The organism is Kitasatospora sp. NPDC001132, from assembly GCF_053598415.1.
The window spans coordinates 1-113055 of record NZ_JBSFKF010000012.1 but is presented as its reverse complement, the minus strand read 5'-3'; the positions used below and the strand labels follow the sequence as shown (position 1 = coordinate 113055).

Sequence of the window (113055 nt, the reverse complement as noted above, 5' to 3'; positions counted from 1 at the left end):
GGGCGTGGCGAGCACCCCGTCGGGGTCGCAGGACGCGACCCCGATCCGGGCGTCCCCGACGTCGACGGCGATCCGCCGCCCACGCCGGAAGGGCCTCTCCTCCTGCTCCATCAGCTGGCGCGCTCCGCGACCAGACCGCGCACCGCGGCGATGGCCTCGCCGACCGCGGCCGGGTTGGAGCCGCCGCCCTGGGCGACGTCGTCCTTGCCGCCACCGCCGCCGCCGAGGGTCTTGGCGGCGGTGCGGACCAGCTCGCCGGCCTTGATGCCGCGGCCGCGGGCGTCCTCGTTGGTGGCGATCACGGTCAGCGGGCGGTCGTTCGCCACGGTGAAGGCGGCGACCACGGCCGGGCGCGAGCCCAGGCGGCCGCGCACGTCCAGGACCAGCTTGCGCAGCTCGTCCGCGCCCACGCCGTCGGCGACCTGAGCGGCGACCACGGCGATGCCGTGCACGTCCTCGGCCGAGTCGGCCAGGCCCGCCGCGGCGGCCAGCACCTTCTCGGCGCGGAAGCGCTCGATCTCCTTCTCGGCGTCCTTGAGCTTGGCGAGCATGCCCGAGATCTTCTCCGGCAGCTCCTCCGGGCGGCCCTTGACCAGCTCGGTGAGCTGGGAGACCACGGTGTGCTCACGGGCCAGGAAGCGGTACGCGTCGGAGCCGACCAGCGCCTCGACGCGGCGCACGCCGGAGCCGATCGAGGACTCGCCGAGCAGCTTCACCAGGCCCAGCTGGGCGGTGTTGCCGACGTGGGTGCCACCGCACAGCTCCTTGGAGAAGTCGCCGATGGTGACGACCCGGACCTCGTCGCCGTACTTCTCGCCGAACATCGCGATGGCGCCGGCCTTGCGGGCCTGGTCCATCGTCATGACCTCGGCGGTGACCTCCAGCTCGCGGCCCAGCACGTCGTTGATCTTCTGCTCGACGTCGACCAGCACGCTGCCGGGGACGGCGGCGGGCGAGCCGAAGTCGAAGCGGAAGCGGCCGGGGGCGTTCTCGGAGCCGGCCTGGGCGGCCGTCGGGCCGAGCGCGTCGCGCAGCGCCTGGTGGGTCAGGTGGGTGGCCGAGTGGGCGCGGGCGATCGCCCGGCGGCGCTCGGTGTCGATCGTGGCGTACGCCGAGGCGCCCAGCACGACCTCGCCGAACAGCACCCCGCCGGAGTGCACGATGACGCCCGGCACGGGCTGCTGCACGTCGCGGATCTCCACCACCGCGCCGGACTCCAGCCGGATCCGGCCCTGGTCGGCGAGCTGGCCGCCGCCCTCGGCGTAGAACGGGGTGCGGTCGAGGATGATCTCGACCTCGTCGCCCTCGGAGGCGGCCGGCGAGGGAACGCCGTCCACCAGCAGGCCGACCACGGTGGCCTCGCCCTCGGTGAGGGCGTAGCCGGTGAAGACGCTGGCACCGGACTTGTCGGCGACCTCGCGGTACGCGGCGACGTCGGCGTGGCCCATCTTCTTGGCCTTGGCGTCCGCCTTGGCGCGGTCCCGCTGCTCCTGCATCAGGCGGCGGAAGCCGGCCTCGTCCACCTGGAGGCCCTGCTCCTCGGCCATCTCCAGGGTGAGGTCGATCGGGAAGCCGTAGGTGTCGTGCAGCTTGAACGCCTGCTCGCCGGAGAGCACCGCGCCGCCGGACTGCTTGGTCTCGGTGACCGCGACGTCCAGGAGGTTGGTGCCGGCCTTCAGGGTCTGGAGGAAGGCGGCCTCCTCGCCGACGACGACCGTCTCGATGCGCTTGCGGTCGGCCTCCAGCTCGGGGTACTGCGGGGCCATCGCCTTGATCGCGACGTCGATGAGCTCCTTGGCCACCGGCTCGGTGGCGCCCAGCAGGCGCATGTTGCGGATGGCGCGGCGCAGGATGCGGCGCAGCACGTAGCCGCGGCCCTCATTGCCCGGGGTGACGCCGTCGCCGACCAGCATCAGCGCGGTGCGGATGTGGTCGGTGACCACGCGCAGCGAGACGTCCGACTTGTGGTCGGCGCCGTAGCTGTGGCCGGTGAGCTCGGCGGCGCGATCGAGGATCATCCGGCTGGTGTCGATCTCGAAGAGGTTGTCGACACCCTGCAGGACGGCGGCGAGGCGCTCCAGGCCGAGGCCGGTGTCGATGTTCCTGCTCGGCAGGTCGCCGAGGATCTCGAAGCCGTCCTTCCCGTCGCCGTGGCCGCGCTCGTACTGCATGAAGACCAGGTTCCAGATCTCCAGGTAGCGCTCGCCGTTGACGGCCGGGCCGCCCTCCTCGCCGTACGCGGGGCCGCGGTCGTAGTTGATCTCCGAGCACGGGCCGCACGGGCCGGGGACGCCCATCGACCAGAAGTTGTCCTTCATGCCCAGGCGCTGGATTCGCTCGGAGGGCACGCCGATGACGTCACGCCAGATCTGCTCGGCCTCGTCGTCGTCCTTGTAGACGGTGATCCAGAGCTTCTCCTTCTCCAGGCCGTAGCCACCGTCCGCGACGGGGCTGGTGAGCAGCTCCCACGCGAACTTGATGGCTCCTTCCTTGAAGTAGTCGCCGAAGGAGAAGTTGCCGCACATCTGGAAGAAGGAGCCGTGCCGGGTGGTCTTCCCGACCTCCTCGATGTCCAGGGTGCGCACGCACTTCTGGACGCTGGTGGCGCGCGAGAACTGCGGCTTGACCTCGCCCAGGAAGTAGGGCTTGAACGGCACCATGCCGGCGTTGACGAGCAGCAGGGTGGGGTCGTCGGCGACCAGGGACGCCGACGGAACGACGGTGTGGCCGCGCTCCTCGAAGAAGCGCAGCCAGCGGCGGCGGATCTCAGCCGACTCCATTATTGGTCCTTCCGGTTCGGGGTGCCGCCCCGCGGCGGCAGGGCACGGCGGGGCGTTTCTTCAGTGGTCTGGGGGGTGGTACGGGCGCCGTCGGGTACGGAACGGGCGCGGGACGGAGGCAGGGCGGCGGCCGGGCTACCGGGCGCCGCCGAGATAGCTCGGTACTGCGGCTCCCCGCGCAGGACCCGGCGGGCCCCGCGGGGCTCCGCCACGGCGGTGCCGTGCAGCCCGAGGTCGTCCTTCAGCTGCTCCTCGCGCTCGGCCATTCCGGCCCTCACGTCCTGGGCGAACTGCTTGGCCAGGTCCCCCAGGTGCAGCGCACCGCGCGCGGCGGTGCCGGAGAGGCTGTCCGGGGTGAGCCGCTGCGCGGCCTCGTTGGCCTTCTTCATGGCCCAGACGGTGGCGCCGGCGCCGACCGCCATCCAGAAGACGCGTCCCATGCCGTCAGCCCCTCACCGCACGCCGGACCCGGGAGAGCAGGCCGGTCCTGGGCGCGGTCGCGGCGCGCACCTCGGCCCGGATCAGCCGGGCCAGCTCCTCGCGCTCGCCGACCTGCGACGGCACCGGCGGCAGACCGCCCTGCTGCCGCGCGACGGCCTTGCGCACGCCGTAGCTGAACGCCGCGACCTTGACCAGCGGTCCGCCCAGGGTGGCGGCCACGGTGGAGGAGAGCGCGTTGGCGTTGGCGGCGGCGTCCTGCACGTTGGCGGTGATCTCGTCCACCCGCTCCAGCTGCTGGTTGGCGCTGCGCACGGCGGTGCCCGCGTCGGTCAGCAGCGGGACGGCCTGTTCGGTCACCGCGGAGACCAGGACGGCGGCCTCCTTGAGCACCCGGGAGAGGCGGACCAGCACCACGGCGAGCAGGGTGACCAGGACCGCCCAGAACACGGCGACGAGCAATCCGGCCAGCTCTCCCACGGACACCTTGCGCGCTCCCTCGCCTTGCAGTTCTTCAGACGGAACCCTATCGCGCCCACGCCTGATTCCCGGACCGGGTTCTCTCCCCGGCGATCCGGTCGGATGTGCGATCCGCGCGCGTAACCTACCGGCCGGTCACCTCGTTCTGCCTGGCAGGCCGTCGCCCGTACGGCCCTACGCGCGTCCGGACCCCGGCGGTCCGGCCTGGAGCACGGGGAGCAGCCTTTGGCCGGGGACCGGAGAGCACAGCCCTGGGAGCCCGCGGCGGGACCGCACGGTCCTGAGCCCGGCCGGCTGCCGGCCGAGGTGACGGCCTTCGTCGGGCGGCAGGACGAACTGGCCGAGCTGACCGGCCTGCTGGCCTCGGCCCGGCTGGTGACCGTCACCGGTCCCGGCGGCGTGGGCAAGAGCCGGCTGGCGCTGCGCGCGGCGGCGCGGGCGGCCGGCGCGTTCCCGGACGGCACCTGGCTGGTGGACGTGGCCCCGGTGCAGGACGGGCTGCTGCTCGGCGACGCCGTCCTGGAGGCGCTGCGGTTCGCCGGCGGCACCGCCCGTCCGCCGCTGGACGTCCTGACCGAGCGGCTGGCCGGCCGGCGCCTGCTGCTGGTGCTGGACGGCTGCGAGCACCTGGTGGAGGCCTGCGCCGACCTGGCCGACGCGCTGCTGCGGGCGCTGCCCGGCCTGCGGCTGCTGACCACCAGCCGCACCGCCCTGCGGGCCTCGGGCGAGCACCTGCTCGCCCTCGCGCCGCTGCCGGTCGACCTCGCGCCGCCCGGCCCGGTGCGGCCGGGCGCGCTGCCGGACGCGGTCCGGCTGTTCGCCGACCGGGCCCGGGCGGTGCTGCCGTCCTTCGAGGTGACGGAGGCCAACGCGGAGGCGGTCGCGCTGCTCTGCCGCCGGCTGGACGGCCTGCCGCTGGCCGTGGAGCTGGCCGCCGGGCGGCTGCGCGCGCTGTCCGTGGAGCAGGTCACCGCCCGACTGGACGACCGCTTCCGGCTGCTCACCGGCGGCTCCCGGACGGCCCTGCCCCGGCACCGGGCGCTGCGCACGACGATCGGCTGGAGCCATGAGCTGTGCACTGTGCAGGAACGTTTACTCTGGGCCCGCCTCTCGGTCTTCGTCGGCGGCTTCGACCTGGAGGCCGCCGAGTACGTCTGCGCCGGCGAGGGCATCGAGGCCGAGGAGGTGCTCGACCTCCTGGACGGGCTGGTCGCCAAGTCCGTCGTCCTGAGCGGGGACAGCGCCTTCGGCGTGCGCTTCCGGCTGCTGGACTCCCTGCGCGAGTACGGCGGCCAGTGGCTGCGCGCCGCCGGCGAGGAGCAGCGGCTGCTGCGCCGCCACCGCGACTGGTACCTGGGCGTCGCCACCTGGGGCGAGGCCGAGTGGTTCGGCCCCCGGCAGGCGGAGACCGCCGAGCGCACCGCGCTCGCCCACGCCAACCTCCGCGCGGCGCTGGAGTACTGCCTCGGCGAGCCCGGCGAGGAGCAGATCGCCCTGCTGCTGGCCGCCACGCTCTGGTTCTACTGGGTCGGCTGCGGCCACCTCGACGAGGGCCGGCACTGGCTGGACCGCGCGCTCGCCCTGGACCGCGAGCCGACCGAGGTCCGGGCGAAGGCGCTCTGGGTCACCGGTCACCTGGCCGTCCTCCAGGGCGACCTCGGCTTCGCCCGACCGGCACTGGAGGACTGCCGCCGCCAGGCGCTGAACACCGGCGACGACCGGGCCCTGGCCTACGCCGTCCACCGCCAGGGCTGTGTCGCGCTGGTCGGCGACGACCCCGACCGGGCCGCCGAGCTGTTCGAGGAGGCGCTCTGGCACTACCGGACCATCGGCGAGCTCAACAGCAACGTGGTGATGGCCATGCTGGAACTGGGCCTGGCCTACCTGTTCCAGGGCGACCCGGACAGCGGAGAGCTCTGGTTCCGCCAGGCCCGCGAGCTGTGCGAGGAGCACGGCGAGCAGTGGGCCTACGGGTACGTGCACTACGCGATGGCGTACTCGCACTGGCTGGACGGCGCCGTCCAGCCCGCCCGGACGCTGGCCCGGGAGTGCGTACGGCTGCACCACCTCTTCCACGACCTGCTCGGCCTCGCGCTGGGCGTCGACCTGCTGGCGCTGCTGGAGACGGAGCCGGGCAGACCGGGCGAGCCGGGTGACCTGCGCGAGGCCCGGGTGCTGCAGGGAGCCGCGCACCGGCTCTGGCGCACGGTCGGCAACCCGTTCCTGGGCTCGCGGAGCTTCTTCGGCCCGCACCAGGAGTGCGCGGAGCGGGCCCTGGCCGGGCTGACCGCCCAGGAGTACGAGGACTGCTACGAGGCCGGCACCCTGCTGGACCCGGACGCGGCGGTCGTCCGGGCGCTCGGCGGCGGGGGCTCGGCGCCGGCCCGGGGGCCGGCCCCGGGCCCCCGCTCGGCGCTGCCCGCGTCGGCGCCCTCACCGGCGCGGAATAGTTGAAACTTGCCGATTGCTTGAGGAGGCAAGTAACCGCCCGGAAGGAACACCATGGCCGTCAACAACGCCGCCGACGAGTACCGCATGGCGAAGTTCTACTTCGACTCCAAGGCCTACACCGACGCGGCCCGCATGCTCGAAGGCGTACTGGCCGAGGAGCCGACCAACCTCTCCGTCCGGCTGCTGCTGGCCCGCAGCTACTTCCACTCGGCCCAGCTGCGCCGCGCCGAGGCCGAGCTGCTGCGGATCCTGGAGGCCGACCCGGCCGAGGACTACGCCCGGCTGATGCTCGGCCGCACCCTGGAGCGCCAGGGCCGCGCCGAGGAGGCCCGCCCCCACCTGCGGCTGGCCGCCGCGATGACCGGCGAGAGCATCTGACGCCGGCGGGAAAAGGGGCGAGCCCCCGTCGCCTCGGAAGGCGACGGGGGCTCGCTGGTGTCCGCGAAGAGCGAAGCCGGGTCAGCGCGAGTAGTACTCGACGACCAGCTGCTCGTCACAGATCACCGGGACCTCCTTGCGCTGCGGCGCACGGTCCAGGCGGAAGGCCAGGGCCTTCAGGTTGACCTCGAGGTACTTCGGGGTCTGGCCCTCACCCGCGTAGCCACCCTCACGGGCGACCTGGAAGGGGACCTTCTCCTTGCTGCGCTCGCGGACGGTCACCACGTAGCCCGGCTTCATCTGGAACGACGGCTTGTTGACCTTGCCACCGTTGACCTCGATGTGGCCGTGGACGACCATCTGGCGGGCCTGGTAGATGGTGCGGGCGATGCCCGAACGCAGGACCAGGGAGTCCAGACGGGTCTCCAGGTCGGCGACGAGCGCCTCACCGGTCTTGCCCTCGGCCTTCTTCGCGCGGTCGAACGCGCGCGCCATCTGCTTCTCGCTCAGGTCGTACTGAGCGCGCAGACGCTGCTTCTCGAGCAGACGGACCTTGTAGTCCGAGTTCTGCTTGCGGCCACGGCCGTGCTGGCCGGGCGGGTACGGGCGGGCCTCGAAGTACTTGACGGACTTCGGGGTCAGCGGCACACCGAGCGCGCGCGCGATCTTGACCTTGGGACGCTTCTGGTTCGCCATGAACCAAACCTTCCTTGCTTACGAATACGGCTTCACCAGGTGTTGACGGAGGTCGCATGTCGCGACCCGGAGAAAACCCCGCCGCCTGCGCGATGGGATCAGCCGCTCTCCGGAGCCGGGCACGGAAGTGCTGGTCACACGGACGGACCCGGGAACCCGGGCCGCCCGCGACACCGGTGACGGTGCGCGACGCTCCTGGTGCGGGCCTCCCGGAGGAGGCCTACCGCCGATGCCCCGCTGGTGCGGCCGGTCGGTGGGGTCTCCCCCGCCGCCGTCCCGGGACATGGCACTCCGACGAAGTATACCGGTGGATCACTCGCCCTTTTCCCCGGGCTGCTCCTCGGGCTTCCTCCCGTCCTTCTTCTCCGCCCTGCGCTCCCCCCGCAGCCGCCCGCGCGTCCACTCCACCACGTCCGCGTACCGGGCCTCGCCGCCGCGCCTGGTCGGCTGGTAGTACTCCTTGCCGTGCACCGCGTCCGGCGCGTACTGCTGGGCGGCGATGCCCTCCGGCAGGTCGTGCGGGTACCGGTAGCCCTTGCCGTGGCCGAGCTTGCCCGCGCCGCCGTAGTGGGCGTCCCGCAGGTGGGACGGGACGGCGCCGGCCAGGCCCTGCCGGACGTCCGCCAGCGCCGCGTCGATCGCCAGGTAGGCGGCGTTGGACTTGGGCGCGAGGGCCAGCGCGATGGCCGCCTGGGAGAGGATGATCCGGGCCTCCGGGAAGCCGATCAGGGCCACCGCCTGGGCCGCCGCCACCGCCGTCTGCAGGGCCGTCGGGTCCGCCAGGCCGACGTCCTCGCTGGCCGAGATCATCAGTCGGCGGGCGATGAACCGCGGGTCCTCCCCCGCCTCGATCATCCGGGCCAGGTAGTGCAGGGTGGCGTCCACGTCGCTGCCGCGGATCGACTTGATCAGCGCGCTGGCCACGTCGTAGTGCTGGTCGCCGTCCTTGTCGTAACGCACCGCCGCGTGGTTGACCGCCGTCTCGGTGAGGGCCAGCGTGATGCTCGGCTCACCCTCCTCCAGCGCCGCCCCGGCCGCCGCCTCCAGGGTGGTGAGCGCCTTGCGGGCGTCCCCGCCGGCCAGGCGCACCAGGTGGTCCTCGGCCTCCGCGGACAGTTCCAGCGCGCCCTGCAGGCCGCGCTCGTCGGCCACCGCGCGGCGCAGCAGCGCCCGGATGTCCTCGTCGGTCAGCGACTCCAGGGTGAGCAGCAGCGAGCGGGACAGCAGCGGGGAGATCACCGAGAAGTACGGGTTCTCCGTCGTCGCCGCGATCAGGGTGACCCACCGGTTCTCCACGGCCGGCAGCAGAGAGTCCTGCTGGGCCTTGGAGAAGCGGTGGATCTCGTCCAGGAAGAGCACCGTCTCCCGGCCGGACATCCCGACCGCCCGCCGGGCGCCGTCGATCACCGCCCGGACCTCCTTGACCCCGGCGGTGATCGCGGACAGTTCCACGAAGCGGCCCTCGACGGCCTGGCTGATCACGTGCGCCAGGGTGGTCTTGCCGGTGCCGGGCGGCCCCCAGAGGATCACCGAGCTGGTCGCCGCCGGGCCGCGCGAGCCCGCGACCAGCCGGCGCAGCGGCGAGCCTGGCTTCAGCAGCTGCCGCTGCCCGGCCACCTCGTCCAGGGTGCGCGGACGCATCCGTACGGCCAGGGGAGCCCGGCCGGGCTCCCTGGTCTGGCGTTCCTCGGCTGCGGCGGTGAAGAGGTCCGGTTCGTCCACACCGGAAGCCTATGCGAGGCCCCGGACAGCCCGGGCCGCTACTCCAGCGCGGCGGCGTGGTCCGGGACGTACTTCTGCAGGTCACGCGGGGGGCGCTGGTAGCCGCGCGACGCGGGGCGGCGCGGCAACCTGATCTGCGGGACCTTCGTCTCCTGGTACGGCACGGTGGACAGCAGGTGGGCGATCATGTTGATCCTGGCCCGGCGCTTGTCGTCGCTCTCCACCACGTGCCAGGGCGAGTCCGGGACGTCGGTGTGGAGGAACATCTCGTCCTTGGCCCGCGAGTAGTCCTCCCAGCGGGTGATCGACTCGACGTCCATCGGGGAGAGCTTCCAGCGCTTCATCGGGTCCGCCAGCCGGTCCCGGAACCGCCGCTCCTGCTCGGTGTCGCTCACCGAGAACCAGTACTTGCGCAGCAGGATGCCCGACTCGATCAGCATCCGTTCGAAGGTCGGGCACTGGTGCAGGAACTGCCAGTACTCGTCGTCGTCGCAGAAGCCCATCACGCGCTCGACGCCCGCGCGGTTGTACCAGCTGCGGTCGAACAGCACGATCTCCCCGGCGGCCGGCAGGTGCTCGACGTAGCGCTGGAAGTACCACTGGGTCTTCTGCCGCTCGGTCGGCGTGGGCAGCGCCGCGACCCGGGCGATGCGCGGGTTCAGGTACTCCGTCACCCGCTGGATCGCTCCGCCCTTGCCCGCCGCATCACGCCCCTCGAAGACCACCACCAGCCGGGCGCCCTCGACCCGCACCCACTCCTGGAGCTTCACCAGCTCCTGCTGGAGCCGCAGCAGCTCCCTCTCGTACGGCCTCTTGGCCAGCTTCTCCGGCTTGCCGCTGCGCTGCTGCTCGGCCACCCTCGGGTCCTCCGTTCGGTCGAATGCTGATGCGCACTCACCGTAGGCGCCGCTGGCCGGATCCGCAGGTCGGCGGGGCCGTGGCGACCGGGGCGGTCTCGTGGACCGGCCCTGGGAGAGGCACCCGAGGGAGACGGGCCCTAGAGGGCGAGGAAGGGCTCGGGGTAGCGGCAGAGCCCGCGCGGGCCGCCGTCGTACCCCGTCAGCGGCAGCGCCTGGAAGTACGTCTCCGGCACCTCGAACGGGCCGGTGACCTCGTGCCGCCCGGCCGGCGCGAAGCCGAACCGCTTGTAGTACTCCGGATCGCCGAGGACGACCACGAGCTTCTCGCCCGCGTCCTCGGCCGCCGTCAGCGCGGCCCGGACGACCAGCTCGCCGACGCCCCGGCGCTGCCACTCGGGCGCCACCGCGACCGGCGCGAGCGCCAGCCCCCTGCCGTCGCCGACCCGCAGCCGGCTCAGCAGCGCGTGCCCGATCACCAGCCCGGCCTCGTCGACCGCCACCACGGACAGGCCGGGCAGCCAGGCGGGATCGCGGCGCAGCGCGTCCACCAGGTCCGCCTCGTCCGGCCCTGGGAACGCGGCCATGTGGACGCGCCTGGTCGCCGGGGCGTCATCCGGACATTCGACTCTCGTTGTGACCTGCATTGAGTCAACCCTCCCTGTGTCACACACCGTTGTGGACCGGCCCCGGACGGTGGGTGGACCGTCCGGGGCCGTTGCAGGTTAGCGGATGACGCGGTGTCAGGACTTGGGCTGAGCCTCGCCCTTGGCGTCCTCGCGGACCTTCGGCTGGGCGTCCACGCCGGCCTCGCGGCGCTGTGCCGGGGTGATCGGGGTCGGGGCACCGGTCAGCGGGTCGCCGCCGGTGGACGTCTTCGGGAAGGCGATGACGTCCCGGATGGTGTCGTACCCGCCCAGCAGCGTGACGATGCGGTCCAGGCCGAAGGCGACACCACCGTGCGGCGGCGGGCCGTAGTTGAAGGCGTCCAGCAGGAAGCCGAACTGCGAGGCCGCCTCCTCCTCGGAGAGGCCGATCGCGTCGAACGCCCGCTTCTGCACGTCGCGCTGGTGGATACGGATCGAACCGCCGCCCAGCTCCGAGCCGTTGAGGACCAGGTCGTAGGCGTTGGACAGCGCCGAGCCCGGGTCGGTGTCGAAGGTGGCCAGCGACTCCGCGGTCGGGGCGGTGAACGGGTGGTGCACCGCGTGCCAGCCCTGGAACTGACCCTTGTCGTCCTCGATCGGCTCGAACATCGGGAAGTCGACGACCCAGAGGAAGGCCCACTTGGACTCGTCGATCAGCTCGCAGCGGCGGCCGATCTCCAGACGGGCGGCGCCGAGCAGCTCCTGCGAGGCGCGCTCCTTGCCGGCCGCGAAGAAGATCGCGTCGCCGTTCTTGGCGCCCGCGGCGGCGGCGAGGCCGGCCAGGTGCTCCTCGGAGAGGTTCTTGGCGACCGGGCCGCGCAGCTCGCCGGTCTCGGCGTCGATGAGGACGTACGCCAGGCCCTTGGCGCCGCGCGCCTTGGCCCAGTCCTGCCAGGCGTCCAGCTGCTTGCGCGGCTGCGAGGCACCGCCGGGCATGACCACGGCGCCGACGTACGGGGCCTGGAAGACGCGGAAGTCGGTGCCCTTGAAGTACTCGGTCAGGTCGGTGAGCTCCTGGCCGAAGCGGACGTCCGGCTTGTCCGAGCCGTAGCGGCCCATGGCGTCCGCGTAGGTCATCCGCGGCAGCGGGTTCGGGACCTCGTAGCCGTGCACCTCGCGCCAGATGGCGCCGATGATCTTCTCGCCGAGGGCCAGGATGTCCTCCTGGTCGACGAAGGAGGCCTCGATGTCCAGCTGGGTGAACTCCGGCTGCCGGTCGGCGCGGAAGTCCTCGTCGCGGAAGCAGCGGGCGATCTGGTAGTAGCGCTCCATGCCGGCCACCATCAGCAGCTGCTTGAACAGCTGGGGCGACTGCGGCAGGGCGTACCAGTGGCCGGGCTGGAGGCGGACCGGGACGAGGAAGTCGCGGGCGCCCTCGGGGGTGGAGCGGGTGAGGTACGGCGTCTCGATGTCGAGGTAGTCGTTCTCCTCCATCACCCGGCGGATGATGTTGTTGACCTTGGAGCGCAGGCGCAGGCCCTTGGCCGGGCCCTCACGGCGCAGGTCCAGGTAGCGGTAGCGCAGCCGGACCTCCTCGTTGACCGTGCCCGGCTCGTACTCGGCGACCGGGAAGGGCAGCGGGGCGGCCTCGGAGAGCACCTCGATCTCGCTGACGACGACCTCGACGGCGCCGGTCGGGATGTCCGGGTTCTCGTTGCCCTCGGGGCGGACCCGGACGTCGCCGACGACCTTGACGCAGTACTCGGCGCGCAGGCCGTGCACCGAGTCGAGGTCGCGGACCACGATCTGCACGGTGCCGGAGGCGTCGCGCAGATCGATGAAGGCGACGCCGCCGTGGTCGCGGCGGCGGGCGACCCAGCCGGCCAGGGTGACGGTGGTGCCTGCGTGCTCCGGGCGGAGCGTGCCCGCGTCGTGCGTGCGGATCACAGCTGCTTCTCCTTCAGGGTGGTGACGAGTGCGTCGAGGGCGACGGGGGTCTGCTCGCCGGTGCTCAGGTCCTTGAGCTGGACGACGCCCTCGGCGAGGTCCCGGTCCCCGGCGATCAGGGCGAAGCGGGCGCCGGACCGGTCGGCGGACTTCATGGCGTTCTTGATGCTCTTGACGCCGAAGGCGAGGTCGGTGGCCACACCGGCCCGGCGCAGCTCGGTCACCTTGGCGAACAGGACGTCCTTGGCCTCCTCGCCGAGCGCGACGGCGTACACGGCGGTGGCGGACGGCAGCTCCAGGGCGATGCCCTCGGCCTCCATCGCGAGGAAGGTGCGGTCCACGCCGAGCGCCCAGCCGACGGACGGCAGCGCCGGGCCGCCGATCATCTCGGACAGGCCGTCGTAGCGGCCGCCGCCGCCGATCGCGGACTGGGCGCCGAGGCCGTTGTGCACGAACTCGAAGGTGGTGCGGGTGTAGTAGTCCAGGCCGCGCACCAGCTTGGGGTCGTCCACGTAGGCCACGCCCGCCGCGGTGAGCAGCTCGCGCACCTTCTCGTGGTACGCCTTGCACTCCTCGCACAGGTAGTCGCGCAGCATCGGCGCGTCGACCAGCTGGGCCTGCACGGACTCGCGCTTGTCGTCGAGGACGCGCAGCGGGTTGATCTCGGCGCGGCGGCGGGTCTCCTCGTCCAGGTCCAGGCCGGAGAGGAACTCGATCAGCGCGGCGCGGTAGACGGGGCGGCACTGCTTGTCGCCGAGGCTGTTGAGCAGCAGCGAGTAGTTCCGCACCCCGAGCGAGCTGAAGGCGTCGTCGGCCAGGATGACCAGCTCGGCGTCGAGCGCCGGGTCCTCCGCGCCGATCGCCTCGGCGCCGACCTGGGAGAACTGGCGGTAGCGGCCCTTCTGGGCGCGCTCGTAGCGGTAGTACGAGGCGGAGTACCAGAGCTTGACCGGCAGGTTGCCCTGCTTGTGCAGGTTGGCCTGAAGGGCGGCGCGCAGCACCGGGGCGGTGCCCTCGGGGCGCAGCGCGAGCTCGTCGCCGCCCTTGGTGGTGAGGGTGTACATCTCCTTGGAGACGATGTCGGTGGACTCGCCGACACCGCGGGAGAACAGCTTCACGTCCTCGAAGACCGGGGTCTCGACGTAGCCGTAACCGGCCCGGCGGGAGGGCTCGGAGAGCCGGTCGCGGATCGCCAGGAACGTCGCGGAGCTGGGGGGCAGCAGGTCGTAGGTGCCCTTGGGGGCGGTGAAGGTGCTCAACTTCTCTTCCGTCACATTCCTCGTCGCGGGAAAGCCGGGGCGCCCGCCGCCCCTGCTGCCTGTCGGAGGTAGGGGTTGGTGGCGCGCTCGCGGCCGATGGTGGTCTGACCGCCGTGGCCGGAGAGGACCACGGTGGAGTCGTCGAGGGGCAGGCACACCCGGGCCAGCGAGTTCATGATCGCCTCGCTGTCCCCGCCCGGGAGGTCGGTACGCCCTATGGAGCCGGCGAACAGCAGGTCGCCCGAGAACAGCACCGGGGGGAGGTCCTCGGCACCGGGCGTCCGGAAGGTCACCGACCCCCCGGTATGGCCCGGGGCGTGGTCCACCGTGAGCTTCAGGCCGGCCAGCTCCAGCACGCTGCCGTCGGTGAGCTCGCGCACGTCGTCGGGCTCGCCGACGGTGAGCTCGCCCATCAGCTGGGTGCCCAGGGAGCGGCCGAGCGCCTTCTCCGGGTCGGACATCATGTAGCGGTCCTCGGGGTGGATCCAGGCCGGGACGCCGCGGGCGCCGCAGACCGGGACCACCGAGGCCACGTGGTCGATGTGGCCGTGGGTGAGCAGCACGGCGACGGGCTTCAGCCGGTGCTCGCGGACCATCTCCTCGACGCCCCGGGCCGCCTGGTGGCCGGGATCGACGATGACGCACTCCTCGCCCGCCGCCGGAGCGACCAGGTAGCAGTTGGTGCCCCAGGCTCCAGCGGGGAATCCGGCGATGAACACGCTCGTCCTTCGTTATGTGGTCGGCGACGGCTACGGGATGCAAGTCAAGTGGTGTAAGCGCAGCCTACCGGCGGTCCGGGTCCGGTTGCGAACCAGATGGCGGTGGCGGGGCGCGCGGCCTGACAGGTTCACCGCGTTCTTACGGGCCGGGTCCCTACACTTGGCCGCCGAGGGATGCGATGATCCGCTCCGGAATCCATCCACTTTTCCCGCACATCCGTAGGAGACACGGCCGGTGGTCAGCAGCGAACAGCGGCGGCGGCAGCTCGCCCGAGAGAAGTACGAGCGCCAGTTGGAGCGCCGGGTCGCGGCCGAGGCCGCGCGCAAGCGGCGCAACACGATCCTGGGCGCCTCGCTCGCGGTCGTGGTGCTGGCCGGCGGTGGCACCCTGATCGCCACCGGCGCGTTCAGTTCGGACGACAAGGGCGACAAGAAGGCCTCGGCCGCGAACAGCGCCCAGGCCGCGCCGACCGCGGAGCCGACCACCCCGACCCGCAAGCCGGTCGAGGGCTGCGCCGCCCCGGCGCCGGGCGCGCCCAACGGCAAGCAGTGGCAGGCCGAGCCGCCGATGACGATCGATCCGAGCGGCTCGTACGCCATGACGCTGGACAGCAACTGCGGCAAGGTGACGATCGCGCTGGACGCGGCCAAGGCCCCGCACACCGTGAACTCCTTCGCCTTCCTGGCCGGCGAGAAGTACTTCGACCACACCAAGTGCCACCGCCTCACCACCGACGGCATCTTCGTGCTCCAGTGCGGCGACCCGACCGCCAGCGCGACCGTCCCGGGCGGCACCGGCGGTCCCGGCTACAAGTTCGCGGACGAGAACCTGGCCGGCGCGACCTACCCGGCCGGCACCGTGGCGATGGCCAACTCGGGCCCGGGCACCAACGGCAGCCAGTTCTTCCTGGTCTACAAGGACACCAAGCTGCCGCCGAACTACACGCCCTTCGGCAAGATCACCGGCGGTCTGGACGCGGTGCAGAAGATCGCCGCCGCGGGCACCCTGGAAGGCTCGCCCGACGGCCACCCGATGGCCGACGTCACCTTCAACTCCGTTACGGTGGCGAAGGGTTGACCGACTCCGGGGCCGTCGGCGGGCGGCGTGCGCGCCGCCCCCGCACGGCCCCGGACCGAAATCGCCCGGCCCGGATGCGGACAGCACCGGTCCTGGTCGCCTATGTTGGCGTTGTATAGGGTGCCCGGATCCGCCTAGCCGTCACCCTCGGCAGCAAGGCACGGCGGACGGGGACGGCGGACTCTTTCGGTCCGTCGCACATCAACTGTGGACGACGGACGCGCGCCGCCCCGGCGCGGGCGCGACGTCATGTGGAGGACGCGCTATGAGCAGCGACCCGTGGGGCCGTGTGGACGAGCAGGGCACGGTCTACGTCAGGACGGCCGACGGTGAACGCGTCGTCGGTTCCTGGCAGGCCGGCTCGCCCGAGGAGGCCCTCGCCTACTTCGAGCGCAAGTACCAGGGCATCGAGGTGGAGATCGGCCTGCTGGAGAAGCGGGTGCGCACCACCGACCTGGCCGCGAAGGACGCCCAGGCCGCGCTGGAGCACCTGCGTGCCCAGGTGGTCGAGGGGCACGCGGTCGGCGACCTGGAGGGCCTGGCCAAGCGGCTGGACACGCTCGCCGGTGAGATCGAGAGCCGGCGCGAGCAGCGCAAGGCCGCTCGCGCCAAGGCCCAGGACGAGGCCCGTTCGGCCAAGGAGGCCCTGGTCTCCGAGGCCGAGCAGCTCGCCGAGTCCACCCAGTGGCGGGAGGCCGGGGACCGGCTGCGCGCCCTGGTGGACACCTGGAAGGGCCTGCCGCGGCTTGACCGCAAGAGCGACGACGAGCTGTGGCACCGCTTCTCGCACGCCCGCTCGGTCTTCTCCAAGCACCGCAAGGCGCACTTCGCCACCCTGGACGCCGAGCGCGAGAGGGCGCGGCAGACCAAGGAGTCGCTGGTCGCCGAGGCCGAGGCGCTGTCCTCGTCCACGGAGTGGGGCAGCACCGCCGCCTCCTACCGCGACCTGATGGCGCGCTGGAAGGCCGCCGGCCGGGCCCAGCGGGACATCGAGGACGAGCTGTGGGCGCGGTTCCGCGGCGCCCAGGACGTCTTCTTCCAGGCCCGCTCCGCGGTGTTCAGCGAGCGGGACGCCGAGCAGGTGGAGAACCAGAAGCTCAAGGAGGCGCTGGCCGCCGAGGCCGAGGCGATCCTGCCGATCACCGACCTCAAGGCCGCCAAGGCCGCGCTGCGCGAGGTCAACGAGCGCTGGGAGGCCATCGGCCACGTGCCGCGCGAGGTCCGTCCGAAGCTGGACGGCCGGCTGAACGCGGTCGAGCGGGCCATCCGCGAGGCCGAGGAGGCCGAGTGGAAGCGCTCCAACCCGGAGGCCAAGGCCCGCGCGGCCGGCATGGTGGGCCTGTTCCAGGCGAAGGCCGACAAGATCCAGGCCGACCTGGACAAGGCCCGCGCGGCCGGCAACTCCTCCAAGGTCGCCAAGCTGGAGTCCGAGCTGGCCGGCGTGCGGACCCTGCTGGACCAGGCGCACAAGAGCCAGGAGGAGTTCAGCGGCTGACCGCCCTGACCCGCCGAACCGCGAAGGCCCCCCGGGAGCACTCCCGGGGGGCCTTCCGCGCTGTTGCCGCCCCAGGGCGGGGCGGGGCGGCGCCGCTACTTGCGGGCGGAGGTGACGCGGTAGACGTCGTACACGCCCTCGACGCCGCGCACCGCCTTGAGCACGTGGCCCAGGTGCTTCGGGTCGCCCATCTCGAAGGTGAAGCGGCTCATCGCCACCCGGTCCCGGGAGGTCTGCACCGCCGCCGACAGGATGTTGACGTGCTGGTCGGACAGCACCCGGGTGACGTCCGAGAGCAGCCGGGAGCGGTCCAGCGCCTCGACCTGGATGGCCACCAGGAAGACCGAGGACTGGGTGGCCGCCCACTCGACGTCGATCATGCGCTCCGGCTGCTGGCTCAGCGCGTCCACGTTGACGCAGTCCGCGCGGTGCACCGAGACGCCGTTGCCGCGGGTCACGAAGCCGACGATCGGGTCGCCCGGCACCGGGGTGCAGCAGCGGGAGAGCTTGACCCAGACGTCCTCGACACCCTTGACGATCACCCCCGGGTCGCCCTTGGCCCGGCGGCGCGCCGCACGGCGGTTGTCGTGGGTCGGGGTGGCGGTCTCCGCCAGGTCCTCGGTCGCGCCCTCCTCGCCGCCGAGCGCCTGCACCAGCTTCTGCACGATGTTCGGCGCGGCGACGTGGCCCTCTCCGATCGCGGCGTAGAGCGAGGAGATGTCGGGGTAGCGCATCTCGTGGGCCAGGGTGACCAGCGAGTCGCCGGTCAGGATCCGCTGGATCGGCAGGCCCTGCTTGCGCATCGCCCGGACGATCGCCTCCTTGCCGTGCTCGATCGCCTCCTCGCGGCGCTCCTTGGAGAACCAGGCGCGGATCTTGTTGCGGGCGCGCGGCGACTTGACGAAGCCCAGCCAGTCCCGGGACGGGCCGGCGTTCTCCGCCTTGGAGGTGAACACCTCGACGGTGTCGCCGTTCTCCAGGGTCGACTCCAGCGGCACCAGCCGCCCGTTGACCCGGGCGCCTATCGTCCGGTAGCCGACCTCGGTGTGCACGGCGAAGGCGAAGTCGACCGGGGTGGCCCCGGCCGGCAGGGCTATCACGTCGCCCTTGGGGGTGAAGACGAAGACCTCGTTGCTGGCCAGGTCGAAGCGCAGCGACTCCAGGAACTCGCCCGGGTCGGCGGTCTCCTTCTGCCAGTCCAGCAGCTGCCGCAGCCAGGCCATCTCGTTGACGGCGTCGGCCTTGTCGTCCTTGCGGACCTGGGTCGGGGTGTCGGTACGCACCTTGGACGCCCCGGCCACCGCGCGCTGCTTGTACTTCCAGTGCGCGGCGATGCCGTACTCGGCCCGCCGGTGCATGTCGAAGGTGCGGATCTGCAGCTCGACCGGCTTGCCCCCGGGACCGATCACCGTGGTGTGCAGCGACTGGTACATGTTGAACTTGGGCATCGCGATGTAGTCCTTGAACCGCCCCGGCACCGGGTTCCACCGCGCGTGGATGGTGCCCAGCGCCGCGTAGCAGTCGCGGACGGTGTCGACCAGGACCCGGATGCCCACCAGGTCGTAGATCTCGGCGAAGTCCCGGCCCCGGACGATCATCTTCTGGTAGACCGAGTAGTAGTGCTTCGGCCGGCCGGTGACGGAGGCGGTGATCCGGGCGCCGCGCAGGTCCGCCTGGACCTGGTCGATGACGGTCGCCAGGTACTCGTCCCGCTTGGGGGCGCGCTCGGCGACCAGCCGGACGATCTCGTCGTACATCTTGGGGTAGAGGATCGCGAAGGCGAGGTCCTCCAGCTCCCACTTGATGGTGTTCATGCCCAGCCGGTGCGCCAGCGGGGCGTAGATCTCCAGCGTCTCGCGGGCCTTCTTCTCCTGCTTCTCCCGCTTGAGGTAGCGCATCGTGCGCATGTTGTGCAGGCGGTCGGCCAGCTTGATCACCAGGACCCGCGGGTCCTTGGCCATCGCCACGACCATCTTGCGGACGGTCTCGGCCTGCGCGGCCTCGCCGAACTTGACCCGGTCCAGCTTGGTGACGCCGTCCACCAGCAGGGCCACCGAGTCGCCGAAGTCTTTGCGCAGGGTCTCCAGGCCGTAGTCGGTGTCCTCGACGGTGTCGTGCAGCAGCCCGGCCATCAGGGTCGGGGCGTCCATGCCGAGCTCGGCCAGGATCGTCGCCACGGCCAGCGGGTGGGTGATGTACGGGTCGCCGCTCTTGCGCTTCTGCCCGCGGTGCCACTTCTCGGCGACCGCGTACGCCTTCTCTATGTCGCGCAGCAGCGCCGGGTCGGCCTTGGGGTCGTTGGCCCGGATCGAGCGGAACAGCGGCTCCAGGACGGGGTTGAGCACGCTGGAGCGCTGGCCGCCCAGGCGGGCCAGCCGGGCTCGCATGCCGCCGGTGGAGCCGCGGCCGGAGGGGCCGAGCGAACGCGACGAGGTCGGCGCCGGGCGTGCCGGGGTGGCCCCCGAGGGCGTGGGACGGTTTTCGGGGGTGGCCGCTGCGGCCGTGGGCACAACCTCGTCGGGCAAGGACAACTCCTCGGGGCACCGGGGCCGACCCCTGCCGGGACCCGAACGGTCGGGCAGAACCGGGAGGGGATGAATCTTCATGGTACCGAGCCGGGCGCCGGGGTGTTCATCCGGCCGTGCCAGGAAACGGAAGGACGGCGGTCGGATGTTCCGACCGCCGTCCTTCCGAGGTGTCCGTCAGACCGTGACCAGCGTCTCCAGCGGAGCGCCGTCCAGGTGCCCGGCCAGCCGCTCGCGGCCGTCCAGGAAGCCCAGCTCCATCAGCACCACGACGCCCGCCAGCTCGGCCCCGGCCTCCTTCACCAGGTCCAGCGAGGCGCCGATGGTGCCGCCGGTGGCCAGCACGTCGTCCACCACCAGCACCCGCTCACCGGGAACGAAGGCGTCGCACTGCACCTCCAGCGTCGCCGAGCCATACTCCAGCTCGTACGAGCGCCGGAACACCTCACCGGGCAGCTTGCCCTGCTTGCGGATCGGCACGAAGCCGAGCCCGGCCGCGAAGGCCGCCGGAGCCGCCAGCACGAAGCCGCGCGCCTCCAGGCCCACCACCTTGGTCGCACCGAGCTGCGCGGCCCGGTCCGCCAGCGCGCCGGTCAGGGCGCCGAAGGCCTCGGCGTCGGCGAGCAGCGGCGCGATGTCCTTGAACAGCACACCCGGCTTCGGGTAGTCCGGGACGTCCCGGATCCGGCTGTTCAGCAGCTCGGCCAGTGCGGTGTCGACGGTGGTCACGGTTCTGTCCTTAACGGTCCGGTGGGGCCCGGGGTCCTGCCCGGGGTCAGCGCTTGGTGGACGGACGGCCCTTGGCACGGGCGGTGCCGGCCGACCGGCCACGCTGTCCGACCATACCCGCAGGCTGCTCCTCGCCCGTCGGCTCCCCGTCCGCCTCGGCACCGTCCGCGGCCTCGGCCTTGGCGGCCGCGGCGGCCCGGTGCTGCAGGACCCGCTTGCGCAGCGCCTTCATCTCCGGCTGCTCCTCCTTGAGCTGCGCCAGCAGCGGGGTGGCGACGCAGATCGAGGAGTAGGCACCGGCCGCGAGGCCGATGAACAGCGCGAGCGAGATGTCGTTCAGGGTGCCGGCGCCCAGCAGGCCGCCACCGATGAACAGCAGCGCGGCGACCGGCAGCAGCGCCACCACGGTGGTGTTGAGCGAGCGCACCAGGGTCTGGTTGAGGCCGGCGTTGGCGGCCTCGCTGTAGGTGAGCTTGTTCTGCTTGGTGATCCCCTTGGTGTTCTCCTTCACGGTGTCGAAGACGACGACCGTGTCGTAGAGCGAGTAACCGAGGATGGTCAGGAAGCCGATCACCGTACCCGGGGTGACCTCGAAGCCCACCAGGGCGTACACGCCGATGGTGATCAGGAGGTCGTGGATGAGGGCGACCAGGGCGGAGACCGCCATCCGCCACTCGAAGGCGATCGCCAGGTAGACCGTCACCAGGACCATGAAGACGATCAGGCCGGTGAGCGCCTTCTGGGAGATCTGCTTGCCCCAGCTGGGGCCGATCACCTGGGCCTCGACGGTGTCCAGCGGCACGCCGAGCTTCTGCGAGAGCTCGGAGCGGATCTCGTCCGAGCTCTTCGGCTCCTCGGTGCTGACCTGGATGCGGATCTTGCCGCTGTCGGTCGACTGCACCAGCGGGTGCGAGGAGACGACCCCGTTGGCGGTGTCCTGCGCCTGGGAGACCGTCAGGCCGGGCTTGGCCACGGTGTAGACCGAGCCGCCCTTGAACTCGATGCCCAGGTGCAGGCCCATGGCCAGGCCGATCGCCGCGACCAGCACGATCACGCCGGAGATGGAGTACCAGAGCTTACGGCGTCCGACGAAGTCGAAGCTGACTTCGCCCTGGTAGAGCCGGTGGCCCAGGTTGGAGAAGCGTGACACGGTGTCAGGCCTCCTTCACGGCGGCAGAGGAGGGGCTACGGCGACGGCTGCTGCGCAGCGGCGGGCGGGCGCCCAGCCGCTTCGGGTCCAGGCCGGACCACGGGTGGCCGTTCAGGAAGAACTTCCGGCGGGCCAGCAGCGTGATCAGCGGCTTGGTGAAGAGGAAGATCACCACCACGTCGAGCAGGGTGGTCAGACCCAGGGTGAACGCGAAGCCCTGGACCTTGCCGACCGAGACCACGTAGAGCACGGCGGCACAGAGGAAGGACACGAAGTCCGAGACCAGGATGGTGCGCCGGGCGCGCGGCCAGGCCCGCTGGACCGCCGGGCGCAGCGGGGCGCCCTCGCGGACCTCGTCGCGGATGCGCTCGAAGTACACGATGAAGGAGTCGGCGGTGATGCCGATCGCGACGATCGCACCGCAGACCGCCGGCAGGTTCAGCGCGAAGCCGATCGCGTTGCCGAGCAGGCTCATGATCGAGTAGGTCAGGGCCGCCGAGACGAGCAGACCGGCGATCGAGACCAGGCCGAGGCCGCGGTAGTAGATCAGCGAGTAGGCGACCACCAGGACCATGCCGATCAGGCCGGCGACCAGACCGGCCTTGAGCTGGTCGCTGCCGAGCGCCGGGGAGACGGTGGTGATGTCGCTCTTGGCGAACTCCAGCGGCAGGGCGCCGTAGCTCAGCACGTTGGCGAGGTCCTGTGCCTCGGCCTGGCTGAAGCGGCCGGTGATGACCGCGCTGCCACCCGGGATCGGCCCGTTGACCTGCGGGTGGGAGACCACCTGGTTGTCCAGCACGATGGCGAACTGGTTGGTCGGCGGGGCCTGGGCGGCCAGCTGGCCGGTGACCTTGGCGAAGGCGTCGGTGCCGGTGCCGTTGAACTGCAGCTGGACCTGCCAGCCGGCACCCGTCTGGGTGTCGATGCTGGCCTGGGCCTTGGAGACGTCCGCGCCCTTCACGGCCGCGGGGCCGAGGGCCAGCTTCTCGTAGTAGCCGTTCTCGGCCTTCTGGGAGCAGGCGACGACGGCCTTGTCCTCGGCGCCGGTCTGGGCGGCGCGGACGTCCGGCTTGGAGCAGTCCAGGGCGGCGAAGGCGGCGGCCAGCTCGGGCGGCACGGTGCCCTGGGTCATCGCGTTGCTGATGTCGGCCGGGGTCTGCGGGACGGCCGGGGTGCTCGGGGCGCCGGTGGCGGCCGGGGCCGCGCTGCCGGTGGCGGCGGGGGCGGCACCGGTGGCGGCGGCGGTCGGGCTGGCGCCCTCGGCGGCCAGCGCCTCGCTCGCGGGGCGGCCCTGCTTGGTGGCGCTCGGGGCCGCGGACTGGGCACCGGCGGAGGGGGTGGCGGCCGGCGTGGCGCCCGGGGTGCCGGTGGCGGCCGCGGACGGGGTGCCGGTCGGCTCCGGTGCGGAGATGCCGCTGGGGGCAACGGCCAGGACCGGGCGGAAGAACAGCTTCGCGGTGGTACCCACCTGGTCCGCCGCGTTCTGCCGGTCACCGCCCTTGGGGATGTTCACGATGATCGTGTCCGAGCCCTGGGTCTGGACCTCCGCCTCGGAGACACCCATGCCGTTGACGCGGCGCTCGATGATCCCGACGGCGATGTCCATGTTGGACTTGTTGAGAGCCTTGGGATCGGACGACTTCGCGGTCAGCGTGATGCTGGTGCCACCGGCGAGATCGATCCCGAGCCGGGGCTTGGTGGTGCCCGTCCCGAACATGAGGGCGACCAGTCCGACGGTGACGACCAGGATGAGGGCCAGCGCCCGCCCTGGGTAGCCGTCGCGCGGGCGCGACTTGGGTGTTGCCACCTTGCTCGTTTCTCCCTGTCCATGCCACTTTCCCGGCCGTACCCCCGGCCGGCGATAGTCGGGACGGGGGTACGGCGGTTCTGCGGCCCTGAGGTCCTGTGGGCTCGCGGCGGATGCCGCGCGGCCGGGCGGGTTGCCCGGCCGTACTACTTGCTCTCGGGAGCCCCGCCCTCGGCATCGCCCTTCGCGGCGCTGTCCTTGGTGAGCGTCAGCGGCTTGTCCTCGACCGGCGCGGCGTCGGCGTCCTCGGCCTCCGGCTCGGGCAGCTCGTCATCGGCGGGGCGGCCGTTGATGATCGCGTCGTACTCCTGGGGGTCCAGGACGGCCGCGACGGCGCTCTTGGTGAAGTGGGTGACCACGCCGGGCGCGATCTCCAGCTCGACGGTCTCCTCGTTGACCGCCTTCACCTGGGCGTACAGGCCACCGATGGTGCGCACCCCCGCCCCGGGCTCCAGCGCCGTCTGCATCTGCTGCATCTGCTGCTGGCGCTTCTTCTGCGACCGGAACATGAGCACGATCGCGATGATCGGGAGGAGAAGGATGATGAGGTTCACTGCAGCCAGGGTCCTTTACGGGCCGCCGGCCGGCGGCCTGTGTGGTATTGGTCGGCCCGTCAGGTGAGAGGGGCGGTCCGGCGGAGTCTAGGCGACCCCGAATCGATCGGACAACGCCAAGCATCGCATCCTGCCGCCGAAAGTGGCGACCCTCCGCCTGCACAGTTTCACCGGACTTCGCTCCGGGCCACTCCCCGCGCCACCTCGGGAGCACCGGACGGGAGCCGACCCGCCGATCTCACCCGTTCAGCCGATGGCGGTCAACTTTCGTCGGCGGGGAACAGCTCCGACTGCGCCGGAACACTTCTGCGAGTGGTCTGGACCGGCGGAGTCAGGCCGAGGTGCTGCCAGGCGGCAGCGGTGGCGATCCGACCACGCGGAGTGCGGGCGAGCAGCCCCTCGCGGACCAGGAAGGGCTCGGCGACCTCCTCGACCGTCTCGGACTCCTCCCCCACGGCGACGGCGAGTGTCGACAAACCGACCGGACCGCCGCCGAACAGCCGCAGCAGCGCGTCCAGCACCGCGCGGTCCAGCCGGTCCAGCCCGCGGGCGTCCACCTCGTAGACGTCCAGCGCCTGGGCGGCGATCTCGGCGTTGACCAGGCCGTCGTGCCGGACCTGGGCGTAGTCGCGGACCCGGCGCAGCAGCCGGTTGGCGATGCGCGGGGTGCCCCGCGAGCGCCCGGCGATCTCGGCCGCACCGGCCGGGTCTATCTCCACGTCCAGCAGCGCGGCCGAGCGGTGCACCACCCGCTGGAGCTCGGCCGGGGCGTAGAACTCCATGTGCCCGGTGAAGCCGAAGCGGTCGCGCAGCGGCGGCGGCAGCAGGCCGGCCCTGGTGGTGGCGCCGACCAGGGTGAAGGGCGGCAGCTCCAGCGGGATGGCGGTGGCGCCCGGTCCCTTGCCGACGATCACGTCGACCCGGAAGTCCTCCATCGCCATGTAGAGCATCTCCTCGGCCGGCCGGGACATCCGGTGGATCTCGTCGAGGAAGAGCACCTCGCCCTCGGTGAGCGAGGAGAGGATCGCCGCGAGGTCACCCGCGTGCTGGATGGCCGGGCCGGAGGTGATCCGGATCGGGGCGCCCAGCTCGGCGGCGATGATCATGGACAGGGTGGTCTTGCCGAGCCCGGGCGGGCCGCTCAGCAGCACGTGGTCGGGCGCGCTGCCGCGCTTGCGGGCGGCCTGGAGCACCAGCGACAGCTGCTCGCGCACCCGCTCCTGGCCGATGAACTCGTCCAGCAGCTTGGGGCGCAGCGCCGCCTCCACCGCCTGGTCCTCGCCGTCGGCGGCGGCCGTGACCAGCCGGTCGGCGGGTTCCGAGTCGTACATCCTCGCGGGCTCCAGAGTCTCCAGTGTCGACAAGCAGACAGATCGTCAGGTGATCAGCGGGCGCGGTTGAGGCCGCGCAGGGCGAGCCTGAGCAGGGCGCCGACGTCCGGCGTCGGCTGCGCCTCGGCCTCCGGGGTGACGGCGGCGACCGCCTCGTCCGCCTCGCGCGGGGCGTAGCCGAGGCCGGTCAGCGCGGAGTGCAGCTGCTCGCTCCACGGCGCCGGACCGGCGGCGATCGGCTTCTGGGCGGGGACGGCGCCGTGCGGTGCGCCGAGCTTGTCCTTGTACTCCAGCAGCAGCTTGGCCGCCTTGGCCTTGCCGATGCCCGGCACGGCGACCAGCGCCTTCTCGTCGCCGGCCGCGATGGCGGCGCGCAGCGCGTCGGGGCTGTGCACGCCGAGGATCGCCTGCGCCAGCTTGGGGCCGACACCGGGCGCCGCCTGGAGGATCTCGAACACGGCGCGCTCGTCGTCGTCCGCGAAGCCGAACAGCGTCAGCGAGTCCTCCCGGACCACCAGGGAGGTGGCCAGCCGGACCGGCTCGCCCAGCCGCAGCCCGGCCAGGGTGTTCGGGGTGCACTGCACGGCCATGCCGACGCCGCCCACCTCGACGACCGCGATCCCGGAGGAGACGGCCGCCACGGGCCCTTGCACGAAGGCGATCATCGAACGGTGCCTTTCGAAGGAGTGGAGCGGGGGGTGGTGCGGGCGGCCCGGACCGCGGCCTCCAGCCGGTTGCTCGCCCCGCCGCGCCAGATGTGGCAGATGGCCAGCGCCAGCGCGTCGGCGGCGTCGGCGGGCTTGGGCGGCGCGTCCAGCCGCAGCAGGCGCTGCACCATGGCGGTGACCTGCGCCTTCTCTGCCCGGCCCGAGCCGGTGACGGCGGCCTTGACCTCACTGGGGGTGTGCAGGGTGACGGGTATGCCGCGCCGGGTGGCGCAGAGCATCGCGACCGCGCTGGCCTGGGCGGTGCCCATCACGGTGCGGACGTTGTGCTGGGCGAAGACCCGCTCGACGGCGACCAGGTCCGGCCGGTGCTCGTCCAGCCAGGCCTCCAGGCCCTGCTCGATCTGGAGCAGCCGCTGCCCGATCTCCGCCTCGGCGGGGGTGCGCACCACGCCGACGCCGGCCATCCGCAGCGGCCGGCCCGGCGCGCCCTCGACCACGCCGACTCCGCACCTGGTCAGCCCCGGGTCCACGCCCAGTACCCGCACCACTCGCCCCGACTCCCTGCCACTCGCCACTCGAAGGACCCCCGCAGGCTACCGCCCGGGTCCGACAACCCGACCGACGACACCGGCCCGGTGGTCCAGGGACCACCGGGCCGGGCAGTGAGAACGGTCACTCGCCGTCGATCGATCGATGCCGTGTCACTCGGCGTCGAGCTGCGCACCGACCTCGTCGGAGATGTCGAAGTTGGCGAAGACGTTCTGCACGTCGTCGCTGTCCTCGAGCGCGTCGATCAGCTTCAGGATCTTGCGGGCGCCGTCGACGTCCAGCTCGACCTGCATGCTGGGCAGGAAGTTCGCCTCGGCCGAGTCGTAGTCGACGCCGGCGTCGACCAGCGCGGTGCGCACGGCGACCATCTTCGAGGCCTCGGAGACGATCTCGAACGAGTCGCCGAGGTCGTTGATCTCCTCGGGCTCCTGGTCCAGGACGACCTCGAACAGCTTGTCCTCGTCCACGCCGTCGGCCTTGGGGACGATGACGACACCCTTGCGGGTGAACAGGTACGACACCGAGCCCGGGTCGGCCATCGAGCCGCCGTTGCGGGTCATCGCGACGCGCACGTCGGAGGCGGCGCGGTTGCGGTTGTCGGTGAGGCACTCGATCAGGACCGCGACGCCGTTCGGGCCGTAGCCCTCGTACATGATGGTCTGGTAGTCGGCGCCGCCGGCCTCCAGGCCGCCACCGCGCTTGACGGCGCGGTTGATGTTGTCGATCGGGACCGAGCTCTTCTTCGCCTTCTGGATGGCGTCGTAGAGCGTCGGGTTGCCCGCCGGGTCGGGGCCGCCGGTGCGCGCCGCCACCTCGATGTTCTTGATCATCTTGGCGAAGAGCTTGCCGCGCTTGGCGTCGATCACGGCCTTCTTGTGCTTGGTGGTAGCCCACTTAGAGTGGCCGGACATCGCCAGCTCCTTTACGTCGCCAAAGGGAAATGAACAGATGAGATCTTACCGGTGTCGCCACCGGTGAGACGCACACGGTCAGCGCGCGGCCGCGGAGAGGTGCTCCTCGACCATCCGCACGAAGTACGCGTGCACCCGGTGGTCGCCGGTCAGCTCCGGGTGGAAGGAGGTGGCCAGCAGGTTGCCCTGGCGGACCGCCACGATCCGGCTGTCCGGGCCGTCCGCGGCGGGCAGCTCGGCCAGGACCCTGACGCCCGTGCCGACCGACTCGACCCAGGGGGCGCGGATGAAGACGCCGTGCACCGGCGCGTCGTCCAGGCCGGCGAAGTCGATCCCGGACTCGAAGGACTCGTTCTGACGGCCGAAGGCGTTGCGGCGCACCGTCATGTCGATGCCACCGACGGTCTCCTGGTCCTCGCGGCCGTCCAGGATCTTGTCCGCCAGCATGATCATGCCCGCGCAGGTGCCGTAGACCGGCATCCCGGCGGCGACCCGCTCGCGCAGCGGCTCCATCACGCCGAACAGCAGGGCCAGCTTGGACATGGTGGTGGATTCCCCGCCGGGGATCACCAGCGCGTCGACCTCGGCCAGCTCCTCGGCGCGGCGCACCGGACGGGCGAGCGCGTCGGCCTCGGCCAGCGCCACCAGGTGCTCGCGGACGTCGCCCTGGAGGGCGAGGACGCCGATGACAGGAGTGCTCACGGTCTTCAACCTCTATCGATCGTTACGACGGACTACGTGGCGCGGCCCGCCGCGCACCGAGGCGCTGCGGCGGGCCGGCCCGGAAACTGCCGGTGACTACCAGCCGCGGTTGGCGTAGCGCTCGGTCTCCGGCAGGGTGTCGCAGTTGATGCCGACCATGGCCTCGCCCAGGTTGCGGGAGGCGTCCGCGATGACCTTCGGGTCGTCGAAGAACGTGGTGGCCTTGACGATGGCGGCGGCGCGCTTGGCCGGGTCGCCCGACTTGAAGATGCCGGAGCCGACGAAGACGCCCTCGGCGCCCAGCTGGCGCATCAGCGCGGCGTCGGCCGGGGTGGCCACGCCACCGGCGGAGAACAGCACGACCGGCAGCTTGCCGAGCTCGGCGACCTCCTTGACCAGCTCGTACGGGGCGCGCAGCTCCTTGGCGGCGGCGTACAGCTCGTTGTTGTCCAGGGCGCGCAGGTGGCCGATCTCGTTCTTGATCTGGCGCAGGTGGCGGACGGCCTCGACGACGTTGCCGGTGCCGGCCTCGCCCTTCGAGCGGATCATGGCCGCGCCCTCGGCGATGCGGCGCAGGGCCTCGCCCAGGTTGGTGGCGCCGCAGACGAAGGGGGTGGTGAAGGCCCACTTGTCCGAGTGGTTGACCTCGTCGGCCGGGGTCAGGACCTCGGACTCGTCGATGTAGTCGACGCCCAGCGACTGGAGCACCTGCGCCTCGACGAAGTGGCCGATGCGGGACTTGGCCATCACCGGGATGGAGACCGCCTCGATGATCTCCTCGATCATGTTCGGGTCGGACATGCGAGCCACGCCGCCGTCCTTGCGGATGTCCGCCGGGACCCGCTCCAGGGCCATGACGGCGACCGCGCCGGCGTCCTCGGCGATCTTGGCCTGCTCGGCGTTGACCACGTCCATGATCACACCGCCCTTGAGCTGCTCGGCCATGCCGCGCTTCACGCGGGCGGTGCCGATCTGCGGCTGGTCTGCGGTGGTGGGGGTGGTGGACACGTGAGACCTCACTCGAAGATGAATCAGTGCTATCGCCCTATGGTAGGCAGAACGGGTGACGCCTCCATGCGCCACCAAGTCCAGCCCGGACGACGGGACACGACAATCAGGCCGTATCCGGGGGACACCCTAAGCGGGCGCTCCTTCGGGCGTGAGAGCGGGCGGCGGAGCGTCGTCCATCTCGAACGCCAGTGGGAACGGCGCCTTCCCCGCCAGCCGGAAGTACCGCACCAGACGGTGCTCGCGCACCGCCCGCGCCGCCCGCACCGCGTCGTTGTGGAACCGACGGGCCATCGGCACCCGCCGCACCGCGGCCGTCAGGTCACGAACCGCGTCCCCACCGCCCGGCTCGGCCATCAGCGCCGCCATCTGCTCCGGCTCCTCGAACACCGCCCGCAGCGCCAGGCTCAACTGGCTCTCCGCCACCTCGCGCTGCTCGTCCTCGGCCTGCCGGGCCGCGTGCGCCGCGTCCAACAGCAGCAGCGAGGCCGCCGGATCCAGCAGCGAGGACGTCGCCAGCTCCATCGCCACCGACGCCCGGCGCACGAGCTGCGCGTCCAGCGCCGCCCGCGCGGCGTCGATCCGGGCGTGCAACCGGTCCAGCCGACCGGCCGTCCAACTCAGGTACATGCCGAACAGCACCACGGCCACGCCGGCCCAGATCCAGGTAGTCACGGGCCGCTACGTTACCGGGTGTCACCGGTTCAGCCCCGGGCGGTCGCGTTCCGGTAGCTCTCACGGTCGATGTCCGCGATGTTCACCGCCGTGAACAGCCGGGTGCCCGGCTTCGGCCGGACGTACTGCGCCAGCAGCGCCAGCACGCCCTCGCTCAGCGCGGCCTTCGCCTCCGGCGTACGGCCGGGGAAGATCTGGAACTCCACGAACACCTGGGTGTCGGCGGCCGCCCCGCCGGTGCCCACCACCAGCACCTCGCTCTGCCGGAACACCGTCTTGCAGGACTCCGGCTTCGCGTCGATCGTCGCCTCCGCCAGCCGGTTGATCGCCAGGCCCAGGCCCCGGCGGTCGAAGGTGCCGGCCAGGTCGGCCGAGTAGTCGACGGAGATCTGCGGCATCGTCGCCCCCGTGGATCGCAGTGGTACGGACGCCCGACCCTAACCCCACCGACACCCGGACCCGTCCGCGGGGATCAGTCCCGTGCCAGCCCGAACCGGCCGCGCCTACCGCTGCGCACGTCCTCCTCGACCACCGCCGCCTCGCCGGCCGTCACCGTCTCGTACACCGCCAGGATGTCCGCGCCCACCGTCGACCAGTCGAACCGCCGCACGTGCCGCGACGCCGCCTCCCGCAGCTCCTCCAGCCGCGCCGGATCACCCAGCAGCCGCAGCGCCGTACGGGCCAGCGCGTCCGCGTCCTCCACCGGGAACAGCTCCCCCGCGTCCCCGCCGTCCAGCACCTGCTTGAACGCGTCCAGGTCGCTCGCCAGCACCGGCGCGCCCGCCGACATCGCCTCGACCAGGATGATCCCGAAGCTCTCGCCACCGGTGTTCGGTGCCACGTACAGGTCCACGCTGCGCAGCAGCCGCGCCTTGTCCCGGTCGCTCACCATGCCGAGGAACTCCACCTGCGCGCGCACCTCGGGCGCCAGGCCCGCGACGGCCTCCTCCTCGTCGCCCTTGCCCGCCACCAGCAGCCGCACCCCCGGCCGCTCCGCCAGGATCCTCGGCAGCGCCGCCAGCAGCGTCGGCAGGCCCTTGCGCGGCTCGTTGATCCGGCCGATGAAGCCGATCGTGCCCGGCTCCCCCTTCGCCGCGCCGCCGGTCCAGCGCTCGTCCGGCTCCGCCTCCGCGAAGAAACCCACGTCCACGCCGTTCGGGATCACCACCGCGTCCCCGCCCAGGTGTTCCACCAGCGTCCGCCGGGCGTACTCCGACACCGCGATCCGGGCCCGCATCTTCTCCAGCCCCGGCTGGAGGATCGGCGAGGCCGCGATCATCACCCGCGACCGCGGATTGGACGTGTGGAACGTCCCCACCATCGGCCCGGTCGCCGACCACGCGGCCAGCATCGACAGGCTCGGCGCGGCCGGCTCGTGCACGTGCAGGATGTCGAACCGCCCGTCGTGCAGCCAGCGCCGCACCCGCGCCGCCGACAGGATCCCGAAGCTCAGCCGCGCCACCGACCCGTTGTACGGCACCGCCACCGACCGCCCCGCCGGGACCACGTACGGCGGCAGCGCCTCGTCGTCCTCGGCCGGCGCCAGCACCGACACCTCGTGCCCCAGACCGATCAGGTGCTCGGCCAGGTCCCGGATGTGGAACTGCACCCCACCGGGGACGTCCCAGTCGTACGGGCAGACGATGCCGATCTTCACGGGTTCCTCAAGCTCCTTCGGACGGTCGTGCGGGCGGGGACGGCGGGACGGCTCAGGACCCGGAGGCCTCGGCCGCGGGCTCCGCGGCCGCCTCCACACGCTCCACGGACGCCGCCTTCACCGTCTCACGGACCGGCAGGTCGGCGAGCCAGAACCTCTGCAGCATGTGCCAGTCCTGCGGGTGCTCGCGGATGCCCCGCTCCCACACCTGCGCCATCGCCTGGGTCATCGCCCGGGTGCGCTCCTTGCGGTCGCCCTCCTCGGGCACCGGTACCTCCGGGTGGATCCGCGCCCGCAGCACCGGGCCGTCGTACCAGAGCGTCACCGGCAGCAGCGCCGCCCCGGTCCGCTGGCACAGCGCCGCGGGACCGGCCGGCATCCGGGTCTCCTCACCGAAGAACGACACCCCGATGCCCGCCTCCGACAGGTCCCGGTCCCCGACCAGGCAGACCAGCCGGCCCTCGCGCAGCCGCCGCGCCAGGGTCCCGATCACGTTCACCGAACCACCGGTCAGCGCCAGGACCTCCATGCCCAGGCCCTCCCGGAACGCCACGAACCGGTCGAACAGCCGCTCCGGCTTCAACCGCTCCGCGACCGTGGTGAACGGATAGCCCTGCTGCGCCACCCAGGCCCCCGCGAGGTCCCAGTTGCCCATGTGCGGCAGCGCTATCAGCGCGCCCCGCCCGGCCTCCAGCTGCGCCCGCAGGTGCTCGAAGCCCTCCACCTGGACGTCCCTGGCCACCCGCTCCCGGCTCCACACCGGCAGCCGGAACGACTCCATCCAGTACCGCATGTACGAGCGCATCCCCGCCCGGGACAGCTCCCGCAGCGCGGCCCCGTCCAGCCCGGGACGGACCCGGCGCAGATTCGCCTCCAACTGCAGCACCCGCCGGCCGCGCTTGCGCCACGCGTAGTCCGCCAGCCGGTCGAACAGCCCCCGGGCCACCCGCTCCGGCAGGTGCTTCAACAGCCCCCACCCCAGCGCGTACGCCCAGTACACCAGTCGGTCCGTCACCGCAGGACGCCCCCCATCAGCTCCCGGCCGCCGCTCGGTCGGCCTCGAACGCCTCCCGGCGCACCGTCAGCATCCGCTGGAACACCGTCACCAGGCTCCCCGCCGCCACCAGCCACAGCGCCACCGGCAGCAGCCACTCCACGTACGGCACACCGAACTTGTGCAGACCCGCGACCCCGGCCGCCACCAGGCTGGCCACCAGCCGCTCGGCCCGCTCCACCAGCCCGGACACGTCACACGGCAGGCCCTGGCTCTCCGCCCGCGCCTTCGTGTACGACACCACCAGACCGCTCGCCAGGCAGAAGATCGCCACCGCGCAGAGCAGGTCGTCGTCCCCCTTGCCCGCGTACCACATCGCCAGACCGCCGAAGATCGCCGCATCGGCGACCCGGTCCAGGGTGGAGTCGAGGAACGCCCCCCACTTCGTGCTCCGGCCCAGCTGGCGGGCCATGTTCCCGTCCACCAGGTCCGAGAAGATGAACACCGTGATCGTGATGGTGCCCCAGAAGAACTCCCCACGGGGGAAGAACACCAGCGCACCGGCCACCGAACCGGCGGTACCGATCAGCGTCACCGCGTCCGGGCTCACGCCCAGGCGGATCAGGAACGCGGCGAACGGGGTCAGGACACGTGTGAAGAAGCCACGCGCGTATTTGTTGAGCATGGCCTTCCCAGCCGCTCCGATCTCCCAGATACCCGCCTGGCGCAGCACGCGCGGCAGACGGCCGGGCGGATCAGCCCGTCCGGCGCACCCATCGTAGCCACGCCGAGGACACGCTCCGGCGCACGCACCGCCGGACGCCACCCCCGCCCACCGCACGCACACGTCCGGTCACCGGCCGGCCGTACGGCACCCGCCCGTCCGCACCCGACCGGCCGTACGGCACGCGCCACCGGCGACACCCGCCCCTAGACTGCGAAGGACAGCCTCGGCGCCACGGGAGGAGACCCCGATGCCCGACCGCAGCACGGCACGAGCCGGCCAGGCACCCGCCGTCACCGGCCCGAAGGACCTGCGCAACGTCGTCCTCATCGGCCCCAGTGGTGTGGGCAAGACCACCCTCGCCGAATCGCTCGCGCTCGCCGCCGGCGCCACCGGCCGTGCCGGCCGCGTCACCGACGGCACCACCGTCTCCGACCACGAGGACATCGAGCACCAGCAGCAGCGCTCCGTCCAGCTCTCGCTCCTCCCCCTCGAGTGGAAGGGCGTCAAGATCAACCTGATCGACCCGCCCGGCCACCCCGACTTCACCGCCGACCTGCGCGCCGCCCTGCACGCCGCCGACGCCGCCGTCTTCGTCGTCTCCGCCACCGACCCGGTCACCGCCCCCACCCGCGCCCTGTGGCGCGAATGCGCCGCCGAGGGCATCCCCCGCGCCATCGCCGTCGCCAAACTCGACCTCGCCCGCACCGGCTTCGACGACATCCTCACCGCCTGCCACGACGCCTTCGAACTGGGCCCCGACACCCTCCGCCCGCTCTTCCTGCCCGTCCACCACGACGGACACCCCGACGGCAGCGTCGACCTCCTCACCGGCGACACCTACGGCGCCGCCGACCCCCTGCCCGACACCGCCCCCGCCCACGACAGCCTCGTCGAAGCCATCTCCGGCCAGGACGACACCCTCATGGAGCGCTACCTCTCCGGCGACCCCCTCGACACCGACTCCCTCGAGGCCGGCCTGCGGCGCGAAGTCCTCTCCTGCGCCCTCCACCCCGCCGTCCCCACCAGCGAGAACGGACTCGGCGCAGCCGAACTCCTCGACCTCATCGCCCACACCTTCCCCGACCCCACCGAACGCACCCGCCCCGCCCCCGCGTGCGACCCCGACGCCCCGCTCGCCGCCCAGGTCGTCCGCGTCACCGGCGACGCCTACGTCGGCCGGATCAGCCTGCTGCGCCTCTACGCCGGCACCCTGCGCCCCGACACCAGGATCCACCTCGTCGGCCCCGCCCACACCGCCGACCAGGACGGCGACGAACGGGTCACCGCCCTCACCAGCCCCTTCGGCAAACTCCAGCGCCCCGTCCCGCACGCCGTCGCCGGCGACCTCGTCTGCGCCGCCAAACTCACCACCGCCCGCGCCGGCGACACCATCCACGACCCCGGCCACCCCGTCGACCTCGAGGGCTGGCGCCTCCCCGAGCCGCTGCTGCCGATCGCCATCGAAGCCCACAGCAAGGCCGACGACGACAAGCTCTCCCAGGCCCTCGCCCGCCTCACCGCCGAAGACCCGGCCCTACGCCTGGAACAGAGCCCCGACACCCACCAGCTCGTCCTCTGGTGCACCGGCGAAGCCCACGCCGACGTCGTCCTCGACCGCCTCCGCACCCGCCACGGCGTCCACGTCGACACCGTCGAGCCCAAGGTCGCCCTGCGCGAGACCTTCGGCACCGCCGCCGCCGGCCACGGCCGCCTGGTCAAGCAGTCCGGCGGCCACGGCCAGTACGCCATCTGCGACCTCGAGGTCGAACCCCTCCCGGCCGGCTCCGGCTTCGAGTTCCAGGAACACGTCGTCGGCGGCGCCGTCCCCAAGCACTTCATCCCCTCCGTCGAGAAGGGCGTCCGCGCCCAGCTCGCCAAGGGCGTCACCACGGGCTACCCGCTCGTCGACGTCCGGGTCACCCTCACCGACGGCAAGGCCCACTCCGTCGACTCCTCCGACGCGTCCTTCCAGAACGCCGCCGCCCTCGCCCTGCGGGACGCCGCCGAGCACGCCGTCATCCGCCTGCTCGAACCCGTCGCCGCCGTCAGCGTCCTGCTGCCCGACGACTACCTCGGCGCCGTCCTCGGCGACCTCTCCGCCCGGCGCGGCCGCGTCCTCGGCACCGAGACCGGCGGCACCGGGCTCACCCTGCTGCGCGCCGAGGTCCCCGAACTCGAACTCGTCCGCTACCCGATCGACCTGCGCTCGCTCACCCACGGCACCGCCGAGTTCTCCCGCGCCTACCTGCGCCACGAACCCATGCCCGCCGCCCTGGCCGAGCGCTACACCGACTGACGACCGCCCCCGCGGTCCGACGGCCCTACGGCTGGGCGGGCTTCCGGACCGGCAGCGCGCAGGCCGCCGTACCCCCCGGCATCCGGTGCCGGTTGCGCGCCACCCAGCGGTACGCCAGGCCCGCCAGCGGCCGCACCGGCGCCGCCGTCAACACGGCGCCCAGATACGCCCACGCCCCGCCGGAGCGCATCAGCAGCCGCGCAACCGCCTGCGCGCCCCCGTACACCCGACCGGTCGGCGTCACCCAGAGCACCTCGCGCTCCGCCCGCTCGGCCGACACCTCGCCCCGGCCGCCGGCGAGCCCGTCCAGCCCCGCCAGGTCCGCGAACTGGAACGGCACCGCCTCCCAGCCCCCCGAGGCCAGCGTCTGCCGCAGGTACCGCTCCGCCCAGCGCACGCAGGACGAACAGAACGAACAGTCCCCGTCGAAGACCAGCACCGGATCCTTCACGGCCGTTCCCCTTCCCTTGCTCCACCGTCCATCCTGCCCCACCGCCACCAGGGGCACCCCGGCGGGTATCGACCCGCCCGAAGCTGGGCATCATGCCCCTCAGGCCTCCGGTGACGGCACTTCAGACGATCATCCGCGCGGGGGTGCCACGGCACGGTAACCTGCCGCTGACAAGGGGAGGAGGGGACGCCACCGTGACCACACTCGACATGACCCCGGGTGCGCAGATACCCCGGACCGACGCCGGCCCGCAGACAGCCATCACCCAGGGACTCTCCTCGACCGCCTACCGCGACGGCGAGGTCGGCGCCTTCGTCGGCGCCGTCACCGACGCCACGGAGAAGAAGGGCCGCTTCGCGCTCTTCCGCCCCAACCTCGGCGAGGCCTTCAGCAAGGCGCTGATCTCCCGCGCCCTGGGCGGCGGCCGCAAACCCCTCGTCCCGGCCTTCGGAGTCGACACCCGCCAGGTCGTCGAACACTGCCTGGCCGCCGAGGAACTGCGCAACACCCGCGACCGGCAGCTCAGCACCGTCTCCGTCGTCACCGGCGTGCTCTTCCTCCCCGGCACCCTGATCTGGCTCGGCGCCTTCCAGCTCCGCGCCTGGCTCAAGCGGGACAACCCGAAGAACGCGGCCGTCTACGGCGGCATCGTGCTCGCCGCGACCGCCGCCCTCGCCGTCCTGCTCCTGCTGCGCCCACCGGCCGCCGGCTACCTCGGCATCTACCTGCGCGTCACCATGCTCGCGCCGGTCATCGGCTGGTACCTCGCCCGCCGGATCGTCGAGCGCTCCGCCAAGGACCTGCGCTCCCGCTGGCAGGCGCTGGTCGAGGGCAGCGTGGTGGCCGCCTCCGTCGCCAAGGCCGTCCCCCGCGACGACCTCGACAAGAAGGCCACCGACCTGCGCGACAAGCTCGGCCGCCTGGACGCCGAGCAGGAGACCAACATCCACCACTACGCCGGCCCCAAGGGCATCCTCGGTGCCGGCCGCCGCTGGGGCGAGTGGCGCCTCGCCGACACCCTCCACCCCGCCGACGGCCACGCCGACTTCCGCGCCTTCCACCCCTGGGACCTGGTCCGCCGGATCTCCTCCCACCTCAAGGGCCTCGGCGTCAGCCACGTCGCCAACAGCGGCATGCCCAACGTCGCCATCAAGCAGTGGGTGGTCTTCGACATCGGCGAGGGCGCCGACGAGATCAGCCGCCCCGGCAACGCCGACATGGACGGCGACCGGATGCGCGACTTCGCCGTGCAGAGCGTCGCCGACAAGCAGACCTTCTCAGGCGGCCCCCGGCACTACCTCGCCACCCAGTTCATCACCCACGACGGCAAGCTGGTCCTCACCTTCACCGTCACCGTCACCCTGCTCGCCAACGTCCTCAACATCACGGTGTCCGGCTACGCGCTCGGTCCGGTCAAGGGCGTCTTCTTCGACAAGCCCAAGGACAAGGAGAAGTCGGTCGCCAAGACCGTGAAGTTCTGGGAGGAGCGCACCGTCAAGCTCCCCCTGATCGACAACGACGAGGTCGTCCGCCAGGCCGTCCGCGCCCCCTTCTACCGGATGCCCGGCCTGCTCGGCTGGCTCGGCGGCGGGCTCGGGCTGCCCGAGCCCTTCGGGCTGCGGCACATCTGGGTCGGCCGGGCCTGGGAGAACCGCTCCATGGTCGACAACGCCCAGAACGCCTCCGTCCCGGTGCTCGCCGCCGTCCACGCGGCCACGCTGGAGTTCCTGGAGGAGCACGACCTGGACGCCGACCGCTTCTTCAAGAACCGCACCTCGATCATCAAGTCCGAGGCGCAGAGCCCGCGCCCGTACGACGTGGACACCTTCAACGCCGGCTGACCCGGCGCCGAGCACGCGAGAGGGCCCCACCGAGCATCCCGGTGGGGCCCTCTCGCACGCGTCGCCGGGGCTCAGCCCTGCGGCCAGACCTCGGCCAGCATCTTCCGGGTGTCCGCCAGCAGCTGCGGCAGCACCTTGGTGTGGCCGACCACCGGCATGAAGTTGGTGTCCCCGCCCCAGCGCGGCACCACGTGCTGGTGCAGGTGCGCCGCGATCCCGGCCCCGGCCGCAGCGCCCTGGTTCATCCCGATGTTGAACCCGTGCGCCCCGGAGGCCGCCCGCAGCGCCGTCATCGCCTTCTTGGTGAAGTCCGCCAGCTCGGCCGTCTCGGCCTCGTCCAGGTCGGTGTAGTCGGCCACGTGGCGGTACGGGACCACCATCAGGTGCCCGCCGTTGTACGGGTACAGGTTCAGCACCGCGAACACGGCGCTCCCCCGGGCGATGACCAGACCGTCCTCGTCGCTCAGCGACGGGATCGAGCAGAACGGACAACCGTCGTCCGGAGCCGGGCCGGTGGGCTTGTTCTCACCCTGGATGTACGCCATCCGATGGGGGGTCCACAGGCGGCGGAAGCCGTCCGGCTCACCGACGCCCCGCTGCAGTTCCGGCTCAGTCGTCATGCTGATCAGCATATTCGCCCGACGGTGCTTGCAAAGCCGCGCGGGGCAGACTCTTCAAGAGCCTGCCCCGCGCATCCCCGCCCGGGCGGGGCCCACGTCCGCATCTGCCACGTCCGCCCGATCGCGTCCGGGTCACCCCCGCCCAGGCGGGGCCTAGGTCACACCTGGATGCGACGCTCCACCGAATCCACGATCTCGGCGATCGCCTCGTCGACCGGCACGCCGTTCTTCTGCTCGCCGTTGCGGTAGCGGAAGGAGACGGCACCGGCCTCGACGTCGTCATTACCAGCGATCAGCATGTACGGCGTCTTGGAACGCTGCGCGTTCCTGATCTTCTTCTGCATGCGGTCGTCCGAGGTGTCGACCTCGACCCGGATCCCGTGCTTCTTGAGCTTCGCCGCGACCTCCAGCAGGTACGGCACGTGCTCGTCGGTGATCGGGATGCCGGTCACGGTGACCGGGGCCAGCCACGGCGGCATGGCGCCGGCGTAGTGCTCCAGCAGCACCGCGAAGAACCGCTCGATCGAACCGAACAGCGCCCGGTGGATCATGACCGGCCGCTGCCGCGAGCCGTCCGCCGCTGTGTACTCCAGGTCGAAGCGCTCGGGCAGGTTGAAATCCAACTGAATCGTCGACATCTGCCAAGTCCGGCCGATGGCGTCGCGCGCCTGGACCGAGATCTTCGGGCCGTAGAAGGCCGCGCCGCCCGGGTCCGGAACCAGCGGCAGCCCCTGCTTCTCGGCCACGGCGGCGAGGACGCGGGTGGCCTCCTCCCAGGTCTCGTCCGACCCGACGAACTTCTCCTCGTCCTTGGTCGACAGCTCCAGGTAGAAGTCGGTCAGACCGTAGTCGCGGAGCAGGTTGAGCACGAAGGTCAGCGTCGAGTCGAGCTCGTCCGCCATCTGCTCGCGGGTGCAGTAGATGTGGGCGTCGTCCTGCGTGAACCCGCGGGCACGGGTCAGGCCGTGCACCACACCCGACTTCTCGTAGCGGTACACCGTCCCGAACTCGAAGAGGCGCAGCGGCAGTTCACGGTACGAGCGGCCGCGCGCGTCGAAGATCAGGTTGTGCATCGGGCAGTTCATCGGCTTGAGGTAGTAGTCCACGCCCTCGTCGAGCTGCATGGGCGGGTACATGCCGTCCGCGTACCAGTCGAGGTGGCCGCTCTTCTCGAAGAGCTTCCCCTTGGTGGCGTGCGGGGTGTAGACGAACTCGTAGCCCTCCTCCTCGTGCCGCTTGCGCGAGTAGTCCTCCATCGCGCGGCGGATGATGCCGCCCTTGGGGTGGAAGACGGCGAGGCCGGAACCGATCTCCTCGGGGATGGAGAAGAGGTCGAGCTCGTTGCCGAGCTTGCGGTGGTCGCGCTTCTCGGCCTCGACGAGGAAGTCGAGGTGGGCCTTGAGCTCGTCCTTGGTCGGCCAGGCGGTGCCGTAGATGCGCTGGAGCATCGGGTTCTTCTCGCTGCCGCGCCAGTAGGCGGCCGCGTTGCGCATCAGCTTGAACGCCGGGATGTGCCGGGTGCTGGGCAGGTGCGGGCCGCGGCAGAGGTCTCCCCAGCACTGCTCGCCGCTCTTGGCGTCCAGGTTGTCGTAGATGGTGAGCTCGCCGGCGCCGACCTCGACGTCGGCGCCCTCGCCGGCGGTGGCGGCGGAACCCTTGAGGCCGATCAGCTCGAGCTTGTACGGCTCGGCCGCCAGCTCCTCGCGGGCGGACTCGTCGGTGACCACGCGGCGGGAGAACTTCTGCCCGCGCTTGATGATCTCCTGCATGCGCTTCTCGATGGCCTTGAGGTCATCGGGGTGGAAGGGCTTCTCGACGTCGAAGTCGTAGTAGAAGCCGTCCTTGACCGGCGGGCCGATGCCCAGCTTGGCCTCGGGGTAGAGCTGCTGCACGGCCTGGGCCATGACGTGCGCGGTGGAGTGGCGCAGGATGTCGAGGCCGTCCTTGCTGTCGATCGCGACCGGCTCGACCTCCTCGCCGTCCTGGAGGACGTAGGCGAGGTCCTTGAGCTGGCCGCCGACGCGGGCGGCGATGATCGAGCGGTCGTCGGCGAAGAGCTCGGCGGCCGTGGTGCCCGTCGTCACCACGCGCTCTTCCCGATCGGGTTCGCGGCTGATGATTACCCGGACGTCCGTCACCGGTCTCTCCTGACGTGCTGGATTTCAGAGGACGCAACACTGCGCTGCGCGTGACGATGGTACCGAGAGCGCCGCCCCTGCCGTCCACCTACGCCCCTTCTCCCCCTCCCTCCGCCGTCTCCCCGAGCGCTTTCAACAGCCGCTCGCGGTCCCCTTCCTCCCAGCCGCGGAGTTCCAGTCCGTGCGGGCGGGTCAGCCGGCGGAAGCCGCCGTGCCGGTCCAGCCGGCCGGAGACCCGCAGGGGCAGGCCCGCGAGGTGGGCCTCGGCGGCGAGCCGGTAGTCGGGGTCGGGCAGGCGGAGCTTGAGTTCGCGGACGTCGGCGCCTGCCAGCACTCGCAGCCGTACCGAGCCGGGGCCCGTGGGGTCGGCGCGCTTGAGCCGGGTGACGACGCCGAGCACGGTGACGGCGACGGCGGGTTCGATCCGTTCCAGCAGGTCGGCGGCCTCCACCAGGGCGGGCAGGTCACCGGGTGAGAAGTCGAGGTCGATCCGGCGGTCCCCGAAGCCGCCCGGCGTTCCGGCGGCGGGTGACCAGGAGACGCTGAGCCGGGCTGCCGTCGAGTCGCGCACCAACTCCTCGACGGACTGGACGAGCTCCCGGCTGACCCCGGACCGGACGGCGTTCTCGAAGACCTCGGGCCCGCCGCTGACCCGGCGGTAGTCCACGGCGTCGCGCAGCGCCTCCAGGGCGCGGACCAGGGTGGTGACGGCGGCGCGGCCCTCGGGGGCGGGGGTGTGGGCGGTGAGGGCGGCGCCCTGTTCGACCAGCAGGACGCGGTCCAGGAGGTCCCCGGCGGGGCCGTCCAGCCGGGCGCCGAAGTAGCCGGCCCTGGCGCGGGCGGCCTTGGCGCCGGCGGCGAGCATGCCGCGGGCCGCCCGCCGGAGCCGCTCGGCCTCGCCCCAGGCGGTGGTCCCGTCGGGGCCGGGCGGTTCGCGGTGCCAGCACAGTTCGTCGCCGGGGACGGCGAGGGCGAGCAGGATGGAGCGGGCGGAGGGGGTGCGGGAGCGGGAGAGCGCGGTGACGGCGTCGGTGAGGAGCTCGACGGCGTCGTCGAAGCCGTCCCCGGCCGGGACGAGCAGGCTGGTGCCGGGTTCGCCGTCGGGCGGGGTCCAGCGTCCGTAGCGGGCGGCCGGTCCGCCGCGGCGGACCCAGCCGTGCCGGGCGAGCAGGGTCGCCAGGACCTTCGGGTCGACGGTGGCCGGGTCGGGCAGGAGCGGGGCCGGTTCGCCCGGTCCGTACGGCGGTGTCATGGGTCCGGTTCCTCCCTGCCGGGGCCGGGCCGTCACGGGCTGCCGCCCGCGCCGACCCGGGCCATGATGTCGCAGAGCGCGCGGTCGTCGAAGACCCGCTCGGTGGGCAGCCGGACGTTGGTGCGCCGCTTCCCGGTGACGGGATGGCCGGCCAGGTTGACCCAGTAGCAGCAGTGCCGCAGTTCCAGGGCGTCCGGGCGGGCCCGCAGCCAGTGGTCGACCCGGCGCGGCAGCAGCATCACGACCAGGATCCGCGGCACCGCGACCCGGGGCCGGGCGAGCTTGCGCAGGTGGTCGTTGTCCAGGGTGAAGCTGAAGAACGGCCCGGCCGGGTCGGGCGCGACCTGCTGGGTGGCCTTGAGCTGGATCTTGACGGTGACCTCGTCGTCCACCTCGTGCTCGCGGGAGCCGTGGCTGACGTGCCAGTCGATGCCGTTGTCCGGGAAGGGCTGGGAGAGCGAGCAGCCGGCCGCGGCGGCCACCGCGTGCAGATAGCCGACCTGCAGGGTCTCCATGCAGGCGGTGACGGCGAGGTTCCCCCGCAGTACCGCCGTCGTCGCCGTCTCCTCGGGCTGCGGCTGGGTCGGTGCCATCGCCCCGTGGCCTCCCCCGGTTCCGGGCCCGTCCCGGTCCGGACGGGCAGTCGATTCGAACGGGACGGTCATGGGCAGGATCCCCGGCCGGGCTTGGGCCAAACGGGTTGAAGGGGCGTCAGGGCCGGGTATCAACCGGGCGCAACGCTCGTCTGAGGGGCAGTCATGCAGCAGCACTGGTACACCGGCCCGCTCGCCTCCTTCGACACCGAGACGACCGGCGTGGACGTGGAGAACGACCGCATCGTCTCGGCCGCCCTGGTCGTCCAGCTCGCGCCCGGGGCGCCGGCGCGGACCACGACCTGGCTCGCCGATCCTGGGGTTCCGATCCCGGACGGCGCCCGCGCGGTGCACGGCATCACCGACGAGCAGGTGCGCGCCCACGGTCGGCCGGCCGGCACGGTGGTGGCGGAGGTCACCCGCGCGTTGGCGGCCGAGGCGCGGGCCGGGCGCCCGGTGGTGGTGATGAACGCGCCCTACGACCTGACGCTGCTGGACCGGGAGCTGCGCCGCCATCACGGGGTGACGCTGGCCGGCGGGCTCGCGGCGGGCCTGGTGGTGCTGGATCCCCGGGTGCTGGACAAGCACGTGGACCGCTACCGCAAGGGCCGTCGGACGCTGACCGACCTGTGCGCCCACTACGGCGTGGAGCTGGCCGGGGCGCACGACGCGGCGGCGGACGCGACGGCGGCGCTGGCGCTGACCCGGCGGATAGGCGCCCGCTACCCGGCGGCGCTGGGCGGGCTGTCGGCGGCGGAGCTGCACCTGCGGCAGGCGATCTGGCACGCGGCGCAGGCGCGCGGGCTGCAGCACTGGTTCGACCGCTCGGGGACGCCGGAGCGGGTGGACCTGTCCTGGCCGCTGCGGCCGGCCCGGTGCGGCTGTGGGCGCCGGCTGGAGCCGGAGCACGGGTGCGAGGCGGCGGCCTAGCGGGCGGCCCCGGAGTCCGGGGCCCGGAACGCGCCGCAGGCCCTGACCGGTTTCCTGGTCAGGGCCTGCGTGCTGTCCGGTGGGCGATACTGGGATCGAACCAGTGACCCCTTCGGTGTGAACGAAGTGCTCTCCCGCTGAGCTAATCGCCCGGGCAACGAGAAGAACTGTAGCACCATTCGGGGCCGGTCGTACAACTCGCCCTTCCGGGTGGCACCGACACCGCCGAGAACTCGCGCTCCGCACGGAAGATGACTGAGCCTCAGCCGATTACCGACGGCCCTTCAGGCGGATTCCGGAAATACACGTGAGGCCCAGCCGATAATCGGCTGGGCCTCACGTATCACAATGCATTCCGGTGGGCGATACTGGGATCGAACCAGTGACCCCTTCGGTGTGAACGAAGTGCTCTCCCGCTGAGCTAATCGCCCGGGTGCAGGGAAAACATTACCGCATCCCGGAGGGTGCTCCGACCACTCTCCCGGCCCCAGGCCCCGCGCCCGGGCAGGTCAGCTCTCGTCGAGCTGCCAGGGGACGGCCAGGCCGTAGCGGGCGAAGTACCAGCCGCCCACCCCGACGAGGGCGGCCAGTCCGATCGCGGTGAGCGTCAGGTTGCGGCGGCGCACCCTGGGGTCCATGGCCCGCTGGGCGGCCTCGGCGACCTTGCGGCGGGTCCAGCGCAGGGCCAGCTGGGCCCAGGCGAACTCGGTGGCCCAGATCCCCATGCCGAGGAAGATCACCAGCCAGCCGGGGCCGGGCAGCGGCAGCATGACCAGCCCGAGCACCACCACCGCGAGGCCGGCCAGGAAGATCGCCACCTGCCAGATCCGGTGCAGCGCCGGCGAGCGGCGGACGAAGGCCGGGGCCCTCGAACCGACCGCCCGCCCACCGTCGACGGCCGCGTCAACAGCCTCGGCCGCTTCACCCGTTCTCGCGTTCCCGCCGGTCTTGTCGTTTCGCACAGTCATGCCAGGAAACTAACCAAGTAGCGCCCGGGTATTGCCCGACCCGGCCGCCGCGGAGCGATTCCGCAATGCGCCGTAAGGGGTACGACTCGCGCCCGAATCGGGACAGAGGGGTTTACATCGGTCTTGGAGGTGGGATGGTCCGTTCGCCGACGTGCGATTCCCCGAGCGCACACTGAGCGAAAGGCCATGGCGCTTATGAACACCACGGTCAGCTGCGAGCTGCACCTGCGCCTCATCGTGTCCAGCGAGTCCTCACTGCCCGTCCCAGCGGGCCTGCGCTACGACACTGCCGACCCCTACGCCGTGCACGCCACGTTCCACACGGGCGCCGACGAGACCGTGGAGTGGGTGTTCGCCCGAGATCTCCTCGCGGAGGGGCTGCACCGACCCACTGGTACCGGCGACGTCCGGGTGTGGCCGTCGCGGAGCCACGGGCAAGGGGTGGTCTGCATCGCCCTGAGCTCTCCGGAAGGAGAAGCCCTGCTGGAGGCCCCGGCCCGGGCGCTTGAGTCGTTCCTCAAGCGGACGGACGCCGCGGTGCCCCCCGGCACCGAACACCGTCACTTCGACCTCGACCGGGAGCTGTCCCACATCCTCGCCGAAAGCTGACTCCGTCCGGAGGCGGTCACGCCCCGCTGTCGGCGGGGCCGCAGCCCCTGCCGCCATCGCAGCCGTCCTACTCGGGGGCACGGCAGCGGACTCAGCCGCGCACGACGCGGCCTCGGGGCCGGTGAAACGGTTCTGCTCCCACCGGAGCAGTCCCCAGCACCACAGACGCCCGGCGCCGGGGCCGGTCATCCTCACGGGTGGCCGGCCCCGGCGCCGGGCGTCGGCGTGTTCCGGCGGCCGCGCCCGCCGGGGTCCGCGCACCCCGGCCCGGGGCCCGCCGCCCCGGACGGCCCCGGTTTCGTAGGCCTTGACGTACTGCGTACACGCATTCGAAAGAAGGAGCCGCCCCACCGGCACGGGGCCCGGTATGGTCTGGGGTAACCGCGGACGCGGGGTATCGGAGTCCCCCTGCGCGAGGAGCCCCCAACGTGCTGATCACCCATGACACCGAGTGCGCGCTGAGCATCCTCGTGGAGCTGCTCAACACCGCGCCCGAGGTGTGCGGCGCCGAGCGGCTGCCGGACGTCGCCGCACTGGACGCCTTCGTGGTCCGCCAGGAGATCAGCGAGATCGACTCACTGACCGGGGACGACCTGCGGCGGGTGCACGAGCTGCGGACCCGGCTGCGCGAGGTGTTCGCGACGGAGTCCACCGCGGAGGCCGCCGAGCTGGTCAACTCGATCGTCGCGGCCGCCGGCACGACGCCCCGGCTGACCGACCACGACGGCCACGACTGGCACATCCACTACTTCGCACCGCACGCCGCGCTCGGCGACCACTTGGCGGCCGAGCTGGGCATGGCGCTGGCCTTCATCCTGGTGGCGGGCGAGCGGGAGCGGCTGCGCCGCTGCGAGGCGCCGGACTGCGCGCGGGTCTTCGTGGACCTCTCCCGGAACCGCTCGCGGCGCTACTGCGACAGCCGCACCTGCGGCAACCGGCTGCACGTCGCCGCGTACCGGGCGCGCCAGCGGTCGGCGGAGGCCGTCCCCTCCGCCTGACCCGCCGGCCCCGCCGCTCAGATCCCGCGCTTGCGGAGGATCTCCTCGATGTCGGCGAAGTCGCCGAGACCGTCGTCCCGTTTGCCCGCGGCCTGCTTCTTCGGGGCCCCGGGCGGCGTCGGCGCCACCGCCTGGCGCTCGGGCGCCGGGCGGGCCGCGGCCGGGCGCTCCGGGGCGCCCTCCACCGCCGCCGCGCCGCCCCGGCGGCCCACCCAGCGGGTGGTGACCAGCAGGACCGCGGAGAGGCCGAGCAGCGCGATGCCCGTCCACACCCGGGGGTCGAAGACCAGCTTGACCGCCCAGTCGGCGAACTCCCCGGCGATCGTGCTCGCCAGCGGGAAGAGGCCGGTCAGGTAGAGCCCGGCGGGCAGCAGGGCCACCGCGAACCAGCGGGTCGCCGACAGGAAGCGCCGCCGGTAGGCCCGCAGCCCCGCGAAGGCCACCCCGCCCGCGGTGAGGACGAAACCGATCGCCGCACTCAGCACGGAAGCGCTCCTTCGTGTCCGGTCGTCCTGGTCATCGGTGCCTTCCTCTCGGTCCGCCTCCGGGCGCACCTCCGGCCGGAGCGGGCGCCCACTAGTGGAACACTGGGGCAATGATCGATGGTTCCCTCCCCCGCCTCGAGTTCTGGTGCGACCTCCAGTGCCCGGACTGCCACACCGCCCTGGATGACGTACGGGCGCTGCGCGCGCAGTACGGCGACGCGCTGCCCGTGGAGGTGCGGCACTTCCCGCTGGAGAAGCACAAGCACGCCTACGCCGCCGCGGAGGCGGCCGAGGAGGCGTTCGCGCAGGGGCTGGGCTGGCCGTTCGTGGAGGCGCTGCTGGCCCGCACCGCGGAGCTGGACGCGCGTGGGCAGCAGGTGCTGCTGGACGTGGCCCGGGAGGTCGGGGCGGACGTCGAGGAGGTGGACACCGCGCTGGTCGACGGCCGGCACATGCTGACCGTCGACGCCGACCAGGCCGAGGGCAAAGCGATCGGGGTCACCGGCACGCCGACGTACGTGATCGGCGGGAAGCGCCTCGACGGCGGCAAGAGCCAGGACGGGTTGCGCGAGCGGATCGTGGCCGTCATCGAGGCGGCGAAGGGGTCCTGACGACACGTCAGGTCACAGCGGCTTGCCGTAGAGGCGCTCGGTGACCGCGTATCCGAGCGAGTCGTAGAGCCGGACGGCGACCTCGTTGCGGGTGAAGACGTTGAGGCCGAGGTCGTGCACCCCGGCGGCCAGGCACTCGCGTTCGGCGAGCAGCATCAGTGTGCGTCCGTGCCCCCTGCCCCGGTGGTCCGGGGACACCTCGACGCCCATCACCCAGGCGAGCGGTTCACCGTCCGGCAGGTCGCGCAGCCGCAGTTGCACCCAGATCGAGCCGTACGGGCCCTCTCCGCCGTCGGCACCGTACAGCCTGCGCAGGACGACGCCCGGGGTGTCGACGCCCTGCGGGACGGGGTTCGGCGGGTCGTCGCCGCCGGTCCTGGCGCGGGCCTGCTCCTCGGTGAGGCCGGACCCGACGAGCGACCGGCGGTAGCCCTCCGCCGACCGGGCGAGCCAGTCGTCGAGGTCGGCCGGGTCGAAGGGGCGCGCGCTCACCCCGGCGGGCAGCGCGGGGGCGGTGACCAGCCGCTTGGACATGCTCAGGGCCCGCTCGGTGTAGCCGAGGGCGACGGCGAGCCCGCGCGCCGTCGTGGCCGCCTCGGGGACGCCGACGTCCACCCGGGTGCAGCCCCAGTTGCGCAGCACCTCCTCGGCGGCCAGGGCGCCGAACGTGCCCCGGCCCCGGCCGCGACCCTCGGTGATCTCCAACTCGGATATCCGGCCCCAGAGTTGACCGCCCTGCGGATCGGCGGTGGTGCGCAGCGCGCCGACCGGGTGGCCGTTGGAGAGGATCAGCCAGCGTCTGGTGCGGCCGCCGGCCGCGGTGGGTGTCTCCGGGCCCTCGGGGCGCAGCGTGGTGGTCATGTGGTGGTCCCTTCCCCCTGTGCGGAGGGTTATCCACCCGGTCGGCGCGCTCCGCGGGTCGGAGGTCACGGGTCGAGGTCGTCGCCGCTGCGCTCGGTGAAGACGGCCATGGCCTTGGCGGTGACGGGGCCGGTGCCGGGCAGTTCGCGGTCGTCGACGCGGGTGACGGCCTGGACGTCGCGGGTGGTGGAGGTCAGGAAGACCTCCTCGGCGTTCCGGAGGGCGCCGAGCGGGAGGTCGGCCTCCTCGGCGCCGCACCAGTCGATGACGAGTTGCCGGGTGATGCCGGCCAGGCAGCCGGAGGCGAGGGTGGGGGTGAGCAGGCGGCCGTCGAGGACCACGAAGACGTTGGAGCCGGTGCCCTCGCAGAGCAGGCCGGCGGTGTTGGCGAACAGGGCCTCGGAGGCGCCGGCGCGGTGGGCGGCGGCCAGGGCGACGACGTTCTCGGCGTACGAGGTGGTCTTGAGGCCGGCGACGGCGCTGTGCTCGTTGCGGCGCCAGGGGACGACGGTGACGGCGGTCTCGTCGGGGCGGCGGGTGATCGGGCTGAGGGCGACGACCAGGGTGGGGCCGGTGGTGCCGCGCTCGGAGCTGAGCGGGCCGTTGCCGCCGGTGTAGGTGATGCGCAGCCGGCCGAGCGGTACGGGGTTGGCGGCGAGGACCCGGGTGCAGGCCTCGCGGACCAGGTCGTGGTCCGGGTCGGCCAGGCCGAGGCCGCGGGCGGAGCGGGTGAGCCGGTCCAGGTGGCGGGTGACCGCGAAGGCCCGGCCGTCGACCGTCTTCATGGTCTCGAAGACGCCGTCGCCGGTGGTGAGGCCGTGATCGAGGACGGAGACGGCCGCGTCGGCGGAGTCGACGAGCGTGCCGTTGACCCAGCTCGTGGTGCGGTTGTGCATCGGGCTGCTCCTAGGCGGTGCGGGCTCAGGCCCCGGTCGACTTGGATCCGCGACCGGACTCGGCTGCGGGCTCGGCTCCGTGCTCGGCTCCGGGTTCGCTGCCCGACGCTATCGCGACCAGGCGGGCGGCCTTCAGTTCGGTTTCGGCCCATTCGCGCTCGGGGTGGGAGCCCCAGGTGATGCCGGCACCGGTACCGAAGCGCAGGACGGGTGCGCCCGGGTCCGTCCGGTCGATCCAGAAGGTGCGGATGCCGACCGCGAGTTCGGCCTCGCCCCGGTCCGCGTCGACCCAGCCGACGGCGCCGCAGTAGGGGCCGCGCGGGGCGGTCTCCAGGGCTTCGATGATCCGCAGGGCGCTGGACTTGGGAGCTCCGGTGACGGAGCCGGGCGGGAAGGTGGCGGCGAGGAGCTCGGGCCAGCCGGCGTCTTCGCGCAGGGTGCCCTCGACGGTGGAGACCAGGTGGACCAGGCCGGGGTGCTTCTCGACGGCGCAGAGGTCGGGGACGGTGACGCTGCCGGTCTCGCAGACCCGGCCGAGGTCGTTGCGGACCAGGTCGACGATCATCACGTTCTCGGCGTGGTCCTTGTCGAGGAGGTCGTCCTCGGTGCGGCCGGTGCCCTTGATCGGGCCGGAGGAGACGGTGCGGCCGTTGCGGCGCAGGTAGAGCTCGGGCGAGGCGGTGGCGATCTCGACGCCGTGACCGGGCAGGCGGATGGTGCCGGCGTAGGGGGCGGGGTTGCCGTGGGCGAGGAGTCCGGTGAGGGCGTCGACGTCACTGCGGTCCGGGTCGGGCAGCGGTGCGGACAGCACCCGGCAGAGGTTGGCCTGGTAGACCTCGCCGGCGGCTATGTGCTCGCGGATGCGGCGCACGCCCGCGGTGTAGGCGGCGCGGTCGAGGGAGCTGTGCCAACTGCCGGCCTGCGGTCCGCGCCAGCCCGCACCGGAGGGCGGGGCGGGGGCGGGGCGGACCTCGTCGAAGCGGGCGCAGGTGAGCCGGCCCTCGAAGTCGTGGGCGACGGCCCAGTAGCCGGCGGAGTCGAGGGCGGCCGGGTCCGAGGTGACGTCGCGCAGTCCGGTGGCCAGGCGGCCTCCGAAGCGGGCGAGCGGGGTGCGGGGGTCGGGGTGGCCGGACACGGTTCTCCTGCGCGGTGGTGCTGGGCGGCGGTGCCTGAAGTGTAGGTCGGGGGCGCGGGCCCGGACCGGCTCGCGCCCCGCGCACGAGCACCCGTGTGCGTCACCCGGGTGTGCGCCGGGTGACCTGCGGATGATCGTCCCGGAGCGCCGCAGGTGGCGGCCGGTGACGTGCCGGGAGGGCTGACGGGACGGCACTCGCGACCATCCCCTCGGCATGCTGCGGGAACGGATTTTTAGCTGGCCCGGGAATCCGCTAGAGTTCAACACGTCGCCAGGGAGCGCAGCCGAAGAAAAGCGGTGAAGGCCCTGGGAGACAGGCGGACGTGGCTCAGTTGGTAGAGCATCACCTTGCCAAGGTGAGGGTCGCGAGTTCGAATCTCGTCGTCCGCTCGATGGAGAGCAGTGTAAGATCGTTCTTCATGTGTTGCCTGGTGGAGTGGCCGAGAGGCGAGGCAACGGCCTGCAAAGCCGTGTACACGGGTTCAAATCCCGTCTCCACCTCCAAGAGGTTCCCCCGGTTCCACCGGGGACCTCCCCGCGCGATTAGCTCAGCGGGAGAGCACTACCTTGACACGGTAGGGGTCACTGGTTCAATCCCAGTATCGCGCACGTCGGACCCATCGGGGTCTGCTGCAACACCGCCACACCAGGCGCGATTAGCTCAGCGGGAGAGCACTACCTTGACACGGTAGGGGTCACTGGTTCAATCCCAGTATCGCGCACAGTAACGGCCGGGGCCGCGATCCGTCAGGGTCGCGGCCCCGGCCGTTTGTCGTCTGTCTGCGGCCCTGCCCTACCGCCGTGCCGTGTGCCGGGAAGCGTCGGGGAACGAAAAGAAACGAAAAGAGAAGAGCCGCGTACGGACGCCCTCACCGACGTCCGCACGCGGCATCTCCGCCTGCCGGGGCGCTCTGCGCGCCGCTCCTCGCCCGTCCGCGTGTCATCGCGGCCGCGGCCTCCCCGGCGGCACCGCTCCCCGTCCCCAGGGGTTCGGTGCCCGTCTTCGACCGGCCTCGGGGGCCGGTGTCCTTCTTCCTGCTCAGCGGGCGATCAGATCGGCGACGGCCTGGGCCTGGCTCGCCATCTGTTCCCACCCGCCGAAGAGCAGCACCAGGAGCACGGCGCACGGCAGGGCCATGGCCAGCGCCACGGCGGGGTGCCGCGTGGGCTGCTCGGCGGACCGGGACTGGACGAAGGCCGGCCGACGGCGGCGGGGGGTTCCCGTGAGCTGCGGTGCCATGTCCTTGCTCCTGATCCGGTCGAGTTGGCGCGGTGGACGGCTTACCTCGGGGGACGAGCTCCCCGTCCACCGCTGAGCACAACGCTATTGGTCAGGGGGTCCTCCGGGCGTCATGCCGTCGTACTGTTCCTCGGACGTCCGGGAGGATGACGATCAGACTCGGGGCCTACTACCGCAGGGGGACGGAAGGCTCATCCGACCCCCGAGGGAACCCTGAGGGGGAACCCCGAGAAGCGCTTCGACACCCCTGCGACCTGCAGATCAGCGCAAGATCGGACAATCGCACGGTGGCTTCAGGTGTTGCGTATCAGCACACCGCAGCGGGCAGTCCGTAAGCTGTGCCAGACAGGAACTGACGATGGCCCAACCGACGGGGCCTCACCCACCGGCTGACGGGGAACGAAACATGGCGATGATGCGGCTGAGGCGTGAGGACCCCCGCATCGTCGGGCCGTACCGCCTGCACCGGCGACTGGGCGCCGGCGGCATGGGCGTGGTCTACCTCGGGTCCGACCGCCGCGGGCAGCGCGTCGCCCTCAAGCTGATCCGCGCCGAGCTCGCCGAGGACCAGGAGTTCCGTACCCGCTTCGCCCGCGAGATCGCCGCCGCCTCCCGGATCCGGGGCGGCTGCACCGCACGCGTGGTCGGCTCGGACATCGAGACCGAACGCCCCTGGCTGGCCACCGCGTACGTACCGGGGCCCTCGCTCTACAAGCGGGTCGGCGACGAAGGCCCGCTGAGCTGGCCCGAGGCGGCCCGGATCGGGGCCGCACTGGCCGACGGACTGGTCAAGGTGCACGAGGCCGGCGTGGTCCACCGGGACCTCAAGCCCTCCAACATCCTGCTCTCGCCCCGGGGCCCGCGGATCATCGACTTCGGCATCGCGTGGTCGCGCGGCGCCAGCACGCTCACCCACGTCGGCACCGCGGTCGGCTCCCCCGGCTTCCTCGCGCCCGAGCAGGTACGCGGGGCCGCCGTCACGCCCGCCACCGACGTGTTCGCCTTCGGCGCCACCCTCGCTTACGCCCTCACCGGGGACACCCCGTTCGGCTCCGGGGCGTCCTCCGAAGTGATGCTGTACCGGGTCGTCCACGAGGAGCCCGACCTCTCGGCCGTACCGCCGCAACTCGCGCCGCTGATCCGCGCCTGCCTGGCCAAGGAGCCCGCCGAGCGGCCCGGGGCCGCCGCGCTGCACGAGCGGCTCAGCGAACTGGCGGCGCGCGGGGCGGCGGGCGGCAGCACCCGCGCGACACGGCCCGGGCGGGGCGCGGCCGCGCCGGCTCCGGCCCGGCAGGAGAACGGCCGTCAGGGAGTACCGGCCCCCGGACGCTCCCCCGAGCCGCCCGCCGCGGCACGGGCCAGGGCGGCGGCGGGCCGCCCCGGCGCACAGTCGGCCGGAGCCGCCGGGCGCCGCCCGCAGCAGGGGCCGGCCGCACCCGCCCCCCGGCCCGAGCCGACACCGGTGACCCGCCCGCTGCGGGAGCGTCCGGACCGTCCCCAGACCCCACCGCCGGCCCGCCCCGGCCCCGGGCCCGGCCCCCGCGACCGGGCGCGCCCCCGGGACCGCCAGCACACCCCCGCCCCCGGCGGACGTCCCGGCACCGCCCGGCAGCGGCTGCTCCGGCAGCGGCTGATCGTCTTCGTCACGGTGACCATCGGAGTGGCGCTGGCCATCGCCGCGGCTCAGGGGTGCGAGAACCGGGACAACCGGAGCGTGCGGCAGCCGACCGGGGTGGTGGCGACCACGGGCTCCGGCGGCGCGCAGGCGGTGCCGGGGACCTCGGCGGACGTCGCACCGCCGGCCGCGACCGCGCCGCTCCCGGCCGCGGCGCGCGCAGGTGCCGACGCCGGTCTGACACCGCCGCAGGCACCGGTACCGGCGGTCGACTGGCCCAACCACAGCTACCCCGACGGAGCCGGCGGGCCGGCCACCGCGCTGCAGAACGGGCACTCCGTCGGGGCCGGGCCACAGGTCGCGCTGAGTGCGGTGCTGCCGGCCCGGTACAAGGGCCTACCGGCCACGGTGGTCGTCCTGCGGCGGGCGGAGGGCTCCACCTCGGTCGACCTCGTCCAGCTCTACACCTTCACCGGAGACACCCCCGTCGCCGTCACCTCCCGCACCTCGGTGGCGGACCCGCAGGCGGCGGCCACCTGGCGGCTGGACGGCAGCACGGTCGTCCGCGAGGAGCGCGCGGCCGCCACCGGCACCGTCACCTCCACCCGCTACGCCGTCCGCCCCGACGGCACCCTCGACGAATCCTGGCCCGGCGCCACCACCCCTCCCCCCGCCGCCGCCGCGGCCCCACCCACCTCCCCCCTCGGCTGACACCCGCGCCACGAGAAGCCGGGCCGGCCGACGTCTGGCGGAGCGACGAGGCGCGGCGTGCAGCACGAGCCCCTATCGGGGCGCCAGCAGCACGCGGCGGGAGAGCCCCGTGGAGGCGGGCGCCGGGCGGGACGGGGAAAGGGCGCGTGCATGAGAAGTCGGGCGGGCCGACTTCTCATGCGGGGGCGGGGTCAGGGAGTGGGGGTGGTGACGGCGTAGAAGGCCACGGCTGCGGCGGCGCCGACGTTGAGGGAGTCGATCCCGTGGGCCATGGGGATGCGGACGGGGTGGTGGGCGGCGGCGATGGCGCGGGGGGTGAGGCCGTCGCCCTCGGCGCCGAGCATGAGGGCGGCCTTGGGGAGGCTGTGCGGGGTGAGGGTGTGGAGGTCGACGGCGGTGTCGGCGGGGGTGAGGGCGAGTAGGGTGAAGCCGGCCTCGCGGACGGTGTCGAGGGCGACGGGCCAGGGGTCCAGGCGGGCGTACGGGACCGCGAAGACGGCGCCCATGGAGACCTTGACGGCGCGCCGGTAGAGCGGGTCCGCGCAGTCGGGCGAGAGCAGGACGGCGTCCATGCCGAGGGCGGCGGCGCTGCGGAAGATGGCGCCGAGGTTGGTGTGGTCGACCAGGCCCTCCAGCACGGCGACCCGGCGGGCCCCGGCGAGCACCTCGGCGGCGTCGGGGAGGGGCTTGCGCTCCATCGAGGCGAGGGCGCCGCGGTGCACGTGGTAGCCGGTGACGGCTTCGGCGAGGGCGGGCTCGACCACGTGGACGGGGGCGTCGGCCTCGGCGATGACGTCGCCCATCACCTCCAGCCACTTGGGGGTGAGCAGCATCGACCGCATCCGGTAGCCGGCGGCGAGGGCGCGGCGGATGACCTTCTCCCCCTCGGCGATGAAGAGGCCCTCGGCGGGTTCACGCCGGCGGCGCAGCTCGACGTCGGTGAGGCCCGTGTAGTCGGCGAGGCGGGGGTCGGCGGGGTCGGTGATGGTGCGGGGTTCGGACACCCTGCGATCTTGCCAAGCCCGGGCGGGGAAGGCCAAACGGCCGAGGGGGCGAGGTGGTCCCCGGCTGGTCGTAGTGCAAATATGACCCTATGGCCCGAAATCCGGGCCGATCCTGGGTTCCGTCGGCCTCTGGTGCCACTGACTCCGCCGGCTCCCCCGGTGGGGGCCCACACGGTCGGCCACAGCTGGCGCGCGCGAAGCCGCGGTGGCTGGTGTGGCGCCGGTCGGTGGCGGGGCAGGTGTTCGCGCTCCAGGTCGTGGTCGTGCTGCTGCTGGTGGCGGCGGCCGCGGTGGCGCTGGTGGTGCAGTCGCGCAACGACGCCGATCACGAGGCGCGCAACCGTTCGGTGGCGGTGGCCCAGACCTTCGCCAACTCGCCGGGCATCGTCGACGCGTTGCGCTCCCCGAACCCGACGGCCCTGCTGCAACCGAGCGCGGAGGCCGCGCGGGTCACCTCTGGGGTGGACTTCATCGTCGTGCTGAACGACCACGGCATCCGCTACACCCACCCGAACCCGGCCCGGATCGGCCAGAAGTTCATCGGTGTCTACGAGCCCGCGCTGCACGGGCAGGTGGTGACCCAGCACGTCACGGGCACCCTCGGCCGGCTGGTGCAGGCGGTGGTCCCGGTGTACGCGCCGGACGGCTCGGTGGTCGGGGCGGTCTCGGCGGGCGTCACGCTGAGGAACATCAGCAGCGCCAGCGAGCGGCAGCTGCCGGTGGTGCTGGGCGCGGCGGCGGCCGCGGTGGGGCTGGCCACGCTCGGGACGGCGCTGATCAGCCGGCGGCTGCGACGCCAGACGCACGGGCTGGGCCCGGTCGAGATGACCCGGATGTACGAGCACCACTCGGCGGTGCTGCACGCCGTGCGCGAGGGCGTGATGATCGTCGGCGGGGACGGGCGGCTGCTGCTCTGCAACGACGAGGCGGGCCGGCTGCTGAACCTGCCGCCGGACGCCGAGGGCCGTCCGGTGAGCGGGCTGGGCCTGGACCAGGAGCCGCTGGAGCTGCTGACCGCCGGGCGCCCGGTGACGGACCAGGTGGTGCTGTCCGGGGAGCGGCTGCTGGCGGTGAACGTCCGGCTGATCGACCGGCCCGGCGGTCCGCCCGGCTGCGTCGCCACGCTGCGCGACTCCACCGAGCTGGCGGCGCTGTCCGGCCGGGCCGAGCGCGCCCAGCGGCGGCTGCGGCTGCTGTACGACGCCGGGGTCACGGTGGGCAGCACGCTGGACGTGACGCGGACGGCGCAGGAGCTGGCGCAGGTCACGGTGCCGCGGTTCGCGGACTTCGTCACGGTGGACCTGGCGGACCAGGTGCTGACCGGCGAGGAGCCGCCGCCGGGCCCCTCGCTGGGGCGGATGCGCCGGGTCGCGGTGGCGGGGGTGGCGGACGACGCGCCGTTCTACCCGGTCGGCACGGTGCTGGACGTGGTGCCCTCGACCCCGCTGGCGGTGGCCCTGCACAGCGGGGAGCCAGCCGTCGAGCCGCACCTGACGGACGCCGGCCGGTGGCGGGAGCAGGATCCGGAGGGGTCGGCGCAGGTGCTGGCGTACGGGGTGCACTCGCTGGTGCGGGTGCCGCTGCGGGCGCGCGGGGTGCTGCTGGGGGTGGCCCGGTTCTGGCGGGCGCAGCGGACGGAGCCGTTCGAGGCGGAGGACCTGGCGCTGGCCGAGGAGCTGGTGGCGCACGCGGCGGTGTGCATCGACAACGCCCGCCGCTACACCCGGGAGCACACCATGACGGTGACGCTCCAGCACAGCCTGCTGCCCCGAACCCTGCCGGAGCAGTCGGCGCTGGAGGTGGCGCACCGCTACCTGCCGGCCCAGGCCGGGGTGGGCGGCGACTGGTTCGACGTGATCCCGCTGCCGGGCGCGCGGGTGGCGCTGGTGGTCGGGGACGTGGTGGGGCACGGGCTGCACGCGGCGGCGACGATGGGCCGGCTGCGCACGGCGATCCACAATTTCTCGACCCTGGACCTGCCGCCGGACGAGCTGCTGGGGCACCTGGACGAGCTGGTGAACCGGATCGACCAGGACGAGGCGGCGGGCGGCGAGCGCGCGGAGCTGGCCGGGGCGACCTGCCTGTACGCGATCTACGACCCGGTGTCGCGGCGCTGCACGCTGGCCAGCGCCGGCCACCCGCCGCCGGCCGTGGTGGACCCGCAGGGCCGGGTGGTGTTCCCGGAGCTGCCGACCGGGCCGCCGCTGGGTCTGGCGGTGCTGCCGTTCGAGACCGCCGACCTGGAGCTGGCCGAGGGCAGTCGGCTGGTGCTGTACACGGACGGGCTGGTGGAGGACCGGGAGCGGGACATCGACGCGGGGCTGGAGCTGCTGCGGGCGGTGCTGGCCGGGCCGCCGCGCTCCCCGGACCAGACCTGCGCGGACGTGCTGGCGGCGCTGCTGCCGGCGCACCAGCAGGACGACATCGCGCTGCTGGTGGCCCGGACCAGGGTGCTGGCGCCGGACCACGTGGCGCAGTGGGAGGTGCCCTCCGACCCGGCCGCGGTGGGCCAGGTCAGGGCCGCCGTGGCGGAGCGGCTGACGGCGTGGGGGCTGGAGGAGTCGGCGTTCGTCACCGAGCTGATCCTGAGCGAGCTGGTGACCAACGCGATCCGGTACGGCGCCCGGCCGATCCGGGTACGGCTGCTGCGGGACCGTTCGCTGATCTGCGAGGTGTCGGACGGCAGCAGCACCTCGCCGCACCTGCGGTACGCGGCGACCGAGGACGAGGGCGGGCGCGGGCTGTTCCTGGTCGCGCAGTTCGCGGAGCGCTGGGGGACTCGCTACACGGCGACCGGGAAAGTCATCTGGACGGAGCAGCCGCTGGAGTAGGAAGTCGGCCGGGCCGACTTCCCACTCCCGGCAGGACAGGACCGCTCCCGTGCGGCCTTACGGCTGGAAGGCCGCGGCCAGCACGTTGACGACGTCGCCGACGACGATGACCGCCGGGGGCTTGACGCCCTCGGCCTCGACCACCGCGGCGACGGTGCCCAGGGTGGCGTCCACCCTGCGCTGGGCGGCGGTGGTGCCCTCCTGGACGACGGCGACCGGGGTGTCCGCCGGACGGCCGTACTCGACCAGGCGGGCGGCGATCGCGCCGATCTTGTCCACGGCCATCAGCAGCACCAGGGTGCCGCTCATCTTCGCGGCGGCCTCCCAGTTGGTGAGCGAACGCTCGTCGTCCGGGCCGACGTGGCCGGAGATCACGGTGAACTCGTGGGTCATGCCGCGGTGGGTGACCGGGACGCCGGCCGCCGCGGGGACGCTGATCGAGCTGGAGATCCCGGGCACCACGGTGACCGGCAGCCCGGCCTCCACGCAGGCCAGCAGCTCCTCGCCGCCGCGGCCGAAGACGTACGGGTCGCCGCCCTTGAGCCGGACCACGAACTTGCCGGCCTTGGCGTGCTCGACCAGGGTGCGGTTGATCGCCTCCTGGGCCATGAACCGGCCGTACGGGATCTTGGAGGCGTCGATCACCTCGACGTGCTCGGGCAGTTCGGCGAGCAGCTCGCGCGGGGCGAGGCGGTCGGCGACGACCACGTCGGCGTCGGCGAGCAGCCGTCGGCCGCGCACGGTGATCAGGTCCGGGTCGCCGGGGCCGCCACCGACCAGGGCCACGCCGGCGCCGTGCGAGCGGTACTGGCGGGCGGCCAGCGAGCCGTCCCGCAGGCCGTCCACGATGGCGTCGCGCAGGGCGGCGGAGTGGCGCGGGTCGCCGGTGAGGACGGCGACGGTGGCGCCCGCGTCGCGGCCGCTGGCCGGGGTCCAGGCGGTGGCCGCGGCGGCGTCGTCGCTGCGGGAGCAGAACACCCGCTCGCGCTCGGCCTCTGCGCTGACCGCCTCGTTGACGGCCGGGTCGTCGGTGGCGACCAGGGCGTACCAGGTGTCGGCCAGGTCGCCGTCCCGGTACGGGCGGGCGTGCCAGGTGAGCTCGCCGGCGTCGGCCATGGCCTGGACGGCCGGGGTGGTGGCGGGCGATATCAGGTGCAGGTCGGCGCCGGTGGCGATCAGGGCGGGCAGCCGCCGCTGGGCGACCTGGCCTCCCCCGACCACGACGACGCGGCGGCCGGCCAGCAGCAGGCCCACCGGGTAGGGGGTGCGGCCCTCGGTGCTCGGGTGCGGGGTGGGCGCGGTCATCGGCGGTGCTCCTGATCGGGGGTGAGGGTGTGGGGACGGTACGGCACGTCACCGCTCCGCGGTCCGGCGCGCCCTCGGGCCGGACCGCGGAGCGGTGACGGGGTGCCTCAGGCCTTCTCGGTGACCCCGGCGGAGTCGAAGGTGGCTACATCGTGCATCGCCCGGGCAGCGCTCTGCACCAGCGGCAGGGCCAGCAGGGCACCGGTGCCCTCGCCGAGCCGCAGGTCCAGGTCGATCAGCGGACGCAGGCCGAGCTTGGCCAGCGCGGCCTGGTGGCCCGGCTCGGCGGAGCGGTGGCCGGCGATGCACGCGGCCAGCACCTCGGGGGCGATGGCCTTGGCGGCCAGCGCGGCCGAACCGGCGATGACGCCGTCCAGGACCACCGGGGTGCGCAGCGAGGCGGCGCCCAGCAGGAAGCCGGCCAGGGCGGCGTGCTCCAAGCCGCCGACGGCGGCGAGGACGCCGACCGGGTCGCTCGGGTCGGGCTGGTGCAGGGCCAGCGCGGCGCGGACGACCTCGATCTTGCGGGCGTGGGTCTCGTCGTCGATGCCGGTGCCGCGACCGGTGACCTCGGCCGGGTCGAGGCCGGTGAACACCGAGATCAGGGCGGCCGAGGCGGTGGTGTTGGCGATCCCCATGTCGCCGGTGATCAGCGCCTTGTTGCCCGCCGCGACCAGGTCGCGGGCGGTCTCGATGCCGACCTCGATGGCCTTGAGGGCCTCCTCGCGGGTCATCGCCGGGCCCTGGGTCATGTCGGCGGTGCCGGGGCGGACCTTGCGCGGCAGCAGACCGGTCGCGCGGCCCTGCTGGACGGCCTCCGGCAGTTCGGCGGCGACGCCGACGTCGACCACGCAGACCTCGGTGCCGATCTGCTTGGCGAAGGAGTTGATCACCGCTCCCCCGGCCAGGAAGTTGGCGACCATCTGGGCGGTCACCTCCTGCGGCCAGGGGCTGACGCCCTGCGCGTGCACGCCGTGGTCGGCCGCGAAGACCGCCACGCAGGCGGGCTCAGGGATCGGCGGCGGGCACTTGCGGGACAGCCCGCACAGCTGGGCGGAGATGATCTCCAGCATGCCGAGCGAGCCGGCCGGCTTGGTCATCCGCTTCTGCCGGTCCCAGGCCTCGCCGAGCGCCTTGGCGTCCAGCGGGCGGATGCCGCGCAGGGTCTCGGCGAGCAGGCTCTGCGGCTCCTCGCCGGGCAGCGCCCGGTTGCCGTACTGCTCCTCGTGGACGACCCAGGACAGCGGACGCTTCTTGGCCCAGCCCTGCTGCTCCAGCTCGGGCTCGTCCGGGAACTCGTCGACGAAGCCGACGCACAGGTAGGCGACGACCTCCAGGTGCTCGGGCAGCCCGAGCTCGCGGACCAGCTCCTCGTCGTCGAAGAAGCTCACCCAGCCGACGCCCAGGCCCTCGGCGCGGGCGGCCAGCCAGAGGTTCTCGACGGCCAGGGCGGCCGAGTACGGGGCCATCTGCGGCTGGGTGTGCCGGCCCAGGGTGTGCCGGCCGCCACGGGTGCGGTCGGCGGTCACCACGATGTTGACCGGGGTGTCGAGGATGGCCTCGATCTTGATTTCCTTGAACTGCTTGGCCCGGCCCTTGGGCAGCGAGTCCGCGTACGCCTCGCGCTGGCGCTCCGCCAGGGCGTGCATCCGCCGGCGGGTCTTCGCCGAGCGGATCACCACGAAGTCCCAGGGCTGCGAGTAGCCGACGCTGGGCGCGGTGTGGGCGGCCTCCAGGACGCGGATCAGCACCTCGTGCGGGATCGGGTCCGGGCGGAAGCCGTTGCGCACGTCGCGGCGCTCGCGGATCACCTGGTGGACGGCCTCGCGGCCGGCCTCGTCGTAGCCGGGGGCGGCCGGGCCGCGCGGCTCGGCAGGCTCCTCGGGCTGCTGCTCCGGCTGCTCCTGCGCCTCCTGCGCCTCCCGCGCTTCCTCGGCGGAGGGCTGCTCCGCGACGGCCTCGACGGCCTCGGACGCCTCGGCGGCCTGCTCCGCGGCGGGCTGCGCGGCCTGCGGCTGCTCGACGGGCTCCGCCGTCGCCTCGGCGGCCTGCTCGCCGACGGGCTCGGCCTCGGCGGGCTGCTCCTGGACGGGCTCCGCGACGGCGGGCTCGGCCTCGACCTCGGCCAGGGCCTGGGCGGGCTCGGCGGCCTGCTCCGCGGGGGTCTCCGCCTCGGGGGCGGCGGCCTGCTGCTCGGCGACCCCCTCGGCGGGTACGGCCTCCTCGGCGGGCGCGGCGGCCTCGGCGGCGGGCTCCTCAGCGGCCTCGGCGGGCTGCGCCGGCTCCGCCTCGGGGGCGGCCTCGGCGGGTGCCTCGGCGGCCGGATCGGCAGCGGTGGCACCGGCGGTGGCGTCGGCCTCCGCAGGCGCCTCCACGGGCGCCTCCGCAGGCGCCTCCACGGGCGCCTCCGCAGGCGCCTCCACGGGCTGCTCCGCGACCGGCTCGGCCGGGACCTCGGCCTGCTGCGGCTGCTCTGCCTCGGCGGCAGCGGGCTCGGCCTCGGCGACGACGGGCTCGGCGGCGGGCTCGGTGACGGCCTGGCCGGAGGGCATCTCGCCGGTGCCCGCGGCGGTCTGCGCGACCGGCCCGGCGGCGGCCTCCGGCGCGGCCTCGGCGGCGGGGGCCTGCTCAGCGGCCTCGACGACCTCGGCGGCTTCCACAGCCGGGGCGGGCTCGGCACCCGCCACGACCTCGGCGCTGGGGGCCTCGGCGGTCTCCACGGCCTGCGGGGCCTCGGCAGCCGCTATGGGCGCGGACTGCTGCGGGACCGCCTCCTGGACGACCGGAGCCTGCTGGGCCGCCTCGACCTTGGGCAGGCCGTGCGGGGTGGGCGCGGCGAGGAAGGCGGAGATCCGGCGCGGCTGACCGGCCGGGGCCACGGCCTCGGGCTGCTCGGCGGGCACGGCAGCGCCCTCGACGGCGGTGCCCTCAGCGGCGACGCCCTCGACGGCGACGGCCTCGGTCACGGGCGCCTCGGCAATCCCGGCCGCCGACTGGCCCTGCTCGGCCACGACGGCCTGCGGCGCGACCGCGACGGCCTCCGCGGCGGTCTCGACGACCGCCACGGTCTCGGCGGCCTGGGCCGCCGTCACGTCCTGCGCGGGCTGGGCCGGGGCGGCCTGGACGGCCTCCGGCAACTCGACGACCTCGATCACCTCGATCGCCCCGACCGTCTCGACGGCCAGCGCGGTCTCGACCGGCGGCGCGGCCAGCGGCACCTGCTGGGCGCCGTGGGCCTGCTGGAAGTCCGGCGTCTGCGGCAGCTGCTGCCCGTCGACGACCGGGATCCCCTGGGCCGCCGGAGCGGCCGGAGCCACCGGGACGGCCTGCGGCACGGCGGCCTGAGCCTGGGCGGCGGCCTCTGCCATCGGCGGACGGCCGACCACCGGGATGCCGTGCGCGGGCGTGCCGCCCTGGGAGGGGCCGCGGTCGGCCAGCGAGCGGACCGGCACCTGGCCGGTCATCAGCGACGGGTCCGGGATAGGCGGACCGGCGTGCAGCGGCCGGCGCGGCTGTTGAGCCTGCGTCTGCGGCTGCACCTGGACGGGCTGCTGCTGGACGGCGTGCTCGGCGCCGAGCACCGGCGGGTCCACCGGCGGCCAGGACGGCTCGACCGGGGTGCCGTCCTGCTGCGGCGCGAGCGGCATCTGATCGGCAGGGACGGCCGCGGCGGGCTCGCCCCAGGAGCCCTGCGGGCCCGGCATCAGCAGCACGTCGTCATCGTCGTCCAGCCCGTCCGGCTGGTCGAGGAAGTGGAAGGCCGGGCGCGGGGCGCCCTGGTCGACGGCCCAGCCCTCGCCCGGGTGACCGGGCTGGGGCACGCCGGGAACGCCGTAGCCGTGCTGGCCCTGCGGCGGGATGGCACCCGTGCCCGGGGGCATCGCACCGGGGACGCCGCCGACCGGGGCCGCCGGGTTGGGGATCACACCGCCGTCCGTCGCGACGCCGTGGAGGGGTGCAACACCCGCGACGCCCTCCGGTCCGCCGAGCGGGTCAGGCCCGGCGTGCAGGTGCTCGGGCAGTCCCTCGCCCGGGACGTGGCCGCCATCGGTCATTGTCAAAGCTCCTTCCAGGCCGCTGCCGCGCCCTCGGCGACACGATCACCGATCGCAGCGCCCATCCGCACGGGCCGAACCAGCACCGACCCGCCCCTAACCACACGCGGCCGCCGCGCCGTGGCGCTGCGGCCCAAGTCCATCCGGCGCGCTGCGGCACCCCGGCCCGGCGCACCGCCCGTACGGGGCGGCACATCGTCTGAAACAACGACAACCCGGAGCAACCGGCACGACCGCACCGGACCCTACGGCATTCTCCAGGTCCGGCACGAGGCCCGTCGAATTGCCCACACTCCGAGCGGAATCGGATTGCACCACGTCAAAAAGGTGACAAACCGACCGAATCGGGTGGGTCGCCGACCGATGCAACCGCCCAGGACGTCACACTACCGGCACCGCGCGGTCACCTCTCGAATCGGTGTCCGGATGCGACCTGGATCACCGTCGACGGCAGTGGACGGCACCGGCGCGCGCCCAGGGCCTTCACACGATCTGCTCACCCCAGAGCACCAGCGCGCCGGTCGTGCCCGCGCCCAGTGCCAGCCCGTCGCCCTCGTCCACCGGCCGCAGCGGGGTCGCCTGGAGCAGCGCGCCGTCCGCCCGGTAGCCCGCCCCGGCGATCGCCCGGCGGACCTCCTCCGCCTCGGCGAGGGTCCGGGGCAGTGCGACGAACCGCTCGGGCCGGCGGGCCAGCACCGCGCGCACCACGTCCAGGCCGCCGGACTCCACCACGGCCGCGTCCGGCTCCGGCAGGCCGCCCAGCACCTCGGGTCCGCTCCCGTACACCGCCTCCACCTCGACGCCGTAGCGGCGGGCGTTGACGGTCAGCCGGGCGCAGGCCGAACGGGACCCCTCGACCGCGACCACCGCGGCACCGAACCGGGCCGCCTCCACGGCGAGGGCGCCGCTGCCGGCCCCGACCGACCAGACCAGGTCCCCGGGACGTGCACCCAGACGGGCCAGCACCAGGGCGCGCACATGGGCGGGGAGTGCCCCGGGCGCGCCCGGCTCGCCTTCCGTGCGCCCGGCGCCCGCGTAGGCGTCACCGGGGAGCGCCCAGCCGCGTTCCACGCCGGGGTAGCCGACCGGGCGCCCGGCGAGCCAGCCGGCCGCCTCGTCCACCGCCGCGGCCTGGGCGCCGCCGATCACCAGCACCACGTTGGGGTCGCGCCAGACGTGGTCGGCGATCCGGTCGGAGGTGAGGACGGTGACGTCCTCCTCGGGGGTGCCGAGGGCCTCGCAGACCACGAAGGTCCGGTGCACCCCGCGCAGCATCAGGGCGAGTTCGGCGGGCCCGGCGCCCGGCGCGGTGAGCACTGCGACCTTGGGGTGGGCCCGGCAGATGTTGGCGGCGCGGCGCAGCCGTCCGCCGTGCACGCTGACCACCTGGGCGTCCTCCCAGGGCATGCCGGCCCGGGCGAACGCGGCGGCCACCGAGGAGACGGCGGGCAGCACCTCCAGTTCGAGGCCGAACTCGGGGCGGCGCAGGGTGCGCACCACTCCGAAGAAGCCCGGGTCGCCCTCGGCGACCACGACGGCGGCGCCGCGGTGCTCGGCGATCCTGCGGGCGGCCTGCCGGACGTTGCCGAGGGTGATCCGCTCGGCGGACTCCGGCACCGGGAGCGCGTTCAGTTGGTAGGGGGCGCCCGCCACCAGGGTCGCCGCGGCCAGGGCCGCGCCGGCGGCCTCGGTCAGCGGTGTGCCGTCCCACCCGATGACCGTGATCCGGTCAGCCATCTGCGGCCGTTCTCCCTCGCCTCGGTGCGCCACTCGATCCGCTGTCGTGCGGTGCCGGTCCAGAGGCTACCGGGTGTGGTACCCCGGAGCCCGACATCTCGCACACATGTCCGCGTCGGGTGAACGGGGGCGGGAACGATCAGTCGCGCAGCACGTAGCGGTGGTCGCCGTGCCAGCCGGCGCGGTGCGCTTCGGGCGACTCCAGGTCCTCCGGGAGCAGGCTCCACAGGATGAGGTCGCTGCGGCTCTCTCCCCCGGCCTGGCGGCCGGGAGGTGCCCCCGCCGCCTCGCCGGACTCCCCCCGGACTATCCAGGCGCTGCGCAGCACGCCCTCGCTGATCCCGCCGACCTTCTGGGCGACCTGCTGGGCGGCGGTGTTCCCGGCGGCGGTGCGCAGCTCCAGGCGCAGGAAGCCGCGGTCCTCGAACAGCCACTGGGCGACGCCGAGGACGGCCTCCGGCGCGTAGCCCTCGCCGCGCGCCCAGACGGCGGTGACGTAGGAGATCTCGGTGCTGCGCAGCCGCCAGTCGGTGTTGCGCAGCTCGACCAGGCCGACCAGGCGCTGGGTCAGGTGCTCGGTGACGGCGAAGACGATGCCGCGTCCGGCGGCCCGGTGGGCGGGGGCGAGGGTGCGGGCGAGCTCGGCCGCGTACGCCTCGGTGAAGGGGTGGGGCAGGTCCGTCCAGGCGAGGACGAGGTCGTCGGCCATCATCGTGGCCAGGCCGGGGGCGTCGTCCTCCGCCAGGGGGCGCAGCAGCAGCCGTTCGGTGCTGATGGCGGTCTCGGGGAAGCTCGCTGCCATGCCGTCTCTCCTCGCCGGGTCGTGAACACAACACCGTACGCCTCCGTCGTGCCCCGGATGCCACGCGGTGCGCCGCCCGCACGACGGTACGTCAGAACGCGGCCGGCCGGAGCGTCCCTGCCGCATACTGCCCGACCGGGCCCCCGCCGAGGTGCGGCGGGGGCCCGGTCGGGATCGGGGCGTGGGGCGGGGTTCGGCTCAGGAGGCCGGGATGACCGAGCCCTGGAAGGTGTCGGCGATGTACTTCTTGACCTCGTCGGAGTGCAGCAGCTCCTCCAGCTTCTTCACCCGCGGGTCGTTCTCCTTGCCCTTCTTGACGACCAGGATGTTGGCGTACGGGTTGTTCTCGGCCTTCTCCAGCACCAGGGCGTCGGTGGTCGGCTTCAGGCCGGCCTGGATCGCGAAGTTGCTGTTGATGACGGCGGCGTCCAGGTCGGAGTAGGAGCGGGGCAGCTGGGCGGCCTCCAGCTCCTTCCACTTGAGGTTCTTCGGGTTGCCCGTGACGTCGGCCGGGGTGGCGGCGGTGCCGGCGCCGTCCTTGAGGGTGATGAGCTTGTTGTCGGCGAGCAGCTTGAGTGCGCGGCCCTCGTTGGTGGCGTCGTTCGGCAGGCCCACGGTGGCGCCGTCCGGCAGGTCGGCGAGCGACTTGACCTTCTTGGAGTAGGCGCCGAGCGGCTCCAGGTGCACGTTCTCGACCGAGACGAGGTCGGTGCCGTTCTTCTTGTTGAAGTCCTCCAGGTACGGCAGGTGCTGGAAGTAGTTGGCGTCGGCCGAACCGTCCTGCACCGCCGTGTTGGGGGTCACGTAGTCGGTGACCTCCTTGATGTCGAGCTTGAGGCCCGCCTTCTCCGCGAGGTTGTCCTTGACGAACTTCAGGATCTGGCCGTGCGGGGTGGGGGTCGCCGCGACCTTGAGCGGCGCGTTCGGGTCCGAGGAGGAGGACCCGGAGCTGCCGCAGGCGGCGAGCGAGAGGGCGACGCCGGCGGTGGCGAGGATGCTGGTGAACTTCAGGGCGTTGCGCACGAAAAGTGCCTTTCTGCGTGGAACGGGGAGCCGCGTCCGGGGTCGGACGAGGGAGGTCTAGGGGGCGACGAGGTCCTCGTCGGCGGGGGCGGCGGGGCGGTTGCGCAGCAGTCGGGTGCGTCCGCCGCCGTGGCCGCGGTTGCCCAGCCGGCGCACGGCGTAGTCGCCGGCCAGCTGGATCACGGTGACGATGACCGCGATCTCCGCCACGATGATCCACATGAAGGTGGTCTCGAACCGCAGGTAGCCGTACCGGTAGGCGAGGTCGCCGAGGCCGCCGCCGCCGACGGTGCCGGCCATCGCGGAGTAGCCGATCAGCGCGATGACCGTGGTGGTGACGGAGGCGACGATGCCGGGGAGGGCCTCGGGGACCAGCACCTTGCGGACCAGGGTCCAGGTGCCGCCGCCCATCGCGTGGACGGCCTCGACCAGGCCGCGGTCGACCTCACGGACGGAGGTCTCGACCAGCCGGGCGAAGAACGGGATCGCGCCGACGGTCAGCGGCACGGTGGCCGCCTGCCAGCCGAGGGAGTTGCCGGTCAGCCAGCGGGTGAAGGAGATCAGCGCGATCATCAGGATGATGAACGGCATCGAGCGCGTGAGGTTCACGACCGCGCCGAGCACCTTGTTCACCGGCTGGTTCTGGAGCACCCCGCCCTTGGAGGTGAGCACCAGCAGGATGCCGAGGGGCAGTCCGAGGAGGACGGTGCAGACGGTCGACACGCCGACCATCTGGAAGGTCTCCAGGGTGGCGGGCCACATCAGCTCCTGCATCTGGTCCCAGGTCATGCCACCGCTCCGTTCGTCACACCGACGCCGTCCGAGTCGAGGACGGCCACCTGCAGGCCCTGCTCGCGCAGGTAGCCGATCGGCACCACGTTGTCCTGGTGGCTGCCGGGAAGCTCGACCCGCATCCGGCCGACCGTCCGGCCGGCGATGGTCTCCACCGCGGCGCCGAGGATGTTGATGTCGATCTGGTAGGTGCGGGCGAGCTGGGAGACGAACGGCTGGGCCGAGCTGTCGCCCTGGAAGGTGATCTCCAGCACGGTGGAGGCGGGGCGGCCGGTGCCGAACTCGCCGAGCGGGAACAGCTCGCGGGCCAGCTCCGAGCCGGGCTGGGCCAGCAGGTCGGTGAGCTCGCCGGACTCGACCACCCGGCCGCCGCGCATCAGGGCGGCGGAGTCGCAGACGGACTTGATGACGTCCATCTCGTGGGTGATCAGCAGGACGGTGAGGCCCAGCTGCTGGTTGAGGTCGCGCAGCAGCTTGAGGATCGAACGGGTGGTCTCCGGGTCGAGCGCCGAGGTGGCCTCGTCGGAGAGCAGCACCTTGGGGTCGCCGGCCAGCGCCCGGGCGATGCCGACGCGCTGCTTCTGGCCGCCGGAGAGCTGGTGCGGGTAGCTGCGGGCCTTGTCGCCGAGGCCGACCAGGTCGAGCAGTTCGGCGGCCTTGCGGCGGCGCTCGGTGCGGTCCAGTCCGACGATCTCCAGCGGGAGTTCGACGTTCTGCTGCACGGTCCGCGAGGAGAGCAGGTTGAAGTGCTGGAAGACCATGCCGATCCGGCGGCGGGCCTCGCGCAGTTCCCTGCCGGCCCGGTTCTCGCCGCCGGACAGTGCGGTGAGCTCGAGCCCGTCCACGGTGACCGTGCCGGAGGTCGGGCGCTCCAGCATGTTCACGCAGCGGATGAGGGTGGACTTGCCGGCACCGCTGGTGCCGACGACTCCGTAGACCTCGCCCGGGCGGACGTGCAGGTCGACGCCGGCGAGGGCGGTCACCTCGCGGCCTCGGGAACGGTAGACCTTCGTCAGGTCCGTGGTGGTGATCACAGCGGCTTTCCGTGGGTCGGGGGCGGGCGGCGTGGATCGACCGTCCGACCGGCGTGCGGTCGACGGCGTCACGGCGTTGCGCCGGGGGGATCCGGACTCGACTCCCTCGGTCGTGGCCGCGGCAGGGCCGGGCCGCGCGACGGCGTGGCCCTGACGAGTCACCCGGCCCGCGGGTGGGCGGGCACGGCCGAGGGAGGGGTCCGGGAGGAGCGGCGCGCTCGCACGGGCGGGAGCGGCGCCGGAGTCTCGCTTCGGGGCGCGAGGGAGGGGCACCTTCAGCAGGCGCCGGGGGCGATGGCCCTCAGCAGTGACACATTCGACGACACATGGCACGCTCACCTGCCGGCAGGGTGCCGGTGGGGGTCCAGTTCGTCGTCGCAGTCATGTGAGCCAGTAAAACAGATGGGTCGAATTCCGCCCAATCTTTTGGCCGAGCTGTCCGCAATGCGGACATGCAACGCCTTGACCAGCGGAGACATGGCTCGGCGCCGCCACCGGTGGTCCGGATGGTGGCGGCGCCGGGAGGCGTGCGCGGGGCGGCGGGCTCAGGCCGTCGCGGCGAGCGCGGTCGTGGCGGGCTTCTCCAGGTGGACGAAGCTCAGCCGGCTGTTGACCTGCTCGACCTCGGTCTGCCGGTACCCCTGTCGAGCGTACAGCCGCAGGTTGCCGAGGCTGCGGTGGCCGGTGACCAGCCGGTAGGCGCTCACCGGGCCGTCCTGGGCGATGCGGCGCTCCAGCGCGTCCAGCAGGCGGCCACCGAGGCCGTGGCGCTGCATCCGCGGGTGGACGACCAGGCGTCCTATCCGGGCGACACCGTCGGCGCCGACCCGGCCGCGGACGGTGCCGACCACCTCGTCGCCCAGCCGGGCCACCAGGAAGTGCTGCTCGGACAGTTCGGCGCGCAGGCTCTCCAGGCTCTGCGTCAGGGGCTCGATCGCCCAGTCGCCGTACAGCTCGGCCTCGGGCTGGTAGCCGAGGTACTGGAGCTTGAGGATCTGCTCCGCGTCGTCGGCCTCGGCAGCCGAGATGATCACGCTCATGCCCATGTGGAGGGGCCTCCCCAGTCGTCGTGCCCGGCGCGCAGAGGGTGGCGCGCGCTCACGCTCAGTATCCGAGCGATCGCGCCACCGTCAAGAGCTGCGTTCGCCAGCGCTCTACCCGGGTGTCAGCTCCGCTCAACCTTCGCGGGGGCGGACGTGAGGAGGGTCACCTGCCGGGCCGGGTGCGCCGCGCCCGGTCGTACGGGCCCGCGCTCAGGGGTACCGCTCCGCGTGGAGCAGCATCCGCAGGCAGGCCAGACAGCGGGAACGGGTGGGGCCGATCGAGCCGCGCGGCATGTCGAGCCGCTCGGAGAGCTCACGGTAGGTGGGCGGCGGATCCTCGGCGAGCGCGGCGATCAGCTGCGGGCAGCGGCCGGGCAGGGCGGCGACGGTCTCGCGGACCACGCGGCGGCGGTGTTCGGCGAGGTAGACGTCCTCGGCGGAGGGGGCGGGTGGAAGGGCGGTGCACACACCGTGCATGACGGTCCGGGACGGGGCCGGTTACGCCCGGGCCGAGGCGCGGACGCCGGAGGGGCGCGCCGGTCCGACCGCCGCGCCCCTCCCCCGTCGCGCCGGGGATCAGCCCCCCGGGTCGGGGCTCAGCCCCGCGACCACTCCTGCTGCCGCGCCAGGTCCGCCTTCACCTCGGCGAGCTGGACCGCGACCGCCGAGGGGGCGGTTCCGCCGCGCCCGCTGCGGGCGGCGATGGCTCCGTGGACGTTGAGCACCGAGCGCACCTCGGGCGTCAGGTGCTCCGAGATCGCGGCGAACTGCTCGTCCGTCAGGTCGGACAGCTCGATGCCCTCGGCCTCGCAGACCTTGACGCAGGCACCGGCCACCTCGTGCGCGACCCGGAACGGCACGCCCTGCTTGACCAGCCACTCGGCGATGTCGGTGGCGAGCGAGAAGCCGGCCGGGGCCAGCTCCTCGAGCCGCTCCCTGTGCACGGTGAGGGTGGCCATCATCCCGGTGAACGCGGGCAGCAGCACCTCCAGCGTGTCGCAGGAGTCGAAGACCGGCTCCTTGTCCTCCTGGAGGTCCCGGTTGTAGGCGAGCGGCAGCGCCTTGAGGGTGGCCAGCAGGCCGGTCAGGTTGCCGATCAGCCGGCCGGACTTGCCGCGGGCGAGCTCGGCGATGTCCGGGTTCTTCTTCTGCGGCATGATCGAGGAGCCGGTGGAGAAGGCGTCGTGCAGCGTGATGAAGCCGAACTCCTTGGTGTTCCAGATGATCACCTCCTCCGCGATCCGGGAGAGGTTGACGCCGATCATCGCGGTCACGAAGGCGAACTCGGCGACGAAGTCGCGCGAGGCGGTGCCGTCGATGGAGTTGCCGACCGAGCCGCCCTCGAAGCCGAGGTCGGCGGCGACGGCCTGCGGGTCGAGGCCGAGCGAGGAGCCGGCCAGCGCGCCGGAGCCGTACGGCGAGACGGCGGTGCGGGCGTCCCACTGGCGCAGCCGCTCGGCGTCCCGGCCGAGGGCCTGCACGTGCGCGAGGACGTGGTGGGCGAAGAGCACCGGCTGGGCGTGCTGGAGGTGGGTGCGGCCCGGCATCGCGGTGTCCGGGTGCGCCTCGGCGAGGCCGACCAGGGCCTGCTGGAGGTCGAGCAGCAGGCCGCCGATGGTCTTCGCGTGGTCCCGCAGGTACATCCGGAACAGGGTGGCGATCTGGTCGTTGCGCGAGCGCCCGGCGCGCAGCTTGCCGCCGAGGTCGGGGCCGAGGCGCTCCAGCAGGCCGCGCTCCAGGGCGGTGTGCACGTCCTCGTCGGCGACGGTGCCGGTGAAGGTGCCCGCCTCGACGTCGGCGAGCAGCTGGTCCAGCCCGGCCAGCATGCCGGCCAGCTCCTCGTCGGAGAGCAGGCCTGCCTTGTGCAGGACCCGGGCGTGGGCCTTGGAGCCGGCGATGTCGTACGGCGCGAGGCGCCAGTCGAAGTGGACCGAGGCCGAGAGCCTGGCCAGCGCCTCGGACGGGCCGTCGGCGAAGCGCGCGCCCCAGAGGCGGACGTCGGAGGACTGCTCGGCGGTCATCGCTTGGCTCCTTCATGCATGTGCAGCGGATGGCATAAGTATGCACGACGCCGTATGAAAAACAAACCCCGGCCGGACGGTCTCCGTCGGGCCGGGGTTCTTCGGGTCGGAACGCTACTGCGCCTTCGCCTGGGCGAGTTGCATGAGGTGGTCGGCGAGCGCCTGGCCGCCGGCCGGGTCCCGGCTGATCAGCAGCACGGTGTCGTCGCCGGCGATGGTGCCGATGATCTCGAACACCTCGGCCTGGTCGATCGCCGAGGCCAGGAACTGGGCGGCGCCCGGCGGGGTGCGCAGCACCACCAGGTTGCCGGAGGCCGTCGCGGAGACCATGAGCTCGCCGGCCAGCCGGGCCATCCGGCCCTCGCTGGCCGACTCCCCCATCGGCGCGCGCGGCGTGCGGTCGCCGCCCTCGGCCGGGACGGCGTAGATCAGCGCGCCGTCCCGGTTGCGGATCTTGACCGCGCCCAGCTCGTCCAGGTCCCGGGAGAGGGTGGCCTGGGTGACCACGAGTCCGTCGTCGGCGAGCAGCTTGGCGAGCTGGCTCTGCGAACGCACGGGCTGGCGGGTGAGCAGGTCCACGATCCGCCGGTGGCGCGCGGTGCGGGTCTGCGGGACCTGCGGCGTCGGGCCGGTGGCGGACGGGCCGGAGTGGGAAGCGGTCATGTGATTATTCTCCCGGACAACGGTCAGCTCGCATCGGCCGGGGCGCTCTCTCGCACCGTCCGGAGGATGCCCGGCAGCGCGGCCAGGAAGGCGTCCGCCTCCTGCTCGGTCAGCACCAGCGGCGGGGCCAGCCGGACGGCGTCCGGGACGGCCGCGTTGACCAGGAAGCCCGCCTCCTGGGCGACGGCCTGGACCTTGGCCGAGACCGGCTCGGTGAGCACGATGCCGAGCAGCAGGCCCGCCCCGCGCACGTGCGAGACCAGCGGGTCGCCGAGCGCCTCGACGCCGTCGCGAAGCCGCTCGCCGAGCTTGCGGACGTGCTCCAGCAGGCCCTCGGACTCGATGGTGTCCAGCACCGCCAGCCCGGCCGCGGCGGCCACCGGGTTGCCGCCGAAGGTGGTGCCGTGCTGGCCCGGGGTGAGCAGCTCGGCGGCCGGCCCGAAGGCCAGCACCGCGCCCATCGGCAGGCCGCCGCCGAGCGCCTTGGCCAGGGTGACCACGTCAGGCTCCACGTCCTCGTACGCCTGGTGGGCGAACCAGTGGCCGGTGCGGCCGACGCCGGTCTGGATCTCGTCCAGGACCAGCAGGGTGCCGGTGGCCCGGGTGATCTCGCGGGCGGCCTTCAGGTAGCCGTCCGGCAGCGGGATCGCGCCGTTCTCGCCCTGGACCGGCTCCAGGAAGACGGCCGCGGTCTCGGTGGTGACGGCCGCTCGCAGCGCCTCGACGTCACCGAACGGGACGTGGGTGACGTCGCCGGGCAGCGGGCGGAACGGGTCCTGCTTGGCGGGCTGGCCGGTGAGCGCGAGGGCGCCCATGGTGCGGCCGTGGAAGGCGCCCTGGAGGGCGACCAGGTGGGTGCGGCCGGTCCGCCGGCTGATCTTGAAGGCCGCCTCGTTGGCCTCGGCGCCCGAGTTGCAGAAGAACACCCGGCCGCCGGGGCGGCCGTCCAGCTCCAGCAGCCGCTCGGCGAGGGCGATGGTGGGCTCGGCCATGAAGAGGTTGGAGACGTGGCCGAGGGTGGCGATCTGCCTGCTCACCGCCTCGACGACGGCCGGATGGGCGGTGCCCAGGGCGTTGACGGCGATGCCGCCGAGCAGGTCGGTGTACTCCTTGCCGTCGGCGTCCCAGAGCTTGCTGCCCTCGCCGCGCACCAGTGGGATGCGGGGGGTGCCGTAGTTGTCGGTGAAGGAGTGCTGCCACCGCTCGGTGAACTGCTCGTTGTGGGTCGCTCCGGTGCCGCCGGTCGTGCCGGTCATGCCAGTCCCCCGATCACGGTCGTCTCGTCGTCCGGCACGACCATCGTGCCGATGCCCTCGTCGGTGAAGATCTCCAGCAGCAGGCTGTGCTGGACCCGGCCGTCCAGCACGCGGGCGGTGCCCACGCCGGAGCGGACGGCCCGCAGACAGCCCTCCATCTTGGGGAGCATGCCGCTGGCCAGGTCGGGCAGCAGCTCCTCCAGCTCGGTCGCGGTGAGCTGGCTGATCACGTCGTCGGAGTTCGGCCAGTCCTTGTAGAGGCCCTCGACGTCGGTGAGGACGACGAGCATCTCGGCGCCGAGCGCGACCGCGAGCGCGGAGGCGGCGGTGTCCGCGTTGATGTTGTAGACGTGGCCGTCGGCGCTGCGGGCGATCGAGGAGATGACCGGGATCCGTCCGTCGGCGATCATCGCCTTCACCGCGCCGGCCTCGATGTTGACGATGTCGCCGACCAGGCCGATGTCGACCTGCTCGCCGTCCACCACCGCGTAGCGCTTGACCGCCGTCATGGTGTGGGCGTCCTCGCCGGTCATGCCGACGGCGAACGGGCCGTGCTCGTTGAGCAGGCCGACCAGCTCGCGCTGCACCTGGCCGGCCAGCACCATCCGGACCACGTCCATGGTCTCCGGGGTGGTGACCCGCAGGCCGTTGGTGAAGCTCGACTCCAGCCCCAGCCGGTCGAGTTGGGCGCTGATCTGGGGGCCGCCGCCGTGCACCACGACGGGGTGCAGACCGGCGTAGCGGAGGAAGACGACGTCCTGGGCGAAGGCGGCCTTGAGGCCTTCGTCCACCATGGCGTTGCCGCCGAACTTGATCACGACGGTCTTGCCGTGGAAGCGCTCCAGCCACGGGAGCGCCTCGATCAGCGTCATGGCCTTGGGCAACGCGGTGTTGTTGCGGGCCTGTTCGCCCTTGGGTGCGATCTGCACGGGTTTCCCTCGTCGATGGGGGTCCCCCCGGCCGGAGGCTGGGGGAGGATGTCGCGGATCGGGTGTCGCGGCCCGGGGTGTCGCGGCTCAGGGTGTCGCGGACGAAGTGACGCCGGTCAGGTCGAGTAGGCGCTGTTCTCGTGAACGTAGTCGGCCGTCAGGTCGTTGGTCCACAGCGTGGCGCCCGCCGGGCCGGCGTTGAGGTTCGCCGTGATGACGACCTCGCGGCCCTTCATGTCCACCAGGTCGCGGTCCTCGCCGACGCCGCCGGACTTGCACACCCAGACGCCGTTGATGGCGACGTCCAGTTCGTTCGGGTCGAAGGCGGCGGAGGTGGTGCCGATCGCGGCCAGCACCCGGCCCCAGTTGGGGTCCTCGCCGTGGATGGCGCACTTGAGCAGGTTGTTGCGGCTGATCGTCCGGGCGACCTCGACCGCCTCGTCCTCGGTGGCGGCGCCGGTGACGTCGATCCGGATCTCCTTGCTCGCGCCCTCGGCGTCGCCGATCAGCTGACGGGCCAGGTCGGCGCTGACCGTGCGGACGGCCTCGGCGAACTCGGCCTGCTCCGGGGTGACGCCGGAGGCGGCGGAGGCGAGCAGCAGCACGGTGTCGTTGGTCGACGTGCAGCCGTCGGAGTCGATCCGGTCGAAGGTGGTGCGGGTGGCGCCGCGCAGCGCGGTGTCCAGGGCGGCGCCGTCCAGGTCGGCGTCGGTGGTGAGGACGACCAGCATGGTGGCGAGGCTCGGGGCGAGCATGCCCGCGCCCTTGGCCATGCCGCCGACCGTCCAGCCGGCCGGGCTGGTGTACTGGGCGGTCTTGTGCACCGTGTCGGTGGTCTTGATGGCGATCGCGGCGGCCTCGCCGCCGTCCTCGGCGAGTTCGCCGGCGGCGAGCGCGACCCCGGGGAGCAGGATGTCCATCGGCAGCCGTACGCCGATCAGGCCGGTGGAGGCCACGGCGACCTCGCCCGCGTTCAGGCCCAGCTCGGCGGCGACCTTCTCCGCGGTGGCATGGGTGTCCTGGAAGCCGAGCGGGCCGGTGCAGGCGTTGGCGCCGCCGGAGTTGAGGACGACGGCGGAGACCCGGCCGCCCTTGAGGACCTGCTCGGACCAGAGCACTGGTGCCGCCTTGACCCGGTTGGCGGTGAAGACGCCGGCCGCGGCGAGCGAAGGGCCGTCGTTGACCACCAGGGCGAGGTCGGGGGTGCCGGAGGCCTTGATGCCCGCGGTCACGCCGGCGGCCCGGAAGCCCTTGGCGGCGGTCACTCCGACGTTCGTGCTCTTGCTCACGGTGCGACTCCGTTCACGGGAAGACCGAGCTCCTCGGGCAGACCGAGGGCGATGTTCATGCTCTGCACCGCGCCGCCGGCGGTGCCCTTGACCAGGTTGTCGATCGCGCTGATCGCGATGATCCGCCCGGCGGCGGCGTCCAGGGCGACCTGGACCAGGGCGGTGTTGGCGCCGTAGACGCTGCTGGTCTGCGGCCACTGCCCCTCGGGCAGCAGGTGGACGAAGGGCTCGTCCGCGAAGGCCTCGGTGTACGCGGTGCGCAGGCTCTGCGCCGTCACCCCGGGCCTGGCCTTGGCCGAGCAGGTGGCGAGGATGCCGCGCGGCATCGGGACGAGGGTGGGGGTGAAGGAGACGGTGACCGGCTCGCCCGCCAGCGGGGAGAGGTTCTGGGCCATCTCCGGGGTGTGCCGGTGGACGCCACCGACGCCGTACGGGCTGACGCTGCCCATCACCTCGCTGCCCAGCAGGTGCGGCTTGGCGGCCTTGCCGGCGCCGGAGGTGCCGGAGGCGGCGACCACCACGGCCTCCGGTTCGGCGAGCTGCGCGGCGTACGCGGGGAACAGCGCGAGAGAGACGGCCGTCGGGTAGCAGCCGGGTACGGCGATCCGGTTGCTGCCCGCCAACGCGGCGCGGTGGCCGGGGAGTTCGGGCAGGCCGTAGGGCCAGGTGCCGGCGTGTGCGGAACCGTAGAACTGCTCCCAGTCGGTGGCGGCCTTGAGCCGGAAGTCGGCGCCGCAGTCGATCACCAGGACGTTCGGGCCGAGCTCCTCGGCGACGGCCGCGGACTGACCGTGCGGCAGGGCCAGGAACACCACGTCGTGGTCGGCCAGCACCTTGGAGGTGGTGGCCTCGAGGACGCGGTCGGCGAGCGGGAGGAGGTGCGGCTGGAGCGTGCCCAGTCTGGTGCCCGCGTTCGAGCCGCCGGTCAGCGCCCCGATCTCCACCTCCGGATGGCCGAGCAGCAGGCGCAGCACCTCGCCGCCCGCGTAACCGCTCGCGCCGGCGACGGCGACTCGCAATGCCATGGCGTTCCTCCTTCGTCTTGGCATGAATATACGCGCGGTGGAAAATTCATGCAAGGAGTTCGCGCCGGACCCCCGCCGGGGCGGGGCGGCGGGGTCAGCGCTTCACGGCTCGCAGCACCACGAACTTGGGGTTCCCGGCGACGAGTTGGCAGTTGCCGAAGAGGCGGCGCAGCTTGACGTGGTAACCGAGGTGGCGGTTGCCGACCACCCAGAGCTCCCCGCCGGGCCGCAGCGCCCGCTTGGCGCCGGTGAACATCCGCCAGGCGGTGGCGTCGGTGGTGGCCTGGTGGGAGTGGAACGGCGGGTTGTTGAGCACCAGGTCCACCGAGCCGGGCGCCACCGCGTCCGCGGCCAGGGCGTCGGCCGTCAGGAACTCGGCCGCGGCGTCCGGGCCCAGGTTGGTGCGGAAGGTCTCCTCGGCGGAGGCCACCGCCTGGTACGACTCGTCCACGAACACCAGCTCCGCGCCGGGCCCGGCCAGCGCGGCGGCCGTACCGACCACGCCGTTGCCGCAGCCGAGGTCCACCACGCGGGCGCCCGGGGCGGGGACGGGCAGGTGGGCGAGGAGGAAGCGGGTGCCGATGTCCAGCCGATCGGCGCAGAAGGTGCCCGCGTGGTTGACGACGGTACGGCCGGAGACGGGGCCGATGTCCGGGGGCAGCGCGTAGCGGTGCGGCCACGGGTTGGGGCCGGGGTCGAGCGCCCGGTCGGGGGCGCAGAAGATCAGCCGGGCCTTGCGGGCGGCCAGCGAGGTGCGGGTCGGGCCGAGGATCCGCTCGAAGAGCCGGAGCGTCGAGGTGTGGATCTCGGTGACCATGCCGGTGCCGATCACCACCGTGTCCTCGTGGAGGGCGGGGGCGAGCCGGTGCAGCTGGTCCTCCAGCAGGGCCAGGCTCTTGGGGACGCGCACCAGCAGCACGTCGATCCGCTCCGGCGGGGTGTCCCGGGTGGTGAGCAGCCGGGACTCCTCGACGACGGCGCCCACCCTGGCCAGGTTGGCCAGGGTGGCCCGGCGGCCGAGGTGGGAATCGGTGATCTGGAACGGTCGGTAGTCGGCGAGCGCGGTGGTCAGCGCGCCCCAGCGGTCGCCGAGGACGGCGACCGTGCGGTCGGCCAGCCCGGTCGCGGCGCCGGCCGCGCTGTCCGCCTTGCCCGCGAGGTGGCGCAGCAGGTACTCGTCGGCGGCGTCCCAGGCCCGCAGCCGCTCGCGCGGATCCTCGGGGAAGCGGGTGAGTTCGAAGGTGCCCCACGGGGTGGCGAAGGCGGTGTCCGGCGGGGTCGCGGCGGGCGTGGTCTGGGGATTCATCGTGTTCTCAGGCTATCCGACCTCCCGGCGGCGGTTACGGACGGATACTGGAAGGGCCCGGCCGAGAGGGGTGAGGGTGATGGAGTGGAAACTCGAAGTCGTGGTGGTCCCGGTGTCCGACGTGGACCGCTCGAAGCTCTTCTACGAGGAGCAGGCCGGGTTCACCGTCAACCACGACACCCTGCTCCGGGACGGGGTCCGGGTGGTCCAGCTGACGCCCCCCGGCTCGCCCTGCTCGATCGTGGTGGGCGAGGGGGTGATCGACTCGCCGCCCGGCTCGGTCAAGGGGCTCCAGCTGGTGGTGCCCGACATCGAGCGGGCGCACGCCGAGCTGCAGGCCAGGGGCGTGCAGGTCAGCCCGGTCCAGCACTTCGTGGCGGGGGGCCGGGTCGACGGGCACGGCGAGGCCTGGAACAACTTCGTGTTCTTCAACGACCCGGACGGGAACGGCTGGGCGGTGCAGGAGGCGCCGCGCGCCGCGTAGGGCGGACCGGCCCCCGGCCTTGGGTAGGCTCCGAGGATGGCTGAACACGAGGGAAGCGTGCGGGTGGACAGCTGGATCTGGTCGGTCCGGCTGGTCAAGACGCGGGCGCTGGCGGCGGCCGCCTGCCGCGCCGGGCACGTCAAGGTGAACGGCGAGCGGGCCAAGCCCGCGCAGGCGCTGAAGCCCGGCGACGAGGTGCGGGTCCGCGAGGAGGGGTACGAGCGGGTCGTGGTCGTGCGGCAGTTGATCCGCAAGCGGGTCGGCGCCGCGGTCGCGGCGGAGTGCCTGGTCGACAACAGCCCGCCGCGGCCGCCGCGCGAGTTCGTCGCGGCGGCCGGGACCCGGGACCGCGGGACCGGGCGGCCGACCAAGCGGGAGCGCCGCGAGCTGGACCAGCTGCGTGGGCACTGAGCGGGCACTGAGCGGCCCCGGACGCCGGGGCCGCGGGTGCGGAGAGCCCCGGGTGCGGAGAGCCCCGGGTGCGGAGAGCCCCGGAGCCGTTACGCGGCCGCGGTCGCGAGCACCTTGGCGAGGAAGCCGTCGAGGTTGGCCACCGTACGGTCGATCTGCAGCTCCAGCGGCAGCGACTCGTCGGGCCGGGTGACCAGGGTGGACTTCTTCAGCCCGCGCACGTAGAGCGAGCAGGCGAGGTCGGCGCAGATGTAGGTGCCGACCGTGTTGCCCTCGCGCCCGGCCGCCCCGGCCCGGCGGGCGGCGAGCAGCGCCACCCCCGACCCGGCGTGCGAGGTGATGCACAGCGAGCACACGTTGGTCTTGGTCAGGCTGCGCCGGATCACCGGCGAGCGCAGCGTCACGCCGACCAGCTCGCCCCCGTACGGCGCCACCAGGTACGCCCGGTCGGGCGCGCCCTGGTCCCGCCAGCCGAGGAAGTCCAGGTTCTCCCAGGGCAGTTCGGCCAGGCCCCGGGGCAGGTTGAGCCGACGGGCCTCGCCCTTGGAGCAGTTGACGAAGGACGCGCGGATCTCGTTCTCACCCAGGGATTCCATGCCGCGGAAGCTAACACCCGCCGACCGGCCGTGTCGCGCCGATTTTCACCCGGTCCGCACCGGGTGGGCGGCCTGGACGGCGAGCCGGCGCGGGGCGTCCTCGCTGATCCGGCTGAGCAGGTCGTCCAGGGCGAGGAAGACCTCCCAGCGCTCCCGTCCGCCGGCGGCGGCGAGGCGCTCGACCACCAGGTCCTCCAGGCCCCGGACCCGCTTGTCCTTCCAGGCCTTGTCGGCCAGGCTGACCAGCAGCGACTCGACGGTGACACCGGGGCCGCCCCAGCTCGCGTGGGTGCGGGCGAAGCGGGCGAGGTGCTCGGGGACGCCGTGGGCGAGCAGCAGGGCGTGTCCGGCGGGCTCGTGCCTGGAGCCGGGGGCGGAGAGCTCCTCGGGGTGGACGGTCTTGCCGATGTCGTGGGTGGCGGCGCCGTAGAGGACGGCCTCGCGGTCGAAGACCAGGCCCTCGCGGGCGCAGAACCCGGTGATCTCCTCGGCCACTTCGTGCACCAGGGCGAGGTGGGCGACCAGGCGGGGCGGGGCGTCGAGGGCGCGCAGCAGTTCGGCGACGTCCGGGGGCAGCGGCGGCAGGGCGGTGGCGGTCACGCCGCAGGGTAGCCGGGACGGTGAGGGTCTGTCAGTGGGGGTACGTAGGCTTCGACGGTCCGGTCCCGGCGTAGGAGGGGGCGCCGGGACCGGACCTGAGCGGACGACCGAGAACTACCGGAGGCGGCTGAGGTCACTTCTTGAAGGCGACGCCGGCGTACGCCGACACGTCCTGCCAGCCCTCGGGGAGTTCGGTGGTGGGGACGTGGCCCGCGGTGGGGCGCCAGAGCGGGAGCTGGACGAGCCCGGGGCCGGCGAACTCGAAGTCGCCGAAGAAGGGCTCGACGCCGGCGCGGGAGCGCAGCACGAGCGGGGCGCTGGCGCTGCGGTAGACGCGGGTGCCCGCGGAGGCGCTCTCGCGGGAGGCGAAGTCCGGGCTGCCGTGGGAGAGGATCAGCGCGCTGCCGGGGGCGAGCGCGTCGCGCAGGGTGTGGACGATCTGCTGGGCGCCGTCCTCGTCCCGGATGAAGTGCAGCACGGCGACGAGCATCAGCGCGACCGGCTGGGAGAGGTCGATGGCGCCGGCCAGCGCGGGGTGGCCGAGGATCGCGGCCGGGTCCCGCAGGTCGGCCTCGATCACCGAGGTGTGCCCGGCGGGGTGGCTCGCCAGCAGGGCGCGGGCGTGGGTGGCGACGATCGGGTCGTTGTCCACGTACACCACCCGGGCGTCCGGGGCGACCCGCTGGGCGACCTCGCTGGTGGAGCCGACGGCCGGGATGCCGGTGCCGATGTCGACGAACTGGCGCACGCCCCGGCCCGCCACGAACTCCACGGCGCGGCCGAGGAACTGCCGGTTGGTGCGGGCCAGCAGCGGCAGCGCGGGGTAGGCCGCTATCGCGGCCTGGGCGGCCTTGCGGTCGGCCTCGAAGTTGTCCTTGCCGCCGAGGTAGTAGTCGTACATCCGGGCGGTGTGCGGGACGCCGGTGTCCAGCTCGCTCGGCGGCTGCCAGTCGTCGGTTCTGGCCCAGTCCCACTCGGTGTCCGTGCCCCGGCCGGTCGCCGCGCCGTCCTCGTACATCCTGTCCGCCCCCAATGCGCAATACCGGAAGAGTTTGGCCACCGCCTGTCAACACGCGGTGCGCGGCGATCGTATCCAAGGACACGGCACGGAAACAGCGGGAGTTCAGGTTTACGCAACTGCCGGCGACAGAGTGTGTGCACGTCAAGGCCGGTCCGGCCGACCGGACGGACCGGATCGCCCGCCGGAGCCGTCCTCTCTATGCTGGCTGCCGATGACTGCCGACCGCCGCACCGTACTGCACTCCACCGTCCGCCTCGCCGCCCTCGCCGCCGCGGGCGGCCTGCTCACCGCCTGCGGCACCGGGAACCTCCGCCGGGCCGACCCGGGGGCGCTGGCCGCGCACCCCGGCACCGTGGACCCGCAGCACACCACCGACCCGGCCTGGAGCGGCGGCGAGGGCCCGGCCTCCGCCACGCCCACCGCCCCGGCGGAAGCCCGGCCCGACGGCGAGCCGACCGCCGCCGAGCCGTCCACCCCGCCGGCCCCGCCGGTGCTGCCGCCGCTCGCGCCGGGCACCCCGGTCGAGGTCGCGTACGGGCCTCGCACCGGCAGGAACGTGGCGCTCACCTTCCACGGCAGCGGCGACCCGAAGCTGGCCACCGCGCTGCTGGAGGTCGCCGAGCAGCGCGGCGCCAGGCTGACCGTGATGGTCGTCGGCAGCTGGCTCGACCAGCAGCCGCAGATGGCCCGGCGGATCCTGGACGGCGGCCACGAGCTGGGCAACCACACCCAGAACCACCTCAACATCTCGGCCATGACACCGGAGCAGGCCCGTGCCGAGATCGCCCAGTGCGCGGAGCGCCTGCAGAAGCTCACCGGCTCGATCGGCCGCTGGTTCCGCCCCTCCGCCGCGCAGTACGCCACCCCGATGGTGCGCGAGCAGGCCAAGGCGGTCGGGTACGAGCACGTGCTGTCCTTCGACGTGGACCCGCGCGACTACAACGACCCCTCGGCCGCCGAGCTGCAGCGCCGGGTGCTGAACTCGGCGCGCGGCGGCTCGGTGGTGGCACTGCACATGGGGCACCAGTGCACGGTGGACGCGCTGCCCGCGATCCTGGACGGCCTGGCCAAGGCGGGGCTCAAGCCGGTGACCGCCAGCCAGCTCTGCGCCTGACCCCCGGCCCCGGCCCGGGCACCCGGTCAGACCATCGGGTCGTCGTCCTTGTACGGGCGCAGCCTCAGCGTGCGGGCGTCCGCGGCGCTGATCGCGTCGGCGCGGTTGACCAGCTCCTCCAGGTTGTCCCGGCCGGCGTGGATGAACCGGCCGTGCAGCCCGTCGAAGCGGCCGCGGGCGGCGTCCACGGTGACGGCCACCATGTACGGGATGGAGCCCCAGGCCGTGGTGTCCCGGAACATCGGCATCCCGGCGGTCATGTCGGTGGCCACCGCGCCCGGGCTGATGTCGAGGACCACGATGCCGTTGCGGGCGAGCGAGTCCGCCATGTTGTCGGAGAGCTGGAGCAGCGCGCCCTTGGAGGTGGCGTACGCGGTGTAGTTGCCGTCCGGGCGCAGCGCGAAGCCCGAGTTGAGGTTGATCACCCGGCCGCGCCGGCGGGCGACCATGCCGGGCAGCACGCAGCGCAGCAGGTTGTAGGGGCCGCGCAGGTTGGTCTCGATCACCTGCCACCACTGGTTGGCGTCGGTCTCCCAGAGCGGCACCTCGGCGCGGTCGACCAGGCCGGCGTTGTTGATCAGCAGGTTGGTCGGCCCGAGGTCGCGCTCGACCACCCGGACCGCCTCGCGCACCGAGCCCGGGCGGGTGACGTCGGCGGTCACGGCGACGCCCCGGGAGCCGCGCTTGACGCACTCCTTGAGGGTGTCGGTCAGGGTCTCGTGGGTGCGGCCGACCAGGCCGACGGACATCCCCTCGGCGGCCAGGCCGATGGCGAGCTCCCGGCCGATGCCCCGGCCTGCGCCGGTGATCAGGGCGACCTGTCCTGCGAGCGTTACCGTCGACACGCTGTGCTCCCTTCGTGCCCCCGGCCCTGTCCGCTTCGGCCCCGTCCCCCTCTGCGGCATTCTGTCGGCCGAGCGGTGGAGCCGGCCCCGGGCACACGGGACCGGGGCCCCTGCCTCACCCGTTCGGGGGATTCCCGCCGGTGGCACCCTGCCGGGGAGGGGGTGACCTACTGGCCGGTACGGAGTAGTAACGTCGTCGGGGCGGTGACCGGTGCACCCATTCCGGTACACCGGCCCGTCGTCCAGCAGCTCGCTGGGCCACCCGTAGCTGGGCGACCCCCAGCACCGTCGAAGGGCAACTGAGTGAGTGACATCGCGCGCGTCGGAGTGATCGGCTGCGGCCTGATGGGGTCGGGCATCGCCGAGGTCTTCGCCCGGGCCGGGCTGGACGTCCTGGTGTCGGAGGCCAGCGGTGAGGCGCTGGAGTTCGGCCGCACCCGGCTGACCAACTCCCTGGAGACGGCGGTCAAGCGGGGCAAGCTGACGCCCGAGCAGCGGGACGAGGCGCTGGCCCGGCTGTCCTTCACCGTCGAACTGTCCGACTTCGCCGACCGCGACCTGGTGGTCGAGGCCGTCGCCGAGCGCGAGGACATCAAGGTCGGGATCTTCGAGACCCTGGACCGGGTGATCGAGCGCCGCGACGCGATCCTCGCCTCCAACACCTCCTCGATCCCGATCGTGAAGCTGGCCGCCGCCACCACCCGCCCGGAGCAGGTGATCGGCCTGCACTTCTTCAACCCGGCGCCGGTGCAGAAGCTGGTCGAGGTCATCCCCACGCTGACCACCTCGGCGACCACCACCGAGCGGGTGGAGGCCTTCGCCTCCCAGGTGCTCGGCAAGGAGCCGATCCGCGCCCGCGACCGGGCCGGCTTCGTGGTCAACGCGCTGCTGGTGCCGTACCTGCTGTCCGCGGTGCGGATGTTCGAGTCGGGCGTGGCCACCGCCTCGGACATCGACAAGGGCATGGAGGCCGGCTGCGCCCACCCGATGGGCCCGCTGCGGCTGTGCGACCTGATCGGCCTGGACACCATCGTCTCGATCGCCGAGTCGATGTACGACGAGTACAAGGAGCCGCTGTACGCCGCTCCCCCGCTGCTCTCCCGGATGGTGGACGCGGGCCTGCTGGGCCGCAAGTCCGGCCGGGGCTTCTACGACTACACCGCGAGCGCCTGACACCCCGGCGCTCCCGGACAGCGGGGCCCGGCGGCCGTGAACCGGCCGCCGGGCCCCGCTGTCCGGTGCGGCGTCAGCTGTTGATGGTGTAGCTGTCGCCGTAGACCTTCCACTTCAGCGGCGGGTTGAGGTCGAAGTTCTTGGCGTTGAGGAAGACCAGCTGCTCGGTGTCCACCCGGCTGGTGTCGGAGTGCGCCTCCTCCTTCTTCATGACCACCTTGCGGGCGTCCAGGAAGGCCTTGAGGTAGGTGGCCTCGTCGCCGCCCTGGGCGGGGGTCTTGGCCTTCTTCATCGCGGCGGCGCGGATGCCGCCGAAGCTGTCCGAGCTGTTGCCCGGGCCGTGCATGACGATGGCGTCGTAGTAGGCGAACTGGCCGAGCGCGCGCAGGCCGTCGCTCTTGGCCTGATTGACGGCGGGGTTGAAGTACACCCGGTCGCGCTCGTCGTTCTGGGCCTGCTGGAAGACGGTGTCCTTGGCGGCGGCGGCCCAGTCCTTCTCGAACGCGGAGCCGAGGCCGGCGTGCGAGTCGGTGCCGTTGACCTTCTTCAGGGCCGGCAGGTACTTGGCCAGGACGTTGCCGGGCTTGAGGTCGGTGTAGTGCTGGACCAGCTCCAGCATGTCGCCGGTGCCGGAGCAGAAGCCGATGATGCCGGCGGTGTAGCCGCGGCCGTCCTTGATGTCCTCGATGTACTTGTACTGGGCCTTCCAGTCCAGCGACGAGTTCTCCGCGCTGGACACCAGCTGCATGGCGATGTCCTTCTTGTGCGGGTCGTCCAGCCCGACCCCCGCGAGCCGGACGACGGCGGCCGGCGACGGGGCGGCCTGGGCCGCCGAGGTGGCCGCGACGGTGAGCGGCGCGGCCACCAGGGCGGCGGCGAGGGCGATGCGGAGGGCACGACGGGGCTGAGGGCGCATGGGACGCTCCGATTCCTCGTGGGTTAGGAAACTTTCCTAACGAGAAGAAGGAAACCCCTCGGGCCGCACTCGCGCAAGCGTTTTGACGGAACCTCTTCAAGAAAACCCCGGAACCGCGGATCGCAGCCGTCGACCGGACGCCGGGTCAGAACGCCCTGCGCCGCACCCACCAGACCGCCGCCGCGCACAGGGCCACGGCGAGCAGGGCCATCCAGCCGAACTCGATGAACTGGAACGTCCAGTAGCGGCTGTCCGGCTGGTAGGACTCGTGCAGCGAATAGCCGCCGTCGCTCAGCAGCTTCTGAGCTCCGTAGTAGTCGCCGCCCAGGTCGTAGAGCCGGCCGAGGTCGAGTCGGTTCCCCGCCGGGTCGGTGACCCGGATGCCGCCCTCCCAGCGGTGGTCCAGCGAGGTCTGGGCGAGCGTGTGCAGGGTGTCCTCGAGCGGTGGGCGGTAGTGGAAGCGCAGCGACTCGGCCACCAGGGTGGTCACCACCGAGGCCACCACCCCGATCCCCAGCGCCACCACCGTCCGCCGCAGCACCACCCCGGCGAGCACGGAGATCGCGAAGACCAGCAGCACCCGTCCGACCAGCGCGGGCGGGGCACTGGTGAACACCAACGGAGTGAACCGCCCCCCGTGGACCGCCATCGGTTCGATCCACCAGCTGAGCACCGCCGCCACCAGGGCCGTCGCGACGGCCAGCGCACTGCCGCCGACCACCAGCCCGCCGACCGTCCAGCGGGTGCGCCCGGCCCCCTGGGTCCACGCGAAGCGGACCGTGCCGTGCTCGAACTCCCGGGCCAGCAGCGGGGATCCGACGAACGCCCCGAGGGCGCCCCCGAGGAAGTACGTCACATTCCCACCGACCATCAGCTCGGATCCGGACTCGCGCAGGAACTCCTTCCACCGCTCGGTGCAGCTCCGCAGCGCCATGTCACACCCGGCCGCACCGGAGCGGTCCAGCGCTGCGTGGATGTAGTACCCGGTGACGCCCAGCACGACGAGGAACCCGGCGAGGACACCCAGCAGGGTCCGCAGCGCGGGCCGGTGGCGCAGCACGGCCGCCCGCAGGACGGCGGAGCGGGGCGGGGCAAGGGACAGGGAGCTCACGGCAGCAGCACCTTCACGTTCGGGGGGACGGCCCCGCGCGGGCCGGGGAGGGCGGAGACGGCCGGTTCGCGCAGGTAGGAGATCACCAACTCCTCCAGTCCGACACTCTGTTGGCGCCAGGAGCCGGAGACCGGGGCGTCCGGGCCGCCGGTGCGCACCAGCAGGTGGGACTGGACGCCGGCCCGGCGGTCGCGGACCACCGGCAGCCGCCGCGCGACCGTGTCGGCCTCCGCGGTCGGACCGGTCAGCATCCGGTGGCCGGCCAACAGGTCGTCCACCTCCCCCGCCACCTGGACCCGGCCGCCGCCGAGCACCACCAGGTAGTCGCAGCTCTGCTCCAGCTCGTTGACGGCGTGCGAGGAGAACACCACGGACATCCCGTCCTCGGCCACCGCGGTCAGCAGCACGGCCATGAAGTCGTGCCGGGCGAGTGGGTCGAGGGACGCCAACGGCTCGTCCAGCAGCAGGAGTTCGGGCCGCTTGGCGAGGGCCAGGGCGAGCGAGACCTGGGCCTGCTGGCCGCCGGAGAGCCGGCCGTACCTGCGGTCCAGCGGGATGCCGAGGCCGTCCAGGTGGGTACGTGCCCGGGCCTCGTCCCAGCGGCGGTTGAGGTGTCGGCCCATCGCCAGCAGGTCGCGCACCGGCAGGCCGGGGTAGAGCGCGGCGTTCTGGGCGACGAAGCCGACCCGGTCCAACGCGCGCGGCGAGCCGGGCGGTTGGCCACCGAGGACGGTCAGCGCGCCCTCGCTCGGCAGAACCAGTCCGGCGGCCAGGCCGAGCAGCGTGGTCTTGCCGGCGCCGTTCGGGCCGACCAGGGCCGCAACGTGCCCGGCGGGGACGGCGAGCCGGCAGTCCCGCAGCGCCCAGGAGCGGCGGTAGCGCTTGCCGAGCCCGGCGCAGTCGATCACCGTGTCCACGGCCATCAGGCCACCACCCCGTCCCGGCCCTCGCGCAGGTCGCGCAGCGCGTCCTCGAACACCGCGGCCATCCCCTCCTCGTCCAGCCCGACGGTCCGCGCCGAGCGCATCCAGTCCAGCAGCCCCCGGCGCAGCGCGGTCCGCTCGCGCAGCGGCACCACGCCGGCGGGCAGGCCCCGTACGAAGGTGCCCTGGCCCCGGCGGCCGGCCGCGAGACCGCGGTGCTCCAGCTCGCGGTACGCCTTGAGCACCGTGTTCGGGTTGATCGCGAGGCCGGCCACCACCTCGCGCACCCGGGGCAGCCGGTCCCCCTCGGTCAACCAGCCCATCCGCAGCGCCTGTTCGACCTGCTGCACGAGCTGCAGGTAGGACGGGACACCGGAGGCCGGGTCCAGACGGAACTCGATCGGGGAGGGCTGGTCGGCGCCTTTATCTACTTCCATAGGTAAAGAAATAAACCACGGACTGAGGTGCCGTCAACTCCGCGGAGGAGGCGGCGGGAAACGGAAAGGGCCCCGCCCCGGACTCGTGGTCCGGGGCGGGGCCCTCCTCGGGCGCTGCCGCGTCAGGCGCCGCGCAGCACCGCGCCGGTGCGGGCGACGGCCTCGGCGACGGCCGCCTCGCGGGCGGCGGTGGCCTCGTCGGCGGTCAGGGTGCGGTCGACCGCGCGGAAGCGCAGCGCGTACGCCAGCGACTTCTTGCCCTCGCCGACCTGCTCGCCGGTGAACACGTCGAACAGCCGGATGGCCTCAAGCAGTTCGCCCGCGCCGGCACGCAGCGCGGCCTCGACCTCGGCCGCCGGAACGGCGGTGTCGACGATCAGCGCGACGTCCTGGGTCGCCACCGGGAAGCCGGAGACGGTCGGGCCGCCGACCCGCTCGGCGCCGTCGGCGGTGAGCAGGTCGATGTCGATCTCCATCGCGGCGGTGCGGGCCGGCAGCCCGAGCGCCTTGACGACCCGCGGGTGCAGCTCACCGGCGTGGCCGACCACCCGGTCGGTGCCCGCCACCAGCAGCTCGGCGCAGCGGCCCGGGTGCCACGGCGCCAGCTGGCCCTGGCGGACGGTCAGCTCGATGCCGGCCGCCCGGGCCACCGTGCGGGCCGCCTCGACGGCGTCCGCCCAGGAGGCCTGGGCGCCCTTGCCCCACCAGCCCGAGGGCAGCCGCTCGCCCGCGAGGGCGACGGCGATGCGGCGCGGCTGCTCCGGCAGCGCGGCGTCCAGCGCGGCCAGCTCCTCGTCGCTGGGCCGGTGGTCGACCGCCGGGCGCGGCGCCACGCTCAGCTCGTCCTTGGGCAGGAAGACGGTGCCGGTCTCGAAGATCGCCAGGTCGGTGTTGCCCCGGCCGACGTTGCGGCGCAGCGCGCCGAGCAGGCCCGGCAGCAGCGTGGTGCGCAGCGCCGGCTCCTCGTCGTTCAGCGGGTTGACCAGCTTCACCGTGCGGCGGCGCCGGTCGTCCGCCTCCAGGCCGAGCGCCTCGAAGGCGGTCTCGCCGAGGAACGGGTAGTTGTTGACCTCGACGTAGCCGGCCCCGGCCAGCGCGACGCCGATCCGGCGGTTCACCCGCTGGGCCTCGGTCAGGCCCTTGCCCGGGGGGACGTCGGGCATCCGGGCGGGGACGTTGTCGTAGCCCTCCAGCCGGATGACCTCCTCGGCGAGGTCGTACGGGTCGGTGAGGTCGGGGCGCCAGGTCGGCGGGGTGACCTCCAGGATGTCGGCGCCGGAGACCGAGCAGCCGATCTCCTGCAGGCGCCGGGTGACGGTCTCGCGGCCGTACCCGGTGCCGGCCACCCGGTCGGGCAGGTCGGCGGCGATGGTGATGGTGCGCACCGGGTGCGGGGCGGCGATGTCGGTGACCCCGGCCTCGGCGGTACCGCCGGCGATCAGGACCAGCAGGTCGACGGCGCGCTGCGCGGCGGCGCGGGCGGCCTCCGGGTCGACGCCGCGCTCGAAGCGCTTGGACGCCTCGGAGGGCAGCTTGTGCCGCTTGGCGCTGCGGGCGATGGCGACCGCGTCGAAGTGCGCCGCCTCGATGATCACCTCGGTGGTGCCCGGGCCGGCGGCCGGGTCGAGGATCTCGGTGGAGGCGCCGCCCATCACACCGGCCAGGCCGATCGGGCCGCTGTTGTCGCAGATCAGCAGGTCCTCGGCGGAGAGCTTGCGCTCGACCCCGTCGAGGGTGGTGAGCACCTCGCCCTGCTCCGCCCGGCGGACGACGATCGGGCCGTCCACGCGCTGCTTGTCGTAGGCGTGCAGCGGCTGGCCGACCTCCAGCATCACGTAGTTGGTGATGTCGACGGTCAGCGAGATCGGGCGGATGCCCGACTTCTGCAGCCGGCGCTGGAGCCAGATCGGGGACTTGGCGTTCGGGTCGAGGCCGACGACCGTACGGGCCACGAAGCGGTCGCAGCCGGCCTGGTCGTTGACCTTCACCAGGTAGCCGAAGGAGTTCGCCGGCGGTACGTCGAGCAGCGCCGGGTCGGCCAGCGGCAGCCCGTACGCGGCGGCGGCCTCACGGGCCACGCCGCGCATGGACAGGCAGTAGCCGCGGTCCGGGGTGATAGCGATGTCGAGCACCTCGTCGACGAGCTGGAGCAGCTCGATGGCGTCGGTGCCGGGCTCGTACTCCGGCGGGAGCACGATGATGCCGTTGTGGTCGTCGCCCATGCCCAGCTCGCGGGCGGAGCAGATCATGCCGGCCGAGGTGTGGCCGTAGGTCTTGCGGGCGGCGATCGGGAACGGGCCGGGCAGCACGGCGCCCGGGAGCACGACGACGACCTTGTCGCCGACGGCGAAGTTCGTCGCACCGCAGACGATCTCCTGCGGCTCGCCGGTGCCGTTGGCGTCGCCGACGTTCACGAAGCAGTGCCGGATCGGCTTCTTGAAGCCGGACAGCTCCTCGATGGAGAGCACCTCGCCGACCACCAGCGGGCCCTTGAGGTCCGCGCCGAGCTGCTCGACGGTCTCGACCTCCAGGCCGGCCCGGACCAGGCGCTCCGCGACGTCACGACCGGTCTCGCCGGCCGGCAGGTCGACGTACTCGCGCAGCCAGGAAAGCGGGACGCGCATCAGATCTCCATCCCGAACGGGAGGGTGAAGCGGACGTCACCCTCGACCATGTCGCGCATGTCGGCGACGTTGTGACGATTCATCAGGATCCGCTCCAGGCCCAGGCCGAAGGCGAAGCCGCTGTAGCGGTTGGGGTCGACACCGCAGGCGACCAGCACCCGCGGGTTGACCACGCCGCAGCCGCCGAGCTCGATCCAGCCCTCGGAGGAGCAGGTCCGGCAGGGCCGGTCCGGGTTGCCGACGCTCTCGCCGCGGCACACGAAGCACTGGAGGTCGATCTCCGCGCTCGGCTCGGTGAACGGGAAGTACGAGGGGCGCCAGCGCAGCTCCAGGCCGCCGCCGATCAGCTTCTCGACCAGCACCTCGATGGTGCCCTTGAGGTCGGCGAAGGTGATGCCCTCGTCCACCGCGAGGCCCTCGACCTGGCGGAAGACCGGGGTGTGGGTGGCGTCCAGCTCGTCGGTCCGGTAGACCCGGCCCGGGCACACCACGTAGATGGGGGGCTCGCGGTCGAGCATGGTGCGGGCCTGGACCGGGGAGGTCTGGGTGCGCAGCACCACGCCGGAGTCGGCGGAGCCGTCCGGGGCCTGGACGAAGAAGGTGTCCTGCATCGAGCGGGCCGGGTGGTCCGGGCCCAGGTTGAGGGCGTCGAAGTTGAGCCACTCGGCCTCGACCTCGGGGCCCTCGGCGACCTGGTAGCCCATCGCGACGAAGGTGTCCTCGATGCGCTCGGCCATGGTGGTCAGCGGGTGCCGGGCGCCGCGCGGGGCGCGGTCGTACGGCAGCGTGACGTCCACCGCCTCCTCGACCAGCACGCGGGCGTCCCGCTCGGCCTCCAGCTCGGCCTGCCGCTTGGCGAGGGCCTGGTTGACGGCCCCGCGGGCCTGGCCGATCAGCTTTCCGGCGGCCGCCTTGGCGTGCGGGGGCAGGGCGCCGATCTCGCGGTTCGCGAGCGAGAGCGCGGAGCGGTCGCCGGTGTGGGCGACCTTGGCCTGCTTCAGCTCGTCCAGGGAGCCGGCGGCGGCGAACGCGGCGATCGCCTCGTCCCGCGCCTGCTCCACCACCTCGGGCTTGAGGGCCTCGACCTCGACCGGGTCGTACGACTTGTTGGGTGCCGACATCTCTATCTTTCCCGTGCTCCTGCTCGTCCGTGCTCAAGGTCTTGGGGTCAACGCCAAAGGTCGAGTGTAGTCGCAGCGTGTAGCGCCGCTCGGCGCCGCTTCCTCGCAGCCCGCCCCCGCGGAGCCCTAGAGCATGAAGTCCGGGACCCCGGCGGGCAGGATGAATCGGAACCGGGCGCCGGCGCCCGGGGCGCGGTCGACGCGGATCGAGCCGCCGTGGGCTTCCACGATGCCCTTGACGATGTAGAGGCCCAGGCCGGTGCCGCCGCGCTTGGAGCCGCGCCAGAAGCGGGTGAAGACGCGGGGCACCGACTCCTCGGGGATCCCGCCGCCTTCGTCGCTCACGGTGACCGCTGTGCCCTCCACGATGCGGGGTGGAGTGCCGTCGCGCTCCCAGAGGGGCGCCTCGACGACCTCCTTGGCCGGTGCCACCTCGATGGTGACAGTTCCGTCACCGTGCCGCACCGCGTTTTCCAGCAGGTTGGCGAGCACCTGGTCGACCTTGTCCGGGTCGGCCCACAGGACGGTCAGCGGCTCGCTGATCCGGATGTCGAAGCGGTCCTCGGGGATGCCGGTGGCGACCTTGCGCTCGACGTGCCGGCGCACCGCCGCGGCCAGGTCGACCACCTGCTTGCGCAGCTCCAGCCGGCCGGAGTCGATCCGGGAGATGTCCAGCAGTTCGGCGATCAGCCGGGTGACCCGGTCGGCGTCGGCGTCGACGGTTTCCAGCATCAGCCGCTTCTGCCCGTCGGTGAACCGCTCCCACTTGGCCAGCAGCGTCGCCGTGAAGCCCTTGACGCTGGTGAGCGGGGAGCGCAGCTCGTGCGCCACGGTGGCGATCAGCTCGGCGTGGCTGCGCTCGGTGCGGCGCCTGGCCTCGGTGCCGCGCAGGGCGATCACCAGCCGCTCCAGCGGCCCGCCCGGCGCGCTGCGCACGTACCGGGCGGAGACCAGCACCTCGCGCCCCCCGGGCAGCAGCAGGTTGCGCTCCGGCTGGCGGGTGCGGATGGCCAGGCCGCCGTACGGGTCGGTCAGCTGCCACCAGCGGCGGCCGTCCAGGTCCTCCAGCGGGAGGACGTCCTCCAGCTCACTGCCGAGCGCGGCCTGCGGGAGCACGCCGGTGAGCCGGGCCGCGACCCGGTTGAAGCAGACCACCCGGCCCAGCGCGTCGGCGACCACCAGGCCGTCCGGCAGGTCGTCCGGGTCGAGCTCGGGCCCGCTGCCGACCATGGGTTGCCTCCCCGATTACCCACCGTGCCGTTCCCCCCACAGAGGCAGACCCTAGCGCCTCCCGAGCCCGTGCAGTAGGGCTTGCAAGGGGGTGATCCGGACGCGCCCCCGGGGTGCGTCAGGCGTTCGAACGGCAGCCGCCGGGCGAACGCTGGGCGCGGGCCGAGGCGTACAGGCAGACGGCCGCCGCGGTGGCCAGGTTGAGGCTCTCGGCGTGGCCGTGGATCGGGACGCGCACGACCTCGTCGGTGAGCGCGCGGGTCTCCTCCGGAAGCCCCCACGCCTCGTTGCCGAACACCCATGCGCCGGGCGCGCCCAGGGTGCCCTCGTCCAGCTCCCGGTCCAGGTCGCGCTCCCCGGCGCCGTCCGCGGCGAGCACCCGGACCCCGGCCTCGCGCAGCCTGCCGACGGCCTCCTCGACCGGCACGCCGACCGCCACCGGCAGGTGGAACAGGCTGCCCACGGAGGCCCGGACGGCCTTCGGGTTGTAGAGGTCCACCGAGGCGTCGGTGAGCACCACGGCGTCCGCGCCGGCCGCGTCGGCGGTGCGCAGCACGGTGCCGGCGTTCCCGGGGTCGCGCACGTGGGCGAGGATCGCGACCAGCTTGGGGCGGGCCTGGAGCACCTCGTCGAACGGGGTGTCGATGAAGCGGCAGAGCGCCACGATGCCCTGCGGGGTCACCGTGTCGCAGATCCCGGCGATCACCTCGTCGGTGGCGGTCAGCACCGGCAGCCCCTCGGTCAGGGCGGCCTCGACGATGCCGGCGTGCCGCTCGGCGGCCTCCACGGTCGTGTAGACCTCGACCACGGCGTGCTCACCGGTGCCCGGCAGCCTGCCGAAGGCGATGGCCTCCCGGACGGCCTGCGGGCCCTCGGCCAGGAAGCGGCGCTCCTTGGTGCGCTGGTTGCGCTTGGCCAGTCGGCGGGCGGCCACGACGCGCGGCGAGCGCAGGGAGGTCAGCAGGGGGGTGTCGGTGCTGGGCATGGTCTCGTTCTCCGGAGGCGCTGAAGGAGGGGGCAAAGCAGGACCGGACCCGCAGGCGAACCTGCGGGTCCGGTCAGAGCTCAACCGATCTCGGAAGATCAGGCGGCGTCGGCGGCGGCCTTCGGGGCGTTCACGTCGGCCGGCAGCGCCTTCTGGGCGACCTCGACCAGGGAGGCGAACGCACCCGGGTCGTTGACGGCCAGGTCGGCCAGCATCTTGCGGTCGATCTCGACGCTGGCGGCCTTCAGGCCCTGCACGAAGCGGTTGTAGGTGATGCCGTTGGCACGGGCCGCAGCGTTGATGCGCTGGATCCACAGCTGACGGAAGTCGCCCTTGCGCTTCTTGCGGTCGTTGAAGTTGTAGACCAGCGAGTGGGTGACCTGCTCCTTGGCCTTGCGGTACAGGCGCGAACGCTGGCCACGGTAGCCGCTGGCGCGCTCCAGGATGACCCGGCGCTTCTTGTGGGCGTTGACTGCCCGCTTGACGCGTGCCACTTGATTACTCCTTGGGTTGGACCACGGACTACTTCACGTGGTCCGTCATTCGAATGGGTCGGGAAGGATCAGCTGCCCCGCTCGCGGCTCGCGCCGGGCGGGAGGGCGATCACTTGCCGAGAAGCTTCTTGATCTTCTTGGCGTCAGCGGGGGCCATCTCGACGGTCCCGGCCAGCTTGCGGGTCAGCGTCGAGGGCTTGTGCTCCAGGAGGTGGCGGCGGCCGGCGCGCTCGCGCAGCACCTTGCCAGAGCCACTGATCTTGAAGCGCTTGCTGGCGCCACTGTGCGTCTTCTGCTTCGGCATTTCGCCGTATCTCCTCGTCGGTCCCGTTCACGCCCGCGCGGCGGTCGCCACGCGGGCGTGAACTGGATGGATCTGCGGTGACCGGGCGGGACGCCCCGTCACCCTGTGGGCCGGTCTCCCGGGCCCTCCTGGCCGGTGAAGGCTCAGGCGCCCTGGGAGGCGGCCGGCTGCTCGACCGGAGCGTCGGCCTCGACGGCCGGCGCCTCGGCCGGGGCGTCCTGCGCCTCGGTCACGGCATCCTCGGTCACGGCGTCCTCGACCTCGGCCTCCGCAGGGGCGTCGGAGCCGGCGGTGCGGCCCTGACGCTCGGCCTTGCGGGCGTCCGCGAGGGCGCGGGCCTCGGCCATCGCCTCGGTCTTCTTCTTGTGCGGGCCAAGGACCATGATCATGTTACGGCCGTCCTGCTTGGGCGAGGACTCGACGAAGCCCAGGTCCTGGACGTCGTCGGCGAGCCGCTGAAGCAGACGGAAGCCCAGCTCGGGGCGGGACTGCTCACGACCGCGGAACATGATCGTGATCTTGACCTTGTCGCCCTGCTTGAGGAACCGGACGACGTGACCCTTCTTGGTGTCATAGTCGTGCGGGTCGATCTTCGGCCGGAGCTTCATCTCCTTGATGACCGTGTGCGCCTGGTTCTTGCGCGCCTCACGGGCCTTCATGGCCGACTCGTACTTGAACTTGCCGTAGTCCATGAGCTTGCACACCGGCGGCCGGGCGGTCGCCGCGACCTCGACCAGGTCGAGGTCGTACTCCTGCGCGAGCTCCAGCGCCTTGGCAAGCGGCACGATGCCGACCTGCTCGCCGCTGGGACCGACGAGTCGCACCTCGGGGACGCGAATCCGGTCGTTGATGCGGGGCTCGGTGCTGATGGGGCCTCCTCGGTTGCACCTTCTGCGATGCGGCCGTCGGACGGCGGTCGCACGTAGTGGACTCGACCACTGGGCGGGGCTTCATTCGTGCTGCGCTGTCCGGTACGTACACCGCCACACGAAAAAAGCCCCGCTCGGTACAAGCGGGGCTCCACACAACCGGGGGCTGCGCCCGGTGAGGGGCGCTGCGGCGACTCGGCACCAGAGGCGCCCGTCGCGGACCGGGACCCGTCGACCCGGAGGCCGATCAGGTGGGAGACTTTCGCGGTTGCCCTCTCGGGCCTCCTCAGTGGAGCCTCCACTTGCTGGCCGAGTGCCCATACGGGATCCCGGCCGGTCAGTCTCGAAGCTTACAGCGTCGGGAGGTCGAACGCTATTCCGCCCCGGCGCACTGCCCCGTCCGCGTCCCCCGGGGCCCTTGTACGCTCCACGTGTACCCACACGGCACGAAGGAACGAGCCCCCCTTGAGCAGCGAGCCCACCCAGACCCCCGGCGCGGACGACGACGCGATCGGCTTCGACGACCTCACCCGCGACATCGCCGAGGTCCCGGCCGTCGAGGTGATCACCACCGTCGCGGTGCACCTGATGAGCGCCGCCGCCGTCAAGTGCGGTCTCGCCGAGGGCGGCGAGAAGGACAAGGACCTGGACGAGGCCCGCAAGCTGATCACCGCGCTCGCCGGGCTCGTCACCGCCGGCGCCCCGGAGATCAGCAACTTCCACGCCGCGCCGCTGCGGGACGGGCTGCGCTCGCTGCAGCTCGCCTTCCGCGAGGCGTCCATCGTCCCGGACGCCCCGGGCGCCGGACCGGGCGAGAAGTTCACCGGGCCGGTCTACTCCTGAGCTTCGGCTCCTCCTCGCGCGAGGAGGAGCGGAGAAGGCCACCGACTCCCGCGAGCCGGTGGCCTTCTCCGTTCCCTACCGCCTGTGGAGCGGCTCCCCCGGCAGCTCCGCGCTCGCCGGCAGCACCGCGAGGTCCAGCCCCCGGTCCAGCCGCACCCGCAGCACCGGGTCGGCGGCCACCGCCTGCCCGACCCGCTGCGCGGCCGCCTGCAGCCCGGCCTGGTCCAGCGCCGGGTCGAACACCACCGCGAGCACCCCGTCCGAACCCTCCGAGGCCGCCAGCCGCCCGCTGACCACCTGCGGCTCGGCCGCCAGCAGCGCACGGACCGCCTCGCGCACCTCCGGGTCGCGGACCGGCGGCAGGAACGGGCGGTTCTCCGCAAGCGCCCGCAGCCGGGCGCCCCTCAGCTGGAACGCCACCGGCCCGGCCGGGTCGATCAGCAGGGTGTCGGCGCGCTCCGAGTAGGCGACCATCGCGGCCTGCGGGGCCGCCGTCGGCGCCGGGCGGGCGTCGGCGCGCCAGCGGGTGAGCGCCTCGAGCGACGTGAAGGCCGGCAGCGCGCGGCGCCCGTCCGGGGCCTCCAGCACCGGGACGGCCATGTCGCTGGTCTTCTCGTGCCGGTGCCCGTCCGGGCTCACCTCGACCTCGCCGAGGATCGCGACGATCGGGACCATCAGCCGGGTGGGGGGCAGTGCCGCCAGCACCTCCGGCTCGGCCGCGCGGTCCTGGGACCAGCGGGCGAGGGCCTCGGCGAGCGCCGGGTCGGCGGTGCCGTCGTCGTCGGAGAAGCCGGGGTTCGGGATGCTCTTGCCGACGAACGCCGGGTTGGAGAAGTCTTTGCGGTCCACCCGCCCGACCCTATGCCACCGCGCGCGGACGGCCCCATTTCCCTGCACGCGGCCCCTACCCACCGGTAGCGCGCTGTGGCACCCTGCGCCCATGGTGATCCTCGACGCGCCCGCGACCGCACCCGCCCCGGTGTCCGACCGCCTCCGGTACGACCGTGCCACCGCCCACCTGGACGGTCCGGTGGCCGTCGTGGACCTCGCCGCGTTCGACGCGAACGCCGCCGACCTGGTCCGCCGGGCCGGCGGCAAGCCGATCCGGCTGGCCAGCAAGTCGATCCGCTGCCGGGCCCTGCTGGACCGGGCGCTGGCCGTGGACGGCTTCCTCGGCGTGATGAGCTTCACCCTGGACGAGTCGCTCTGGCTGGCCCGCACCGGCGTCCGCGACGTCCTGCTCGCCTACCCCAGCGCCGACCGGGCCGGCTTCGCCGAGCTGACCGCCGACCCGGAGGCCGCCCGCGAGATCACCGTCGTGCTGGACGACCCGGCCCAGCTGGACCTGATCGACGAGGCCCGCGGCGGCGACGCCGAGGTGCGGGTCTGCCTGGAGCTGGACACCTCGCTGCAACTGCTCGGCGGCCGGGTCCGGGTCGGCGCCCGCCGCTCGCCGTTGCGCACCCCCGAGGACCTCGGCGCCTTCGCCGAGCTCGTCCAGCGCCGCCGGGGCTTCCGGGTGGTCGGCCTGATGGCGTACGAGGGGCACGTCGCCGGGGTGGGAGACCGGATACCCGGGCGGCCGGTGCGCTCCGGGCTGATCCGGTTGATGCAGGCCAAGGCCAGGACGGAGCTGGCCGAGCGGCGCGCGGCGGCGGTCCGGCGGCTGCGGCGGGTGGCCGACCTGGAGTTCGTCAACGGCGGCGGCACCGGCAGCGTGGAATCCACCGTGGCCGAGCGCGCCGTCACCGAGGTGGCGGCCGGCTCCGGGCTGTACCAGCCGCAGCTCTTCGACAACTACCGCGCCTTCCGGGGCCGCCCGGCCGCGCTGTTCGGCCAGCCGGTGGTGCGCCGCCCCGGCCTCGGCGTGGTGACCGTCCTCGGCGGCGGCTACCCGGCCTCCGGCGCGGCCGGCCCGGACCGCTCCCCGGTGCCGTACCTGCCGGCCGGGCTGCGCTACGACCCGATGGAGGGCGCCGGGGAGGTGCAGACCCCGCTGCTCGGCTCGGCGGCGGACGACCTGCTGATCGGCGACCGGGTCTGGTTCCGGCACGCCAAGGCGGGCGAGCTGTGCGAACGCTTCGCCGAGCTGCACCTGGTCGAGGGCGACCGGATCGTACGGACCGTGCCGACGTACCGGGGCGAGGGGAAGACGTTCCTCTGACGCCTCGTCCGCCCTTGCCCTACCGTGGTGCCGACATTGCGGTACGACAAGGGAGCAGCATGGACGCCGAACTCGTGCAGGAGATGCTGAGGTCCGGGGCGACCTCGGTGGCCGGGCTGATGGCCACGGCCGCCTGGAACCAGGCCAGTTCGCGGATCGCCCGGCTGCTCGGGCGCGGCGAGCGGGACGAGGAGGCGAGCGCGGAGCTGGAGGTGATCCGCGCCGAGGTGCTGGAGGCGGGCGGCGACGAGGAGGTCCTGGCCGACCAGGCCGCGGCGGTTCGCAACCGGCTGCGCGCACTGTTCCGGGCGAACCCGGAGGCGGCCGAGGAGCTCTTCGAGATCCTCCAGGAGTTCCTTCCCGGCCAGTTCCACAAGGAGCCCGGCGGGACGTACATCATCAACGTCATCAGCGGGAGCTCGACCGTCAACAGCGACCTCGTGATCCAGGCCGGCAGCATCCACGGCATGCAGCGCTGACCTTTCCGGAGCCTTAACGGGGCCCGATGGAACGGCTAACCACAGCCGTCCGTCGGGCCTTTGCGCTGCTCGGGGGCCTACAGTCCGTCAACAAGCGCAGCACGCACGGCTATTGCCTTCTGGTCCAGACCAATCCTACGCTTCGGCCCGGGGGTCGCGCGCCGGGCCGGCGGCTCCCGAACGGGCAGGCGTGCCCGTTCCCCCACACACGCCCGGAACGACGGTCGAGGAGTCCCCACCCCATGTCCATCAAGCGAACCGCCCTGTCCGTCGGCGTGATCGGCGCCGCGGTCGTCGCGGTGGCCGGTGCAACCGCCGGTACCGCCAGCGCCCACGGCACGATGACCAACCCGGTGAGCCGCGTCGCCGCCTGCTACGCCGAGGGCCCCGAGCACCCGGTGTCCCAGGTCTGCAAGGACCTCGTCGCCGCCGGCGGCACCCAGCCGCTGTACGACTGGAACGAGGTCAACATCGCCAACGCCAACGGCAACTCCCAGGCGCTGATCCCGGACGGCAAGCTCTGCTCGGCCAACCGGGACAAGTACGCGGCGCTGGACTGGCCGCGCACCGACTGGCCGGCTACCGCGGTGAAGGCCGGTGCCTTCACCTTCCAGTTCCGCACCACCGCGCCGCACGTCGGCACCCAGACCGTCTACATCACCAAGCCGGGCTACGACCCCACCAAGCCGCTGAAGTGGTCGGACCTCGACTCGACCCCGGTCGCCCAGGTGCAGGTCGATCGCAACGCCGTCAACGGCTTCTACACCTACTCCGGCACCCTGCCGCAGCGCACCGGCCGTCAGGTCCTCTACACGGTGTGGCAGCGCAGCGACAGCCCGGAGGCCTTCTACTCCTGCTCCGACGTCGACTTCGGCGCCTCCACCACCGCCGTGTCGGCGCTCGCCGCCCAGGCTCCGGCCGCGCCCAGCGACGCCCAGATCGCGGCCGACGCCTCCAAGTCCACGGTCGCCCACCACGGCCACGGCGGGGACCCGGACTCCCCGGCCGGCCGGGTGATCCCGACCGCCTCCGCGGCCGTGGGCGGCACCTCGGCCACCGGTCCGCTGCTGCTCGCCGGCGCCGCCGCGATCGGCGTCGGCTGGGCCGGCATGGTGCTCCGGCGCCGTCGCGTCGAGGCTGTTCGACGCGACTCCTGACGCCGGGCACGGGACCGGGCCGGCCACTCCCCCGTCCGGCCCGGTCCCGTAACACCACCCCGCGCGACGACGAACGGCGGCCCGCCCGGTTTCCCTCCGGGTGGGCCGCCGCCGTGTGGTGTGAGGAGCGCGGGGCTCAGGTGGTGGTGCCGCCGGAGCCGGTCCCGGGCAGGCCGGGGATGGCCGGGAGCTTGCCCTTGTAGGTGGTGATGCCCTGGACGATGGTGTCCATCACCGCGACGTCCGGCGACTTGTCGGCGATGTCGAAGCCGAAGTGCACCGAGACCAGCGCCTTCCCGTCGGCGGACGGGAAGACCACGGTCTGCACGTAGCCGCTGTTGCCCTTGGCCGCGTCCGCCTTCCAGCGGACCAGGTAGCCGTCCTGGCCGTTGACCTTCACGGCCTCCGACTTGAGCTCCTGGTGCCCGGTGAGGTCACCGTACGAGTCCTTGGCCGCCGACGCGATGTCGGCCTTGGCCGCCGCCTGGACGTCGGTGCCGCCGCCGGTGATCCGGCCGGTGGTCGCCCCGCCGAGGGAGCACTCGTTCTTGCCGTCCACGCAGGTGTACGAGCCGACGGTGAGCATGGCGTAGCCCTTGTCGGTGGTGCCGGCCTGCCAGCCGTCCGGGACCGGCAGGACGATCCGGTTGACCACGTCGATCGCCTGGTCGGTGCTCGGGCGGGTCCGGCCGCCGCCGTTTCCGCCCCCGCCCCCGTTGCCGCCCTTGCCGCCCTTGCCGTCCCCGCTCCCGCCGTCGCCGGGGTCGCCGAAGCCCGGGAGGCCGCCCCACGGGCCGGAGCCGTCCTGCGGGGCCGGGCGGGCGCTGCGCCGGGCGCGGTCCCCGTGGCCGTCCATCGCGAGGTAGGTGATCCCCGAGCCCGCGCCGAGGCCGAGCAGGGCGGCGAGGGTGGTCGCGACCACCAGCTTGGAGGGCTTGCGCCGGGGCTTGCGCGGCGGCCCGGCGGGCGAGCCGTAGGCGGTGCCGAAGGGCGGCGGCTCCGGGTAGCGGACGGTCGGGCCGCTGTCCAGCACCTCGCCCTCCAGCACCCGGGGACGGCCGGCCGTCCCAGGCTGCGGGGTCGCGGCGCCCGTCGGCTCCGCCTCCGGGGAGTCCGGAGTGCCCGCCTGCGGGGAGTCCGGAGTGCCCGCCGGGGCGCCCGGCGTCGGGGCGTCCGAGGGCGCGGGCCGGGTGTCGGCCGTCCAGCCCCTGCCGTCCCACCACCGCTGCGGCCTCGGGTCGCCGGAGGTGTCCTTCGGGTCCGGGTACCACCCGGCGGGAATCTGCTCGCTCACGGTAGAGAAATCTAAAGGCAGCCGGATAAGCGCGAAATCAGCGCAGCCGGGAATTCCGGCCGTTTTCGATGAGATTCCGGTGAGAACCCCGGCCGCGCCGCCCGCGGCGACTACAGCGGGGTCACGTACGCCCCGGAGATGCCGCCGTCCACCAGGAACTCGCTCGCCGTGATGAACGAGGAGTCGTCACTGGCCAGGAAGGCCACCGCGGCGGCGATCTCCTCGGCCCGGGCGAACCGGCCGAGCGGGATGTGCACCAGCCGGCGGGCGGCCCGCTCCGGGTCCGCGGCGAACAGCTCACGCAGCAGCGGGGTGTCCACCGGCCCGGGCGAGAGCGCGTTGACCCGGATGCCCTCCCGGGCGAACTGCACGCCCAACTCGCGGGACATCGCCAGCACCCCGCCCTTGGAGGCGGTGTAGGAGATCTGCGAGGTGGCCGCGCCCATCCGGGCCACGAAGCTGGCGGTGTTGATGATCGAGCCCCGCCCGTGCCGGCGCATGTACGGCAGCGCGGCCTTGCAGCACAGGTAGACGGAGGTCAGGTTGACCTCCTGGACCTTCCGCCAGGCGTCCAGTCCGGTGGTCAGGATCGAGTCGTCCTCGGGCGGCGAGATGCCCGCGTTGTTGAAGGCGACGTCCACGCTACCGTAGGTCTCGTACGCCTCGTCGAACAGCGCCTCGACCATGTACGGGTCGGTGACGTCGGTGTGCACGAACAGCCCGCCGACCCGCTTCGCGGCGGCCCGCCCGGTCTCCTCGTCGAGGTCGGCGCAGACCACCTTCGCGCCCTCCGAGGCGAGCCGCCGGGCGGCGGCCAGGCCGATCCCGCTGCCCGCGCCGGTGACCACGGCGGTGCGGCCGACCAGCCGGCGGCAGACGACGTCGTCCCGCGCGGCGTGCTTCTCGCTCATCGGGCTGTCACTCCTCGCTGTGGATGAAGACGTTCTTGGTCTCGGTGAAGTGGCGCAGCGCGTCCGGTCCGAGCTCGCGGCCCACCCCGGACTCGCCGTAGCCGCCGAAGGGTGTCCAGAAGCGCACCGAGGAGTGCGAGTTGACCGACAGGTTGCCCGCCCGTACGCCCCGGGCCAGGCGCAGCGCCCGGCCGACGTCCCGGGTCCAGATCGAGCCGGACAGCCCGTAGCGGGTGGCGTTGGCCAGCCGCAGCGCGTCGGCCTCGTCGGTGAACGGCAGGACGGCGGCGACCGGGCCGAAGATCTCCTCGGTGACGGCCGGGACCTCCGGGTTCCCGGGGGCGATCACCGTCGGCGGGTACCAGTAGCCGGGCCCGTCCGGGACCTTTCCGCGGGCCAGCACCGGCAGGTCGGGGGTGACGTAGGAGGACACCCGGCGGACCTGGGCGGCCGAGATCAGCGGGCCGAGCTGGGCCTGCGGGTCGGCCGGGTCACCGGTGCGCAGGGTCTCGACGGCGGGCAGCAGCAGGGCGAGGAAGTCCTCGTACACCTCGCGCTGGACCAGGATCCGGCTGCGGGCGCAACAGTCCTGGCCGCTGTTGTCGGCGAAGGACATCGGGTCGGCGGCGCGGGCCAGGTCGGCGTCGGCGAAGACGATGTTGGGACTCTTGCCGCCGAGTTCCAGGGTGACCCGCTTGGCGTGGGCGGCGCAGCGGGCGGCGACCTCCTTGCCGACGACGGTCGAGCCGGTGAAGACGATCTTGCGGACGGCCGGGTGGTCCACCAGGGCCCGGCCGGTGGTGGCGCCCGCGCCGGGGACGGTCTGGAACAGGCCCTCGGGCAGGCCGGCCGCGAGGGCGAGTTCGGCCAGCCGCAGGGCGGTCAGCGGGGTGGCCTCGGCGGGCTTGAGCAGGACGGCGTTGCCGGCCGCCAGGGCGGGGGCGAAGCCCCAGGCGGCGATCGGCATCGGGAAGTTCCACGGTGCGATCACCCCGACCACGCCCACCGGCTCGTGGAAGGTCACGTCCAGGCCCCCGGGGACGGGGATCTGCCGGCCGGTCAGCCGCTCCACTCCCCCGGCCGCGTACTCCAGGAGGTCCCGGACGTTGCCGGCCTCCCAGTGGGCGTTGGCCAGGAGGTGGCCGGCCTGCGCCACCTCCAGGGCGGCCAGCTCGGGGACGTGCACGTCGACCTGGTCGGCGAACCGGCGCAGCAGCCGGGCGCGTTCGCCGGGGGCCAGCGCGGCCCAGCCGGCCTGGGCCCTCACCGCGCGCCGGACGGCCGCGTCCAGCTGCCCGGGGGTGGTGTCGGGGACGGTGGCGAGCACCTCGCCGGTGGCGGGATTGCGGACGCTGCTGCTGCTCTCGGCGTCCGCGTCCGCGTTCGTGTTCGCGTTCGGCTCGGTCACGGGTCACATCCGTTCGAAGGATCGGTAGCGCTCCCAGTCGGTGACCGCCCCGTCGTAGGCGGCCTGCTCGACCCGGGCCATGTTCAGGTAGTGGTCGACCACGTCGTCACCGAAGGCCTCCCGGGCCAGGGCGCTCTGCGCCCACAGGTCCGCCGCCTCGCGCAGCGATGCGGGCACCCGGGCGTACTCCTCGACCGCGTAGGCGTTGCCGAGGCAGGGTGGGGGCAGTTCCAGCTTGCGCTGCAGCCCGTGCAGGCCGGCCGCGATCATCCCGGCCACCGCGAGGTACGGGTTGACGTCGCCGCCCGGCACCCGGTTCTCCATCCGCAGGCCGGGGCCGTGGCCGACCACCCGGTAGGCGCAGGTGCGGTTGTCCCGGCCCCAGGCGACGGCGGTCGGAGCGAAGGAGCCCGGGCGGTAGCGCTTGTAGGAGTTGATGTTCGGCGCGTACAGCAGGCCGAACTCGCGCAGCGCGACCAGCTGGCCGGCCAGGAAGTGCCGCATGGTGTCGGTCATCCGGCCGTCCCGGTCGGCGAAGGCGGGGGCGCCGACGGCGTCGCGCAGCGAGAGGTGGATGTGGCAGCTGTTGCCCTCGCGCTCGTCGTACTTGGCCATGAAGGTGAGCGAGCAACCGAGTTGGGCGGCGATCTCCTTCGCGCCGGTCTTGTAGACGCTGTGCTGGTCGCAGGTGGTGAGGGCGTCGGCGTAGCGGAAGGCGATCTCGTGCTGGCCGAGGTTGCACTCGCCCTTGGCGGACTCCACCACCAGGCCGGCGCCGGCCATCTCGGTGCGGATCCGGGACAGCAGCGGCTCGACCCGGGCGGTGCCGAGCATCGAGTAGTCCACGTTGTAGAGGTTCGCCGGGGTCAGGCCGCGGTAGCCGCCCTGCCAGGCCTGCTCGTAGGTGTCGCGGAAGACCAGGAACTCCAGCTCGGTGCCGATGTCGGCGGCCAGACCGTGCTCGGCGAGCCGGGCGATCTGGCGGCGCAGCAGCTGGCGCGGGGCGGCGTCCACCGGGTGGCCGCCGTGCCGGGCGAGGTCGGCGGTGACCTGGGCGGTGCCGGGCTGCCAGGGGGTCAGCCGCAGGGTGCCGAGGTCGGGGCGCATCGCGAAGTCGCCGTAGCCGGTGGCCCAGGAGGAGAAGGCGTAGCCGTCCACGGTGTTCAGGTCGACGTCGACGGCCAGCAGGTAGTCGCAGGCCTCGGCGCCGTGCTCGGCGACCTCGTCGAGGAAGAACCGGGCGGCGAAGCGCTTGCCCTGGAGACGGCCCTGCATGTCGGTGAAGGCGAGCGCGACGGTGTGCACCTCGCCGGCGTCCACCAGGGTGCGCAGGCCGTCCAGGGTCAGCGGCGGCCGGGACGGCGCGCCGGCGGCGGCCCGTGCGGACAGTTCGGGCGTATCGGGCATGGCCGAGCCCTCCTCCTCGATCACTCTTCGAGATCAAGCGGTCACAGCGAACCGTACGGCCTGCGGCTCGCGGGGCGGAAGAGGGCGGGCGGGTGTCGGGAGGGGACGGGCCGGGGTCCGGCCGGGAACCGACGCGACGCCGCCCGCCCGGGGCGCGCCGACGCGCGTGGCTGACGGTGGATCAGCCGCTCTGGGGGGAGAATGCGCGCCATGGATCGCAGGCCTTTGATCGGCGTCAGCACCTACCTGGTGGACGCGAGTTGGAGCGATTGGCGGGGCCGCCGGGTGGCCCTGCTGCCCGAGCGGTACACCGCGCAGGTCCGGGACTCCGGCGGGATCGCGGTCCTGCTGCCGCCGGACGCCCCGGAGCGCGCGCCGGAGGTGCTGGCCCGGCTGGACGGCCTGGTGATCGCCGGCGGGCCGGACATCGACCCGGCCTACTACGGGGAGCCGGCCCACCCGGCGACGGAGGTGGACTCGCCGGAGCGGGACGCCTGGGAGGTCGCGCTGCTGCGGTCGGCACTGGCGGCGGGCATGCCCCTGCTGGCGGTCTGCCGGGGGATGCAGATCCTGAACGTGGTGTGCGGCGGGACGCTGGTGCAGCACCTGCCGGACGTGGTGCCGGTGGACGTGCACGGCGGGACGCCCGGCCGCTACGGCTCGCACCCGGTGCGCCCGGTGCCGGGGACGCTGCTGGGCGGGCTGCTGCCGGAGAGCGAGTTGGAGGTGCCGACCTTCCACCACCAGGCCGTCGACCAGGTGGGGTCGGGTCTACGGGTGAGCGCCCACGCGCCGGACGGGACGGTGGAGGCGGTGGAGGGGCCGGGGTTCACGCTCGGGGTGCAGTGGCACCCGGAGCAGGGGGACGACCTGCGGCTGATGCGGGCCCTGGTCAGGGCGGCCACCGCGGCGGTCCTCGACACACTGATGCTGGGGTAGCACAACTGGGCGCGGGGGAAGGGGATTTCGGTTGTTCGGCGGGGTGCGGAACGCACCGGGTGCGCCCCCGGGAACGGCAACGACAACGGTCACCAGTACAGCCTTTGGATCTTTGTCGATTCTGCGGTTCACTTCGGTTGCGGGGCGGTCACGACGCACCCCGCTTCCCACCCGTGCGCCCAGAGAGGACTTCCATGGCCGGGCAGGAGCATTCGCACGATGATCATGCGCATGACCACAGGCACTCGCATGCGCAGGGCTCAGGCGGGCACGCGCACGGTTCGGGCGGCCACGGCGGCCACTCGCACGGCGTCTCCGCCGACGCGGACCGACGCTGGCTGCTCGGCGCCCTCACCCTGATCGTCGTCTTCATGGCCGGCGAGGTCGCGGTCGGCTTCGCCGCCCAGTCCCTGGCGCTGATCTCGGACGCGGCCCACATGCTCACCGACGCCGCCTCGATCGTGCTCGCGCTGGTCGCCATGCGGCTCGCCGCCCGCCCGGCCCGGGGCGGCTACACCTACGGACTCAAGCGCGCCGAGATCCTCTCCGCCCAGGCCAACGGCGTCACCCTGCTGGTGCTGTCGGCCTGGCTGGGCTACGAGGCGATCACCCGGCTGCTCGAACCGCCGGAGGTCACCGGCTCACTGGTGCTGGTCACCGCGCTGGTCGGGATCGTGGTCAACCTCGCGGCCACCTGGTGCATGTCCAAGGCCAACCGCAGTTCACTGAACGTCGAGGGCGCCTTCCAGCACGTGCTGACCGACCTGTACGCGTTCATCGCCACCGCCGTCGCCGGCGCCGTCGTCCTGACCACCGGCTTCGCACGGGCCGACGCCATCGCCTCGCTGATCGTCGTCGCGCTGATGCTCAAGGCCGGCATCGCGCTGGTCCGGGACTCCGGGCGGATCTTCCTGGAGGCCGCCCCGGCCGGGATCGACCCGGACACGGTGGCCGACCGGATGGTCACCGAGCCGCTGGTCGAGGAGATCCACGACCTGCACATCTGGGAGATCACCTCCGGCCAGCCCGCCCTGTCCGCACACATCCTGGTCACCCCCGGCGGCGACTGCCACGCGGTGCGGCGTTCCCTGCAGCGCCGGCTCTCGCAGGAGTACGGCATCACCCACTCCACCCTCCAGGTCGACCACGTCGGCGAGGACGAGGCGGGCGCGCTGCTGCAGATCGCCACCCCGACCGACGCCGCCAACGAACACTGCGCCGACGCCCACGGCCCGGTCCACCGCGCCGGACCGCACGAGCACTGAGCGGTTCCTGTCGCCCGGGTGCGGCATGATCTGACACGTGACCGCACCCCGACTGATGCTGCTCGACTCCGCCAGCCTGTACTTCCGGGCCTACTTCGGCGTACCGGACACCCTGCGCTCGCCGCAGGGTGAGCCGGTCAACGCCGTCCGCGGCCTGTTGGACTTCATCGCCAGGCTGGTCCACGACCACCGGCCCGATCAGCTGGTGGCCTGCATGGACGCCGACTGGCGCCCCCAGTGGCGGGTCGACCTCGTCCCCTCCTACAAGACCCACCGGGTCGCCGAGGCGGCCGAGGACGGCGAGGAGGAGGTGCCCGACACGCTGGCCCCGCAGGTCCCGGTGATCGAACAGGTGCTGGACGCCCTCGGCATCGCCCGGGTCGGCTCCCCCGGCTACGAGGCGGACGACGTGATCGGCACCCTCACCGCCCGCGCCACCGGGCCGGTGCAGATCGTCACCGGCGACCGCGACCTCTTCCAACTGGTGGACGACGCCCGCGCGATCACCGTGCTCTACCCGGTCAAGGGCATGGGCAACCTCCAGGTCACCGACGACGCGGTGCTGCTGGAGAAGTACGGCGTGCGCGGCGCCCAGTACGCCGACATGGCCGCCCTGCGCGGGGACCCGTCGGACGGCCTGCCCGGCGTCAAGGGCATCGGCGAGAAGACCGCCGCCCAGCTGATCAACGAGTACGGCGACCTCGCGGCCATCCGCGCCGCCGCCCTCGACGTCGGCTCCAAGCTCACCCCGGCCCGCCGCCGCAACATCGTCGAGGGCGCCGCCTACCTCGACGTCGCCCCCAAGGTCGTCCGCGTCGCCGACGACGCCCCCCTGCCTTCCTTCGACCCGGCCCTCCCCCGCGAGCCCCTCTACCCCATGACGCTGGAGGAACTCTCCGCCCGCTGGGGCCTCGGCACCTCCCTCGACCGGCTCCTGGAGTCCCTCGCCACCCGCTGAGCCACCGTACTCACGAAGGGGCCCGCACGTTCGACGCGAACGTGCGGGCCCTCGGCGTTCCCGGGGTTGTCGGCGGTGACCGGCGTTCCCTCGTTGTGGCAGAACGTGCACGCCAGTCCGCAGTCGTCGATCACCTTGACACGGATGGTCCGGTCCCGGACGACCCTGACCGCGGGACGACGGGTAGCTGACAGGACTCGTCTCCGTCACTCGAACGTGAGCCGGGGGATCGACTCGATGTCGATCCCGTACCGGCGGTAGACCTTGGTCGTGTTCTCGCTCGTCAGTTCCTCGAGAGGGAGCTTGAGCGCGAGGGCCGTCGCGTGGACGTGTTCGGCGCTGTCGCCCTCGATCTCCAGGTAGGGGGGAATCAGCGGCCAGTGGTCGATCTCGACGGCCGCGCCGGCCAGCCTCCAGGAGGACCGGCGGTTCTCCTGGTACGCCTTCGGCTGATAGCCGAGCTTGCCGAGGAGCGCGTTCATCGAGTCGAAGTCGCCGACCGCCGTCTCCGTTTCGGTCACACCGTCGATCGCGTCGGAGTGGATCTCCTTGACGCACAGGGTGACGTCGGTGCCCGTGTCACGCAGCCGGACCCACGCACCCGGCCGGCCGGGGATGTCGTAGACGTAGCGGCGCTGGAACCGGTCGGCCAGGTGCTCCGCCCCGGCCTCGGCCAGGAGCGCGCGCATGGCCTCCGGCTCGATGTTGAGGACCTTCGCCTCGAACTCAATTGCGGTCATGGAAGGTTGCCTTCCTCGATGCGGTACGAGCGTGCGAGCGCACGGTACCGGCGATACCGCGAGCCACCTCATCAGGCGTGCGGTCGGTGCCGTCCACCGGCAGCAGTCCGAACGCCCGGTACACACGGGCACTTTCGGCCACGTTCGACTCCTCCCGTCGATGCCAGGAGCTCAGCGTCCCCAGCTCGGCCCGCCGACGAAGCCGCTCCTGGCGGACGCGTTCGTCCACCTCCAGCAGAATCGGCACGTGTGGGACGAGGGCCCCGTCCGGATACCGCGGCAGGCAGTCGTGCCCCATCGCCCGGTGCGTGGCGATCGTGCGCGGGAAGTAGGACTCGACCACCACCGTCCGACCGGACTCGACAAGCGCTCGAGCGGTCTCGGATTTGATGTGGTTGGCCATCATCCACCAGTGGAACCGCGCCGACAGGATGCCGGCGGCGTCCACCTCAGCACGCATGCGGGGGAACGTCGGCAATGTCCCGTCGGTGAGGTGAACCCCGTTGACCAAGGCGGCGACCAGCGGAGCGACAGTGGTCTTCCCGCTCGCGCTGAGACCGTCGATGGTGATGAAGAACCCTCGGGTCACGCCCATGTGAAATTCCGTCTCCTCGTTCGGGCTTGTCATCGTGGCCCCCAGTTCCACGGGGCCGGGTGGGCTCCGCGCAGGCACTTGATCCGGTGGGCGACTTCCTGACGGGTGTTGGCGTCCAGGTGGGCGCGGCGCACCGTGTCCATCACCGCGGTGAGGACGACGACGTCGCGTACGACCTGGTAGCCGGACCATGCTCCGATGTAGGGGTGCTGCGGGAGCCGGTCCTCGCGTTCATACGAGAGGTAGGTGTCGGCGTAGGTCCGGTGGTCCTGGCGTGGGCCGATGAGGAGTTCGGAGCGCCAGCGGGCGGCGACCAGGTCCCATTCCCGGTGGCCGCGACGGAGCGGGCGGCGAAGCAGGAGTCCCACGTGGACGCCGTCATCGTGACAGGGGACCATGCCGAGGGCGCCGAGGATGACGGTGTCCGGCGTCGGCCAGTCGAGGTAGTCCCACTCCTCGCGCAGCTGGGCGGTGTGCTCGCGCAGGAACCGGCGGGCGGACTCGTTCAGCGGAGCGTCGTCCAGACCGTCCAACAGGCCGGCGAACGGGTCGTGTTCTCTGAGCCAAGGGGCCGTCCCGGGGTCGATCCGATGGGTGAGGGCGGTCACCCATCCGGACAGGGACGTGTCGGTACTCGGTGGCCCCGGGTCCTGCCAGAAGGTCACGGCCCGGCCTTCGGCGGTCGTGCGGATGTCCGTGTACCAGGGCGAGGTGACGGCAATCTGGTGCTGTCGCAGGAACTGCGCGCTCTTGATCAGGGCCCAGGCCTCGTCCGGGTCGGGGTGCACGATGGCGAGCGCACGGGAGTCGGGCAGCGACCACAGCTGGTTCGGGCTGTCGCTGACCAGCTCGGCCTTCGCGACGTCGTCTCCGGTGAGGACGCAGGCCTGCGTCAGGGCCTCGAAGGAGGCCGCGACGTCCAATCTGCGGGCCGGGGTGGCGGTCTTGAGCAACGTTCTGGTGCGCGGTCCGACGCTCACGGCGCAGTCCTCTGGTACGGAGTGGTGGATGGACGGGAAGGGAGGGCGGTCCGATAGGCCACAACCCCATGGGGCCGTACCGGATCGCAGGCGCGATGACTACGCCGGTATCCGGTCCAATGCGGGACTCTCAGCGCCCGGGCACGGCTCCCCAGTCCGCCGGCCGATCCGTCGGCCGACCTGCTCGACCACGGCGGCCACCTGCCCTACCGGATCGGGCAGTTCGATCTCGGCCCAGATCTCCTTGCCCCCTTCAGCAAGGTTCTCGACGCCGAACCGGGACGCGACCCCCATGACCAGCCTCAGACCGCGGCCGCAGGTCGCCTCGGTGCTCGCCGGGCGGTATTCGGGCCCGCCACCACCCGGGTCCGCCACGGACACGCGCAGCACGCCCGGGGCGCACGCGAGGGAGGCGGTCAGCTTCACATCCGGCCGGTCGCCACCGCAGCCGTGCAGGATGGCGTTGGTGCCGAGTTCGGACAGCACGAGCTCCACATCCTCCAACAGACGGCTTTGCTGCTGATCGTTCAGGTCGAGGTCGAGCTTCGGCGCCACCGTCCTCGCCCAGCGACGGATGGCACCGATCTGCGCCAGCTCGGCGGGAAAGGCGGTGGTACAGGGACGTCGAAGATGAGACGTGGACATCAGCGAACTCCGAGGTGAGGAACCCTAAGCGGCCATCGGCCAGTGGGCATGGAACCCGTGCGACTGGAAGCTGCCTCCAAGGAGGAGCCGATGGATAGTCAACTACCGTTCTCGTTCGGGTGGATCGGCCAGGAGGCATGGCTGTTTTCAGGACATGGCTCAGAAATATGGCGAGTATGGTAAGACACGTTCGGCACACCCCCGGGGGCGGCAAGGATGACCACGCGCGACGCCGTGGAGACGATCGGCCCGCTGCTTCGGAGACTGCGGAAAGCCACCGGCCGTACGCAGGAGGAGTTGGCCGGCGATCTGTCGAAACGTCGGAATTACCCGATCGAACAGGGAACGGTATCCCGCTGGGAGACCGAGAAGGCCCTGCCCGACCCAACGTCCCAGCAGCTTCTCGCTGCTGAGTTCGACGTGCCGGTGGAGGAACTGCGCAGGGCCGCTATCGCGGCCCGACGGATCAGGCGGCAAGACAAGCAGACGGCGAAGGAGCCGGACGTGAATCGGCGACAGTTCATGGCAGCGGGAGCCGGGATCGCGGTGATACCAGCGATCGACTACCTCGGCTCGGGGCGGAGGCTCGGCGCGGACGTGCCCCGACAGTTGCGCGCGCGAACCGCGCGGCTGCGCCGCCTGGACGACTTCATGGGTGGCGGAGACACCTACGCCATGTACTGCAAGGAGCTGGGGGATACGGTCCGCCTGGTCGACGAAGGCGCCTACACCGAGAACACCGGGACCGGCCTGCGGAGTGTCATTGCCGAACAGGCCCAGCTCGCCGGGTGGGCGGCATTCGACGCGGGCCGCTACGGCGAAGCGCGTTCGCACTACCTGACCGCGATGACCGCAGCTCAGACCGCCAAGGACAGCTCGCTGGCGGGAAACTCCTACGCCTTCCTCGCCTACCTGGAGTGGGCCACCGGAGGCGGCTCCGGGATCGAGTTCGCCACGGCGGCCTGCGAGACAGCCGGACGCGACGCCTCACCGGCGGTGCGGGCCCTGCTGTGGGACCGCCTGGCCTGGCAGCACGCCACCAACGGCAACGCCAATGCCACCGAACGCGCTCTCGCTGCTGCCGAAGAAGCCATCCGCGAGGAGGCCGACCGGCCGGAGCCGGACTGGGTGTACTGGATCAACTTGGACGAAATCTCCATCATGACCGGCCGATGCTGGGCCGAGCTCCACCGACCGCTGCGAGCCATCCCCGCCCTGGAGTCAGCGTTGTCCCGCTACGACGACACCATGGCCCGCGACAAGGCCCTCTACCTGTCCTGGCTGGCCTCCGCTTATCTGGACGCGGGAGAGATCGAGCACTCCGCCGCGATCACCGGCAAAATCCTCGACCTCTCCCAAGGGCTCGCCTCGACCCGCCCGGCCGGACGCTCCCGCATTCTCCTCCACCGACTTCAACAACACCGCCAGCTCTCGCCAGTCGCTGAACTCCTGGAACGCAGCGTGGCGTCCTAGCCTCCCGCAGGTCGCGTCGCCCGGGTGATCCAGTCCAGATAGAGCTTCGGTCCGGACAGAATCGGCAGCGAGATCGCCTCCGGGCTGTCGTACGGATGCTCCGCAACGACATGCCCCTCCAACTCGGCCACCCGATCCTTCGTTGTACGAAAGGTCACCTGCCACTCGATGCCCTCGCACACCTCGCCAAGGTGTCGGTAGGTCGTGGCGACCGGCCCGGTGACCTGCCCTGAAGCAGCCAAACCGGCTTCGACTGCAGAGCGGGACAGCTTGGCGCCAGCGGCCTCGCTGTCGACGGTGGTGATCATGATCAAAAAGTCAGCCATGCCCGCGACACTACTCGGCACACAGGGGACGCGAGATAGTGCACGCGTCAACTGGTCAGACCTGCCTACGACAGGAACAAACAACTACATGCCGTCCCGCGACGTTGCCCTACAGATACGCGGCGCGCTGTCCCCTACCGCGGCTGGAAGGTGCCTCTCATCGACGCCGTGGACCGACACGCCGCTGAATACCTGGCGGCCACCATCTGACCCGCCACCCTGGCGCGGTTCGTTCACAGGAGGGGAAGACCCGTGGGTGATGTCTTCAGCGTGGAAGCGATCGGACACGTCGTGGGAGGCCGTACGGAACCGACCGACGACTACTGGGGAGGAACCCGCGCCATCATCCGCCTCGACGGAGACAGGTTCCCGCCGGACGCGACGAAGGGGCTGGAGGAGTTCTCCCACCTCGACGTGATCTTCCGGTTCCACAGGACCGACCCGACCGACCTGAACTTCGGTGCGCGCCGCCCCCGGGACAACCCGGACTGGCCCGAGGTCGGTGTGTTCGGCCACCGGAACATGCGGCGGATCAACTGGCTCGGGTCCTCCCGCTGCCGTCTCGCGAAGGTCGATGGCCTGGACCTGCACGTCGAGGACCTGGACGCCATCGACGGCACCCCGGTCCTCGAAGTGAAGCCCTGGTTCAAGGAGTTCGGACCGCGCGGAGAGGTGCGCCAACCCGCATGGACCACCGACATGCTCCGTGACTACTTCGCCCCGATGCCTCCCACGTCCTGACGGTCGGCATCACCTCGTTCGTTCCGGCTGCCTCTTCTCCGTGGAAAGTCGACCGGATCGACTTCCCACGCAACCGCTCACCATCCCGTTGCCGCTTCGGCCCCGCCGAAGCGGCAACGGAAGAATCCTCGCTTCTACCGTCACATGCCTCTGCCCCCGCCGTCGGCGGGGGCAGAGGCGTTTTTCTGCGCAGGAAGTCGGCTGGGCCGGCGTCCAGCGCAACGGCGGGGAAG

104 protein-coding genes, 6 tRNA genes and 2 pseudogenes (1 of these 112 only partly in view) are annotated in these 113055 nt (G+C 72.8%); 29 read left to right on the top strand and 83 right to left on the bottom strand.

Annotated elements, in window-relative coordinates:
* The 4 genes in view from ruvX to ACWDBE_RS18655 are tightly spaced (at most 4 nt apart) and all read right to left on the bottom strand, a layout consistent with a single transcriptional unit that may run on beyond the window.
* Positions 1-111 carry the start of a Holliday junction resolvase RuvX gene (gene ruvX / locus ACWDBE_RS18670; protein ID WP_392874730.1) on the bottom strand. The gene continues 369 nt to the left of window position 1, outside the view, so only the first 111 of its 480 coding nucleotides appear in the window; it begins with the start codon at positions 109-111; its stop codon lies off the left edge, out of view.
* Complete coding sequence (gene alaS / locus ACWDBE_RS18665; protein WP_449789481.1) at positions 111-2780, bottom strand: alanine--tRNA ligase; 2670 nt, start codon at positions 2778-2780, stop codon at positions 111-113. Before alaS ends, ruvX begins: the two co-directional genes overlap by 1 nt.
* Positions 2780-3220: a DUF6167 family protein gene (locus tag ACWDBE_RS18660; protein ID WP_402406532.1), complete on the bottom strand. Its 441-nt coding sequence runs from the start codon at positions 3218-3220 to the stop codon at positions 2780-2782. Before ACWDBE_RS18660 ends, alaS begins: the two co-directional genes overlap by 1 nt.
* Positions 3221-3224: 4 nt before the next feature.
* Positions 3225-3704 carry a DUF948 domain-containing protein gene (locus tag ACWDBE_RS18655; RefSeq protein ID WP_449789482.1) on the bottom strand — a complete coding sequence of 160 codons (480 nt, stop codon included), beginning with the start codon at positions 3702-3704 and terminating at the stop codon, positions 3225-3227.
* 219 nt (positions 3705-3923) lie between these two features.
* On the opposite strand from ACWDBE_RS18655, the gene ACWDBE_RS18650 reads away from it, so the two are divergent.
* Together ACWDBE_RS18650 and ACWDBE_RS18645 are read left to right on the top strand one after the other, a co-directional pair.
* On the top strand, positions 3924-6152 hold the full coding sequence (locus tag ACWDBE_RS18650) for an ATP-binding protein (RefSeq protein ID WP_449808560.1): 2229 nt from the start codon (positions 3924-3926) through the stop codon (positions 6150-6152).
* 48 nt (positions 6153-6200) lie between these two features.
* On the top strand, positions 6201-6527 hold the full coding sequence (locus ACWDBE_RS18645; protein ID WP_449789484.1) for a tetratricopeptide repeat protein: 327 nt from the start codon (positions 6201-6203) through the stop codon (positions 6525-6527).
* Positions 6528-6608: 81 nt separating this feature from the next.
* Here ACWDBE_RS18645 and rpsD read toward each other — a convergent pair whose 3' ends face one another.
* The 7 genes from rpsD to ACWDBE_RS18610 form a co-directional block, all read right to left on the bottom strand.
* The gene (gene rpsD, locus ACWDBE_RS18640) at positions 6609-7223 is read right to left on the bottom strand and encodes a 30S ribosomal protein S4 (RefSeq protein ID WP_030056230.1); all 615 of its coding nucleotides are present in this window, start codon (positions 7221-7223) and stop codon (positions 6609-6611) included.
* Positions 7224-7535: 312 nt separating this feature from the next.
* Positions 7536-8945 carry a replication-associated recombination protein A gene (locus ACWDBE_RS18635; protein ID WP_449808559.1) on the bottom strand — a complete coding sequence of 470 codons (1410 nt, stop codon included), beginning with the start codon at positions 8943-8945 and terminating at the stop codon, positions 7536-7538.
* Between the two features lie 38 nt (positions 8946-8983).
* Positions 8984-9802, bottom strand: a complete 819-nt coding sequence (gene ppk2, locus ACWDBE_RS18630) for a polyphosphate kinase 2 (RefSeq protein ID WP_449789486.1) — start codon at positions 9800-9802, stop codon at positions 8984-8986.
* 140 nt (positions 9803-9942) lie between these two features.
* Positions 9943-10389: a GNAT family N-acetyltransferase gene (locus tag ACWDBE_RS18625; protein ID WP_449789487.1), complete on the bottom strand. Its 447-nt coding sequence runs from the start codon at positions 10387-10389 to the stop codon at positions 9943-9945.
* A gap of 156 nt (positions 10390-10545) precedes the next feature.
* Positions 10546-12336 (bottom strand): aspartate--tRNA ligase, encoded by a 1791-nt coding sequence (aspS, locus tag ACWDBE_RS18620; protein ID WP_449789488.1) that lies wholly within the window; start codon positions 12334-12336, stop codon positions 10546-10548.
* The gene (gene hisS / locus ACWDBE_RS18615) at positions 12333-13595 is read right to left on the bottom strand and encodes a histidine--tRNA ligase (RefSeq protein WP_449789489.1); all 1263 of its coding nucleotides are present in this window, start codon (positions 13593-13595) and stop codon (positions 12333-12335) included. The genes aspS and hisS overlap by 4 nt, the downstream gene beginning before the upstream one ends.
* A gap of 11 nt (positions 13596-13606) precedes the next feature.
* Positions 13607-14314: an MBL fold metallo-hydrolase gene (locus ACWDBE_RS18610; protein ID WP_074002379.1), complete on the bottom strand. Its 708-nt coding sequence runs from the start codon at positions 14312-14314 to the stop codon at positions 13607-13609.
* Positions 14315-14549: 235 nt separating this feature from the next.
* Between ACWDBE_RS18610 and ACWDBE_RS18605 the strand changes: the two genes are divergently transcribed.
* The gene (locus tag ACWDBE_RS18605; RefSeq protein ID WP_449789490.1) at positions 14550-15392 is read left to right on the top strand and encodes a peptidylprolyl isomerase; all 843 of its coding nucleotides are present in this window, start codon (positions 14550-14552) and stop codon (positions 15390-15392) included.
* Between the two features lie 265 nt (positions 15393-15657).
* The gene (locus ACWDBE_RS18600; protein WP_449789491.1) at positions 15658-16887 is read left to right on the top strand and encodes a DUF349 domain-containing protein; all 1230 of its coding nucleotides are present in this window, start codon (positions 15658-15660) and stop codon (positions 16885-16887) included.
* Between the two features lie 95 nt (positions 16888-16982).
* On the opposite strand, the gene ACWDBE_RS18595 is transcribed toward ACWDBE_RS18600, so the two are convergent.
* From ACWDBE_RS18595 to pgsA, 16 genes are all read right to left on the bottom strand, one after another.
* A complete protein-coding gene (locus tag ACWDBE_RS18595; protein ID WP_449808602.1) occupies positions 16983-19469 on the bottom strand; it encodes a RelA/SpoT family protein in 2487 nt (828 codons plus the stop codon).
* 120 nt (positions 19470-19589) lie between these two features.
* Positions 19590-20141, bottom strand: a complete 552-nt coding sequence (locus ACWDBE_RS18590; protein ID WP_449808558.1) for an adenine phosphoribosyltransferase — start codon at positions 20139-20141, stop codon at positions 19590-19592.
* Positions 20142-20187: 46 nt separating this feature from the next.
* Positions 20188-21291, bottom strand: coding sequence for a protein translocase subunit SecF (gene secF / locus ACWDBE_RS18585; protein ID WP_449789494.1), 1104 nt, complete (start codon positions 21289-21291; stop codon positions 20188-20190).
* 4 nt (positions 21292-21295) lie between these two features.
* Complete coding sequence (secD, locus tag ACWDBE_RS18580; RefSeq protein WP_449808557.1) at positions 21296-23098, bottom strand: protein translocase subunit SecD; 1803 nt, start codon at positions 23096-23098, stop codon at positions 21296-21298.
* 146 nt (positions 23099-23244) lie between these two features.
* Positions 23245-23652 (bottom strand): preprotein translocase subunit YajC, encoded by a 408-nt coding sequence (gene yajC / locus ACWDBE_RS18575; protein ID WP_449789496.1) that lies wholly within the window; start codon positions 23650-23652, stop codon positions 23245-23247.
* 260 nt (positions 23653-23912) lie between these two features.
* Complete coding sequence (ruvB, locus tag ACWDBE_RS18570) at positions 23913-24983, bottom strand: Holliday junction branch migration DNA helicase RuvB (protein ID WP_449789497.1); 1071 nt, start codon at positions 24981-24983, stop codon at positions 23913-23915.
* Positions 24984-25036: 53 nt separating this feature from the next.
* Positions 25037-25648, bottom strand: a complete 612-nt coding sequence (gene ruvA / locus ACWDBE_RS18565; RefSeq protein ID WP_402405106.1) for a Holliday junction branch migration protein RuvA — start codon at positions 25646-25648, stop codon at positions 25037-25039.
* Positions 25645-26196 carry a crossover junction endodeoxyribonuclease RuvC gene (gene ruvC, locus ACWDBE_RS18560; protein WP_449789566.1) on the bottom strand — a complete coding sequence of 184 codons (552 nt, stop codon included), beginning with the start codon at positions 26194-26196 and terminating at the stop codon, positions 25645-25647. The genes ruvA and ruvC overlap by 4 nt, the downstream gene beginning before the upstream one ends.
* Positions 26197-26352: 156 nt before the next feature.
* Positions 26353-27111 (bottom strand): YebC/PmpR family DNA-binding transcriptional regulator, encoded by a 759-nt coding sequence (locus ACWDBE_RS18555; protein WP_049651428.1) that lies wholly within the window; start codon positions 27109-27111, stop codon positions 26353-26355.
* A 78-nt stretch (positions 27112-27189) separates the two neighbouring features.
* Positions 27190-27813 (bottom strand): pyridoxal 5'-phosphate synthase glutaminase subunit PdxT, encoded by a 624-nt coding sequence (pdxT, locus tag ACWDBE_RS18550; protein ID WP_449789498.1) that lies wholly within the window; start codon positions 27811-27813, stop codon positions 27190-27192.
* A gap of 96 nt (positions 27814-27909) precedes the next feature.
* Positions 27910-28833, bottom strand: coding sequence for a pyridoxal 5'-phosphate synthase lyase subunit PdxS (gene pdxS, locus ACWDBE_RS18545; protein ID WP_449789499.1), 924 nt, complete (start codon positions 28831-28833; stop codon positions 27910-27912).
* Between the two features lie 117 nt (positions 28834-28950).
* Entirely contained in the window at positions 28951-29496 is a 546-nt protein-coding gene (locus ACWDBE_RS18540; protein WP_449789500.1) for a hypothetical protein, read from the bottom strand.
* Between the two features lie 29 nt (positions 29497-29525).
* On the bottom strand, positions 29526-29894 hold the full coding sequence (locus ACWDBE_RS18535) for a 5-carboxymethyl-2-hydroxymuconate Delta-isomerase (protein WP_449789501.1): 369 nt from the start codon (positions 29892-29894) through the stop codon (positions 29526-29528).
* 74 nt (positions 29895-29968) lie between these two features.
* A complete protein-coding gene (locus tag ACWDBE_RS18530) occupies positions 29969-31153 on the bottom strand; it encodes a glycosyltransferase family 4 protein (RefSeq protein ID WP_449789502.1) in 1185 nt (394 codons plus the stop codon).
* A gap of 52 nt (positions 31154-31205) precedes the next feature.
* Complete coding sequence (locus ACWDBE_RS18525; protein ID WP_449808556.1) at positions 31206-32168, bottom strand: phosphatidylinositol mannoside acyltransferase; 963 nt, start codon at positions 32166-32168, stop codon at positions 31206-31208.
* A 16-nt stretch (positions 32169-32184) separates the two neighbouring features.
* Complete coding sequence (gene pgsA / locus ACWDBE_RS18520) at positions 32185-32832, bottom strand: phosphatidylinositol phosphate synthase (RefSeq protein WP_449789504.1); 648 nt, start codon at positions 32830-32832, stop codon at positions 32185-32187.
* Positions 32833-33121: 289 nt separating this feature from the next.
* On the opposite strand from pgsA, the gene ACWDBE_RS18515 reads away from it, so the two are divergent.
* On the top strand, positions 33122-35170 hold the full coding sequence (locus tag ACWDBE_RS18515; RefSeq protein ID WP_449789505.1) for an elongation factor G-like protein EF-G2: 2049 nt from the start codon (positions 33122-33124) through the stop codon (positions 35168-35170).
* Between the two features lie 25 nt (positions 35171-35195).
* Here the strand turns inward: ACWDBE_RS18515 and ACWDBE_RS18510 are convergent, their stop codons facing one another.
* The gene (locus ACWDBE_RS18510) at positions 35196-35621 is read right to left on the bottom strand and encodes a thiol-disulfide oxidoreductase DCC family protein (RefSeq protein ID WP_449789506.1); all 426 of its coding nucleotides are present in this window, start codon (positions 35619-35621) and stop codon (positions 35196-35198) included.
* Between the two features lie 194 nt (positions 35622-35815).
* Here ACWDBE_RS18510 and ACWDBE_RS18505 point away from each other — a divergent pair, with 194 nt between their 5' ends.
* A complete protein-coding gene (locus ACWDBE_RS18505; RefSeq protein ID WP_449789507.1) occupies positions 35816-37462 on the top strand; it encodes a hypothetical protein in 1647 nt (548 codons plus the stop codon).
* A gap of 71 nt (positions 37463-37533) precedes the next feature.
* Here the strand turns inward: ACWDBE_RS18505 and ACWDBE_RS18500 are convergent, their stop codons facing one another.
* The 4 genes from ACWDBE_RS18500 to ACWDBE_RS18485 all read right to left on the bottom strand — a co-directional run bounded on the left by ACWDBE_RS18500 (position 37534) and on the right by ACWDBE_RS18485 (position 42065).
* Positions 37534-38094 (bottom strand): HIT family protein, encoded by a 561-nt coding sequence (locus tag ACWDBE_RS18500; RefSeq protein WP_097238679.1) that lies wholly within the window; start codon positions 38092-38094, stop codon positions 37534-37536.
* 146 nt (positions 38095-38240) lie between these two features.
* Complete coding sequence (gene thrS, locus ACWDBE_RS18495) at positions 38241-40220, bottom strand: threonine--tRNA ligase (RefSeq protein WP_449789508.1); 1980 nt, start codon at positions 40218-40220, stop codon at positions 38241-38243.
* An 88-nt stretch (positions 40221-40308) separates the two neighbouring features.
* Positions 40309-41472 carry a hypothetical protein gene (locus tag ACWDBE_RS18490; protein WP_449789509.1) on the bottom strand — a complete coding sequence of 388 codons (1164 nt, stop codon included), beginning with the start codon at positions 41470-41472 and terminating at the stop codon, positions 40309-40311.
* A 32-nt stretch (positions 41473-41504) separates the two neighbouring features.
* On the bottom strand, positions 41505-42065 hold the full coding sequence (locus tag ACWDBE_RS18485) for a DUF4365 domain-containing protein (RefSeq protein WP_449789510.1): 561 nt from the start codon (positions 42063-42065) through the stop codon (positions 41505-41507).
* A gap of 165 nt (positions 42066-42230) precedes the next feature.
* On the opposite strand from ACWDBE_RS18485, the gene ACWDBE_RS18480 reads away from it, so the two are divergent.
* Positions 42231-42995, top strand: a complete 765-nt coding sequence (locus ACWDBE_RS18480) for an exonuclease domain-containing protein (protein WP_449789511.1) — start codon at positions 42231-42233, stop codon at positions 42993-42995.
* 80 nt (positions 42996-43075) lie between these two features.
* Here the strand turns inward: ACWDBE_RS18480 and ACWDBE_RS18475 are convergent.
* From ACWDBE_RS18475 to ACWDBE_RS18465, 3 genes are all read right to left on the bottom strand, one after another.
* Positions 43076-43147, bottom strand: a tRNA-Val gene (locus ACWDBE_RS18475).
* A gap of 207 nt (positions 43148-43354) precedes the next feature.
* Positions 43355-43426 (bottom strand) — tRNA-Val (locus ACWDBE_RS18470).
* 78 nt (positions 43427-43504) lie between these two features.
* On the bottom strand, positions 43505-43963 hold the full coding sequence (locus ACWDBE_RS18465) for a TIGR02611 family protein (protein ID WP_449789512.1): 459 nt from the start codon (positions 43961-43963) through the stop codon (positions 43505-43507).
* A gap of 195 nt (positions 43964-44158) precedes the next feature.
* Here ACWDBE_RS18465 and ACWDBE_RS18460 point away from each other — a divergent pair, with 195 nt between their 5' ends.
* Positions 44159-44572, top strand: coding sequence for an SsgA family sporulation/cell division regulator (locus ACWDBE_RS18460; protein ID WP_030056266.1), 414 nt, complete (start codon positions 44159-44161; stop codon positions 44570-44572).
* Positions 44573-45000: 428 nt separating this feature from the next.
* A complete protein-coding gene (locus tag ACWDBE_RS18455; protein WP_449789513.1) occupies positions 45001-45570 on the top strand; it encodes a CGNR zinc finger domain-containing protein in 570 nt (189 codons plus the stop codon).
* Positions 45571-45587: 17 nt separating this feature from the next.
* Here ACWDBE_RS18455 and ACWDBE_RS18450 read toward each other — a convergent pair whose 3' ends face one another.
* On the bottom strand, positions 45588-46055 hold the full coding sequence (locus ACWDBE_RS18450) for a hypothetical protein (RefSeq protein ID WP_449808555.1): 468 nt from the start codon (positions 46053-46055) through the stop codon (positions 45588-45590).
* Between the two features lie 110 nt (positions 46056-46165).
* Here ACWDBE_RS18450 and ACWDBE_RS18445 point away from each other — a divergent pair, with 110 nt between their 5' ends.
* Positions 46166-46666, top strand: a complete 501-nt coding sequence (locus ACWDBE_RS18445) for a DsbA family protein (RefSeq protein WP_449789515.1) — start codon at positions 46166-46168, stop codon at positions 46664-46666.
* Positions 46667-46678: 12 nt separating this feature from the next.
* Here the strand turns inward: ACWDBE_RS18445 and ACWDBE_RS18440 are convergent, their stop codons facing one another.
* From ACWDBE_RS18440 to ACWDBE_RS18430, 3 genes are all read right to left on the bottom strand, one after another.
* Positions 46679-47527 (bottom strand): GNAT family N-acetyltransferase, encoded by an 849-nt coding sequence (locus ACWDBE_RS18440; protein ID WP_449789516.1) that lies wholly within the window; start codon positions 47525-47527, stop codon positions 46679-46681.
* Between the two features lie 65 nt (positions 47528-47592).
* On the bottom strand, positions 47593-48423 hold the full coding sequence (locus ACWDBE_RS18435) for an aminotransferase class IV (protein WP_449808554.1): 831 nt from the start codon (positions 48421-48423) through the stop codon (positions 47593-47595).
* Between the two features lie 25 nt (positions 48424-48448).
* Positions 48449-49558, bottom strand: a complete 1110-nt coding sequence (locus ACWDBE_RS18430) for a chorismate-binding protein (RefSeq protein WP_449808553.1) — start codon at positions 49556-49558, stop codon at positions 48449-48451.
* Between the two features lie 317 nt (positions 49559-49875).
* Between ACWDBE_RS18430 and ACWDBE_RS18425 the strand changes: the two genes are divergently transcribed.
* From ACWDBE_RS18425 to ACWDBE_RS18410, 4 genes are all read left to right on the top strand, one after another.
* A tRNA-Gly gene (locus ACWDBE_RS18425) sits at positions 49876-49948 on the top strand.
* A 40-nt stretch (positions 49949-49988) separates the two neighbouring features.
* Positions 49989-50062, top strand: a tRNA-Cys gene (locus ACWDBE_RS18420).
* 33 nt (positions 50063-50095) lie between these two features.
* Positions 50096-50167, top strand: a tRNA-Val gene (locus tag ACWDBE_RS18415).
* Between the two features lie 41 nt (positions 50168-50208).
* Positions 50209-50280 (top strand) — tRNA-Val (locus tag ACWDBE_RS18410).
* Positions 50281-50597: 317 nt separating this feature from the next.
* Here the strand turns inward: ACWDBE_RS18410 and ACWDBE_RS18405 are convergent.
* Complete coding sequence (locus tag ACWDBE_RS18405; protein WP_449789519.1) at positions 50598-50798, bottom strand: hypothetical protein; 201 nt, start codon at positions 50796-50798, stop codon at positions 50598-50600.
* A 406-nt stretch (positions 50799-51204) separates the two neighbouring features.
* Between ACWDBE_RS18405 and ACWDBE_RS18400 the strand changes: the two are divergent.
* Positions 51205-52560: pseudogene (locus ACWDBE_RS18400) on the top strand (serine/threonine-protein kinase); the annotation flags it as partial.
* A 755-nt stretch (positions 52561-53315) separates the two neighbouring features.
* On the opposite strand, the gene ACWDBE_RS18395 reads toward ACWDBE_RS18400, so the two are convergent.
* Positions 53316-54128, bottom strand: a complete 813-nt coding sequence (locus ACWDBE_RS18395) for a TrmH family RNA methyltransferase (RefSeq protein ID WP_449808552.1) — start codon at positions 54126-54128, stop codon at positions 53316-53318.
* Positions 54129-54217: 89 nt separating this feature from the next.
* Between ACWDBE_RS18395 and ACWDBE_RS18390 the strand changes: the two genes are divergently transcribed.
* Positions 54218-56959 (top strand): SpoIIE family protein phosphatase, encoded by a 2742-nt coding sequence (locus tag ACWDBE_RS18390; RefSeq protein ID WP_449808551.1) that lies wholly within the window; start codon positions 54218-54220, stop codon positions 56957-56959.
* A gap of 57 nt (positions 56960-57016) precedes the next feature.
* On the opposite strand, the gene cobA is transcribed toward ACWDBE_RS18390, so the two are convergent.
* The 16 genes from cobA to ACWDBE_RS18310 all read right to left on the bottom strand — a co-directional run bounded on the left by cobA (position 57017) and on the right by ACWDBE_RS18310 (position 77239).
* Positions 57017-58264, bottom strand: coding sequence for a uroporphyrinogen-III C-methyltransferase (gene cobA / locus ACWDBE_RS18385; protein WP_449789522.1), 1248 nt, complete (start codon positions 58262-58264; stop codon positions 57017-57019).
* Between the two features lie 107 nt (positions 58265-58371).
* Positions 58372-62319, bottom strand: a complete 3948-nt coding sequence (gene cobT / locus ACWDBE_RS18380; RefSeq protein WP_449808550.1) for a nicotinate-nucleotide--dimethylbenzimidazole phosphoribosyltransferase — start codon at positions 62317-62319, stop codon at positions 58372-58374.
* 483 nt (positions 62320-62802) lie between these two features.
* On the bottom strand, positions 62803-64056 hold the full coding sequence (gene cbiE / locus ACWDBE_RS18375; RefSeq protein WP_449789524.1) for a precorrin-6y C5,15-methyltransferase (decarboxylating) subunit CbiE: 1254 nt from the start codon (positions 64054-64056) through the stop codon (positions 62803-62805).
* A gap of 139 nt (positions 64057-64195) precedes the next feature.
* A complete protein-coding gene (locus ACWDBE_RS18370; protein WP_449789525.1) occupies positions 64196-64858 on the bottom strand; it encodes a GNAT family N-acetyltransferase in 663 nt (220 codons plus the stop codon).
* 198 nt (positions 64859-65056) lie between these two features.
* The gene (locus tag ACWDBE_RS18365; RefSeq protein WP_392874598.1) at positions 65057-65881 is read right to left on the bottom strand and encodes a MetQ/NlpA family ABC transporter substrate-binding protein; all 825 of its coding nucleotides are present in this window, start codon (positions 65879-65881) and stop codon (positions 65057-65059) included.
* A gap of 57 nt (positions 65882-65938) precedes the next feature.
* On the bottom strand, positions 65939-66670 hold the full coding sequence (locus ACWDBE_RS18360; RefSeq protein WP_449789526.1) for a methionine ABC transporter permease: 732 nt from the start codon (positions 66668-66670) through the stop codon (positions 65939-65941).
* Positions 66667-67707 carry a methionine ABC transporter ATP-binding protein gene (locus tag ACWDBE_RS18355; RefSeq protein ID WP_449789527.1) on the bottom strand — a complete coding sequence of 347 codons (1041 nt, stop codon included), beginning with the start codon at positions 67705-67707 and terminating at the stop codon, positions 66667-66669. The genes ACWDBE_RS18360 and ACWDBE_RS18355 overlap by 4 nt, the downstream gene beginning before the upstream one ends.
* A gap of 545 nt (positions 67708-68252) precedes the next feature.
* Positions 68253-68753, bottom strand: a complete 501-nt coding sequence (locus tag ACWDBE_RS18350; RefSeq protein WP_449789528.1) for a GNAT family N-acetyltransferase — start codon at positions 68751-68753, stop codon at positions 68253-68255.
* A gap of 207 nt (positions 68754-68960) precedes the next feature.
* A complete protein-coding gene (locus tag ACWDBE_RS18345; RefSeq protein ID WP_449789529.1) occupies positions 68961-69218 on the bottom strand; it encodes a hypothetical protein in 258 nt (85 codons plus the stop codon).
* 128 nt (positions 69219-69346) lie between these two features.
* Positions 69347-70771 (bottom strand): argininosuccinate lyase, encoded by a 1425-nt coding sequence (gene argH / locus ACWDBE_RS18340; protein WP_392874583.1) that lies wholly within the window; start codon positions 70769-70771, stop codon positions 69347-69349.
* 114 nt (positions 70772-70885) lie between these two features.
* Positions 70886-71434, bottom strand: coding sequence for an arginine repressor (locus ACWDBE_RS18335; protein WP_360343103.1), 549 nt, complete (start codon positions 71432-71434; stop codon positions 70886-70888).
* A 23-nt stretch (positions 71435-71457) separates the two neighbouring features.
* Positions 71458-72690, bottom strand: a complete 1233-nt coding sequence (locus ACWDBE_RS18330) for an acetylornithine transaminase (RefSeq protein WP_449808549.1) — start codon at positions 72688-72690, stop codon at positions 71458-71460.
* Positions 72687-73562: an acetylglutamate kinase gene (argB, locus tag ACWDBE_RS18325; RefSeq protein ID WP_449789567.1), complete on the bottom strand. Its 876-nt coding sequence runs from the start codon at positions 73560-73562 to the stop codon at positions 72687-72689. Before argB ends, ACWDBE_RS18330 begins: the two co-directional genes overlap by 4 nt.
* A 173-nt stretch (positions 73563-73735) precedes the next feature.
* Positions 73736-74908: a bifunctional glutamate N-acetyltransferase/amino-acid acetyltransferase ArgJ gene (gene argJ / locus ACWDBE_RS18320; RefSeq protein ID WP_449808548.1), complete on the bottom strand. Its 1173-nt coding sequence runs from the start codon at positions 74906-74908 to the stop codon at positions 73736-73738.
* Positions 74905-75933 (bottom strand): N-acetyl-gamma-glutamyl-phosphate reductase, encoded by a 1029-nt coding sequence (gene argC, locus ACWDBE_RS18315; RefSeq protein WP_449808547.1) that lies wholly within the window; start codon positions 75931-75933, stop codon positions 74905-74907. Before argC ends, argJ begins: the two co-directional genes overlap by 4 nt.
* Positions 75934-76027: 94 nt before the next feature.
* Positions 76028-77239 carry a methyltransferase gene (locus ACWDBE_RS18310; protein ID WP_449808546.1) on the bottom strand — a complete coding sequence of 404 codons (1212 nt, stop codon included), beginning with the start codon at positions 77237-77239 and terminating at the stop codon, positions 76028-76030.
* Between the two features lie 79 nt (positions 77240-77318).
* Between ACWDBE_RS18310 and ACWDBE_RS18305 the strand changes: the two genes are divergently transcribed.
* A complete protein-coding gene (locus tag ACWDBE_RS18305; RefSeq protein ID WP_392874567.1) occupies positions 77319-77723 on the top strand; it encodes a VOC family protein in 405 nt (134 codons plus the stop codon).
* A gap of 36 nt (positions 77724-77759) precedes the next feature.
* Positions 77760-78134 (top strand): RNA-binding S4 domain-containing protein, encoded by a 375-nt coding sequence (locus tag ACWDBE_RS18300; protein WP_392874564.1) that lies wholly within the window; start codon positions 77760-77762, stop codon positions 78132-78134.
* An 89-nt stretch (positions 78135-78223) separates the two neighbouring features.
* Here the strand turns inward: ACWDBE_RS18300 and ACWDBE_RS18295 are convergent, their stop codons facing one another.
* From ACWDBE_RS18295 to ACWDBE_RS18285, 3 genes are all read right to left on the bottom strand, one after another.
* Positions 78224-78730, bottom strand: coding sequence for an FBP domain-containing protein (locus ACWDBE_RS18295; protein ID WP_449789535.1), 507 nt, complete (start codon positions 78728-78730; stop codon positions 78224-78226).
* 45 nt (positions 78731-78775) lie between these two features.
* Positions 78776-79330, bottom strand: a complete 555-nt coding sequence (locus ACWDBE_RS18290; RefSeq protein ID WP_449808545.1) for an HD domain-containing protein — start codon at positions 79328-79330, stop codon at positions 78776-78778.
* A 133-nt stretch (positions 79331-79463) separates the two neighbouring features.
* Positions 79464-80348, bottom strand: a complete 885-nt coding sequence (locus ACWDBE_RS18285; RefSeq protein ID WP_449789537.1) for an SAM-dependent methyltransferase — start codon at positions 80346-80348, stop codon at positions 79464-79466.
* A 214-nt stretch (positions 80349-80562) separates the two neighbouring features.
* Between ACWDBE_RS18285 and ACWDBE_RS18280 the strand changes: the two genes are divergently transcribed.
* The gene (locus ACWDBE_RS18280; protein ID WP_449808544.1) at positions 80563-81465 is read left to right on the top strand and encodes a polysaccharide deacetylase family protein; all 903 of its coding nucleotides are present in this window, start codon (positions 80563-80565) and stop codon (positions 81463-81465) included.
* Positions 81466-81491: 26 nt separating this feature from the next.
* On the opposite strand, the gene ACWDBE_RS18275 is transcribed toward ACWDBE_RS18280, so the two are convergent.
* Positions 81492-82310 carry an SDR family NAD(P)-dependent oxidoreductase gene (locus ACWDBE_RS18275; protein ID WP_449789539.1) on the bottom strand — a complete coding sequence of 273 codons (819 nt, stop codon included), beginning with the start codon at positions 82308-82310 and terminating at the stop codon, positions 81492-81494.
* Between the two features lie 303 nt (positions 82311-82613).
* Here ACWDBE_RS18275 and ACWDBE_RS18270 point away from each other — a divergent pair, with 303 nt between their 5' ends.
* Entirely contained in the window at positions 82614-83483 is an 870-nt protein-coding gene (locus tag ACWDBE_RS18270; RefSeq protein ID WP_449789540.1) for a 3-hydroxybutyryl-CoA dehydrogenase, read from the top strand.
* A 73-nt stretch (positions 83484-83556) separates the two neighbouring features.
* On the opposite strand, the gene ACWDBE_RS18265 is transcribed toward ACWDBE_RS18270, so the two are convergent.
* From ACWDBE_RS18265 to infC, 11 genes are all read right to left on the bottom strand, one after another.
* Positions 83557-84399: a chitosanase gene (locus tag ACWDBE_RS18265; protein ID WP_449789541.1), complete on the bottom strand. Its 843-nt coding sequence runs from the start codon at positions 84397-84399 to the stop codon at positions 83557-83559.
* Positions 84400-84544: 145 nt separating this feature from the next.
* Positions 84545-85510, bottom strand: a complete 966-nt coding sequence (locus ACWDBE_RS18260) for an ABC transporter permease subunit (protein ID WP_449789542.1) — start codon at positions 85508-85510, stop codon at positions 84545-84547.
* Positions 85507-86433: an ATP-binding cassette domain-containing protein gene (locus tag ACWDBE_RS18255; RefSeq protein WP_449808543.1), complete on the bottom strand. Its 927-nt coding sequence runs from the start codon at positions 86431-86433 to the stop codon at positions 85507-85509. Before ACWDBE_RS18255 ends, ACWDBE_RS18260 begins: the two co-directional genes overlap by 4 nt.
* Positions 86433-86870 carry a GntR family transcriptional regulator gene (locus ACWDBE_RS18250; protein ID WP_449808542.1) on the bottom strand — a complete coding sequence of 146 codons (438 nt, stop codon included), beginning with the start codon at positions 86868-86870 and terminating at the stop codon, positions 86433-86435. The genes ACWDBE_RS18255 and ACWDBE_RS18250 overlap by 1 nt, the downstream gene beginning before the upstream one ends.
* 122 nt (positions 86871-86992) lie before the next feature.
* Positions 86993-89494 (bottom strand): phenylalanine--tRNA ligase subunit beta, encoded by a 2502-nt coding sequence (pheT, locus tag ACWDBE_RS18245; protein WP_449808541.1) that lies wholly within the window; start codon positions 89492-89494, stop codon positions 86993-86995.
* Positions 89494-90615 (bottom strand): phenylalanine--tRNA ligase subunit alpha, encoded by a 1122-nt coding sequence (gene pheS, locus ACWDBE_RS18240; protein ID WP_316520288.1) that lies wholly within the window; start codon positions 90613-90615, stop codon positions 89494-89496. The genes pheT and pheS overlap by 1 nt, the downstream gene beginning before the upstream one ends.
* Positions 90616-90741: 126 nt before the next feature.
* Positions 90742-91845, bottom strand: coding sequence for a sensor histidine kinase (locus tag ACWDBE_RS18235; RefSeq protein WP_392874529.1), 1104 nt, complete (start codon positions 91843-91845; stop codon positions 90742-90744).
* Between the two features lie 118 nt (positions 91846-91963).
* Positions 91964-92830, bottom strand: coding sequence for a TrmH family RNA methyltransferase (locus ACWDBE_RS18230; RefSeq protein ID WP_449789546.1), 867 nt, complete (start codon positions 92828-92830; stop codon positions 91964-91966).
* A 98-nt stretch (positions 92831-92928) separates the two neighbouring features.
* Entirely contained in the window at positions 92929-93324 is a 396-nt protein-coding gene (gene rplT / locus ACWDBE_RS18225; protein ID WP_030055649.1) for a 50S ribosomal protein L20, read from the bottom strand.
* Positions 93325-93433: 109 nt separating this feature from the next.
* Positions 93434-93628, bottom strand: coding sequence for a 50S ribosomal protein L35 (gene rpmI / locus ACWDBE_RS18220; protein WP_030286227.1), 195 nt, complete (start codon positions 93626-93628; stop codon positions 93434-93436).
* A 143-nt stretch (positions 93629-93771) separates the two neighbouring features.
* Positions 93772-94497 carry a translation initiation factor IF-3 gene (gene infC, locus ACWDBE_RS18215; protein WP_449789568.1) on the bottom strand — a complete coding sequence of 242 codons (726 nt, stop codon included), beginning with the start codon at positions 94495-94497 and terminating at the stop codon, positions 93772-93774.
* A gap of 465 nt (positions 94498-94962) precedes the next feature.
* On the opposite strand from infC, the gene ACWDBE_RS18210 reads away from it, so the two are divergent.
* On the top strand, positions 94963-95340 hold the full coding sequence (locus tag ACWDBE_RS18210; protein ID WP_224281591.1) for a DUF1844 domain-containing protein: 378 nt from the start codon (positions 94963-94965) through the stop codon (positions 95338-95340).
* 75 nt (positions 95341-95415) lie between these two features.
* On the opposite strand, the gene ACWDBE_RS18205 is transcribed toward ACWDBE_RS18210, so the two are convergent.
* Positions 95416-96189, bottom strand: a complete 774-nt coding sequence (locus ACWDBE_RS18205) for an SseB family protein (protein ID WP_449808540.1) — start codon at positions 96187-96189, stop codon at positions 95416-95418.
* A gap of 91 nt (positions 96190-96280) precedes the next feature.
* Between ACWDBE_RS18205 and ACWDBE_RS18200 the strand changes: the two genes are divergently transcribed.
* The 3 genes from ACWDBE_RS18200 (at position 96281) to ACWDBE_RS18190 (ending at position 99140) form a co-directional block, all read left to right on the top strand.
* Positions 96281-97504, top strand: coding sequence for an amino acid deaminase/aldolase (locus tag ACWDBE_RS18200; RefSeq protein ID WP_449808539.1), 1224 nt, complete (start codon positions 96281-96283; stop codon positions 97502-97504).
* Between the two features lie 59 nt (positions 97505-97563).
* Entirely contained in the window at positions 97564-97983 is a 420-nt protein-coding gene (locus ACWDBE_RS18195) for a hypothetical protein (protein ID WP_449789549.1), read from the top strand.
* Positions 97984-98225: 242 nt separating this feature from the next.
* Positions 98226-99140, top strand: coding sequence for a lytic polysaccharide monooxygenase auxiliary activity family 9 protein (locus ACWDBE_RS18190; protein WP_449808538.1), 915 nt, complete (start codon positions 98226-98228; stop codon positions 99138-99140).
* Positions 99141-99276: 136 nt separating this feature from the next.
* Here ACWDBE_RS18190 and ACWDBE_RS18185 read toward each other — a convergent pair whose 3' ends face one another.
* The 4 genes from ACWDBE_RS18185 to ACWDBE_RS18170 all read right to left on the bottom strand — a co-directional run bounded on the left by ACWDBE_RS18185 (position 99277) and on the right by ACWDBE_RS18170 (position 104160).
* On the bottom strand, positions 99277-100434 hold the full coding sequence (locus tag ACWDBE_RS18185; RefSeq protein ID WP_449808537.1) for a DUF2510 domain-containing protein: 1158 nt from the start codon (positions 100432-100434) through the stop codon (positions 99277-99279).
* 110 nt (positions 100435-100544) lie between these two features.
* Complete coding sequence (locus tag ACWDBE_RS18180) at positions 100545-101345, bottom strand: 3-oxoacyl-ACP reductase (protein WP_449789552.1); 801 nt, start codon at positions 101343-101345, stop codon at positions 100545-100547.
* Between the two features lie 7 nt (positions 101346-101352).
* Positions 101353-102753 carry an aldehyde dehydrogenase family protein gene (locus ACWDBE_RS18175; protein ID WP_449808536.1) on the bottom strand — a complete coding sequence of 467 codons (1401 nt, stop codon included), beginning with the start codon at positions 102751-102753 and terminating at the stop codon, positions 101353-101355.
* A gap of 3 nt (positions 102754-102756) precedes the next feature.
* Positions 102757-104160 carry a glutamine synthetase family protein gene (locus tag ACWDBE_RS18170; protein ID WP_449789554.1) on the bottom strand — a complete coding sequence of 468 codons (1404 nt, stop codon included), beginning with the start codon at positions 104158-104160 and terminating at the stop codon, positions 102757-102759.
* Positions 104161-104370: 210 nt separating this feature from the next.
* On the opposite strand from ACWDBE_RS18170, the gene ACWDBE_RS18165 reads away from it, so the two are divergent.
* From ACWDBE_RS18165 to ACWDBE_RS18155, 3 genes are all read left to right on the top strand, one after another.
* Complete coding sequence (locus ACWDBE_RS18165; protein ID WP_449808535.1) at positions 104371-105099, top strand: gamma-glutamyl-gamma-aminobutyrate hydrolase family protein; 729 nt, start codon at positions 104371-104373, stop codon at positions 105097-105099.
* Between the two features lie 194 nt (positions 105100-105293).
* Positions 105294-106364, top strand: coding sequence for a cation diffusion facilitator family transporter (locus tag ACWDBE_RS18160; protein ID WP_449808534.1), 1071 nt, complete (start codon positions 105294-105296; stop codon positions 106362-106364).
* A gap of 55 nt (positions 106365-106419) precedes the next feature.
* A complete protein-coding gene (locus tag ACWDBE_RS18155; protein WP_449808601.1) occupies positions 106420-107322 on the top strand; it encodes a 5'-3' exonuclease in 903 nt (300 codons plus the stop codon).
* A gap of 47 nt (positions 107323-107369) precedes the next feature.
* On the opposite strand, the pseudogene ACWDBE_RS18150 reads toward ACWDBE_RS18155, so the two are convergent.
* The 5 genes and pseudogenes from ACWDBE_RS18150 to ACWDBE_RS18130 form a co-directional block, all read right to left on the bottom strand.
* Positions 107370-107516 (bottom strand): annotated as a pseudogene (locus ACWDBE_RS18150) (radical SAM protein); the annotation flags it as partial.
* Between the two features lie 12 nt (positions 107517-107528).
* Entirely contained in the window at positions 107529-108062 is a 534-nt protein-coding gene (locus ACWDBE_RS18145) for a class IV adenylate cyclase (RefSeq protein ID WP_449808533.1), read from the bottom strand.
* Positions 108049-108690, bottom strand: coding sequence for a hypothetical protein (locus ACWDBE_RS18140; protein ID WP_449808532.1), 642 nt, complete (start codon positions 108688-108690; stop codon positions 108049-108051). The genes ACWDBE_RS18145 and ACWDBE_RS18140 overlap by 14 nt, the downstream gene beginning before the upstream one ends.
* Positions 108687-109637, bottom strand: a complete 951-nt coding sequence (locus ACWDBE_RS18135; RefSeq protein ID WP_449789559.1) for a hypothetical protein — start codon at positions 109635-109637, stop codon at positions 108687-108689. Before ACWDBE_RS18135 ends, ACWDBE_RS18140 begins: the two co-directional genes overlap by 4 nt.
* Positions 109638-109736: 99 nt before the next feature.
* Positions 109737-110282, bottom strand: a complete 546-nt coding sequence (locus tag ACWDBE_RS18130) for an ATP-binding protein (protein WP_449789560.1) — start codon at positions 110280-110282, stop codon at positions 109737-109739.
* 216 nt (positions 110283-110498) lie between these two features.
* On the opposite strand from ACWDBE_RS18130, the gene ACWDBE_RS18125 reads away from it, so the two are divergent.
* Positions 110499-111755 carry a helix-turn-helix domain-containing protein gene (locus ACWDBE_RS18125; protein ID WP_449789561.1) on the top strand — a complete coding sequence of 419 codons (1257 nt, stop codon included), beginning with the start codon at positions 110499-110501 and terminating at the stop codon, positions 111753-111755.
* Here ACWDBE_RS18125 and cutA read toward each other — a convergent pair.
* Positions 111752-112081 (bottom strand): divalent-cation tolerance protein CutA, encoded by a 330-nt coding sequence (gene cutA / locus ACWDBE_RS18120; protein ID WP_449789562.1) that lies wholly within the window; start codon positions 112079-112081, stop codon positions 111752-111754. The genes ACWDBE_RS18125 and cutA overlap by 4 nt on opposite strands.
* Before the next feature lie 252 nt (positions 112082-112333).
* Here cutA and ACWDBE_RS18115 point away from each other — a divergent pair, with 252 nt between their 5' ends.
* Positions 112334-112822 (top strand): SAM-dependent methyltransferase, encoded by a 489-nt coding sequence (locus tag ACWDBE_RS18115; protein ID WP_449789563.1) that lies wholly within the window; start codon positions 112334-112336, stop codon positions 112820-112822.
* Positions 112823-113055: the final 233 nt, after the last annotated feature.

Bases quoted from the DNA above. Each gene is read 5' to 3' on its own strand.
- alaS (WP_449789481.1), bottom strand. From the start codon at position 2,780: ATGGAGTCGGCTGAGATCCGCCGCCGCTGGCTGCGCTTCTTCGAGGAG.
- ACWDBE_RS18660 (WP_402406532.1), bottom strand. From the start codon at position 3,220: ATGGGACGCGTCTTCTGGATGGCGGTCGGCGCCGGCGCCACCGTCTGG.
- ACWDBE_RS18645 (WP_449789484.1), top strand. From the start codon at position 6,201: ATGGCCGTCAACAACGCCGCCGACGAGTACCGCATGGCGAAGTTCTAC.
- rpsD (WP_030056230.1), bottom strand. From the start codon at position 7,223: ATGGCGAACCAGAAGCGTCCCAAGGTCAAGATCGCGCGCGCGCTCGGT.
- ACWDBE_RS18625 (WP_449789487.1), bottom strand. From the start codon at position 10,389: ATGGCCGCGTTCCCAGGGCCGGACGAGGCGGACCTGGTGGACGCGCTG.
- ACWDBE_RS18600 (WP_449789491.1), top strand. From the start codon at position 15,658: ATGAGCAGCGACCCGTGGGGCCGTGTGGACGAGCAGGGCACGGTCTAC.
- ruvB (WP_449789497.1), bottom strand. From the start codon at position 24,983: ATGTACGACTCGGAACCCGCCGACCGGCTGGTCACGGCCGCCGCCGAC.
- ruvA (WP_402405106.1), bottom strand. From the start codon at position 25,648: ATGATCGCCTTCGTGCAAGGGCCCGTGGCGGCCGTCTCCTCCGGGATC.
- ACWDBE_RS18555 (WP_049651428.1), bottom strand. From the start codon at position 27,111: ATGTCCGGCCACTCTAAGTGGGCTACCACCAAGCACAAGAAGGCCGTG.
- ACWDBE_RS18535 (WP_449789501.1), bottom strand. From the start codon at position 29,894: ATGCCGCAGATCTCCGTCGACTACTCGGCCGACCTGGCCGGCACCTTC.
- pgsA (WP_449789504.1), bottom strand. From the start codon at position 32,832: ATGCTCAACAAATACGCGCGTGGCTTCTTCACACGTGTCCTGACCCCG.
- ACWDBE_RS18515 (WP_449789505.1), top strand. From the start codon at position 33,122: ATGCCCGACCGCAGCACGGCACGAGCCGGCCAGGCACCCGCCGTCACC.
- ACWDBE_RS18500 (WP_097238679.1), bottom strand. From the start codon at position 38,094: ATGCTGATCAGCATGACGACTGAGCCGGAACTGCAGCGGGGCGTCGGT.
- ACWDBE_RS18490 (WP_449789509.1), bottom strand. From the start codon at position 41,472: ATGACACCGCCGTACGGACCGGGCGAACCGGCCCCGCTCCTGCCCGAC.
- ACWDBE_RS18485 (WP_449789510.1), bottom strand. From the start codon at position 42,065: ATGGCACCGACCCAGCCGCAGCCCGAGGAGACGGCGACGACGGCGGTA.
- ACWDBE_RS18480 (WP_449789511.1), top strand. From the start codon at position 42,231: ATGCAGCAGCACTGGTACACCGGCCCGCTCGCCTCCTTCGACACCGAG.
- ACWDBE_RS18465 (WP_449789512.1), bottom strand. From the start codon at position 43,963: ATGACTGTGCGAAACGACAAGACCGGCGGGAACGCGAGAACGGGTGAA.
- ACWDBE_RS18460 (WP_030056266.1), top strand. From the start codon at position 44,159: ATGAACACCACGGTCAGCTGCGAGCTGCACCTGCGCCTCATCGTGTCC.
- ACWDBE_RS18445 (WP_449789515.1), top strand. From the start codon at position 46,166: ATGATCGATGGTTCCCTCCCCCGCCTCGAGTTCTGGTGCGACCTCCAG.
- ACWDBE_RS18440 (WP_449789516.1), bottom strand. From the start codon at position 47,527: ATGACCACCACGCTGCGCCCCGAGGGCCCGGAGACACCCACCGCGGCC.
- ACWDBE_RS18435 (WP_449808554.1), bottom strand. From the start codon at position 48,423: ATGCACAACCGCACCACGAGCTGGGTCAACGGCACGCTCGTCGACTCC.
- ACWDBE_RS18405 (WP_449789519.1), bottom strand. From the start codon at position 50,798: ATGGCACCGCAGCTCACGGGAACCCCCCGCCGCCGTCGGCCGGCCTTC.
- ACWDBE_RS18390 (WP_449808551.1), top strand. From the start codon at position 54,218: ATGGCCCGAAATCCGGGCCGATCCTGGGTTCCGTCGGCCTCTGGTGCC.
- cobA (WP_449789522.1), bottom strand. From the start codon at position 58,264: ATGACCGCGCCCACCCCGCACCCGAGCACCGAGGGCCGCACCCCCTAC.
- cobT (WP_449808550.1), bottom strand. From the start codon at position 62,319: ATGACCGATGGCGGCCACGTCCCGGGCGAGGGACTGCCCGAGCACCTG.
- cbiE (WP_449789524.1), bottom strand. From the start codon at position 64,056: ATGGCTGACCGGATCACGGTCATCGGGTGGGACGGCACACCGCTGACC.
- ACWDBE_RS18370 (WP_449789525.1), bottom strand. From the start codon at position 64,858: ATGGCAGCGAGCTTCCCCGAGACCGCCATCAGCACCGAACGGCTGCTG.
- ACWDBE_RS18360 (WP_449789526.1), bottom strand. From the start codon at position 66,670: ATGACCTGGGACCAGATGCAGGAGCTGATGTGGCCCGCCACCCTGGAG.
- ACWDBE_RS18350 (WP_449789528.1), bottom strand. From the start codon at position 68,753: ATGGGCATGAGCGTGATCATCTCGGCTGCCGAGGCCGACGACGCGGAG.
- argH (WP_392874583.1), bottom strand. From the start codon at position 70,771: ATGACCGCCGAGCAGTCCTCCGACGTCCGCCTCTGGGGCGCGCGCTTC.
- ACWDBE_RS18335 (WP_360343103.1), bottom strand. From the start codon at position 71,434: ATGACCGCTTCCCACTCCGGCCCGTCCGCCACCGGCCCGACGCCGCAG.
- ACWDBE_RS18330 (WP_449808549.1), bottom strand. From the start codon at position 72,690: ATGACCGGCACGACCGGCGGCACCGGAGCGACCCACAACGAGCAGTTC.
- argB (WP_449789567.1), bottom strand. From the start codon at position 73,562: ATGACGCTGATCGAGGCGCTCCCGTGGCTGGAGCGCTTCCACGGCAAG.
- argC (WP_449808547.1), bottom strand. From the start codon at position 75,933: ATGGCATTGCGAGTCGCCGTCGCCGGCGCGAGCGGTTACGCGGGCGGC.
- ACWDBE_RS18310 (WP_449808546.1), bottom strand. From the start codon at position 77,239: ATGAATCCCCAGACCACGCCCGCCGCGACCCCGCCGGACACCGCCTTC.
- ACWDBE_RS18305 (WP_392874567.1), top strand. From the start codon at position 77,319: ATGGAGTGGAAACTCGAAGTCGTGGTGGTCCCGGTGTCCGACGTGGAC.
- ACWDBE_RS18300 (WP_392874564.1), top strand. From the start codon at position 77,760: ATGGCTGAACACGAGGGAAGCGTGCGGGTGGACAGCTGGATCTGGTCG.
- ACWDBE_RS18295 (WP_449789535.1), bottom strand. From the start codon at position 78,730: ATGGAATCCCTGGGTGAGAACGAGATCCGCGCGTCCTTCGTCAACTGC.
- ACWDBE_RS18285 (WP_449789537.1), bottom strand. From the start codon at position 80,348: ATGTACGAGGACGGCGCGGCGACCGGCCGGGGCACGGACACCGAGTGG.
- ACWDBE_RS18280 (WP_449808544.1), top strand. From the start codon at position 80,563: ATGACTGCCGACCGCCGCACCGTACTGCACTCCACCGTCCGCCTCGCC.
- ACWDBE_RS18265 (WP_449789541.1), bottom strand. From the start codon at position 84,399: ATGCGCCCTCAGCCCCGTCGTGCCCTCCGCATCGCCCTCGCCGCCGCC.
- ACWDBE_RS18255 (WP_449808543.1), bottom strand. From the start codon at position 86,433: ATGGCCGTGGACACGGTGATCGACTGCGCCGGGCTCGGCAAGCGCTAC.
- ACWDBE_RS18250 (WP_449808542.1), bottom strand. From the start codon at position 86,870: ATGGAAGTAGATAAAGGCGCCGACCAGCCCTCCCCGATCGAGTTCCGT.
- pheT (WP_449808541.1), bottom strand. From the start codon at position 89,494: ATGCGCGTCCCGCTTTCCTGGCTGCGCGAGTACGTCGACCTGCCGGCC.
- pheS (WP_316520288.1), bottom strand. From the start codon at position 90,615: ATGTCGGCACCCAACAAGTCGTACGACCCGGTCGAGGTCGAGGCCCTC.
- ACWDBE_RS18235 (WP_392874529.1), bottom strand. From the start codon at position 91,845: ATGGTCGGCAGCGGGCCCGAGCTCGACCCGGACGACCTGCCGGACGGC.
- ACWDBE_RS18230 (WP_449789546.1), bottom strand. From the start codon at position 92,830: ATGCCCAGCACCGACACCCCCCTGCTGACCTCCCTGCGCTCGCCGCGC.
- rpmI (WP_030286227.1), bottom strand. From the start codon at position 93,628: ATGCCGAAGCAGAAGACGCACAGTGGCGCCAGCAAGCGCTTCAAGATC.
- ACWDBE_RS18200 (WP_449808539.1), top strand. From the start codon at position 96,281: ATGGTGATCCTCGACGCGCCCGCGACCGCACCCGCCCCGGTGTCCGAC.
- ACWDBE_RS18195 (WP_449789549.1), top strand. From the start codon at position 97,564: ATGGACGCCGAACTCGTGCAGGAGATGCTGAGGTCCGGGGCGACCTCG.
- ACWDBE_RS18190 (WP_449808538.1), top strand. From the start codon at position 98,226: ATGTCCATCAAGCGAACCGCCCTGTCCGTCGGCGTGATCGGCGCCGCG.
- ACWDBE_RS18180 (WP_449789552.1), bottom strand. From the start codon at position 101,345: ATGAGCGAGAAGCACGCCGCGCGGGACGACGTCGTCTGCCGCCGGCTG.
- ACWDBE_RS18170 (WP_449789554.1), bottom strand. From the start codon at position 104,160: ATGCCCGATACGCCCGAACTGTCCGCACGGGCCGCCGCCGGCGCGCCG.
- ACWDBE_RS18165 (WP_449808535.1), top strand. From the start codon at position 104,371: ATGGATCGCAGGCCTTTGATCGGCGTCAGCACCTACCTGGTGGACGCG.
- ACWDBE_RS18160 (WP_449808534.1), top strand. From the start codon at position 105,294: ATGGCCGGGCAGGAGCATTCGCACGATGATCATGCGCATGACCACAGG.
- ACWDBE_RS18155 (WP_449808601.1), top strand. From the start codon at position 106,420: ATGCTGCTCGACTCCGCCAGCCTGTACTTCCGGGCCTACTTCGGCGTA.
- ACWDBE_RS18145 (WP_449808533.1), bottom strand. From the start codon at position 108,062: ATGACCGCAATTGAGTTCGAGGCGAAGGTCCTCAACATCGAGCCGGAG.
- ACWDBE_RS18140 (WP_449808532.1), bottom strand. From the start codon at position 108,690: ATGACAAGCCCGAACGAGGAGACGGAATTTCACATGGGCGTGACCCGA.
- ACWDBE_RS18130 (WP_449789560.1), bottom strand. From the start codon at position 110,282: ATGTCCACGTCTCATCTTCGACGTCCCTGTACCACCGCCTTTCCCGCC.
- ACWDBE_RS18125 (WP_449789561.1), top strand. From the start codon at position 110,499: ATGACCACGCGCGACGCCGTGGAGACGATCGGCCCGCTGCTTCGGAGA.
- cutA (WP_449789562.1), bottom strand. From the start codon at position 112,081: ATGGCTGACTTTTTGATCATGATCACCACCGTCGACAGCGAGGCCGCT.